This is a genomic window from Nitrosomonas sp. Nm34, from assembly GCF_900113925.1.
Taxonomy (GTDB): Bacteria; Pseudomonadota; Gammaproteobacteria; order Burkholderiales; family Nitrosomonadaceae; genus Nitrosomonas.
Genome location: NZ_FORD01000004.1, coordinates 1 through 115,343, shown reverse-complemented (window position 1 = coordinate 115,343; position 115,343 = coordinate 1). Strand labels below are relative to the sequence as shown.

Below are 115,343 nucleotides of genomic sequence, written 5' to 3'. Positions count from 1 at the left end.
TGAAGGTGAGAAATCATTTTTTTCCAAACGATATTTCTGGGTAGTCAAAAATGGTATCAAAATGACGGGTATGCCCGCTTGGGGGCCCACGCATAATGATGAAACAATCTGGGCAATTACTGCTTTTCTTCAAAAACTCCATGGAATGACTGCGGCACAATATTCCGCACTGGTAGACACGCATGGGGATGATCTAATGCACGATCATCATCATGATGGCGACCACCCTCATTAATGCTGGGTATGTGTCGATGATATTTAAGGATAAAGGTCGTGCAACGATTGTAATCAATGATTGGTAATGGATTTAAGATGAAAGGATGAATGACGCAGCACTACCACGGAACGGGCTTCTACATTGATCTGGCTTTCTGCTTTAAACGATTCTTGGTTTTCCAGCCAGCCAATGTTGGTGTCGAGCTCCTTTATCCAAAGGGCCCCCCACTCCATTCCAGGGAGAGTAAACGTTAGCGCTTCATGGTGAGCATTAAAAATTACATAAAAATTATCGTCTTTTACCGGCTCGCCGCGTGGGTAGGGGTTCGGGATCGTAACGCCATTCAAGAAAACGCCAAGTGACTTGGCATATCCCAGGCCCCAATCGTTTTCAGACATCTGCGCCCCTTCTAAGGTAAACCAGGCAATGTCCTTTACTTCGCTGCCATGAATGGGCTGACCTTGAAACCAGTGCCTCCGACGAAAAACAGGGTGGTTTTTACGATATTCGATGAGCTTCTGGCAAAAAACGAGCAAGTCTCTATCCGCATTTTCCCAATCGTACCAGGAAATCTCATTATCCTGGCAGTAGGCATTATTATTGCCTTGTTGCGTACGGCTGATTTCATCACCTCCGAGCAGCATCGGTACGCCTTGCGATAGGATTAGCGTGACAAGGAAGTTTCGCTGCTGACGTTTGCGTAGCTGCAGTACATTGGGGTCATCGGTCTTGCCTTCCACACCACAATTCCACGAACGATTGTGGTTTTCACCATCATTGTTATTCTCACCGTTGGCTTCATTATGCTTTTCATTGTAGGAAACGAGATCGTTTAAAGTAAAACCATCATGGGCAGTGATGAAGTTAATGCTGGCGTAGGGCAGCCGAGACGTGTTTTCGTAAAGATCCGAGCTGCCGGTAAAGCGAGAGGCACACTCCCCGAGCGTTTGATTCTCTCCGCGCCAGAAATCGCGTGCACAGTCCCGATATTTTCCATTCCACTCACTCCATACCGGCGGAAAATTACCCACCTGATATCCCCCTTCTCCGACATCCCAAGGTTCAGCAATAAGCTTCACCTGACTGATGATCGGATCTTGCTGAATGATATTGAAGAATACGGAAAGGCGGTCCACATCATGCAGTTCACGTGCTAAAGTGGCAGCCAGATCAAAGCGGAATCCATCCACATGCATCTCCAGCACCCAGTAGCGTAGCGAATCCATGATGAGCTGTAGCACGAAGGGATTGCGCATGTTCAGGCTGTTACCAGTGCCAGTGTAATCTTGGTAATAGCGTGGATCGTCCGCAAGTCGGTAATAATATGCATTATCGATCCCTTTGAAAGAAAGCATCGGGCCGAGGTGGTTTCCCTCCGCGGTATGGTTGTAAACCACATCCAGAATCACCTCGATTCCAGCCTGATGCAGTGCCTTGACCATTTGTTTGAATTCAGCCACAGCTGCACCAGGGCGTTTTTGGGAGGCATACTGACTATGGGGTGCGAAGTAACCAATGGAATTGTATCCCCAATAATTTCGCAAACCTTGATCCATCAGATGTTTGTCGTGGATGAAGTGATGGATCGGCATGAGCTCGACTGCTGTTATCCCAAGTTGCTTGAAATGCTCAATAATTGCCGGGTGGGCTAAAGCAGTATAAGTGCCTCGTATTTCAGGCGGAATGTCTGGATGTCGATAAGTGAGACCTTTGACATGGGTCTCATAAATGATAGTCTCATGCCAGGGAATTTGCAGTTTACGATCCCCACTCCAATCAAAATGGGGCTGATGTACTACGCTGCGTGGCATGTATGGCGCACTATTGCTGGTGCTTCGAACTTCGCTACCCTTGCCGAAACGGTATGGAAAAACAGCTTCATTCCAATGAATTTGCCCATCGATTGCTTTTGCGTATGGGTCGAGCAGCAACTTGGCAGGATTACAACGCTGACCTTTAGCAGGATCCCAGGGTCCATAGATGCGGAAACCGTAACGCTGGCCCGGCTCCATGGAGGGCACATAGCCGTGCCAGCAATACCCTGCTACCTCGGGTAAATCAATGCGATGTTCTTTTCCTTTTTCATCAAAAAGACACAGTTCGACCCGTTCGGCGGTTTCTGAAAATACTGAAAAGTTCGTTCCAGATCCGTCATAAACGGCTCCCAAAGGATAAGGCTGTCCTGGCCAAATTTTCATATTTTTTTCTAAATAGATTGAAATTTGCTAGTGTTAATAACTGATTACTATATTAACCCTAATAGCTCCCTTTGTGCTAGGGTTATCATTTTCTTGGGTCTGGAGATCATCCTTTTTTTGGAGGATATTTTCTATTTGCTCCTGGCGAACTGTTGAAAACGTATTCGAGGCAATCAATATAGGCAAGCACAGGCAAAAAAAGGAGTTTATATCTGATCTGCAACATAGCTTACTTCGGTGAGAAACAAGGTATGAATCCGATAAGGCTTAGCTTACTGACCAGCAAAGGGCAACCCAAGGTATAGGAATTATGCTCTAATTGCTTGGGAGAAGTGACAGCTGACTCTTAGCGGTTGATACCGATCCATGCGAATTGTTGGAGGCGCTACCTGATAAAACCGATATTGTGCGGGTTCCATAACCGGCTGATGGTAAAAGCCAAACTGGAAGGTTTTTGGCTGCTATCAGTGAACAAATTTAATCACACGGTTTTGATGATGAAAAGTGCCATGGGTGCGGTGATTGATACATACTGAGTGCATGAATCTGAGGAAAGCTGTCCATACCATCTCGCAGATGAATTATTAGGGAGCAGTCTGTCTAAATAGGACATAATGAGGAAAAATGGCCTAAGAGAGCAGTAAAACTTCACTTTTCTGCCAAGAAATAGTGATTAATTCCATTTCTGAATCAAAACTGACTTTATCGGCCACCTTGCCGTATTATGGATACTGTTTGCGGCTCGCCCTCGCGTCATGTTTGATTTGGAAATGGAATAAAACTGTCATTTAGAGACTTCTCCTTACCATCGCAAAATTTTCAGGGTTGCGCAAAAGGTCTTTTTTATGGATATATTTTTGAAGATATATTCGATATAAATTACCCACAGTGCATTGTTTGAGAAAAAACCAAGCATAAGGAAATTCACAACAATGAACCAGTTACCCGAATATATCAATGGCCTGCCCAATATTTGTGGATCGGAAGATCTTGTGGCAAGGGTCATTCAGGAATGCCAAAATGATTCTGTATTCCTGCCGCATAGCAGGATAGATTTCAGCCGCATAAAAAGCGCATTTGCTTGCGCGCTGCACATGCATCAGCCACTTATGCCTGCGGGTGGTGATCATCTACAGACCGCTGCTCTCATCAGTAATCTGCAGTACATGATGGAGCATCCGAACAACGGCGATAATCACAACGCCCCCATGTTTGCCTATTGCTATAAGCGGATGGGAGAATATATTCCGCAATTGATTCATGAAGGTAAAAACCCAAAAATCATGTTGGAGTACTCGGGTACCCTGCTGCACGGCATACGCAAAATGGGGCGGCACGATGTGATAGACAGCCTTAAAGATATCACCTGCAACCCTGAATATAATTGCGCAGTAGAATGGCTGGGCTGCCCTTGGGGTCACTCCGTGGCACCGTCTACTCCCGTGCAGGACTATCGCTTGCACGTGAAAGCCTGGCAACATCATTTTGCTGCAATCTTTGGATTAGAGGCACTTAAGCGGGTGCGCGGTTTTTCTCCTTCGGAAATGGCTCTGCCTAACCATCCCGATGTGGCTTATGAATTCATCAAAACATTAAAAGAGTGCGGCTATCAATGGGTATTGGTTCAAGAGCATTCCGTCGAGGAGCTGGAAAGTGGCTGCTCGCCGCGACAACCTCACTTACCGCATCGCTTGGTCTGCACTCACTCCAACGGCGCAACCGCAGGTATCGTTGCTATTATCAAAACCCAAGGCTCAGATACCAAACTCATCGGCCAAATGCAGCCTTATTACGAAGCAAAATGCTTGTCGCGGACAGAATTGGCTGGCAAGAATATTCCGCCAGTGGTCAGTCAAATCGCCGATGGTGAAAATGGTGGCGTTATGATGAATGAATTCCCATCCAAATATCAAGAGGTTATGCGCGAGTGCGCTTATAGTGATACGCCTAGCGTCAACGTCAGTGAATATCTGGAATACCTTTATTCCATTCAACTTAAGGAAGAAGATTTTCCCATCATCCGCCCCTTGTTTCATAAAAAGATTTGGGCGTATATCCAGCCAGGGGATGGTTCAGACAAACTCAATGCGGCCATTGAAGCGCTATCGCGGGAAGATCACAATTTTCATATGGAAGGGGGGAGTTGGACTAACGATCTTTCTTGGGTGAAAGGCTATGAGAGTATGCTCGAGCCCCTGGAAGAAGTGAGCAAGCTGTTTTACACCACAGCGCTTAAATCAGGCCATGCCACGGATGAACATTGCTATCGGAATGCCCTCTTTCATCTGCTTTGCTCGCAAACAAGCTGTTACCGCTACTGGGGACAAGGCTTATGGACGGATTATGGGCGTGAAATATGCCGCCGCACTTATGAAATCCTTAAGAATGATTTTAGCAAACATACCAAACATTGAGTAGCGGGTGATCCGCATTATTAAGTGCGATCTAACTATAAGGAATAAAAATGTTTTCAAACAGTGACATTGCAAAGATAATTGCTGCGCGTCATCACGATCCTTTTACTGTATTAGGCCGTCATCATAAGGAAGGCATGACAATTGTGCGCGCCTTTAAACCACATGCGAAATCTGTCACGATTGCAGAAAACGGACTGACTATGCAACGAGTGGGTGACACTGACCTCTTTGAATGGCAAGGTGACGGTAGCAACCTGCCGCAACACTACCGCTTTATCTGGCATGATTACGATAACTACGAACACATCGCGCATGATCCCTATACCTACCTGCCTCAGCTCAGTGATTTTGATCTTCACTTATTTGCTGAAGGAAAACATTGGCATGCTTACCGTTTTTTGGGTGCTCATCCACACGAAGTTGACAATGTCAGGGGTACGCTGTTCTCTGTATGGGCACCTGGCGCAGAACGTGTGAGCGTAATCGGTGATTTCAATCGCTGGGACGGCCGTTGTCATCCGATGCGTGTCCGTCGGGATTATGGCGTATGGGAGCTTTTTATTCCTGATGTTCATCCCGGCATGCTCTATAAATATGAGATCCGTAATCGGGAATACGGCACTATCCACTCAAAAATTGACCCGTATGGACAAGAATTTGAATTACGTCCACGCAATGCATCGATCATTGCTAGAGAAAGCAGCTATCAGTGGGGTGACCAAAATTGGCTGGAGCAACGTAGCCAGTTTGATTGGCAACATCGGCCCGTGTCAATTTACGAAGTTCACCTCGGTTCATGGCAACGTGGCACGGAAGGTGAATTTCTTAACTATCGGGAATTAGCCCATCGGCTGGTACTTTATGTGATTGAAATGGGGTTCACTCACATCGAACTGCTGCCAATAACCGAACATCCTTTTGATCTTTCCTGGGGTTATCAAGTGACCGGATATTATGCGCCTACCAGTCGATTCGGCTCTCCAGATGATTTTCGTTATTTTGTCGATTATCTGCACCAGCATCATATCGGAGTTATTCTTGATTGGGTGCCTGCTCATTTCCCCAAGGACGCGCATGGCTTAGCGCGTTTTGATGGTACACCGTTATACGAGCATGGCGATCCACGTAAAGGTGAGCACTTGGATTGGTCTACCCTGATTTTTAACTATAGCCGCCATGAAGTAAAGAATTTCCTGCTCTCAAGTGCGCTTTATTGGCTGGAACAATTCCATATTGACGGATTACGGGTAGATGCAGTGGCCTCCATGCTCTACCTTGATTACTCACGCACAGAATGGATACCTAATCAATACGGTGGCAGAGAAAACCTGGAAGCTATTGATTTTTTGCGTCAAGTCAACACTGTTGTTCATGGCCAGTGTCCGGGTGTGCTGATTTTTGCAGAAGAATCGACCTCCTGGCCACAAGTGACAAAACCTGCCGATAGCGGTGGACTTGGATTTGATATTAAATGGAATATGGGATGGATGAATGATTCTCTGGCCTACTGGTCCAAGGATCCCATTTATCGTCAGCACCATCACAATATTCTTACGTTCAGTATGTTGTATGCTTTTTCAGAGAACTTTATTTTGCCGTTTTCTCATGATGAAGTCGTGCACGGTAAGGGTTCCATGCTGAACAAGATGCCCGGTGATGAGCAGCAACGTTTTGCCAACTTGCGCCTCATCTATACTTATTTGTTTACTCATCCCGGTAAAAAATTGCTCTTTATGGGGACAGAATTTGGTCAGGGACTTGAATGGAACAGTGCTGGAGTTCTAGATTGGTATGTACTTGAGTATGCCAACCATAAAGGTGTGCAACTGCTAGTGAAGGATTTGAACCACCTGTATCACCACACTACAGCGCTTCATCAATATGATTTTGATTGGCATGGGTTTGAATGGATTGATTGTAATGACAACAGAAATTCGATTTTAACCTATCTGCGCAAGTCAGATGAGAATTTTCTGGTGGTTGCCCTTAATCTTACCCCCGTCCTCCATGAAAATTACAGAATGGGTGTGCCAGAATCGGGTGCTTATAAAGAAATTTTTAATTCGGATTCGAATTTTTATGCGGGGAGCAATGTAGGCAATGGTGAGGTAAATCTAGTGGCAGAAGCCATAGAATGGAACGGAAGACCGTATTCCATAAGCTTAACGCTGCCGCCATTAGGCGCAGTCATTCTGGAGAGAATTGATTTCATGACGTAAATTTATGAGATATTGAAGCTAGCCTGGATTGCCTGGTTGATGGCAGACATTCGAAATATCTTATAGTTAGTTATTGAGTTTTTCGCTATTGTTTATCATACAGGCTAGATCACTGTACCTGCGATACGTGATAGCATAATCTCATCTTGAAAATAAAAAGGAAAGGACAATGAGTGAGCCGGCTGTACCAGGATTTTTTATTCGATTTTTTCTCGCATTCGGTGTTTATTTTCGCTTCCTCTTTAATAAGGAATTTGCTGGTGCCGTCTTGCGCATAGGTAAAGGTGAAATCGCCGCTTCCGCCGGTGAGACACCTCCCATCGAAGCCAGACCTCAGGCAGTGGCGCCGCTGCTGAAGGAAGCACCACCCGATTCGGCGCTGCAGTTGTTAGGACTATTACAGCAAGAGGGTCGTTTTATTGATTTTATAGAGGAAGATGTTGCGCGGTTTTCCGATGCGGATATTGGTGCAGCCGTCAGAGTAGTGCACGAGGGGTGTCGGAAAGTCTTGCATGACCATATGACGACGGGACCTGTGCGCGAGGAACAAGAAGGTGCGCGAGTAACGTTGCACGCGGGCTTTGATGCCTCAGCTATTCGTTTGACGGGTAAAGTGGTTGGTCAGCCCCCCTTTAGTGGTACTTTGGTTCACCGCGGCTGGCGGGTTAACAATATCACCTTGCCAAAACTCGCAGAAGGTCATGATGTGAAAGTATTAGCTCCGGCAGAGATAGAACTGTGAAAGAAGCAAAATATAGCATAGGTATTGATTTAGGCACGACCCATTGCGCCGTATCCTGTGTGGATCTGGCGCAAAGTCAGGGAGAAACGGTGGCGCAAGCAATCATGGGAATACCCCAACTGACTTCGCCAGGTAATGTAGAAGAGAAGGCGTTACTCCCATCTTTTATATACTTACCTCATCCCGATGAGTTTGCACAAAATGATTTAATGCTGCCATGGGATAGCGAACGGCAATATGTCGTGGGTGAATTGGCACGTAGTCAAGGGATGCGTACACCAATACGGGTCGTATCTAGTGCAAAAAGCTGGTTGTGCCATCCGGGAGTGGATCGACGCTCAGCTCTCTTGCCACTGGACGCACCCGATGAAATTGAAAAAATTTCACCTTTGCAGGCTTCCATTCATTATCTGCAAGATTTGCGTGACGCATGGAATAACCAACACCCTGAGTCACCTTTAACACAACAGTCGGTGACAATTACTGTCCCTGCCTCCTTTGATCCTGCCGCGCGGGATCTGACTGCTGAAGCTGCGCGGGCGATTGGATTGGATCAATTTCTTCTCCTGGAAGAACCACAGGCCGCATTATACAGTTGGTTACAAGCGACCGGAGGAGATTGGCGTAAACAGGTGAAACCCGGTGATATCATTCTGGTGATAGACGTGGGTGGGGGGACAACTGATTTGTCCTTGATTGCGGTGACTGAACAGGAAGGTAGTCTTGTCCTGCAGCGTATCGCGGTGGGAGATCATATCTTGCTGGGCGGTGATAATATGGATCTGGCGTTAGCCCATGTGGTCAGTTCCAAACTTGCTCATCAAGGCACTCGTCTTGAGCCGTGGCAATTGCATGGCTTGACTCACTCATGCCGTACTGCGAAGGAAATCCTGCTCAATAATCCCGATGCGGAAACAGTCCCGGTGGTCGTTCCCAGCCGGAGCTCACGTTTAATTGGCGGCACTTTGCGCACTGAATTAACTCGTGCTGAGGTGACACAAACCATTGTGGAGGGTTTTTTTCCAAAAGTGGAAGTAACGGCACAATTGGTTTCCCGGCCACGCGGTGCATTGACCAAACTCGGATTACCCTATGCGCAGGATGCCGCTATTACCAGGCATTTAGCAGCATTTCTGACGCGACAGGCGGGTGCTGCTGCAGAATTAACAGGTTTTGAAAATGCATCAGCAGAGGGAGCCAGTTTTTTACACGCGACAGCCGTGCTGTTCAATGGCGGCGTGTTTAAGGCGCCGGTGCTGACTGAACGCGTGAGTGAGGTAATCAATAGCTGGCTACAAAAGGAGAATTCTCCTGCTATACGCTTGTTAAAAGGTGCGGATTTAGACCTCGCCGTGGCGAAAGGTGCCGCCTATTATGGTTATGTCAGACTTGGTCAGGGCGTACGTATTCGCGGGGGTACCGCGAAATCATATTATATCGGGGTGGAAAGTGCCATGCCAGCGGTTCCTGGTATTGAGCCTCCTATCCAGATATTGTGTGTTGCGCCTTTTGGCATGGAGGAAGGAACACGTACTGAAGTACCTAGCCAGGAGTTTGGGCTGGTTGTCGGTGAGCCGGTAAGGTTTCGCTTTTTCGGTTCATCGGTGCGGCGTGAAGATCAAGCAGGCATGATGCTGAATGAGTGGTTGCCAGAAGAAATCGAGGAGCTGGAAGAAATCGAAATCAACCTGCCTGCTGAGAATCACTCGCCAGGAGAAGTGGTTCCGGTACATTTGCAAGCAGCTATCACAGAAATGGGTACCCTGCACCTTGAGGCGGTATCGCCGAAAGGGGAACATTGGAAAGTAGAGTTTGATGTGCGTGGCGGTGTGGAAAACAAACCTTGAGTAAAGAAAAACATCCCGCCCGCTATATCGTCGGTATCGATTTGGGCACGACTCATACCGTTGCGGCCTATGCCGACCTGAACGAGCCCGAGCCTACGCCTGAATTATTTAACATAGAACAATTGATCGCACTCGGTGAAGTAGCTGCGCAGCCGTTATTACCTTCTTTACGTTATCATCCTGCAGCAGGGGAGCTTGCCGAGCACGATCTTCATCTGCCATGGCAGTTAAACCGCATCGATCCGCAGGAACCCAAGGCGGTATTTGGCGAACTGGCCCGTGAACTGGGTTCGCGTGTGCCGGGTCGTTTGGTTGCCAGTGCGAAGAGCTGGCTGTCGTATGCGGCGGTAGACCGCATGGCACCGATTTTGCCATGGGGAGGGGCTGAAGGCATAGACAAAATTTCGCCGGTCCATGCCAGCGCCTCTTATCTGGCGTATGTACGCAGTGCCTGGAACCATCAATTTCCTCAGTATCCATTAGAAAAGCAGGAAGTCGTCATTACCATCCCGGCCTCTTTTGATGAAGGGGCAAGGACATTGACGGTGGAGGCTGCGCATTTGGCAGGTCTTACAAGTGCACGTTTAGTAGAAGAGCCGCAGGCTGCCTGTTATGACTGGCTTGCGCGCTATCAACAGGAACTGAATACCTTATTAGCAGATACCCGCCTGATTCTGGTGTGTGACGTGGGCGGCGGCACGACAGATCTCACCCTGATTAAGGTCACGCTCAAAAATGGCCAGGTGCATCTGACACGTATTGGTGTGGGTAATCATCTTATGCTAGGGGGTGATAACATGGATCTGGCCCTGGCGCATATTGCGGAAAGACAGCTGGTTACGCCAGGTGCGCCGCTGAGTGCAGCCAGTCTGTCGCAACTGATGCAGCAATGCCGTAATGCCAAGGAGCGCTTGCTGGATGCTGATGCGCCGGAAAAAATCATGGTGACCATTCTGGGTACAGGCGCCAAGCTGATTGGTGGAGCGCGCTCAACTGAACTAAATCGTGAGGCAGTACACCGCATGCTGTTGGATGGGTTCTTACCGATCACACCGGTGGATGAGCTTCCGCAACGTACGCGCGGCGGTATCGTTGAGTTTGGATTGCCTTATGTGTCCGACCCGGCCATCAGTCGACATATTGCTGCGTTTCTCACACTGCATGCTCAGGCTTCGCGCGAGGCATTGAGTGAATTGGCACCGCTCGATGACCGTATTCCGATTCCGGATGCTATTTTGCTCAATGGCGGCATTTTTAACAGCACCTTATTATCCCAGCGCTTACTGGGTATATTGGCGCAGTGGCGTGGTGCACCGTTGCAACAACTATTAAACACACAGCCCGATCTTGCAGTGGCTTCTGGCGCAGTGGCTTACGCGATGGCACGCCATGGTCAGGGTATCCGAATTGGTGGGGGGTCAGCACGAAGTTATTTTATCCAGGTTGCAGCAGAACAAGAAGCGCAGCAAGCGGTGTGTATCTTGCCGCGTGGCACAGAAGAAGGCCAACCGGTCCAATTAACTGAACGTAATTTTGCCTTACGGATTGGTGAGCCCGTGCGTTTTCATCTTGTTTCATCCATTAATGATGCCACCTTCCAGCCGGGAGATATCGTTACCCTGGATGACATCATGTTTACGCCGCTACCTCCCACCGCCACGGTACTCACTCAGGATAAGGATGTGGCACGGTCGCAAACGGCTGAAGTGCCAGTGCAGCTACAAACTACCTTGACTGAAGTCGGTACGCTTGAGATGGCCTGTGTTGCCCAGGATAAACCTTCACAGCGCTGGAAGCTGGAGTTTCAATTGCGTGGCGGCAAGGGTGGGCTCATATCGAGTATGTCCAGTACCTTACACCCTCGTTTTGCGGAAGCAAGTGAGCTGCTCAGTTTGGTTTATGGGCCCCCATCAAAGAAGATCAGCCCCAAAGCCATAAAAACCTTACGGTTTGATCTGGAAAAGATTTTAGGCAAGCGCGAGGATTGGGATACCGCTTTATTGCGGGAATTATTCGGCACACTATGGGAATGTGGCCAGCGCCGTCGTTATTCCGCTGCCCATGAAAGATTATGGTTTAATTTGATTGGCTTTTGTTTACGCCCTGGGTTTGGTTATCCGCTTGATGATTGGCGGGTGCAACAGTTATGGTCCATTTATGAGCAAGGGTTGCAATATATAACCGAAGCAGCAGTATGGGCGGAATGGTGGATTTTGTGGCGGCGCGTGAGTGGTGGGCTAAGCGAGCCGGCTCAATGCCAGATTCTTGATGATATTGCTTATGACCTGCAACCTTTAAGCAAGCGCGCCCGGAAACGGTCACCGGGAGCAAAGCCTCAAGGCTATGATGATATGGTACGCCTGGTCGCAACATTGGAACGTTTACCCACAGCACGTAAAATCGAAGTAGGCGAATGGTTGTTGGAGCGCCTGCAAAAAGCATCCGAATCACTGCAAACTTGGTGGGCGGTAGGACGTATTGGGGCAAGAGTACCGTTTTATGGCAGTGTACATAATGTTGTGCCGGCAGAGATTGCCGCCAATTGGCTGCAAAGGGCGATCAAATTGGACTGGAAAAAGATTCGCCCTGCCGCCTTTGCCGCTACCATGCTGGCACGCATGAGTGGAGATCGGGAACGGGATATTTCACCAGAGCTGCGTGCGCAAATTATCCAACATTTACAACAAGCGAAATGTCCAGCATCATGGATTGAGATGGTTGAGCATCCCACTGAACTCCAGGAAACCGACGAGCGGAGTATGTATGGTGAATCCCTGCCGCCCGGGCTGCGCCTGGTACATTAACCTGGTGCATTAAAATTGTAAGCGTGCACAGGTGCAATCCCAGAGCCTGCCCTGACACCAAGGGCGCGGCTAATTCCATTTCCAAATCGAAAATGACGGAAGGCGAGCGGCAGACAGTATCAATCATACCGCAAGGTGAAGCTGACAAAGTCAGTTTTGATTTAGAAATGGAATAAGAATAAATTTTAGAAATTAATCCTATCACTACTGATTATTAGATGAAATTCACAGGGGAAGTGACCCATTTGTCACAAAAAGGGCTAGGGGTAGTTAAAAGCGAAGAGGAAAATATTTCCTATTTTGTGTTTGGCACCTGGCCCGGAGATTTGGGTGAATTTGAAGTTATCGACCGGCCGTTGCATAACAAGAAATACGGCTACGCCAGGCTGGTTCGACTCATTAAACCATCTGACCAAAGGCAGCCGCCTGCCTGTGCTTTTCTTGGTATTAGCGAAGAAGCTTGTTCGGGCTGTCCCTGGATGATTGCGAATTATGAAAGCCAGCTTGAGCAAAAACGAAACCGTTTGATTTATGCCATGAAGAGAATCGGGTTCGCTATGGAGCAATGGAACATCCCTCCAGTGCATCCTTCCCCTTTTTTATATGGTTATCGCAATCGCTTTCAGGTGAAAACTGATGGTGAGAAATTAGGTTTTGTGGCTGAAGGGTCCCATAAAATTGCCCCGGTAAAGGATTGTATCGTGCTGAACGACACATGTAGGAATCTTCTGCAAGGCATGCTCAGGAGTTTGCCGCGCGAAGAGTGGGTACCTGGCACTGGCTATGATTGGAATTTCATCGATATTGATGATGATTTGCCAGCTGAAAATATTCAGCTCAATCAGAAACGACCTTTTAAGCAGGGTAATAGTGCGCAAAATGAATGGATCAAATCCTGGTTGCGTAGCAAACTCAATGAAAACCCCCGTGTCGGTAAAGTCATCGAGTTATTTTGTGGCTCAGGTAATTTCACCGAAGTGATTGCTGAATCGGAATGCAGCGGAATCATTGCGTATGAAGTAGGGCTCGATGCCATCAAGCAACTCCGCACAAAGAATCTGCCCAAAGTAGATGCACGCCCGGTCGATCTATTTAAGCCGTTTATCTGGAAAATCTTGAGAAAAAGTATTGCAGATGCCGATACCCTCGTACTCGATCCACCACGCGCAGGTCTTAAAAACATGAAGGATTTTTTTGAGCATTTTGTTTCGTTGAAGACAATTTACTATATCTCCTGCGATCCTGAGACATTTGCCCGCGATGCCTGGTCTTTCTCAAAAAAAGGCTGGTCGATTGGCGAGATTCAGTTGGTCGATCTATTTCCCCATACCCCGCATGTTGAAACACTGGCGATATTAAGAAAATAAGCTTTTAACAATAATTTGCACTTTTAAACCAATCGATTGCGTCTTGAATCCCTTCCACAGCGGGGCGGGATTGATAACCCAGTTCACGTGCCGCCTTTGCGCTGGAGAAAAACATTTTCTTTTTGGCCATATGAATACTATCAACCGTCGCGCGCGGTTCGGTTTTGGTGAGTTTGGCGACCATCTCCATAGTATGCGCGAGCGGCAGCATCAGCTTGACAGGGATGCTTCTGCGCTTGGTAGGCTTACCGGTGATGGTATCGATGGTTTGGAGAATTTGCAGCAACGTCATGTTGTCGCCCCCCAGAATATAACGCTCTCCGCATTTTCCTTTTTTACAAGCGAGCAGGTGGCCATGCGCAATGTCATCAACATGGGCGACATTCAGTCCGGTATCGACATAGGCCGGCATTTTCCCGCGCAGCGTATCGAGCACGATGCGTCCTGTGGGAGTAGGTTTGACATCGCGCGGGCCGATAGGAGTGGATGGATTGACAATGACTAACGGGAACTGATGCTCGCACACGAGTTGTTGCACCATTTGCTCAGCCAGAAATTTGGAGCGCTTGTAGTGTCCAGCGATAGAGGCCAAATCGGAGAAGGTTTCTTCATCAGCGGGTTCGCTGTTTGGATTCAATCCTAACGTGGCTACGCTACTGGTATACACCATGCGTTCCATGCCTGCTTCTGCGCCTGCAAGAATCAGCGCTTTGGTGCCATTGACATTGATGTCGTACATGATAGCCGGATTGGGGACCCACAAGCGGTAATCTGCTGCGACATGGAACAGATAGTTGCAGCCTGTTACCGCGCGCTTTAATGAGGTGGCATCGCGTAGATCGCCTTCTGCGATCTCGATGGGGAGTTTCATCACATTGCGCCGGTCACTTCCTGGCCTGACAAATGCACGAACCTCATGACCGGCTGCTAGTAAGCATCTCACCACTGCTGAACCAACGAAACCATTTGCACCTGTTACCAGAGATTTCATAGTGGACCTTAAACCGTTACAGAAAATATGAAGTTAAGCTTATTTTCGTTCTCTCCATCCTGTTATTCCATTTATAAATCAAAATTCACTTTGTTGGCATTTCTCTGCCGTATGATTGATACTGTCTACGGTTCGCCTCCAAGTCATGTTTGATTTGAAAATGGAATTAAAAGCGAGCGATTCTTCTACACTTTCTTACCCAGAAGATCAACTTCTGGCAGATGTCGCGAAGTCAATGCAAATATCCATTGCAATGCCCAATCCTGGCGGGCTAATGCACTGGTAATCAGCACAGTGGCTTTGACACTCTTGCGCGAAATCTTGACTTGCTCACCTTGAATGAAAGAACGATTCTGATCGATTTTATTCAGCGTCAGAACGGCCATACCCAATGCCCACAGGCAGAAGCGGCGTATCCCCGTTTCTTTGGGCGGGATCATGCAGGTATAAGTCAGCGCATTACGTAAATGCGCTTTGGCAATGCCAATTAATACGCCGAGACCCTCATCAAAACGTGGATCCGTACATCCTGGTTGCAGCTCATTAAGATCAAACCCTTTTTCCCTGAAGATATCTTGCGGTAACCAGCATGCGCCGCGCTTTCTATCTTCCCAGATATCTTTCAGGATATTGGTCATTTGCAGCCCTTGGCCGAAGGAAACGGCCAATTTCATGAGAGCGGGTTTATTGAGGTTGATTTCTTCCGAATAATCACAAAACAGTTCGGTCAACATTTCTCCTACCACCCCCGCAACGTGGTAACAATACTGATTCAGGGCGGCTAGATCCTTTAATCCTGCCAGCGACTCGGTATCCTGATAATCAGCCATGCCTTGTCCCATGATGCGGACACAACGCTCCAATGCCTTGCGTTGAGTGGGGTTGAAGCTATGCGTAATGCGGATGACCGCAGGCGTATTTTTGATCAGATCATGTTCGGCAGGAATGGTGTGATCAGAAAGCAGGGGAAATAAGGCTTCTGCGAATGCTTCAGCTGCGACCTTTCCGCTGACAACCTGGATAAACATTTCGGCAAACTTGCGGGTTTGCTCAGAAGATAAGCCATTATCGTCTTCCACGGTATCTACAATACGGCACAATAAATAAGCATTGCCGATGACTGGATAGAGTGAGGGGGGAAGTTGTGGAATGGTTAGCGCAAAGGTACGGGAAACCCCTTGCAGAATGTGCTCCTGGTAGTGATTATCTTCAATGCTGGCAGGGTGGGCCATGGTATAAGTCGTCATAAATCGATCTAGGCAGCTAACTGTGAAAAAACAATAAGTTTATTTATACTGATTCATAGCTGATTTCAGTCCAGTATCTTTTCAGGAGCAATAAGTTGTTCGATTGTTTCTCGTGCACGAATCAAATGGATAGCATGACCATCCACCATGATTTCTGCTGCCCGTGGCCGAGTATTGTAATTTGAGCTCATACTCATTCCATAGGCACCGGCTGACATGACAGCCAGTAAATCATCTTGGGTTAAGCTTAGCTGGCGATCGTGCCCCAGAAAATCTCCTGTCTCACAGACAGGCCCTACCACCTGATAAGTGTTAACTTCACCAGATTTTTTAACGACCGGCAATATCTCATGGTAGGCATCATACAGTGCTGGGCGCATCAGATCATTCATTGCAGCGTCCACAATAGCAAAATTTCGATGGGGAGCATGTTTAAGATATTCAACACGCGTCAGCAGTAAACCAGTATTGCCCACTAATGAGCGGCCAGGCTCAATAAGCATGCGTTGCTTACGCTGCCCAACACGGCTACATAGCGCGGTGACATAATCTTTAATGGGTGGAGGCGATTCCTGGTGATAACGAATACCCAGCCCACCGCCCAGATCCAGATGTTCAATATGTATACCTTGGTTCTCCAAACGGTCCAGTAGGGCCAGCATTTTGCTAATGGCTTCGATGAATGGGTCGATTTCGGTGAGCTGCGAGCCAATATGGCAATCCAGACCGGTGATGCGAACGTGAGTCAGTTCATGTGCGGCAGTATGATAAATCCGCTCTGCTTCCGCCATGGGAATACCGAATTTATTTTCTTTGAGACCCGTCGAGATATAAGGATGAGTTTTAGCATCAACGTCGGGGTTAACTCGAAGGCTTACTGGCGCAATTTTGTTCATTTCCTTCGCCAGCTGGTTAAGATTCAGTAACTCCATTTCTGATTCGACATTGAAACAAAGAATACCTGCAGTAAGGGCTGCACGCATTTCATCCTGATTTTTCCCCACACCTGAAAACACAATTTTTTGGGGATCTCCACCCGCTTTTAATACTCGTTGCAATTCGCCGCCGGAAACAATATCAAACCCACTCCCTAGACGGGCAAGAATATTGAGGATGGCGAGATTGGAGTTGGCTTTGACTGCATAGCAAATGAGATGATCCCGCCCAGCGAAGGCGCGATCGAATTCTTGATAAGCAGCCATCAACGCGGCACGAGAATAAACATAGCAGGGCGTGCCAAATTCTTTGGCAATCTCGATCAAGGACGCCGATTCGGCGAAAAGTTGATCATGTTGATAGGTAAAGGATGTAAATTTGCTCATTGATTTTTTTGTGTCTCCTCAGACGGTTGTGATGCTGGAGGAGATTCTTTGGGGGGAAGATAGAGCGGCCCTTTTGTTCCACAAGCAGTCAACCAGAAGGATATGAAAGCAGCGATATACAGTAGGCGCACGTGATGCATATAAAGTTAAAAGTGACGGATATTATCATAAGTGCGTCACAGAAAGATGTGAAATGAAATTTTGTTCATCTTATTTTGCTTGGTTGCATCTATAAAATCTATCGTCATTAAATTTCTAAATCAAAACTGATTTTGTCGGCTTCGCCTTGCTGTATGATTGATACTGTCTGCGGCTTGCATCCGCGTCATTTTTGATTGAGAAATGGAATAAGCCATTGGCTTAATTTGTCCGATACAGCATCACTTGCTGAAATGAAAGCAGCGACCGCGCCAGCAGCATCAGCCGACGGAGCGGCTTGTTCGCTAGAGAAGTTTTCTTGGGCGAGTAATAAGCGTGAATTTCGTTCGATCAAGCTAGCGCGCAAGCGAATGATAGCCAGGCTATTGTCTGGTTTATCAAATACCTGAGTAAATTCCACGAGTTCGATGTATAAAGCATAGTCTGCCTTTAAGCCGTCATGGCTACTGATCATACCATTCCGGGTAATGAGGTGATCTTTAATTCGCAGAGTAAGCAGTTTGGCTGGTGAGGCAGCCCAACGACTGTCGGCATAGGCATAGGATCGTGCCGGATCATGGTAGGCAAATCGATACTGGATTGCTGAGTTATCCAACCATACAGGAGCTTTAATCTCTGCTACGAAAATACTTGTGTTAAAGGGAGCTGGATTGCTCTGCTCTGCAGGGCGTTGCAGGCCAAAATCATAGACGGTTACCGGAGAATTTTTTTGCGGTGCTAGTGAACAGCCAGCAAGCAGTAAAAATACGATAGCGAATTTAATAGCGAATTGGATCATGGCATGATCTTCCGTGGCGGCACAAAACCGTTTTCTCCGGGGCCAGGTAAAGTAGGACGGCTACCAAATAGTAAGCTTTGCGGCTGTTCTTCTAATTTAAGTATCATACGGTTGATATGGTAGGAGCTTTCTGTAATGGCTGTGCTGACTTCTCGTAATTTTAGTAAAGTATCAGTAAGTTCCCGGCTATTCTGTGTCAAGTTATCTGCCAGACCGTTTTGTCGGTTGATTTTTCCCAGAGTTTGATTGATATCTGAAAAGAGCTGATTGGTCTGCTTAAACACAAGTCCAACCTCGGAAGTTAAATCAGGTAGAGATTGAATGCCTGATTGTAGCTGATCTGCCAAACTATCGTAACGGCGGATCGCCTGGACAAGACCAGTCAGAATAGTATGGATTTGCTCCTGATTCTGTTCATTTAACAAAGAATTGATGCGTTTGATGGCATGGTTGGAATTATTGACTAAATCTTCTAGTGAGGTGGAAAGTTCTTTGACAAAAGAAGGGCGCAGAGGAATACGTTCATCAGGGGAGAGGAGTTCATCCGAAGGCTCTTTCCCCTCAATATTCATTTCGATAAAGGCAAGTCCAGTAATTCCCAGAGTAGATAATTGTGCATAGATATTTTTTGGAAAAACGACATGGCTACGCACGGCGATGCGTATTAAGATCAGATTCGGATTCTGTGGGTCGAACCTGATGTTTTCGACCTTGCCGACAGGGACACCACGAAAACGAACTGAGGATTCAGGATTCAATCCTGCCACGGAACCTTCTTTCGATACCAGAATATAGTGGTCGTGCAGTATCTTCTGGTCGCTAAACCACATGATAGCGGCTGCCGCTGCCATGCCCAGGATAATGACGAATAAACCCGCTGCAAGTGCATGGGCCCGGTTTTCCATTTACAGTCCTAATGAGATGATTGCTGATAGATATAGGTATTATGACACCAAGTGAAGAGGTCAGTGAGATATTGACACTTATTATTTTGTTTATGATCTGATTCCATTTTTAAATCAAAACTGACAACTGACTTTGTCGGCTTCATCTTGCCGTATGATTGATACTGTCTGTGGCTCGCCTTCGCGTCATATTTGATTTAGAAATGGAATGAGTCGATTTTACAACACCTCAAAGGGATTTTGATAGACCATTGAGAACTTCAGCGCAGTAATACTTGACACAAGTATTTTCTGCGGTAGTGTAATCAGACTCTCAATTCTTACAGGAAAAAAGATGCTTGAGTCATTTTTACTGCTAATTTTTTCGTTAATAGGGATCATAGCCATCATTCTGGTGATCCCCTTTTTGCGTCGTAACCTTGTTTCCAATTTTATATTGAAAATTTTCCGCAAAATTCTTCCTCAGATTTCACAGACTGAGCGGGAGGCGCTCGATGCAGGGACAGTGTGGTGGGAGGGAGATCTGTTTAGCGGTAGACCAGATTGGCACAAATTACTGGCTTATCCCAAACCTACGCTCAGCCCGGAGGAAAAAGCATTTCTGGATGGTCCCGTTGAGCAACTTTGTACGATGCTGGATGAATGGCATATTACCCACGAGCGCTATGATTTGCCACCCCATGTCTGGCAATTCATTAAAGATAATGGATTCTTCGGTTTGATTATTCCGAAGGAATATGAAGGGTATGGCTTTTCGGCATTGGCGCATTCTGAGGTAGTGATGAAAATCGGCTCGCGCAGTAACACGGCAGCTGTAACGGTCATGGTGCCCAATTCGTTGGGTCCAGCTGAATTACTATTGCATTACGGGACTGAGGAGCAGAAAAACTATTATCTACCTCGTTTGGCGAAAGGTATTGAAGTGCCTTGTTTTGCCTTGACCGGACCAGAAGCAGGTTCTGATGCTGGATCCATCCCTGATCTGGGAATTGTATGTCGAGGTGAGTATAACGGTCAGCAAGATGTGCTCGGCATGCGCGTTACCTGGGAGAAACGTTACATTACGTTGGGGCCGGTTGCCACTATCCTGGGATTGGCCTTCAGGCTACGTGATCCAGATAAATTATTTGGCGATCAAGAAGATCTGGGTATTACCCTGGCTTTAATTCCTACTCAAACGCCAGGTGTGAATATCGGCCGTCGTCATTTTCCGTTGAACGGAGCGTTTCAGAATGGTCCAAATTCTGGCAAGGATGTATTCATTCCCATGGAGTGGGTAATCGGTGGACATGAGGGAGTGGGTAACGGCTGGCGGATGTTGATGAACTGCCTGGCTGCCGGACGGTCGATTTCCCTGCCCGCTACCAGTACCGGGGCAGCCAAACTGGCTGCCCGCACAGGTGGTGCATACGGTCGGGTGCGCGTGCAATTTAAGACCCCTATTGGGTTCTTTGAAGGAGTGGAAGAAGTGCTGGCACGCATTGCTGGCAACACCTACATGATGGATGCGGCCAGAGTCATGACTGCTGGTGCAGTGGATCTCGGTGAAAAACCATCGGTGATTTCAGCTATCGTTAAATATCATTTGACCGAGCGTAGCCGTCAGGCGATTAATGATGCCATGGATATCCACGGTGGCAAAGGCATTTGTATGGGGCCAAGCAACTATTTAGCCCGCACTTATCAGCAGATTCCAGTCGGTATTACGGTCGAAGGTGCCAATATTTTGACGCGCAATATGATCATTTTCGGTCAGGGTGCAATACGTGGCCATCCCTATGTATTACAAGAAATCAATGCAGCGAATGATCCGGACAAAAAACAGGCTTCGGTTGCATTTGATCGGGCACTGATGGGACATATTGGCTTTAGTCTGCGTAATATCTTGCGAAGTTTTTTCTTCGGTTTAGGCAGCAAATATATTAAAGGAGTACCAGAGGGTGTTTTGAATGATACCGCCGATTATTACCGGCAATTGACGCGCTTTTCCGCTGCGTTTGCTTTAGTGACCGATATTGCCATGCTAAAGCTGGGCGGAGCACTCAAACGGAAGGAAAGGATATCTGCACGACTCGGCGATATTCTCAGTATGCTGTATTTGTGCTCTGCAACACTGAAGCGTTTTGAAGATGAGGGACGACCTGTTGCAGATTTGCCGCTGTTGCATTGGTCAATCCAGGATGCACGCTATCGTATTCAGCAAACCTTCGATGAATTGCTGAAGAACTTTCCGGGAAACTGGTTGATGCATTGGATGATGCGAATACTGGTGTTCCCATTAGGGATGCGGTTTGCACCACCCTCCGATGCACTTTCGCATACAGTTGCTCGACTGATTCTGGAGCCTGGTGAAGTGCGTGATCGTCTGACAGCAGGAATGTATGTTCCTACAGCTGACAAAGAGCCTTTGGCGCATCTTGAGCAGGCTATGGAATGTGCCGTGGCATGCGACGCCATCGAGATAAAATTGCGCAACGCTATTAAGACAGGCCAATTGACTTCATCCAAAGATAGGAGAGTAACCGAGGCACTGGAGCGCGGTATTATTAATCAAGAAGAAGCGGCATTACTCGAAAAAATGAAGGTCTTGCGACGTCGCGTGATTATGGTCGATGATTTTCCGCCTGATTTTGGGAAAGCAACAGATACGACATCATAAAACAGGGCAGAATTTCTACGAACAGTATGGTCAATATAAACAGGGAGAAAACGTGGCAAATCATCCGCACAGCAAGACAGATGTCATTCCGGTAGAAGTGGCTAAAACCCTGGATGGCTTATTCAAAGAACGAGTACGTCGCTCTGCCGAATCAGTGGCTTATCGCGATTTTGATGTGGCGAGTGAGAAATGGCGTGATTACACTTGGTCTGAGATGGCACAAGGAGTCATGCGCTGGCAAACTGCCTTGTCGCGGGAAAACTTGACTCCTGGCGATCGGGTCGCGGTGATGTCGCGAAATTGCCACCAGTGGATAATGTTCGAACAGGCAGCGATTGGATTGGGTTTGGTGGTGGTGCCGCTTTACACAGAGGATCGTGCTGAAAATGCAGCTTACTGCCTGCAGAATGCTGGTGTTAAGCTGCTGTTAGTAGAGGAATTGGCGCAATGGGAAGCATTTTCTCTGGTAAAACAGGAGCACCTCAGCAAATTGTTGCGTATCGTAATCATTACTTTGTCCGAGCAGGAGGCAATTCAGGTAGACGATCGGGTGATCGCGATGAGCAAGTGGTTGCCGGAGCAAGCGGGCGATATCCCTCATCAGACTAACGACCCGCATGCACTGGTAACGATCATCTATACTTCGGGCACAACGGGGCATCCCAAAGGCGTGATGCTCAGCCATCATAATATCCTGACCAATGCATACGCTTCTGCTCAGGTCGTGAACGTGACATCCGATGATCTGCTGCTTTCGTTTTTGCCCCTGTCTCATACATTTGAGCGCACAGCTGGCTATTATGTGCCCATGATGTGTGGCGCCACCATCGCTTATGCTCGCTCGATTCAACAGTTGCAGGAGGATTTGCTCACAATTCGTCCATCTGTCCTGGTTTCGGTGCCACGTATCTATGAGCGAGTATATGCAGGCATACGCGCCAAATTGGATGAGGGGCCAGCGCTAGCTAAAAAACTGTTCAATCTGGCGGTAGAAGTCGGTTACAGCCGATTTGAGCATCAGCAAGGGCGTGATTCCTGGCACTGGTCTCATTTGCTATGGCCATTGCTGGATAAGCTGGTAGCACGTAAACTGATGGATAAGCTGGGTGGGCGGCTACAGTTGGCGCTAAGTGGGGGAGCAGCGCTCTCGCCTGAGATTTCACGTGTCTTCATTGGCTTAGGATTACCGATATTGCAAGGGTATGGGATGACAGAAACAAGTCCAGTGGTTTGTGCTAATCGCCTGGCTAATAACTTGCCCTCCAGTGTGGGTTTGCCTATCCCGGGGGTGGAAGTCAAGCTCGGAGAGCACGGTGACCTGCTGATTCGCGGCCCTAATGTCATGCTTGGCTACTGGAATAATCCGGAAGCGACCCGAGCAATCATTTCTGATGATGGTTGGCTGAATTCGGGGGATATTGCCAGTATCGATGAACAAGGGTACATCACAATTACTGGACGTATAAAAGATATTATCGTGACCTCCACGGGTGAAAAGGTGCCCCCAGCCGATATGGAAGCGGCTATTTTGCGAAATCCTCTGTTCGAGCAAGTTATGATCATTGGTGAAGGACGCTCTTATTTGAGTGCATTGGTGGTACTGAGCAGGCGTGGCTTGGAAAGTGTTGCTGCCCAGTGCCAAGTGTCAACCGACCCGCAGCAACTGGCGAAAAATGAGCAAGCAGAAGAAATTGTATTGGAGATGATTGGCCAGCAAATCCATGAATTTCCAGGGTATGCCCAAGTATATCGTGTAGCTTTAATCCATGAGCCGTGGACAGTGGCAAATGAAATGCTGACACCTACTCTGAAATTGAAGCGGTCAAAAATTCTGGAGCGCTACAAGACTGAGATCGAGCGCTTATACGCGGGGCACTGACCAAAATGAATTCTCTTTAAACTACCTCTAACTTGTTATGAGTCAGTAATGCCAAACATTCCGTATGATCCCGCACGACACGTTTCCTTGCCAGAAAGTCAGCCCATCTTGCGCACGGTACCGATGCCATCGGATACCAATTACGCTGGTGATATTTTCGGTGGCTGGATCATGTCGCAAGTCGATATTGCGGGCAGCATTCCCGCCATCCGGCGAGCACGAGGACGCGTCGCAACGGTGGCTGTCAATTCCTTTGTATTTAAGCAACCTGTGTTTGTAGGCGATATCGTTAGTTTCTACGCCAATATTATCAAAATAGGGCGCACCTCTATTACTGTTGATGTATCGGTCTATGCGCAACGTGGTACACGGGAAGGTGGACAAGAGATTTGTATCAAAGTAACCGAAGCGGTACTAACTTACGTGGCGATTGATGCAGACCGGCGGCCAAGGGTAGTACCGCAGGAATAGTGCAGCGCACTCATCACTCTCATCAATAAATCAATAACGAGAATCAGAGGTAAAGTCAAAGTGTATGTCAGGATGCGCTTAGTTATAAAAATAAGTATTGGCAAAGAAAATATCCTGGTGTAATAGTGATTGCAAAAAGAGTGGAATGAAACTGGCAAATTATTCCAGAGATTTATAACTGAACCAGAGTAAGATTGCCGCCAATCTTATTTCTGCCATTGATATATGCTTGCCAAATTGAGAGTGTTTCTCTATAAGCTACCCATAATTCATTTCAAAATAGATTTCCAGCATGCCAACTTTACCGAAGCGTACCCATATCTACCAGAATCATCATTTCGATAGTACCCGTTGGGATTATTTCGAGCCGCGCGAGAATGATATCGTCGTGGCCACATCATACAAGGCGGGTACGACCTGGACTCAGGCTATTGTGGCGCATCTGCTTTTTCCAGATGGAAATTTCCCGGCTGCTCCTGCGGAAATGTCACCGTGGCTGGATATGCGCATTATGCCGCTTGAAGTAGTGTTGAACAAATTGAAAGCTCAGACGCACCGTCGCTTCATCAAGACGCATTTGCCGCTTGATGGAATGTTGTATAGTGAGAAAATCAAGTACCTTTATATTGCCCGCGATCCGCGGGATGTCTTCATGTCGTTATGGAATCATTATAAGAGTATGAAGGATGAGTTTTTTACACTGATGAATTTGCTGCCGGGCCGAGTGGGTGATGAGTTGCCGCGACCACCCGATGATATCCATACCTTTTGGCGGAATTGGATAACGCGTGGTTCGTTCGCGTGGGAAACGGATGGTTGGCCCTACTGGTCGCATCTTTCCAATGTGCAGTCTTGGTGGAATTTTCGTCACCTGCCTAATATTCAACTATTTCACTACAACGATATGCTCGAAGATACTGAGCGGGAAGTGCGTCGCATGGCTGCATTTCTGGAAATTGATGTGTCCGAGAATACTTGGGCTGACATCATCCAGGCAGTTTCCTTTGCGGAAATGAAACGTCAGGGAGATCGATACGCACCGGGAGGTGGCCATTTCTGGAAAGGGGGAGCACAAACTTTTCTTCATAAAGGTACAAACGGTCGTTGGCGTGAGGTGCTTTCTGACGAGGAAATAACGCTGTATGAGGCTGCTTGTGATCGAGCACTCACTTTCGACTGCCGTGAATGGCTCGAGAGCGGTGGCGCGATCTAACTAATCGGAATCCAGCTCTGGGTGATGAGCGATTCTTGAGGCAATGGCAAAAGAAGCCATCTTAGGTGAATGACAATGATGATGTGATTTGCGCTTGATTTGGATAAATTTTGATTGTTGAAAAAATTAACAGAAGGGCAACATTGTTTCCCAGCCATGTTGGCAACCGCATAAGATGGATAAATTGCGTTGTAAAAAATATCTTCTTTCTTCAAAGATTTATATTTATAAATTATGTATGTAGTGAAAAAACCATTCCATTTTAACTGGTCAAATTGCTTAACGCATAATTTGTCAAGAGATTGACGCAGTGCTAATTCACGGGTAGCATTCCCGATTCTGATATGTAAGGATAATAGGATGCGCGCAAAGCTGGTTGTCGGTAACTGGAAAATGAATGGCAATCTGGTACAGAACCAGGAGCTGCTCACTGCAATCATTTCCGGTAGCAAGGGATTACGGGATGTCATATGTGCAGTTTGTGTGCCTTATCCTTATTTGCCAGCGGTGCAGCTTGCTCTGAAAGATACTCATATATTCTGGGGCGCACAAAATGTCAGTCAATTTGATCTGGGTGCCTATACTGGCGAAGTGGCGGTAGAGATGTTGCTGGATTTTGCTTGTCGTTATGTGATTGTCGGGCATTCCGAGAGACGATCTCTGTTTGGTGAGGATAACCATACCGTAGCCGAGAAGTTTAAGAAAGCCCAGAGCGCTGGTTTGATACCCATTCTATGTGTCGGTGAGACATTGGCACAACGTGAAATTGGTGAAACGGAGCGAATAATAGAAGAGCAGCTTGATGCTGTGATCAAGTTAACCGGAGCTAATTCGTTAACGCAGTCAGTTATTGCTTATGAGCCTGTATGGGCAATTGGTACGGGCAGAACGGCGACTCCCGCACAGGCTCAGAGTGTGCATGCCTTTATACGCAGCAGGATTGCTAAGCAAAACACAGAAGTGGCGGCTAACGTGCAGATCCTATATGGAGGAAGCGTAAAAGCTGGTAATGCCAGCGATTTATTTGCAATGCCTGATATCGATGGAGGATTGATAGGAGGTGCTTCATTGAATGCTAACGAGTTTATTTCAATCTGTTCAGCTGCACAGCAATGATTTTTTAAGAGTAAAAAATGGAAACAATAGTTTGGTCGATACATCTGATAGCAGCGTTGGTGGTGGTAATTTTAGTTTTATTGCAACATGGAAAAGGCGCAGATATGGGTGCTGCATTTGGCAGTGGCTCAGCCGGAAGTCTGTTTGGCGCAAGTGGTTCAGCTAATTTTCTGAGTCGAACAACTGCTTTGGCCGCTACGGTATTTTTTATTACTAGTCTGTCGCTCGCTTATTTCTCTGGTGGCGGGACTGAGAGCACCAGTATAATGAAGCGTTTTGAAGTGGAATCTGCTGGGGTAAAAGAGGCAGAAACAACAACAGATATGAAGCCTTCTGCAGAAGAGCCAGTTGATGATGCTGCTTCTAAGGCTGGGGAAATACCTGAATAATTAAAAGATTGTTTATGATTAGATTTAATTTCTGTATCAAGTGAATTTTTTATTGACTCGGAAATAATCGGCCGATGTGGTGGAATTGGTAGACACGCCGTCTTGAGGGGGCGGTGGCGAAAGCTGTGCGAGTTCGAGTCTCGCCATCGGCACCATTGCATATTAAAAAATAGCGACTACGCAAGTAAATCAATAACGAGAATAACAACAATCATGCTAGAAACAATGCTTGGTAATTATTTTCCAATTCTCCTATTCATTTTGGTTGGGTTGGCAGTGGGTATATTATCCATGTTGGCTGGCTGGTTGTTTGCACCCAATCGACCTGATAGTGAGAAATTATCGCCCTATGAATGTGGTTTTGAAGCCTTTGAAGATGCACGTATGAAGTTTGATGTGCGCTATTATTTGATAGCGATATTATTTATTCTGTTTGATCTGGAAATTGCCTTCCTTTTTCCTTGGGCAGTGGTATTAAATGAAATTGGTATGTTTGGCTTTATTGCGATGCTGGTATTTCTTGGCATACTTGTGGTAGGTTTTGCTTACGAGTGGATGAAAGGTGCCCTAGAGTGGGATTGATATGATGGACAGTACAGTAGATAAAGGTTTTATAACCACTAGTCTGGATTCCGTAATTAATTGGGGTCGTACCGGGTCAATGTGGCCCATGACATTTGGGCTTGCCTGTTGTGCAGTAGAAATGATGCAGACTGGAGCATCACGATATGATCTGGATCGATTTGGAATAGTTTTCCGACCTAGTCCGCGACAATCAGACGTAATGATTGTAGCAGGAACATTATGTAACAAGATGGCTCCCGCATTACGTAAAGTTTATGATCAAATGGCTGAGCCACGCTGGGTTATTTCCATGGGTTCCTGTGCAAATGGTGGGGGTTATTACCATTATTCATATTCTGTCGTTCGTGGCTGTGATCGAATTGTACCCGTTGATATTTATGTTCCGGGATGCCCGCCGACTGCTGAAGCTCTCCTTTATGGAATCATTCAGCTCCAAAATAAAATTAAAAGAACAAATACCATTGCTCGTTAGGTTCTAACATGTCGATTAGTCGTTTGGAAAAGCTCGCATCATCTTTGCAGAGTGTACTTGATAGTAAGCTAGTAAGTTTGAGTCAACACTTACATGAAATAACCATTCTGATAAGGTCACAAGATTTGTTGGATGTAGCGGAAGCATTGCGCGACCATCCTGATCTGAATTTTGATACGCTTATTGATTTGTGTGGTGTCGATTATTCAGCCCATACGCATGATTCCTTTGCGGGAGAAGGGCGCCAGAACAGACGATTTGCCGTTGTTTATCACTTGCTTTCAGTCAATCTCAATCATCGAGTGCGAGTAAGAGTATTTGCCGATGATAATGAATTGCCGATAGTGGATTCGGTAATGGGCATTTGGCCAGCAGCTAATTGGTTTGAGCGCGAAGCATTCGATCTTTACGGTATCATTTTTTTCAATCATCCTGATTTACGAAGGATTCTTACTGATTATGGTTTTATTGGTAATCCATTCCGTAAAGATTTTCCGTTATCCGGATATGTAGAGATGCGCTATGATGCTGATCAGAAACGAGTTATTTATCAACCTGTCACAATAGAGCCTCGAGAGATAACACCTTATGTCATCCGTGAGGAATTTTACGGTGAAGGAAAAAAGGTCGACTAAACATGAAATTAAAACATATCTTTTTTGATGCTGGGATAGCTTAGGATATGGCTGAAATACGTAATTACACCATGAATTTTGGACCACAACACCCTGCCGCACACGGTGTTTTACGGTTGGTAATGGAATTAGATGGTGAAGTAATCAGGCGATTAGATCCGCATATTGGATTGTTACATCGTGCCACAGAAAAACTGGCCGAAAACAAGACTTATATTCAGTCAGTGCCTTATATGGACCGGTTGGATTATGTTTCAATGATGGCGAATGAGCATGCGTATGTAATGGCAATTGAACGGTTATTGCAAATTGAGGTGCCTTTACGAGCCCAGTATATACGCGTCATGTTTGATGAGATAACGAGAATATTGAATCATTTGCTCTGGCTGGGAGCACACGCGCTCGATGTGGGCGCCATGACAGTGTTTCTCTATGCATTCCGTGACAGAGAAGATTTGATGGACTGCTATGAAGCCGTGTCGGGAGCGAGAATGCATGCAGCCTATTATCGACCTGGTGGTGTCTATCGAGATCTGCCTGACACAATGCCTCAGTATCAAGCCTCACAAATTCATGACGAAAAGAAAACACAAAAAAGAAATGAAAATCGTCAAGGATCTCTGCTTGATTTTATAGAAGATTTTACTAATCGTTTTCCGAAATACATCGATGAATATGAAACGCTTCTGACTGATAATCGTATCTGGAAACAAAGGTTAGTAGATATTGGTGTGGTTTCGCCCGAGCGCGCCAAAGCGTTGGGTTTTACCGGGCCAATGTTGCGAGGTTCCGGAGTGGAATGGGATTTACGCAAAAAACAGCCCTATGAGGTCTATGATAAGGTTGATTTTGATATACCAGTAGGAGTTAATGGCGATTGCTATGATCGTTATTTAGTGCGTATAGAAGAAATGCGGCAGTCTACCCGGATTATTAAGCAGTGTATTGAATGGTTACGTCACAATCCTGGTCCAGTTATAATTGACAACCATAAAGTTGCGCCTCCTTCACGTGTAGCCATGAAACAGAACATGGAAGAGTTGATTCATCACTTCAAGCTTTTCACTGAAGGTATTCATGTTCCACCTGGTGAAGTATATGCAGCCGTTGAACATCCCAAGGGGGAATTTGGTATCTATATTATCTCTGACAGTGGCAACAAACCCTACCGTTTAAAAATTCGCGCACCAGGATTTGCTCATTTGGCCTCTATAGATGAAATGGCACGTGGTCACATGATTGCTGATTTAGTTGCCATCATAGGTACACAAGATATTGTTTTTGGTGAAATAGACAGATAAATAAAAAAGAAATGTTAAGCGCTGAATCCTTGGAAAAAATAAATCGAGAGATTGCAAAATACCCAGCTGACCAAAAACAATCGGCAGTGATGTCTGCACTTGCTATTGCGCAGGATGAAAAAGGCTGGCTCGCTACCGAAACCATGGATTTCATTGCCCAATATTTAGGCATGCCGGCTATTGCAGTATATGAAGTTGCGACATTTTATGGCATGTACAATTTGAAGCCGGTAGGGAAATATAAGCTTACAGTATGTACCAACCTGCCATGTGCCTTATCGGGCGGAAATGATGCGGCGAATTATTTAAAGCAAAAGCTTGGAATAGGGTTTAATGAAACGACAGCTGACGGGCTCTTCACGCTTAAGGAAGGCGAATGTATGGGAGCGTGTGGAGATGCTCCAGTTTTATTGGTTAATAACAAGCGTATGTGTAGTTTTATGTCTAATGAGCAAATAGATCAACTGCTGGAGGAATTGCGCAAATGACTCAGTCTGTCCAGGTGATTTTAGCTGGTGTCGATCCAACTGATCCTGATAACTGGAGGTTAAAAAGCTATCTTAAGCGCGATGGCTATACTGCTCTCAGAAAAATAATTACCAATAAGATCTCGCCTGAAAATGTTATTGAAGAGGTCAAAAAATCCGCATTACGTGGTCGTGGTGGGGCAGGATTTCCCACAGGCTTGAAATGGAGTTTCATGCCCCGTCAATACGAGGGAGATAAGTACCTGGTATGTAATTCTGATGAAGGTGAGCCGGGGACATTTAAAGATCGCGACATCATGCGATACAATCCGCATATCTTGATTGAGGGTATGGCGATTGCTGCTTATGCCATAGGAGTTAAAGCAGGTTACAACTATATTCATGGTGAGATCTGGGAAACCTATGAGCGTATGGAAGAAGCTGTCGAAGAAGCGCGCCAAGCCGGTCTTTTAGGGAACAATATTCTGGGTTCAGAATTTAGCTTCCAGCTTAACAATCATCATGGCTATGGTGCGTATATTTGTGGAGAGGAAACAGCACTACTGGAATCGATAGAAGGTAAGAAAGGGCAGCCCCGTTTCAAGCCGCCTTTTCCTGCAAGTTATGGTCTTTACGGTAAACCGACGACTATCAACAATACAGAAACATTTGCATCAGTGCCTTGGATCATACGTCATGGTGGAGAGAAATACCTGCAGCTAGGGAAACCCAACAATGGTGGCACCAAGATTTTTTCAGTATCAGGTCATGTTAATAAGCCAGGAAATTATGAAGTACCGCTAGGAACCCCTTTTGCAAAACTGCTAGAAATGGCAGGAGGAATGCGTGGTGGCAGAAAACTAAAAGGATGTATTCCTGGCGGGTCTTCTATGCCTGTTCTACCGGGTGATGTGATGATGCAAACAGATATGGACTATGATTCCATTGCTAAAGCCGGCTCAATGCTCGGTTCGGGAGCAGTCATTATCATGGACGACACAACCTGTATGGTGAAAGCACTGGAACGCTTATCTTACTTTTATTATGAAGAATCCTGTGGTCAGTGTACGCCGTGTAGGGAAGGAACGGGCTGGCTTTACCGTATTATCAATCGCATAGAGCACGGGAAAGGTAAACCGGAAGATCTGGATTTACTCGATAATCTGGCTGACAATATTCAAGGACGCACCATTTGTGCGTTAGGCGATGCAGCGGCGATGCCCGTACGCGCAATGTTGCAGCATTTTCGAGATGAGTTTGTGTATCACATTGAGCATAAGAAATGCATGGTGTGATGAGCACTTTGTCGATGTGATTTTTTTTATGTGTGATTAATCCGAGAGTTTGTAATCGATGATCAATATCGAAATCAATGGTAAGGAAGTAACTGTACCCAAAGGTGGCACCGTAATGGACGGTGCCAGACAACTCGGGATTTATATTCCTCATTTTTGCTATCACAAAAAGTTGTCGATCGCGGCCAATTGCCGCATGTGTCTGGTACAAGTAGAGAAAGCACCTAAACCCTTACCTGCTTGTGCGACACCTGCAACAGAAGGGATGAAAGTTTATACACACTCGCAGCAGGCAGTAACGGCGCAAAAAGGAGTAATGGAGTTTTTGCTTATCAACCACCCGCTGGATTGCCCCATTTGCGATCAAGGTGGTGAATGTCAGCTACAAGATCTGGCGGTGGGTTATGGCGCCAGTGAATCACGTTATGAGGAAGAAAAACGGGTAGTTACCAATAAAAACCTGGGCCCTCTTATTTCAACTGATATGACACGCTGCATACATTGCACCCGCTGTGTACGTTTTGGTCAGGAAATTGCGGGAATCATGGAATTAGGTATGGCGGGTCGTGGTGAGCATTCAGAAATTTTATCGTTTGTTGGTAAAACGGTTGATTCAGAATTATCAGGAAACGTGATAGATCTCTGTCCAGTGGGCGCATTGGTGAGTAAACCATTTCGTTATACTGCGCGTCCTTGGGAGCTTTCCCGGAGAAAATCGATCAGTCCTCATTGTGGTCTAGGCAGTAATTTAGTTGTGCAAGTAAAGCTAGATCGCGTGATGCGAGTTTTACCGCGTGACAATGAAGAAATTAATGAATGTTGGCTATCGGATAAAGATCGTTTCTCCTACGAAGGATTAAATTCGGAAGACCGTTTGACTACCCCCATGATCAAGCATAATGGTCAGTGGCATGCGTGTGATTGGCAGGAGGCACTGATATTTACCGTCGAGAGCTTAAAATCAGTGATGGAAAGACATGGTGCAAAAGCTATCGGAGCTTTAGGATCGGCTCATAGCACGCTGGAAGAGCTCTTTTTATTACAGAGATTAATACGAGCACTCGGCGGTGGAAATATAGATCATCGTGTACGCCAATCGGATTTCCGGGCTGATAGCCACCTGCAAGGTGTGCCATGGCTAGGAATGAGCATTGCTGATATTCCACAATTGAAATCAGTTTTAATCGTTGGCAGTACCTTACGTAAGGACCATCCTCTTCTGGCTCATCGTTTTCGGCAGGCCGTGAAAAATGGAGCACAGCTCAGTATTATTAATCCGATAGACGATGATCTATTAATGAAGATCGCAAATCGTGCCATTGTTGCACCTTCTGAAATGATGCATATGCTGGCGCAAGTGCTTAAAGCGATAATTGAAGATAAACCCGGTGCAGGAGTATCTGAGCACATCATGCAGTCGCTGAAAGCAGTAAAAGTTACCGATGAGGCACGTGCGATTGCAAATAGTATACTGGCTAATAGTCCAGCTGCTGTTTTTTTAGGGAATATTGCTCAGCATCATCCATCCTATGCAGATATCCATGCAATCGCGCAAGTAATTGCCAAATTAACAGGAGCAAAATTTGGATTTCTTGGGGAAGCAGCAAATAGTGTAGGTGCCTATCTTGCAAGAGCGATTCCAAATCAGGGTGTATTGGGAACTGAAATTAAGCATGCTGAGCATGACTCTCAATTGAATGCAGCACAAATGCTGGGTGATAGTTTGAATAATGTTGCGTCTCCTTGTCAGGCCTACATACTCATGAATCTGGAGCCGGAATTTGATGCATATAATCCGCAGCAAGCGATGAAAGCAATGAGCAATGCTGAATTCGTTGTTTCTCTGAGCTCTTTTAAGGGCAATGTGGCGAATTATGCAAATGTAATTTTACCTATTGCTCCTTTTACAGAAACCTCTGGCACATTTGTGAATACAGAGGGGCGGGTGCAAAGCTTCAACGGTGTGGTTTCACCTTTGGGAGATACTCGTCCTGGCTGGAAAATATTGCGGGTGTTGGGTAATTTGCTGCAATTAGAGGGTTTTGACTACGAAACATCAGAGCAAATTCGAGCACAGGTCATTCCGGCTGAAGATGCCATTACAAGATATCTTAGTAATGAGTTAAAAGATTATGAGGTGAATATATCTTCCGAGGAGATGACTGGCTTGCAACGCATTGGAGAGATGCCCATTTATCAGGCAGATCCCATTGTGCGGCGCGCTGAACCTTTACAGTTGACTCGTGATGCGATGCCGCCGAAAGTGTGGCTGTCTTCTGCATTGCTTAAACAGTTTAATATGAGCGAAGGCGAGATAGTTAGGTTAAAACAGGGAGAGGGTGAAGCGCAGCTTGAAGTAGCTTGTGATGATGGGCTTCCTGCCAATTGTGTGCGGGTAGCTTGTGCGTATCCCAATTCTATAGCCCTGGGTGCAATGTTTGGGGAAATTTCTGTAGAAAAATTATAATAATATACGAGTGAGATTCGTTGATGGACTATACACAACAACTGTTTGAACAGATATTTGGTTCTGAATGGGGCATGACAGTTTTTATTCTGGCAAAGAACCTTTTCTATATCTTTGTGATTGTTGTGCCGTTACTTTTGGCAGTTGCCTATCTCACATTTGCTGAGCGTAAGATCATTGCTTACATGCAGATTAGGGTAGGGCCTAATCGAGTCACTTTTTTCGGCATTCCATGGTTGCGTGGTTGGGGTCAGCCTATCGCAGATGCGGTAAAAGCGATCATGAAAGAAATCATCATTCCCACTGGTGCTAACAAGTTTTTGTTTCTGCTCGCACCTATTCTTACGATCGCACCGGCCCTTGCAGCATGGGCGGTGGTACCTTTTTCGCCCGAACTCGTGCTTGCTGATATCAATGCAGGCCTGCTCTATATTTTAGCGATGACTTCTTTGGGTGTGTATGGTGTGATCATAGCAGGATGGGCTTCTAATTCTAAATATGCGTTTCTGGGATCGATGCGATCAGCGGCACAGTTGGTTTCATATGAATTAGCGATGGGTTTTGCGCTCGTTTGTGTATTAATGATGGCTGAAAGTTTGAATTTGGGAGATATCGTTAAAGGGCAACAAGGTGATAGTTTACTGAATTGGTATTTAATCCCTCTATTTCCCATGTTCCTGGTCTATTTTATCTCTGGTGTGGCCGAGACAAACCGTGCTCCATTCGATGTCGCCGAGGGTGAATCAGAAATTGTAGCTGGATTCCATGTTGATTATTCAGGAATGGCATTTACTGTCTTTTTCTTGGCAGAATATGCCAATATGATTTTGGTTGCGACACTTACCAGTATCATGTTTTTAGGTGGCTGGCTTCCTCCATTGAATATTGCACCGTTTAACTTAATACCAGGGATTGTATGGCTGTTAATGAAAATAGCGTTTATGTTATTTTTCTTCCTGTGGTTCCGAGCTACTTTCCCGCGGTATCGCTATGACCAAATTATGCGTCTTGGCTGGAAGATATTTATACCGATTACTTTGATATGGATTGTTCTATTAGGCATACTATTACAGCTCCCTGAATCGAGTAAGGAGTTGTTCCCACTGAATTTATGGTTTAAATAAAGGGAGGAAGAGAAATGGAACGTATTAAGCATTTTTTTAAATCCTTTTTCCTGTTTGAATTATTAAAAGGAATGAAAGTAACTGGACGCTATCTTTTTGCGCCCAAGATAACAGTACATTATCCTGAGGAGAAAACACCCCTATCACCACGGTTCCGTGGATTGCATGCGTTACGTCGTTATCCTAATGGAGAAGAACGTTGTATCGCTTGTAAATTGTGTGAGGCGGTATGTCCCGCATTAGCCATTACCATTGAGTCAGAAGAGCGAGAAGATGGAACTCGGCGTACGACTCGTTATGATATTGACGGGATTAAGTGTATATATTGTGGTTTTTGTGAGGAAGCTTGTCCGGTTGATGCGATCGTTGAAACTCGTATTTTTGAATACCATGGCGAAAAGCAAGGTGATCTGATGTATACAAAAGAAATGCTACTTGCTTTTGGAGATCGTTATGAAGCGCAGATCGCAAAAGACAGAGAAGCAGATGCACCTTATCGATAAACATATAAATTAACACACATGAACTTTCAGGATTTTTTATTTTATTTTTTTTCCGGGATATTGGTTTTGTCTGCGCTAGGGGTCATTACCTTGCGTAATCCAGTCTATGCAGCTTTGCTGTTAGTGCTTGCTTTTTTTAGTTCTGCTGGAATATGGTTACTTCTGGAAGCTGAGTTTCTTGCTATTACATTGGTGTTGGTTTATGTGGGCGCTGTCATGGTTTTATTCCTATTCGTCGTCATGATGCTGGATATTAATCTTGAGCAATTGCGTGAAGGTTTTTGGAAATGGTTTCCATTTGGCGCGTTATTATCGTTAGTTTTAGCGATTGAAATAGGCATGGTCTTGATGGGAAAGCAGTTCAATCTAGATAATATGCCCGCTCCACAACCCCATGGGGCGGACTATAGTAATACCAAAGAATTAGGGCGCTTGATATATACCGAGTATGTCTATGCGTTTGAATTAGCAGCAGTTATTTTACTGGTGGCAATGGTGGCAGCGATTGCGCTTACTTTACGCTATCGTACCGATAAAAGATCACCGGACCCTTCAAAGCAAGTGACTGTTAAACGAGAAGACCGGTTAAGAATAATTTCTATCCCTTCCGAGAGCAAAGAATAAAAATCGTACGTTGATATAAAAATAAACCATTCATTATATACATTCAGATTAAAAGGTGGTTAGTTGATATCGTTATCTCATTATCTTGTCCTTGGTGCAATATTGTTTGCGATAGGTGTCGTTGGTATTTTCCTCAATAGAAAAAATGTGATTATTCTGTTGATGTCAATCGAATTAATGCTATTGGCGGTCAATATCAATTTTATTGCTTTTTCTCATTTTCTCCAGGATGTAGCCGGGCAGATTTTTGTTTTCTTTATCCTTACTGTGGCAGCTGCAGAAGCGGCTATTGGGCTGGCCATACTGGTAGTGCTCTTTCGTAATTTGCGTACCATTAATGTGGATGACCTGGATGAGCTGAAAGGCTGAGAAGGTAAGTTTTTGCTTCTTTACAAATACAGAACTGTTTGATAATTAACAATTAATATTTCATAACATAGATGGAAAAACTTTATTTGCTGGTCCCGCTGGCACCACTGATGGGTGCAATCATAGCTGGGCTATTCGGTCGTTTCATAGACACAATTTGGAGTCATCGAACAACAATCTTCTTGGTTTTCATATCCCTAGTCGCTTCTTTAATCATTTTTTTCGATGCTTACCAAGGAAATACCTATAATGGTAGTGTATATACTTGGATGGTATTGGGAGATATTCATTTAGAGATCGGATTCTTAATCGATTTACTGACTGCTACCATGATGGTGGTGGTGACGCTAGTGTCGTTGATGGTACATATCTACACCATTGGTTATATGCATGGTGATCCTGGGTATCAGCGGTTTTTTAGTTATATTTCGCTGTTTACTTTTTCCATGCTGATGCTAGTGATGTCTAATAACTTCTTACAGCTTTTCTTTGGCTGGGAAGCGGTAGGGCTGGTTTCTTATTTACTTATCGGTTTCTGGTATACACGCCCCACTGCGATATACGCCAACTTGAAAGCCTTTCTGGTTAATCGCGTGGGAGATTTTGGTTTTTTGCTGGGCATTGCATTAGTCCTGATGTATTTTGGAACGCTTGATTACGAAATCGTTTTCGCTCACGCAAATCATATGGCTTCGCATTTCATAGAAATCATACCGGGACAACCCTGGATGTTGATGACAGCGATATGTCTTTTGTTATTTGTTGGTGCTATGGGGAAATCTGCTCAGTTCCCATTACATGTGTGGCTACCTGATTCTATGGAAGGCCCTACCCCGATATCCGCTTTAATTCATGCAGCTACTATGGTAACGGCCGGTATCTTTATGGTTGCCCGGATGTCGCCTCTATTTGAATTGTCTGAAACAGCGTTATCAGTCATCCTGATAATAGGCGCTATTACGACCCTATTTATGGCGTTGGTTGCCGTCGTACAAAATGACATTAAACGTGTAATTGCATTTTCTACCTTATCGCAGCTTGGTTACATGACAGTTGCATTAGGGGCTTCGGCTTATTCGATTGCTATTTTTCATCTTATGACTCATGCCTTTTTCAAGGCAGTACTATTTCTTGGTGCAGGCTCAGTAATTATCGCCATGCATCATGAGCAAGATATGCGTCAGATGGGAGGATTAAAGAAATACATGCCCATCACTTACTGGACGATGTTTGTTGCTGCGCTAGCCAGTGCAGGTGTACCCGGCTTTTCTGGGTTTTTCTCTAAAGATGCCATTATCGAAGCAGCGAAATATGCCAATATTCCAGGTGCAGAATTTGCTTATTTTTGCGTACTCGCTACAGTATTTGTTACCGCACTTTATACTTTCCGTTTAATGTTCCTGACGTTTCATAGCGAACCACGAATGGATGACCATACGCGTGAGCATTTGCATGAGTCTCCATGGGTTGTGACCGTTCCGCTTATCGTATTGGCTGTGCCGACTGTTGCTGCTGGTTGGCTGATAGGAACAATGGTATTTGGTGATTATTTTGCTGGAGCTATTCAGATACTTCCGGAACATGGAGCGGTTGCAAAATTAGAAGCAGAATTTACCGGTGTCATCGGAATGATGCTGCATGCATTCTCAACGGCACCTTTCTGGCTTTCCGTTGGTGGGATCTTCACTGCCTGGTTTCTATATTTATATAAAACAGAATGGCCTGGCAGAATCAGGAGATTATCAGGGCCAATCTATACATTGCTCGACCGCAAATATTTTATCGATGAGATTTATTCATGGGTATTTGCAGGTGGAACGCGCGCATTGGGATCTGCTTTGTGGAAAATCGGTGATGTCAAAATCATAGATGGATTTTTTGTCAATGGAACAGCACGTGTAGTTGCTTTGACAGCTTCTGTGGCACGGCGTTTCCAATCAGGTTACATATATCATTATGCATTTACCATGATTGGGGGCATCTTCATTTTAATGAGCTTGTGGCTTTACTATTTCTGAAAAGAAGTAGTGTGAGAAAAGAAGACAAAGTACCGGATGTAGTTTTCATGGTGCTCTAAAAAAACAAAAACGCATTTACATGTAAACGAAATGGAATAATCATGCTGTTTGGATTCCCGCTATTAAGTTTAGTTATCTGGCTGCCTATTATTGTTGGCCTGATTGTTTTGGCAATTGGCAGTGATCGTAATCCTTTATTAGCACGCTGGCTCTCTCTCGTCGGATCAATCTTTGGGTTTATTGTAGCGCTACCGCTCTATATGCGTTTTGATCCTTCATTGAGCACGATGCAATTTATAGAAAATCATGTTTGGTTTGAGCGACTGAATGTGCATTATCATTTAGGTATTGATGGCATATCTATGCCACTAATTTTACTGAATTGCTTTATTACACCGTTAATCGTAATAGCCGGATGGGAAGTCATTCGTCAACGTGTTTCCCAGTATTTAGGTGCTTTTTTGATTATGTCAGGCATAGTCAATGGTGTTTTTGCTTCATTGGATGCAGTACTTTTCTATACTTTTTGGGAAGCTTCACTGATTCCCATGTTCATTATTATTGGTGTCTGGGGCGGCCCCAACAGAGTATATGCAGCGATCAAATTCTTTTTATATACCTTGCTTGGTTCATTGTTGATGCTCATTGCCCTCATTTATTTGTATTACGCCTCTAATGGTAGTTTCTCAATACTGGATTATCACCAACTACCACTGGCCATGACACCGCAAATATTAATATTTGTTGCGTTCCTACTCGCATTTGCTGTCAAAGTACCGATGTGGCCGGTGCACACCTGGTTACCGGATGCCCACGTTGAAGCCCCTACGGGCGGGTCGGTCGTGTTAGCTGCTATATTACTGAAGCTGGGTGGTTACGGCTTTTTGCGATTCTCATTGCCAATTGCACCTGATGCGAGTTTATATCTTGCTGATTTAATGATCTTATTATCGTTGATTGCGGTAGTCTATATTGGATTAGTCGCATTGATGCAGCAAGATATGAAAAAGCTTATTGCTTATTCTTCGGTATCCCATATGGGTTTTGTGACACTTGGTTTTTTTCTATTGAACGATTTGGGAATAGAAGGAGCCATGGTACAGATGATTTCGCATGGATTCATTTCCGGAGCAATGTTTTTATGCGTAGGTGTACTATATGACAGATTACACTCACGTCAGATTGCTGATTATGGTGGTGTGATTAACAAAATGCCTATATTTGCTGCTTTCTTCATGGTATTCGCTATGGCTAATGCAGGTTTACCTGGTACGAGTGGTTTTGTAGGAGAATTCATGGTCATTATGGGAACCATAAAAGTTAATTTCTGGTATGCATTTTTTGCTGCAATGACGCTTATCCTAGGAGCTTCTTATACATTATGGATGTATAAGCGTGTCGTATTTGGTGCTGTGGCAAATGTAAATGTAGAAACACTAGAAGATATTTCCAAACGTGAATTTATGTTATTAGCAATTCTGGCCTTCGCAGTGTTATGGTTAGGGATATATCCGTTCCCTTTGACAGAAATAATGCAGGCTACTGTTGGTAATTTGCTGGAACATATGACACATAGCAAGCTATAACAACTTTAATAACCTATTAGATAATTCCCCAGAATTTGAAGGACAATTAATGGATTTTCTGACGCCTGATTTGACTCCTGCTTATCCAGAGATATTTTTGCTGGTAATGGTATGCGTGGTGATGCTTACTGATCTAATCGTGGGAGAAAGGAGACGTTATTTAGCTTTTTTTCTGGCACAGCTCACATTAATCGGCTGTGCAATACTCACGTTAACTACTTTCTCTTCAGAAGCCAACTATACCTTTTCAGGTATGTTTATCGATGACGCAATGTCAGATATCCTTAAATTGATGGTTTATGCAACAGTAGCGGCCGTATTGATCTATTCGCGCATTTACATCGGTGTAAGGGGAATGTTTCGAGGTGAGTTTTTTAGCCTTGCCTTGTTTGCGACACTTGGGATGATGGTCATGATTTCGGCCAGCCATTTTTTGACGCTCTATTTGGGGTTAGAACTGCTTTCACTTTCGCTTTATGCAATGGTTGCTTTACAGCGAGATTCAACTGTTGCCACCGAAGCAGCTATGAAATTTTTTATATTAGGTGCGCTGGCTTCAGGCTTCTTACTATATGGCATGTCCATGGTGTATGGTGCAACAGGTAGTTTGCATACTTCAAAGGTAGCAGAGATTATCCAATCAGGCACAATTGATCATGCAGTATTAATAATTGGCCTGGTGTTTATTGTGGCAGGCATTGGCTTTAAGCTCTACGCAGCTCCTTTTCATATGTGGGCTCCAGATGTTTATCAGGGGGCACCTACTGCGGTGACACTCTTTGTGGGTTCCGCTCCCAATCTAGCGAGTTTTGGTTTTGTGATGCGATTGCTCATTGACGGATTAGGAGAGTTGGTAGCTGACTGGCAAGGTATGTTAGTCATTCTGGCGGTGGCATCGATGGTCATTGGTAATCTCGTCGCTATTGCGCAAACTAACATTAAACGGATGTTGGCCTATTCGACCATATCACATATGGGTTTTGTGTTATTTGGCTTTATTGCTGCTGGAGAAAATGGTTATAGCTCATCATTATTTTATGTTGCGGCCTATGTGTTAATGACGTTAGGTGCTTTTGGCATCATTATGATGCTTTCACGAGAAGGCTTTGAGTCTGAGAATATCAGTGATTTTAAAGGACTGAATCAGCGTAGCCCATGGTTGGCTTTGATCATGATGTTATTGATGCTTTCCATGGCAGGGATACCGCCGATGATTGGTTTTTATGCCAAACTGGCTGTTCTGCAAGCTGTATTAGGAGTAGGCTATATATGGCTGACTGTAGTAGCCGTGATGCTGTCATTGATAGGTGCATTTTATTATTTACGTATTATTAAGTTGATGTATTTCGATGCACCTGAAATCGACAAGCCTATTTCGACTGGAATGGATATCAAGGTTTTGATCAGCATTAATGGTTTGGCGGTGATCATGTTGGGTATTTTTCCACAAACGCTCATGGGACTGAGTCTTTATGCTATCCAGCAGTAGAGATATAGACTAAACCAGCTATCAATCTAAAATATAAATAACCTAACCTTTTATAACTGGTGGAGGTATTTTTTTCTATGGCAAATAGTCAACTTGAAGCTGTTATCACATCCGAGCAATCATTTATCCAGAACCAACCCACCATGTTCTAGCAGAGTGAATATTTGATTGAATACAAATAATTTAACGGATGCATTCCATTTGCACATTAAGATAGTACAAAGAGAGTCGCAGGCAGCATACATAATACGGTAAGGAAAGCAGACAAAGTCGGGTTTAAATTAAAAATGGTATAAAATACTCCGCCAGAAAATGTAGCGGAACATGTTAGCGGTGCCCTTTAATAATTTGCTGCTTCCCTGTATGGTGCAGTCTTACTTTATGATTTAGTATAGCTAATCCGGTAAACAGCACCTGCTTCATCGTCAGATACAAGCAAAGCACCGTCTGGCATGATGAGTACATCCACTGGTCTTCCCCACGCCTTTCCGTTTTCTAGCCAACCCTCTGCGAATATTTCTTTTCTGAGTACTTTGTTATTTTCCAGATACACCCATTCCAGTCGATAACCGTTATGTGTGCGCTGATTCAAAGAACCATGCTCAGCAATGATAATCTGATTTTTGTATTCGGCTGGGAACATGTCGCCTGTATAAAATCGCATTCCCATTGGAGACACATTTGCGTCTAACTCAACGGCAGGTGGGGTGGATCGTTCACAGCCGCGCTTTGCTCCAAATTTGGGGTCAAGAATGTTTTTCCCATGACAATAGGGGAAACCAAAGTGCATACCTTTACTAGGCGCATGATTAAGCTCATTCGGAGGCAAACTGCCACTCATCCAGTCCCTTCCGATATCCGTAAACCATAATTCTTTTGTTTCAGGGTGCCAGTCAAATCCAACCGAATTGCGTACACCTTGAGCAAAAATTTCATAATTGCTTCCATCAGGCATGAGGCGTGAAATGAGTGCATATCGAGACTGATCTGCTTCACAAGCATCGCAAGGAGCGCCTACTGAGGTGTAGAGCAAATCGTCAGGACCAAAAGCAATAAAACGCTCTGCATGATAGGATTCCTTAGGAAAACTATCGATTACAACCGTAGGCTGAGGTGGCTGATCAAGATTTTCTTCAATCTGATCATAACGAAGGATCCGGTTGATTGCTACCACATATAATGCTCCTTGATGAAATGCAACACCAGAAGGTAATTTAAGATTGCTGGCAATGGTTCTAATCTGCCGTTTACCATGATGATCCGTGATAGCATAAACATTGCCTGCAGATTTTGATCCAACAAATACCGTTCCTTTGTCACCTATTGCAAGCGCGCGAGCATCAGGTACTTTCGCCCATAAGCTGATGGAAAAACCGGGTGGTAATTTGATTTTTTCAAGAGGCAAATCTACGTCTTGGGCAGCAGCTTGTGTGCAATTGCCAAAAATAAGAATAGAAAGAGTTAAAAATAGGGACAATTTCATAGCATGCGTTTATTAGGATGATTGTTATTTTGATTAGATATTTCTTAGTTAAAGGGAGAAAATTAAAAAATATTGGTATTCATAGTTAATTTTTTAATTTTCAACTTGAAATTTATTAATTCATCCCCACAATGTTACCGCATTTTTTAAGGAGAAAACTATGCAGGCTGCAATAAACAAAGAACATATGAGTTTTCAGGCTGAGGCCAAACAGCTTTTAAAGTTAATGATTCATTCTTTATACAGCAATAAAGAAATATTTTTACGCGAGTTGATCTCAAATGCTTCAGACGCGGCTGATAAGTTACGTTTCGAAGGGTTAACAGATGCTGCTTTATATGAGTCAGACTCTGATCTAAAAATTCGTGTAAGTTATGACAAAGAGGCGCGTACTATTACTATTTCAGATAATGGTATTGGCATGTCCCGCCAGGAGGTCATTGATAACATTGGCACGATTGCCAAGTCAGGTACACGAGATTTTTTTAATTCATTAACAGGTGATGAAGCCAAAGATGCCCATTTGATCGGGCAGTTTGGGGTAGGTTTCTATTCTGCATTTATCATAGCGGATAAAGTAACACTGATTACACGGCGTGCCGGCCTGACACCCGAACATGGGGTGCAGTGGGAATCGACTGGAGAGGGAGATTACACGCTAGAAACAGTGGAAAAGAAAGATCGTGGTACCCAAATAATTTTGCATTTACGGGAAGATGAAGACGAGCTATTGAGTGGTTTCCGGTTAAAATCAATCATTCGCCGATATTCAGATCACATTACCTTGCCTATTGTGATGAAGAAAGAAGAATGGTCGCAAGAGAGTAATGACTATAAAATTACTGAAGAAGATGAAACCATTAATCAAGCGAGTGCTTTGTGGGCGCGACCAAAAAGTGAGATTACAAAGGAGCAATATGAAGAATTCTACAAACATGTCGCTCATGATTTTGAACCCCCACTGGCTTATATTCATGCCAGGGTAGAAGGTAAGCAAGAATACACGCAGTTACTTTACATCCCATCGCGTGCACCCTTTGACTTATTTGATCGTGAACGTCGTCACGGTATCAAATTGTATGTTAAGCGCGTTTTTATCATGGATGACGCAGAAAAATTATTGCCGAATTACTTACGTTTTGTGCGTGGGATCATTGATTCTAATGATTTACCACTCAATGTTTCGCGCGAAATTCTGCAAGAATCGAAGGATATTGACAATATTCGAGCTGGCTCAGTTAAGAAAATTCTTGGATTGATTGAAGACTTTGCTAGTAGTGATAAAGAAGAGGATCGCGATAAGTTCAAAACCTTCTGGAAGGAATTTGGGCAAGTATTGAAGGAAGGTGTAGGTGAAGATTATGCTAATCGCGAGCGTATCGCTAAGTTACTACGTTTTGTTTCAACTCACAGTGATAATGACGAGCAAACGGTATCGCTTGATGATTATGTTGCACGCGTGAAAGAGGGACAAGAAAAAATCTATTACGTGACTGCCGATAGCCTAAAAGCTGCTCGAAACAGCCCGCATCTGGAGATATTCCGCAAAAAGGGAATTGAAGTTTTACTCCTATCCGAGCGTGTAGATGAATGGTTAGTAGCCAACTTATCCGAATATGGCGGTAAATCTCTACAATCAGTAGCCAAAGGCAGCCTTGATCTCGGTAAATTAGAAGACGAAGCAGAAAAAAAAGAGCAAGAAAAAGAAGCCGATGAATATAAGGAGCTCACCACAAAAATGAAAGAAGTATTAGGTGAGCGTATCAAGGATGTACGGGTGACATTCCGTTTGACCGAATCACCTGCGTGTCTAGTCGTGGATGCCTATGATATGAGCGGTAATCTGGAACGTATGCTTAAATCCGCAGGGCAGAAAGTGCCCAATACCAAACCTATTTTAGAAATTAATCCACATCATCCCATGGTACAACGCCTGAAATACGAAGAAGCAAAATTTTCTGATTGGAGCAATATACTGTTCGATCAGGCCTTGCTTGCTGAAGGCGGCCAACTTGAGGATCCGGCAACCTTTGTTAAGAGGTTGAATGATTTACTTTTGCAAAATGTGCTGAGTGGTCAATAATAAAACGGCTGATGGGGGCGCGATCTTGTTGTTTGCCCCCACTAGGCCTGTAGATTGAAGGGGAGGAGAGACAATGAGTGATACAACGGAAGCCGGACCATTGAAGGATTACCAGGCAAGATTGATCACACCCTTTGCTGTATTAGGTATCAGTACAGAACAAGATTGGTTGACCGACATCGATTATCTCCCGTTGGATGTTCCTCCACTCGCCCCAGACGATCCGCTGGCAGAAGAAGTTTGTCGTCAACTGCTAGCTTATCAGGATGATCCGGCTTTTGTTTTTGATCTTTCGCTTCATATCGCGGGGACTCCTCATCAAAAGCGGGTATGGGAAGTTATTCAGCAGATTCCATGTGGATCAACTCGAAGTTATGCCGATATTGCTCGTCAATTACATTCTGCACCCCGTGCAGTGGGACAAGCATGTGGTGCCAATCGTCTTCCTATCATTGTGCCCTGTCATCGTGTCATCGCTAAAAACGGTGGTCTCGGAGGCTTCATGCACGCAAGCGATGGTATGCCACTTAATATCAAACGCTGGCTCCTTAACCATGAACGCGTATGAATTCATCTGAGATAAATGCAAAGTTATTAGATGAATTCACTGATGCACTATGGCTTGAAGATGGTTTATCCCGGAACACCCTGGCAAGCTATCGCAGTGATTTGGAGCAATTAGGCGCATGGTTAATTAAACAAAGCCAACAAACACAATCGTTCATCGACGCAACCCATGCTGATTTATTGGCATTTTTAGCCAGCAGAGTTTCCTCTATGGTCAAAGCCAGTACCACAAGTCGCGAATTGTCAAGCATGAAGCGGTTTTATCGTTTCTTGCTGCGCCAGGGAAAAATCAGAATTGATCCCTCTCTCAACATTGAAAGCCCCAGATTACCACGCTCTCTACCTGAGAGCCTGGCTGAGGCAGAAGTTGAAGCATTGCTCAGCGCACCAGATATCACGCAGCCATTGGGCCTGCGTGACCGTGCGATGCTGGAGGTGCTTTATGCGACAGGACTACGTGTATCTGAGCTTGTGGGCCTTAGAGTTGCTCAAGTCAGCTCGGATATGGGCATAGTGCGTGTCATGGGTAAAGGTAGCAAGGAACGTTTGGTTCCTCTTGGTGAAGAAGCGCTTTACTGGGTGAATGAGTATGTCGAAAAGGCTCGCCCATGTTTGTTGGATAACAAAGTGACCGACAAATTATTTGTGACAGCCCGCAGTGATACCATGACCCGTCAAACTTTCTGGCATCTCATTAAGCGTCATGCACAACAGGCTGGTATTGTTAAATCCCTATCACCCCATACCTTGCGCCATGCGTTTGCCACCCATCTTCTCAATCACGGTGCTGATCTGCGTGTTGTCCAGCTATTACTGGGGCATGCAGATATTTCTACTACACAGATTTATACCCATGTAGCCAGAGAAAGATTAAAGCAACTCCATGCTAAACATCATCCCCGAGGTTAGTCTGTGCTTAATTCCATTTCGAAATTAAACATGACGAAAGTCGAGCCACAGATAGTATCAATCATACGGATGCGGAAGGTGAAGCCGACAAGCCGGTTTTGATGTCGAAATAGAATAAATACTCAATATCAACTTCTTTTAGTCAGCAACAGAAAAATAGTCGCACTTATCAGTAGCAAAAAAGCCAAAAGTGACCAATCTGGAATAGTAAGAGACAGCAGCTGCCAGCTGACATCTGCGCAATCGCCATTCGCTTCAAACATACCAGGCCACCACTCTGCAATAGGTAATGCATTCAGAAAAGCCTCCTCTGGGCTGATACCGCACTCAAAGGATTCAGGATAACGTATCAGCCAGGCATGGCGACCCGCAATGATGGCACCCAGCAGAGCAAAGATAAGTATCAGACTGCCATATACTCTGCGCCCGATTTTTGGGGGGTTATGCAGGAAAGCTACTAGTGCAGTCAGCCCGACGCACCAATAAGCGATGCGTTGTGCTACACAAAGCGGGCATGGCAGTAAGCCTTCTACCCTTTGCAGAAAGAGCGCATAACCAATCAAGCCGGCGCAACTTAAAAAAATTAATAAGAAGATAATTCGCATCGATTGGCTTCTCTAAGACACTTTAGTTGAAGATGATTAAGGGTATTGGAGTAATAGATAATTTTATATAAATAATATTTCAAGATAAGGTGGTATCAGATTGCTGACAGTCAATGTTTTTAGTTTTCTTACGCATACTGCCACTGATTATTTTATATTCAAGTAGGCGGCATTCCAATGCGCCATTAAACAAGGGAATACGGTGTGAGGCAGTTAACCGTATCAATTTGGGCAAGAGCGGATCGGCGGTAAAAATATAAGCATTCCAGCCCGGGAATTTCTTTTTCAGCACATCTCCTAGCTTGGGGTAAAGTTGTGCAAGCGCTTGTTGCTCGCCAATACGTACGCCATAAGGAGGATTAGTGACGATGATTCCATTTGCAGCTGGCGCAGCGATTTCGAGCACATTGGCTTGCTTTAAGCCGACGATATCGATCAATCCAGCGGCAGTCAGATTATTGCGAGCATGAGCGAGTGCATAGCCGTATAAGTCACTGCCAAAAATGGGCTGAGGAGTGTGAGGGAGTTGTTGAGCCTGAGCTGATTGTTTGAGCTGTTGCCATAATGTCGCATCCAGTAATTTGAATTTTTCAAACGCGAAATCCCGCCCTGATCCCGGTGCAATGCGACAGGCCATCTGAGCTGCTTCCATTAAAAAGGTACCACTACCACACATCGGATCAAGTAACGGTATACCAGGTTGCCAGCCAGCAAGATATAAAATACCTGCCGCTAAATTTTCACGTAAGGGCGCTTCTCCAGCATGTTGTCTTAAACCGCGTTTAAACAGCGCTTCACCTGAAGTATCCAGATAAAGGGTCAATATCTGGGCATCAAGAAAAGCGTGAATACGAATGGCAGGGTTGACGGTATCGACATTCGGGCGCTGATCACAAACGTTACGGAATTTGTCACAAATAGCATCTTTGATTCTAAGTGTGACGAAATCCAGGCTGCGCAATGGACATTTTATGGCGGCTAAATTGACTCGTATAGACAGTTCCGGGCCAAACCATTTATGCCAAGGTAGCGCATGAGTGATGTCATAAATATCTGCCTCATTGTGGTAGGGCTGACTGGCAATTTGCCATAGAATTCGACTGGCGATACGGCTTTCTAGATTAGCACGATAACAAATACGCCAATCACCTTGAAACGCAACACCACCGTGTAATGTTTGAATCGCTGCTGCACCAAGTTGTGCCAACTCACTGGCGAGCACGGATTCAAGGCCGCGCGGGCAGGGTGCAAAAAAATGCTGAAATTTCATGGAGTAAATCAGTCAGTTGACGCTATTTTTTATTTTCCTGTCCATGCTGCATAGGCAAACAACAGCCATGCACTCATGTAAGAAAGACCTCCGAACGGCGCGATTACGCCCAGTCCACGTATTCCGGTGACACTTATGATATAAAGTGTGCCGGAAAACAATACAATGCCAATAAACATTAGCCAGCCTGATAATTTCAATAATCGCGATTGTGATAAATTGGTTAATAATCCCAACCCAACTAAGATAAGCCCTAGCGCATGGTAAAAATGATATTGCACGCCGGTTTGAAAGATAACGAGCATATCGGTCGTCAATGCATGCTTTAAGCCATGCGCGCCTAAAGCACCGAAAAGTACGCATAAAAAAGCATTAATCGCACCAAGTGTAAGAAAGATTCTGGGCATTATCAGTTAAATTCCTTTTAAATTATTTATGAATAAGAGTGAGATAAAAATTTATCCACGAAGTCATTCCATTTCCAGATCAAACATGACGCGAAGACGAGCCGCAGACAGGATCAATCATACGGCAAGTGAAGCCGACAAAGTCAATTTTGATTTAGAAAAGGGGTAACGTTGCCAAAGTCTGCATCACTCTGATCCAATTGTCTATCAACACTTATTTTCCTGTCTCAGTTACCTTAGCCTGCGCCCATCCTTTAGCAAAAGTGATTCGGATATCATCCATCGCGTGAATTTGTTGCCAATTATGTACAATATGACCATCAGTTGTATAAGTAATGCTATAACCACGCGCTAGGACCGCTTGCGGATTGAGATGTACCAGGTAGGCCTGTTGATGCTGAAGATTATTTTCCAACATTTGGATTTGATGTATGCCGGCACGGCGTAACCGAAGCGCCATATCATGTTGCTGTTTGAACAGAAAAGGAATATCTGGTGAGCTTGTGTGCATGCGCCGATTAAGCTCATTTAGCTTCCAGCAAAGTGTTTCCCTATATCTTAAGTAAGCATTTAACAACCTTTCCTGCAAGTGATGAAGATGCTTTGCTTGATGGTAAATACGATCGCCGGGATGTTGCAGACGGTGCGTCAGCAAATCCATCATTTGCATGCGTCGCTCAATGCTACGTTGTATTGCATGCCGCATGCGCTGACCTAAATGACCGAGGTGATTGGAAATCTCTTGAGCGTTTGGAGCAGCAATTTGTGCGGCGCCTGTCGGGGTAGGGGCGCGCACATCTGCGACAAAATCAGCAATAGTAAAGTCAGTTTCATGGCCAATACCCGTTACAATGGGAATAGAGCAAGCATAAATGGCTCGTGCGACAATTTCTTCATTGAATGCCCATAAATCTTCAATCGACCCGCCCCCACGGCAGAGGATCAATACATCACATTCCATCCGTTCCATGGCTAAGTGGATGGCAGCGGCTATCTTGGCAGCGGCGCCTTCTCCCTGCACCGGTGCAGGATAAATAATTACGGGCAATGCCGGCATTCGGCGCTGCAATGTCGTTAACACATCATGTAATGCAGCAGTATTGAGCGAAGTAATAATGCCGATTTGCCTCGGGAAAGTAGGCAGTGCTTTTTTGTGAGTTGGATGGAATAATCCTGCTTGTTCCAGCTTAGCTTTAAGCCGTTCAAACGCTTCATATAATAATCCTAGTCCGGCACGGCGAATGTTTTCAACATTAAGTTGGAATTCACCCCGTGCTTCATAAAGTGTTACTAAAGCGTGAACCTCTACTTGCATACCTTCTTTAGGTTGCCAGTTCAGATACTGATTTTTATGATGAAACATGACACAGCGTACTTGAGCGTTGGTATCTTTGAGAGAAAAATACCAATGACCAGAATGGTATTGCTTCAGATTGGAAATTTCACCACTTACCCATAAGAGCGGCAGGGCATGTTCTAGTAGCTCCCTTGCACTCCGATTTAATTCGGTGACACTTAATATGGATTGAAAGCCAATAGGCTGAAAGGAAAGATTCATTTTACTATTTTACAATAATTCATATTTATCCTAATTATTCTTTAGAAAGTGAAATATCTTTTGGAAAAAAGTATGATAATGCAACATATTGTTATTAAATAATTTTTATTAAGTTCAGAAATTAAACAGATTTAAAAATAATCCTTTATAAGACTAATTTTTTACATTATTCATAGGCTATAAACAAACTTATCCACAGAAGTTATAGATAATTCCATTTCTAAATCAAACATGACGCGAAGGCGAGCCGTAGACAGTATCAATCATACGGCAAGGTGAAGCCGGCAAAGTCAGTTTTGATTTAGAAATGGAGTAAGAAAGAATATTGATATTTTCTTGCTGAAAACACCTTGTCACGGTAAATTATGATTCGCTATATCTTTTTTACTCTTGATTTTTTATTATAGCGGGCATCTCGGATTAAACGTTCAGTACGCGAGTGTTCTTCACAATCTATCTGATTGACTCAACAAAGTATTCAGCAATTGTAAAATATATGAAATGCCACTATCTGGGAGATTAACGCGTGTTTTCAATTATTCAAGCTGCCGGTTGGCCGATATGGCCAATCATCTTTGCTTCCATTGTCGCAATTGCCATTATCGTCGAGCGTTTATGGAGTCTTCGTCTGAGTAAGGTCGCTCCAAGAGATTTACTGCCAAGCATATTAGAGGAATACAATAGAACAGGAACAAACGCAGAGATGTTGTCGCGCTTAGAGAACAACTCACCCTTGGGGCGCATTTTTGTAGTAGGGCTCAGAAATGTCGGTAATTCACGTGAAGTTATGAAAGAGTCCATTGAAGAAGCAGGGCGTAGCGTGGCACATGAGCTTGAACGCTATCTGACTACATTGGGAACCATTGCTTCCTTGAGTCCGTTAATGGGATTATTCGGCACATTAATTGGTATGATCGAAATTTTTGGTTCCAATGCGCCTACAGGGAGCAATCCGGCACAACTCGCCCATGGTATATCGGTAGCATTGTATAATGCTGCCTTTGGCATACTTGTAGCGATACCCAGCATGATTTTTTATCGGCATTTTCGTGCGAAAGTAGATACTCTTGTCATGGAAATGGAATTGCAGGCTTTGAAGCTGGTTGAAGTTATCCATGGGGAACGTCAAATTTAAACAAGATAAACAATAGTAGTGCCTGACATAAGCTAAATTTTGTCAGCTTTTTTGGATGATCCTTTATCACAATATCTTATTGTGTATTTTACTATTTCTGTTTATATAAGTTGCGCTTTCCTGTCTAATGTGTGATTTAAAGGAGTTGTTTTGTCAAATTATGGTTGTTCTCTTGTTACTGGGGGAGGGGGGTTTATTGGGACACATCTAGTAAGTCAGCTTCTGGAACAAGGTGAGACAGTAAAAGTATTGGAGCTTGAAGATGTCTCCCTGCCGAATGACGTACAAGCAATAAGAGGTTCTGTAACTGATGCTGATACGGTGCGACGTGCTTTAAAAGGTGTGCAACGTCTTTATCATCTGGCGGGTAACCCGGATTTATGGGCGCAAGACAAGCGCGTGTTCAAGCAAGCGAATTACGAGGGGACACGTACTGTATTATCAGAGGCAGCGCAAGCGGATCTTGAAGTTGTGGTATATACTTCTACTGAGTCAATATTGACTGGCAAGAAACAAGGAGATCGCCCTATTGATTCATCAACCCAGCGAGAACTGCATGAAATGCCTGGGCCTTATTGTCGTTCAAAATTTCTTGCAGAACAACTAGCTTTTGACGCTGCAAGAAAAGGATTGCCAGTAGTGATTGTTTCTCCGACATTACCCATAGGACCTGGCGATCGAAGGATTACACCTCCCACGCGTATGATTCTGAATTTTTTAAATTATAAAATACCTGCTTATCTTGATTGTAAGTTTAATATGGTTGATGTGCGGGATGTGGCGAAAGGGCATATTCTGGCAGCTCAGTATGGCCGTCCAGGGGAGCGTTATATTCTGGGTAATGAGAATCTGACTTTGGGGGAGTTATTGCTAATGATTGAAAAGATTACTGGATTGGCTATGCCAAAATTTCGCATTCCTCACTGGGTCGCTTTCATTGTGGGAGCGCTATCTGAGTTGTCAGCGGATTATATTACGCATAAACCTCCCAAGGCTCCATTGACAGGGGTCAGACTCGCAGCCCGTTCCATGTTTTTCGAGAGTAATAAAGCCGTGAAAGAATTGGGTTTCCAGCAAAGCTCAATACGACAGGCCCTGATTGACCAGATTGAATGGCTGGTTAAAGAAGGGTACGTGACGGGTACTTTAACACTACATAAGAATATGTGATGCATCATGTTTATAAAATTCTGTTTAGCCTTTTCTATCCAGTATTTTAGTGGCTATAGAGGCTAATCATTTTAACAAGATAAAAGGCTGGCTTTGGATATGAGACAAAATCATTTAGTTATTATCTTGTTGTCTTTTCTGGTGATGGTCTGTACAGGTTGTACATCTACACCAAAAAATGAAAATGAGATGGATATGGCCGATCCTCATGAATCCTTTAACCGTAAATCTTATTGGTTTACGGACGTGATTGATCGGAATATTTTGGAGCCAGTGGCAGATGTTTATATAGAGCATGTGCCTGTTGCTATACAGCGTCCTATTGGGAATTTTTATCGCAACCTCGCTTATCCGAATGTTGCCTTGAATGCTTTCCTGCAGGGGAAAATACGTCAGGGATTTGAGGACAGTCTACGTTTCGCAATTAATTCAACCATTGGTATATTCGGGCTCGCTGATATGGCGGGCCATATGGGTTTCAAGGAACATGATGAGGATTTTGGGCAGATATTGGGCGTATGGGGGTTAAATAGTGGCTCTTATATATTTGTTCCCGTATATGGACCAAGCAGTCAGCGAGATATAGCGGATTTACCTGTCAGTTTATTTACTGATGCTTTGTTTTATGCGAGTTATGCCATCAGTGGGCCCATAATGATTCCCCTTGTATTTCTAAGAGTAGTAGATAAGCGCGCAAGACTTTCAGGACCAATGAAAATTCGTGATCAATCGGCTTTGGATCCGTACCTGTTTGTACGCGAAGCCTATACACAGCAACGGGAATTCCTGATCCATGATGGTAACCCTCCCACCGATCGTTATAATCATCTTTATATCGATATAGAAGAAGTGGATGATGATGAGAATGATGAAAAGAGTGATGGCGAGAATGATAAAAAGAGGAATGAGGTTACTGAATAAATCAGTTTCAGGTGTGGTAGATCTTTATAGTAGTACTTTTTTGTTGTGAGGTAGCAACTGGATATCAGAATTTTGTATTTAAGTTGAATAACAAAAAAGAGAGGTTCATAAAATAATTATATTTCAATATGTTGAATAGAGGTTTCTAATGTTTATGTCTAGAATGTCACAACAGGTCTTTGCCTTTATAAACATAAAAAGGACAGCCCTGATGGGTCAATGGCTGAAATCAGGCAATTTGACTATAGACGAAATGAATACATCCAAGCTGAATAACGCCATTTCTTCAGCACGCAACGCATTATATTCTGTACAAGAAAAAAATGGTCACTGGTGTTTTCCATTAGAAGCAGATTGCACGATTCCTGCCGAATACATCCTGATGATGCATTTTATGGATGAAGTAGATACCGTTCTCGAACACAAGTTGGCTCGCTTTATTCGTGAGCAACAAGATATGACTCATGGTGGCTGGGCGCTTTATTATGGCGGTGCATTTGATCAAAGCTGTAGTGTCAAGGCTTATTATGCACTGAAGCTCGTGGGAGATTTTCCCGATGCCCCGCACATGGTACGTGCCCGCTCTGCTATTCTGGCGCATGGTGGGGCAGCGCGCGCCAATGTGTTTACTCGACTATTGCTTGCCATGTATGGCCAGATACCGTGGCGGGGTGTTCCGTTTGTTCCTGCAGAGATTATTTTGTTCCCGCGCTGGTTTCTTTTCCATCTTAGTAAAGTGGCGTACTGGTCGCGTACTGTCATGATTCCACTTTCTATTCTCTGCTCTTTAAAAGCCAGGGCGGCTAATCCAAGAAATATCGATGTGAGGGAGTTATTCACGGTTCCACCCGAAGAAGAACAGGATTATTTCCCAGTCCGTACTCCGCTTAATCGATTTTTTTTGTATATGGAGCGCTTGGGCTCAAAACTTGAACCGCTGATTCCAACCTTTGTACGGAAAAAAGCATTACATCGCGCAGAGCAATGGGTGATCGAGCGTCTTAATGGGGAATGTGGGTTAGGAGCTATTTTTCCAGCTATGATCAATGCTTATGAGGCTATGGCGTTGCTCGGCTATGCCTATGATCATCCCTATCGCCAGCAATGCCGCCTAGCACTTCAGGGATTGCTGGTTGATGAAGGTGAGCGTGCATGGTGTCAGCCTTGTACCTCTCCAGTTTGGGATACTGTTTTGGCCTGTCTTGCCTTACAGGAGGATCCCAATGCTGATCAACGACCAGTTCGACGAGCCCTTGACTGGCTCATTACTCATCAGATACTGGATGCCCCGGGTGATTGGCGTGAGCGACGGCCAGATTTACCGGGCGGTGGCTGGGCATTTCAATATGCTAATCCGCATTATCCGGATCTGGATGATACCGCTGCGGCCGCCTGGGCGTTGCATCAAGCTGGCTACGCTGATTATCAGGAAAATATACAGCGTGCAGCCAACTGGCTTGCTGGTATGCAATCTAGTAATGGTGGCTTTGCCGCTTTCGATATTGATAATACTTATTATTATCTCAATGAGGTGCCTTTTGCAGATCACGGTGCTTTGCTTGACCCACCCTCTAGCGACGTGACCGCTCGATGTACCGGTTTCCTGGCAATGTATGGTGATCAGCAACATACGCAGGCAGTGGAACGTGGTCTGGCCTATCTATTTAGCGAACAAGAAGCCAGTGGTGCTTGGTTTGGTCGATGGGGCAGCAATTATATTTACGGTACTTGGTCGGTATTAGAAGCCATGCGGCTGGCAAATGTTGACAAGGAGCATCCGGCTATCCGTCGTGCGGTAGAGTGGTTAAAATCTGTTCAGCGGGATGATGGTGGCTGGGGCGAAACCAATGATACGTATTTTGATCCTCAGCGCGCTGGACAATTTGAGCAGAGTACCTCATTTCAGACAGCTTGGGCATTACTTGGTCTGATGGCTGCTGGAGAAATACACAGCAAGACAGTTGAGAAAGGAATTAAATATTTGCTTAAGACGCAGAATACTGATGGATTATGGTACGAACCATGGTTTACGGCACCAGGCTTTCCGCGTGTGTTTTATTTGAAATATCATGGTTATTCAAAGTATTTTCCCTTGTGGGCGTTGATACGATATCGTGCGCTGACTGGGAGAAATCCTTCGTGAGCTTAGTAGGCATTGTCACCGCAATGCGCGCAGAAGCGAAATGCATCACGCCACGCCGGCTTCCTTTCAATGAAATGGTTCGGCTCAGAGAAGGAACGGCAATCTGGGTATGTGGTATAGGAAGTGAGGCTGCCCGGCAGGCTGCAGCGGGATTGCGTGACAGAGGAGTATCAGCTCTTGTGAGTTTTGGCGTAGCAGGCGCATTGGATGAGACTTTGCGCCCTGGTGATCTGGTTCTTCCTGAACGTGTCCATACGGAGTATGCTCACCCTGTCGCCTTGGAATGGCGTAATCGCATCATACAGCATCTACCCAAGCACGTGAAAGTCGCGGGAGGCACCTTAGCTACCAGTCAGCAGGTATTGACTTCGAAAGACGAGAAACGGAGATTTTCTGCAAAAAATGGCGCCTGTGCGGTCGATATGGAAAGTGGCGCTATTGCCGAGATCGCGATCAATGCTGGAATACCCTTTGTAGCAGTACGTGCTATTACTGATCCTCTCGAATTTTCGCCTCCACCCATCTTAATGAGTGCAGTCTATCCTGATGGCAGTGTCAACATGCTCTACTTGCTAGAGTTGATTTTGCGCCGCTCCGTTAATGTGGGTACTTTGCTGCGTCTTGCGCCGAGTATGCGTGCAGCTTGTGCTACGCTGCTGTCGGTAGTGAAACATGCGGATATCGAATTAGGGGGTACATTTTCACCTCAATATTGAACTAAAAACCCGCTGTTGATTGCTTGATTGGAAAGTTGGCTCAGGATATAGCGGTCTCTTCAAGATTTTCTCATTCACTAGAATGAGATGCGGTCGCTACCAAATGTACCGTAGCCGCACTTCGATTACCGTACACTCCACCGCGATCAACGGCGGGTTTTTGGTTGATTTATTTCACAACAGTCGTCTTTTGTCCCCTCGGGTGAATCCTATTAGCGGTTGGTTGATTCCTCTGCCATAAGCGATCGCCTTGAATAATTCACCCATTTCAGCTGGACTGACTAATCTTTGTAATTGATTGGCCAATGGCAAATATTGATGGGGAATGTCAGCGGGTGTTCGAGATAGCACCTCAGTAATACCGCAATTGATTAACCAGTTTGCTTGAGTGGTATAGCCAAGTAACTGCAGATCGCTCGCTAATGCAACCTCATTGATCGCGCTAAAATTAACGTGGCTGGTAATATCCTGCAATCCAGGTAAGTAAAAGGGGTCATCGTGAACATGGTGGCGATAATGGCACATCAGGGTGCCCTGGTTGCGCTGCGGATGATAATATTCGCTTTGTCCGAAGCCATAGTCAATCAGCAGAATCACGCCTCGGTGAAGTATCTGTGCCAGGCTGCGCATGAAGTGTCGATTAGCTAGACTGATTTCACTGAGGTAGCGGAAGGAACCGTGATTCATTGCCTCTTTAAATGGAGGTAACGCTTGTGCAATTTCAAATAACTCTCCAGCAATCAAAGGGCGATCCTGCCATTCAAAATTTTGTTGGTCCCAGGTAACACCGCGTTCGTAGAGATGATGGTCTTGCCATATTACCAAATGAACCGGCATCGCATCGAGCACTTCGTTGGCCAGTATAAGTCCGTTAAATTCATGTGGTAAGCTGGTAAACCATTGTACTAATGAAATAAGATGCGGCGCACATTTTTTGAATAGTTCGCGTTGTCGCTGCTGTAAATCAGCGCTAACTTCCAAAATAAAGTATTGTCGTGGTAGATGGTTCAATTGCTCCAGTTCAAGCAGTAGATCGAGTGCCAGTTTGCCAGAGCCTGCGCCAAACTCCAGAATATCGCTATAACCGATCAGTTCGAATATCTGAGCAGCTTGCCGTGCCATGGTTTTACCAAATAATGAAGAGATTTCCGGTGCTGTGACAAAGTCGCCGGCATAGCCCAATTTGGTAGCGCCAGCGCTGTAATAGCCCATGCCAGGTGTGTAGAGGGTTGCTTCCATAAAATCAGCAAATGAAATCCAACCACCTGCGGCATTAATTTTTGCCTGGATAGTGTTTTGTAACGCTTTACTATGCTGAAGCCCGGCTTCGCTGGAGGGAGGTAAAGTAATAGAAGGCATATGAGTAGAACGGCCTTGTTTATGGTAGATTGTGAAAAAGGGATTATAAATGTAGCGCGTGCAAAAGGGGAATAATGAATGACTTTGAAAAATAAAGTGATTCTGGTTACGGGTGGAGCCAAGCGAGTAGGAGCGGCCATTTGTTGCAAGCTGCATGCACAGGGTGCCAATCTGATGGTGCATTATCGTTCTTCTCAGAATGAGGCGCAAATGTTGCGACAAACTCTCGAACAAATGCGCCCGGGCTCGGTTGAGTTAATTCAGGCTGATCTACTGGATATTGAGTGCCTGCCAGATTTGATCAAGGAAACTGTACGGCGATTCGGTAAGCTGGATGCATTGGTGAACAATGCTTCCAGTTTCTTTTCTACACCTGTTGGTCAATTTACTGAACAAGCCTGGATAGATTTAATCGGTAGCAACCTGAAAGCTCCCTTGTTTTTATCCCAGGCAGCCGTACCTTATTTAGAAAAACGGTATGGTTGTATTGTTAATATCGTGGATATCCATGTGGAACAGCCTTTGAAAAACTATGTGATTTATAACGCGGCGAAGGGTGGATTAGCTGCGCTTACCCGATCGCTTGCCTTGGAGCTAGCTCCGCTTATTCGCGTCAATGGTGTCGCACCGGGTCCTATTTTGTGGCCAGAGTATGAAGAAGAATGGGTTGACCCATCGTTACGCGAAGAGATCATAGACAGGACACTCCTCAAGCGCATGGGAGAACCGGAGGATATTGCCAACACAGTCTATTTCTTAATCGCGCATGCATCGTTTATTACCGGTCAGATCATTGCAGTGGATGGCGGACGCAGTATCAATCTGTAATGGCTTATTCTAATTTTCAATAGAAATAATAATTACAGAATTACGTAATTCTTGTAAATAAATATTTTCATATGAAAAATTATTGAATTTTTATTCAAAATTCGAATTATTCTGTTTCCCAGTCCAACATGGCGTGCGGGCAAGCTGCAGACAGGATAAATCCTATGGCAAGGAAAAAGGTCTAAAAACGGCCCTTAGGATAATGAGTTATTCGCCAAACGCGTCCCTGATCCACTCGATTTCCGGGTCATGATGACCTGTCAGTAGCACAGCATCAAATCGACATGGAGGGGTAGTGTACAATCGGGATAGATAATGCCGGGCAGCACGGATAAGCTTGTTTTGCTTGCTGGTCGTAATGCTAGCGGCAGCACCGCCAAAATAATTATTTGATCGCATTCTGACTTCGACGAAGACTAAGGTGGCCCCCTCTTGCATGATGAGATCAATTTCACCAAAACGGCAACGGTAGTTTTTTTCGAGCAGAACTAGGTGTTGGCGCTGCAGAAACAGGGCAGCCAAGTGTTCAGCGTCAGATCCTTTCATAATAACTTGTTTTTATAGCCTCTATATGTTGAGGATGTGCGACAATTCGTATTGGAAAATATCATTCCATTTCTACATCAAACCCAATTTTTTCGGCTTCTCCTTGCCATAATATTTATACTGTCTGTAGCTCGCCTTCATGCCATGCATGATTGGGAAATGGGTTAATAAACCGACCAGAATCAAGAATGCTGACTAAAAGCACATTATATGTAGTTGCCACACCGATTGGAAATTTACGCGATATCAGTTTGCGCGCCCTGGATGTGCTGGCTGCAGTGGATGTTATTGCAGCTGAGCATATTCATCTCACCCAACGCTTACTGGCGCTTCATACGATTCATACCCGTCTGATTACACTACATCAACACAACGAACGGGCTGCTACCGAGAAGATCATTAACATGCTGGCGGCACAAAAGTCGGTGGCCTTAGTAACCGATGCCGGCACCCCCGGCATATCAGATCCCGGTGCGCTGTTGATTCACTATGTCAGAGAGCAGGGCTATCGGGTGGTACCGATTCCTGGGGCAAATGCAGCTGTGTGTGCGCTATCGGCCTCGGGCATTATCGCGCCTCATTTTTTATTTTATGGTTTTCTCCCGACTAAGTCCGGTGAGCGCAAACGCAAATTAGCATCACTGACATCCTTAACCTCCTGTACCCTGATTTTTCATGAAGCTCCGCATCGCGTGCTGGAATGTATGATGGATATGATTGCAGTGTTTGGGGAACGGCGTCAGATAACCATTGTCAGGGAACTGACTAAATTATTTGAAACCATTTATACTTCTGATTTGAGTCATGCCCTGACATGGCTGCAATCTGATGAAAATCAGCAAAAAGGTGAATTCGTATTGTTACTTTCTCCAGCCGCCACGGAAAAGGACAACCAGATCACCGAACAGGCAGAACATACACTGCATATCCTGATGGAAAATTTACCCCTGAAGCAGGCTGTGCAGCTGGCAGCCGAGATTACCGGTGGCAATAAGAAAAAACTGTATGCGTTTGCTTTGTCTAAGAAAGAAGCGTTAACCAAGCAATCAAAGGATTCATGAGACTTTTATGCAAACTACTCTAATATTTACCCGCCCTGATGATTGGCATTTGCATGTGCGTGATGGCAAACCAATGCAGGATGTGTTAGCTGATACTGCTCGACAGTTTGCCCGAGCGATCATCATGCCGAATCTCAGACCACCGATTGTGACTGTTGAGATGGCAGCAGCCTATCGGGCGCGTATTCTGGCAGCTTTGCCGAAAACGCTGCAGGGACGTTTCGAACCGCTTATGACGCTTTATCTGACTGACAATACGCCTCCAGCTGAAATCAGACGGGCTAAAGAGAGCGGCATAGTGCATGCAGTCAAACTCTATCCTGCTGGTGCGACGACTAATTCCGATGCCGGTGTGACGGATCTTGCCAGGTGCTCTAAAACTTTAGAAAGCATGGAGCAGCTTGGCATGCCCCTGTTGGTGCATGGCGAGGTGACTGACCCTGATATCGATGTGTTTGATCGAGAAAGCGTTTTTATCGATCAGGTACTGCAGCCGCTGATACAACGTTTTCCAGGGCTGCGCATCGTATTTGAGCATATCACGACGCGTGAAGCAGTCGAGTTTGTGCGTGCAGCTCCAAACAACCTTGCTGCCACAATTACTGCACATCATTTGCTGCTTAATCGTAATGTCCTGCTTGCAGGCGGTCTCCACCCCCATCATTATTGTTTGCCCGTTCTGAAACGAGAAACTCACCGCCTTGCCTTGATTGGGGCTGCGACCAGCGGCGATGCAAAATTTTTTCTGGGTACTGATAGCGCGCCGCATCCCATATCGAGTAAGGAAAGTGCTTGTGGTTGTGCGGGCATTTATACTGCCCATGCAGCGATTGAATTTTACGCAGAGGCTTTTGAGCAAGCAGGTGCGCTCGATAAGCTGGAAGCATTTACCAGCTTTCATGGTGCGGATTTTTATGGTTTGCCGCGTAATACCAATCATATTACCTTGATCAAGGAAAGCTGGAAAATACCTCAATGCCTGGAATTTGGGGAAGGAAAGCTGGTTCCGTTGCGAGCAGGTGAAAATGTTTCCTGGAAACTGTTGAGCCTATAAGTCTTTTTAAGCTTGAATGGATTTTTTTAAAAAATAAAAGAAATACCCATTACTCTTTTATCTATCTTCTCCACCGTCTTTAATCGGTTTTTACTTTATCAGTTTCTTCTTCTGATAACTTAACATCAAATAATATTTCATCATCTCGTGGTGATCGTGTTTTTTCTTCTATGTTCCACCAACCGCCACCTAATGCGACAAATAAGGCAGCCGTATCTTGGAAACGAAGTGCTAATGTTTGTAGGTAATTTAACTTGCTCTGAAAGTACTGACTCTCTGCAATGGATACTTGTTGGTAATTAACGAGACCGGCCTGATAATTAGCCTGCATCAGATGCATTCTTTCTTGCGCTAAATGAAGCTCTTGTGACTGATGCTGCAGCGCTTCAGCATCATATTTCAATGCCAGTAAAACATCAGCTACTTGCGCTAAAGCGTCCAGTGTCGTTTGGCGGTATTGCGCACGCGATTGCTGAAAGGCATCGATAGCTGCTTTACGCTGAAACCATAAAGTACCGCCATGAAATAATGGGGCAACAAAGTTGGTGCCAATACTCCAGAAGTTACCGCTACTTAAAAAAATATCCAGCAGATTTCTATTGTTTTGTCCATAAGTACCATTTATTGTAAAAGAAGGAAACATCGCTGCGGTAGCGATACCAATATTGGCACTGCTCTGATGTAATTGAGCCTCAGCCAATAGAATGTCAGGGCGTTGCCGTACTAAGCTCGAAGGAAGCGATATGGGCAGATTGGTTGGTAACGAGAGGTCAGCCAAATCAATCTCCTCAAATTCATGTTCTCCTGGAAACTGGCCGATCAATGTAGCAAGCAGGTGCTCGGCCTGGCTGCGCTTTTGCACGAGCCGGGGGAGAGAGGACTCGAGCACCTCAAGCTGTAATCTCAAGTTGACCAGCTTTTCATACTCAATGATACCAGCTTGCGTCTGGGATTCGGTCAGCTTAACTTGCTCTCGCTGTGATTCAATCAATTGCTGAGTTGTTTGAATCTGAGCTTCGTAACCAGCCCGGGCAATCACAGTATTTACAATATTGCCAATCAGCGTCAAATAAGTAGCGATAACCGTATAATGCTGCATATCCCTGCTGGCACCGAGGGCCTCGACAGTACGCCGCTGAGCGCCAAATACGTCTAGCGCGTAACTGACGCTGGCTGATAGTGTGAAGAGGTTAAAAGTACTGCTAACAGGGCTCCCGAAGCGAGCAGCCGAGAATTTCTGGCGACTTGCCGTTCCTCCGAGATCAATCTGAGGAAAAAAAACACCATACCCTGCTTGTAAATTATCTTGACTTTGCTGCAAGCTGGCCTGTGCTGATTCTAGAGTTGGGTTGTTGGCGATGGCTTCTTTTACCAGCGCGTCTAATTTGGGGGAATGGAATAACTGCCACCAATCGGCTGCAATTTCAGCGCCTTGTTCAAAATACTGTATCTGCCCATCTGCTGAAACAGTTTCTTGTAGTGGTTTACCTGGAACATAGCGCTCGGTCTCTGGTGGTTGCGGGCGGACAAAGTCCGGGCCAACAGCACAACCGGTAGCTGTCAGTAACCAGACTGCTGACAATCTGGCCAATATATATTTTGCATTGGCATGAAAGAGATGTTCATCCATTCACAGCTCCTTGTTTCTCCGGCGTATGTACTTTTTATCAAAAACTATCACTCATTATCGTGATTTTTCACGTTTTATTCTTTCTTGTACATTGCAGATGATTTAGTGGTATTTCTTCTACTGTAGCTCGTGTAATCAAAATAGGGCTATCAGCATGCATTAGTGAAAAAGCGCTACCTCTTTGTATAGCACTACTTACTTGCCCGAATATAAACATCCACTAGCTGACCTGGGTACAATTGAATATCTTTTGGTCTTTCAAAACGAAAAAGTACCGGTAATACCCTGACGTCAACCCGCTCAGTTCGTTGGTTCGATAACTGGATCTTTGGCGAAACATAAGGCTGCAAACGGCTGAATTGTAACGGAATACGAATATCAGTGCCGCGAATGAACATTTGCGCATCCATCCCCGAAACATCTGGCAGTCGGTGAATCAGAATCTCATCGACATAGCATCTTACGGCCAGGCTGTTTTCTGAATTACCCATCACCACAACCGGTTTGAAACTTTCTGTATAGGTATCATAGACGCCCTGGGGTGAAATAAAGTTACCTATTGTTGCTCGTATTGACATAATGACACCATTGACCGGTGCTCTGATCGTATATTTTGCCAGCAGGGCGCCGCCAGCTTGATAAGTTTTGGTTAACGCGATGTACTGACGCTCCTGATTCTGAATGTCGTAACTCCATGCGCCTGCTTTGGTCAGATTGTAGTTTTTTTGAGCAATCTCGAGACTGGTTTTGGCAACCTTGGTTGCATTGATGGCATTATCCAGGCTATCCTTGCTGACTGATCTCGGATCCAGCTCATAAGAGTTTCGCAGTTTTTCTAATTGTGCTTCGGTAGTTTTCAGGTTTGCTCTCGCAAAATCAAGCTGTGCTTTAGAAACTGCTAGAACTTCCTTTCTCGGTTGCGCTTTTAATGCCTCCAGTAGCGCCAAGGCTGCTTCAGCTTGTGCATGTTGTTGCTCCACTGTGGCGCGTTGAATGGAATCATCTATTTGCAGCAAAGGCTCTCCTTGTTTGACAGTTTGTCCTTCAGCCACCAGAATTTGAGTAATAACGCCAGCAACCTCTGGATAAAGATTGATATTTTCACCTGCTGATTGATAGCTTTCGATAATGCCTGTCGAGTAAATCCCCTTGGCATAAGGATTCGGTGCTGGATTGAAAACGGGTGGTTGCGGTTTCTTTTGGATACCGAATAAATAGGCGCTCACCCAACCAGCAATTACCCCACATAATGCAATGACGATAATGATCTGGTTTTTCAATCATTTCTCCCTTTCTCGATACCGACAAGTTTGCCATCCTCCATCCTCATCATCCTATCGGCATACTCAAAAATACGACTATCGTGAGTAACAATCAAAATACACCGCTTGTCCGTGAGGATGTTATTTTTTACAAAATCCATGATGCGCCGCCCCGTATCCCCATCCAGCGAAGCAGTGGGCTCATCAAAGATCATTAGATCCGGTTGACTGACCAACGCTCTGGCTAAGGCAACACGTTGCTGCTCCCCTCCACTCAACTTGACCGGCGGAAGCTCCGCCTTATTTTTAAGTCCTACAATCTCTAAGTAATGGGCTGCTTTTTTGAGGGATTCATCCCAGTCCTGTTTCTTAAGAATGAGAGGAATAGCCACATTTTCAGCGGTAGTGAGTCGTGGAAAGAGATGATAATCCTGAAAAACGAAACCCACTTTATTTAACCGGAATTCGGCAATCTGATCAGCACTGAGTTTCCAGATATCCACACCCTCGATCGCTACCGTTCCGGAGTTTGGACGCAAAATACCAGAGATCATACTCAATAATGTCGTCTTTCCACTTCCTGATGGGCCTACAATAAATAATATTTCACCGAAATAAGCTTCGAAACTGACTTCTTTTACCGCAAAGGTTCTGAGATCACCTTCACCAAACCATTTCGTTAATTCATTAGCAGAGATCGCGGGCATCACGTCATTATCTGGTTGATTAAATTGCAATGATGAAGTCAGGTAATGCTTATGGCCGCGCCATCTGACAAGATAGCATTTCCATCATTACATCTATTCATTCTACGGGCTATAGTTTGACTATCCGATTTTGAAGTCAGTTTGATTCAACCTCTAAAAATATCGAAAGGCTCAATCTTTAATACCTTTCTTATCCCAATATAACTTGAAATTATTGCGATGATGAGAACCATTACAAACGCAAAACCCAAGGTGGTAAAGGTGATATTGGCGGAATAATCGGGGACTTTGAGTTTGGCGATTGTGATAATAAGTGTACAAAAGCCCACTCCTAATCCATATCCAATTACCGCTGCCAGTCCAGCTTGAAAAAGAATCATATAAACGAGTTCCTTTCCCTTGATACCGATCGCTTTTAATGCACCAAATTTTTCGAGGTTTTCGAGGATGAAGGTATAAAATGTTTGCCCTGAGATTGACAAACCGACCAGGAAGCTCACAATCGTCATGATGAAAATATTGGTTCCGAGCCCTGTTTTATATTTGTAGTAATTGGAAATTTTTTGCATGAAGTCTTCTTCAGTGAGTGCCTCATATCCCAGCTGTTTCACTTGATGCTGAATATGGGGAATTGCGTCTCTACTTTTCGGTTCTACGAGAATAAAGGCAATGGTGAATCGTGTTGATGGGATATACTGAATCGCTTTACTGTATGTGGTATAAAGAGTTGGAATTCCGAACAATCCGCTGCTGGCTACCTTAGCGATGCCCACGATAACGCCGCGATGATCGTTCAGCTCAAATTCTGTGCCTATACGGGGATGTTCCAGTTTGGCAATTTCTGCATCATCAACAACGATAAAGGCATTCTCAGCATAGATATCCTCAATCCCCCCCTCGATAAGCTCGGGGCGGCCGACTAGACTGTTATCATCCAACCCTAAAATAGTGACCGATTGAAAGACTCCACTTTTAAGCTTGACTAACGCGCCGCCAGAATACATCGGGACAGCATATTCGACGCCATCAATGCTGCGAACGGCATTAAGCACATAATCCGGCATCGGGATGCTGTTGGCAACATTATTGACGGCGGGATCCAGTACCCATACTTTAGCTCCCAGATTAATAACCGTTGAGGAAGCCTTGGCAAGAATTCCAGAAAAAATGGATGTCATCTGGACCATGAGAAATACGGCAAAAGTAATTCCCACCAATAAGGCGGCATATTTACCCTTGTCATTTACAAGAAGCTTAAAGGCAAGTTTCAGAATTCCTTTCATTTACCATCTCCCTCTAATAGGCTCATGGTGTGAGACAATCGATATGGATGATGAATCACTGCAACGTGCATTCATCATGGGGAATGAAGTCGGGTTATCTTTAAACTATTGTCGCATTTTTTCCATTATTCCACTAAATCAAAACTGATTTTGTCGGCTTCACCTTGCCGTATTATGGATACTGTCTGCGGCTCACCTTTGCGCCATGTTTGATTTGGAAATGGAATGAGATCTTATGCAGTGTTTTTCTCGTTTTTGTGAAAAAGGAAGAGCTTGCCTGCTCCCACAATGCGAATTTTTCCATGCACCAATATCAAAGTGAACTGGAAAATGCTTGAGTCACTCAATTTTGGGTGGTGGTTGATTTTGCTAAGGTTGAGTGAAATTAGAAGTGATTAGCGTAAAATCAGGGATTTTCGTCAAACCCCTCGCCATTGCCTGAGATCGTTCTCAGATTTTCTTATGAACCAGTGCATATGGGACGGGCGGTTAAGCCACGAATTGATCCTTGCTCTACAGGATATCCATTGGAGTCTTTACAGCTTAATTTTCTGTTCGAGTCAGTCAAGAGGATTGGCTGGCTTGCCTGGGAGGAGGAGAGGCTGGCTGGCTGGAAGGTCGCTGGTGTTTTATACCAGCGACAGAACAAAATTTACATTTGACTTTGTAGCCAGTTCTGACTACCCACCTTTTGCATGACATCTAATTGTGTTTCCAGCCAATCGATATGTTCTTCAGTATCTTCAAGAATATGTTCAAAAATTTCCCGCGAAACATAATCCTGAGCAGTTTCACAGGCAGCAATCGCAGCGAGCAGCGTTTGCCGTGAGGTATTTTCCAACGTGAGATCACACATCACACATTCCTGGGGTGATTCACCGATCAAAAGCTTCTCCAGGTCCTGTAAATTAGGTAGCCCATCCAGAAACAAAATACGCTCAATGAGTTTGTCAGCATGCTTCATCTCTTCGATCGATTCGTTATATTCATGCTCGCCGAGTTGATTGAATCCCCAGTTTTTGTACATCCGGGCATGAAGGAAATACTGATTGATCGCAGTTAGTTCATGCAATAACTGACGATTTAACCAATTAATAATGTCTGCGTTCCCTTTCATAGTTGTCTCCTTAGACGGTTGATTCGTAGGAACTGGTAGGTTCAGGTGACAGGAGGCTGGGCCGGGGTTTCTCGCATTAACGCTTGATCAAGTATCCTTTTTGCGTGGCAGGCACAAATGCCACACTGCTCGGTAATACCGAGATTAGCTTTCAGATCGCGCATCCGTTCAGCTCCTTGACTGACAGCTTCGCGAATGGCACGATCAGTAACCCCCTTGCAGACACAAATATACATGAAACACGCCTTTTGTCGATTGATTTAAAAGTGGTTTATTCTGATAGGAACAAAGCAAACAATATTACTAATGAGAATGATTCGTAATTATATTTGTTTTTGTACAAAATGCAAACGAATACTGTTGCCATGTAAATGATCGGTTTAGTCGATAGATTCCAGGTTCGTACTCCCTGCACCATCTAAAATACGCCGCACAAGATCGGAAGTGGAAATGCCAGGTGTATAGTCGATTTCTTTGATCATATGCGATGGTAGCGTCGCGCATAATTTGTATTTTTCAATGCGTTCCTTCTCAGAAGCGCAGGCAAATGTATAAATTGCAAAACCATGTTTCTCCATAAACTTTGGCGTTGTATGAACGGGGCTCTCAGTGATAACGGCGTCAACGTATTTACAAGCAGAAACGACTGCAGCGCGTTCAGCCTGAGGCATAACGGGGAGTTTGCCTTTATTTTCAAGAACCCGCGTATCTGGAACAACACAAACCGTTAAATGGGTGCCCAGTGCGCGCGCTTCCCGTAAGAAATTGACGTGACCTTCATGAAACAGATCGGCCACCATCCGTGTATACACACGCTTCTGAGGTCGATTTCTAGGCCATGATGGAATATCCTGCCTTAAATACGATATGGCTCTTTCTAGCCATTGGCGACTGCGTAACACGGTTACATCATCAGGATCTTTCAGAGCTATTTGGTGAGCATACGACCACGCTTTGATCAGATCACCCGATAGCCAGCGCTGGGTGAGGCGATAATAAGCATAACATCGTACCAGCAAAGTAAATTTTTCCAGGTTTAAGGCAGATACCACCGTATCCCAATAGGGATTGGGGGTACGCCAATCACCATAGAAGGCGGTTAAAATTTTCTCAGGAGGGTGTGGGAACCATGCATTTCCATACTCTGTATTGCGTTTGATTAAATCGAACTCAGGAAAGACAGAAACCCGCTGATATTCTCCCGGGTAATCCGGCAAAGAAAAGCCGCCTACGATTTTGTGATCACTCCTGTGCTCCAGGCCGCATAAATCAAGGGTGACTCCAATTTCTGAATGCACATAATCACGGTAATTGCTGTAGTTGAAACCCATGGATACCCTGGACCATCCCATTTTCTCCAGCGCCTGGCAGCATGCTTCCCAGGATTCCATCCATACTGCAATGTCCAGATCCTTATCAAACTCCAGCAGATGACCATTACGGACTAAACCGAGCAACGTGCCTGCAAAAGGAAAGGCAGGTATGCCTTGTGAAGCCAATGCTGCGCAGGTTACCCATAACAACTGTTCAGCCTTGCCAGAGGTAAAAATATTTTCGGTGCCGGCTTGTTCTTCCGCTTGTTTTTTTTTGGCTGGAGCTTTTCCCGATTTGGCGAGTAACGTTAAATGATGAATTGTGCTGGTGAAGTGAGCATGAGCCGTTGTCAAATCCAGTAATAAAAAACTTGCTGCTCCCCTAATCTGCGCCCAACGTGCTTTCGGGAAATCACCTTGTACATGGTCATAAATACTAGCGGCATAGGCGGGAACCTCTTTTGTTCGTTCAGATCGCATCGCCATGGCGCACCATAATTTAGCCACCTCGGGTGATAAGGGATGCTCATGTTTTAACGGATCAAGAATTTTGGCTGCCTCATTTAGATTGCCGGTAGCCATCAGCTCCTGCGCACGTTGTAAAGCACGCTTAAGTTTTTCAGTCATAGTCATTAATAATTAGCACGATTTAATTCACATTATTCTTGTATTCTACTGATTATTTGTTAATATTGAGAATTAATCTCATTATTATTTGCATGACTAAATAATAATGTGCTAGGAAATTTCTTTAATATATATGGAGATAACATAATGGCTGTAAGTACACAACCTCGCCCCAATCTCAGCAATTCCGGGAATATTTTTGAGATAATCGATGGCATCCAATTTATCGGTTTCGGTTCGGGGGGATTTAACGAAAATGATTTGCTGATTATCGGCGATGAATTGGATAATGTTCTTGAAGGCAGATCTGGTCATGACGAAATAGAAGGAGAGGCGGGAAACGACACATTAACAGGTGGAGATGGTAACGATACATTGGATGGCGATGCTGGCAATGATGACCTGGATGGTGGGTTAGGAACCGATAAGCTCTTTGGTGGCGCAGGTGATGATATTCTTCGTGCTGGCCATGGTCGTGATCAATTGACTGGAGGTAGCGGCAGCGATACGTTTGGTTTTTATGCCTTGGGGCATTTTCGGGTAACTGATTTTACGATTGGCCAAGATCGCCTATTTTTTGATTCTGAGAAGCTTGGAATTAATAGTCTAGAACAACTTATTCCCTTTATCACAAATATTAACCAAAGAACGGATGGCGTTAAAGTGGAATTCGGGTCAGAAGCATCGATTGACCTTGTCGGTATCAATTTAAACGATATTACGGCAGATATGGTTGTCTTTACAATCTGAGATATTTTCCCCAATCACTAAGTACATTCAGTGAATAGAAGATGTTTTTATATTGAGGAATATTTGATCTACGAGGATTACTGCTGTCTATGCAGCAAGCTTGTTGATTTTTTATCGGGTTTGACAAGAAATACCCAGAGCAGCAAGGATGTTGCTCTGGGGCTCATCCAGCTTTCACAAAGTGGTTTTGTACGGTGCGATTTTCTGTTGCAACGGCATAAACTCCAGTCGAATTGCACAAACCGAGTATATTGTTTGTTGCGCGGCATGGGGTATTTCGCTTGGCGCAGTCAGTGCCGGCCGGTCTAATTCACCATAAACCATAGACTATATTGCTAAGATCAGAAACAGTACAAGCTGGTTTATGCGTATGCCACCCCATACTTTGCGTTATGTTCACTTGATCAAATAATTATTTCAGTGAAAATAATTAATCCATTTCTAAATCAAAACTGACTTTGTCGGCTTCACCTTGCCATATTACTGATGCTGCCTGCGGCTCGCCTTCACGTCATTTTTGATTTGGAAATGGAATTTCAAGAGCGAAGAAACGCTATGCCATGCGACAAATTGTCGCAACCCTATCATCTATTCCAGTAATTATATAAATAAACTTTGCTCAGATTGCATTCATTTTCAGGCAGTTCCGTAATTACCATAGATTTCAAAGGCACATTTGAAATAATAACTGCGACAATTTGTCGCATTGTCATTTATGTGAGCAGACCAGATAATGTTTGTGGCTATCCATCTTTCCTTTGCAATAAGATGGTTGGCCACTGGTACTCTGATTTTCATTTTTGATGAGTCAATTAATCGGGTAATTGGGATGGGTCTTACGGGCTGTTCCCTTGATTAAACCATGAACATATAAAAAATTAGTAAAGGGATATATGAAAAAAAATAAGCTTAAAATATTAACACTAGTTTTGGCTACGTCCACGCTGATAGGCATGGGGCAAAGTGTATCGGCGCATACCCGATTGGAAGTACCAATAGCTGTAGAAGGCGTCAGAGTGACCAACAATGTTGCCATCGGCCATGGATGTGGCGAGAAAGCGATTATTGGTACATCAGTGGTTTTTCCGGATGGTAAGGATTCAGTCATCACCGTAGGCGGTCAACCTCATGCAGGGACATTGACCGATTTTGTATCAAACTGGGGGCCTAATGTTCAACCTCTCCAGACTCGTGCAGTATTTGATTTTGTGGATGAAAAACAAGGGTCAACAGGTAATGTCGTCGGGTTTTGGTCTGGTGGAGGATCAGGTATGCCGGCTCACATGAATGCATTTGTCCCTTTCAGAGTTAGCGCAACCAACATTGAGCCAACTTCATGCGCCAATAGCGTGAAATTTTTTGTTTCTATTGTCGATATTTGTGAAATTACTGGAATCGATGCATTACGCAGCGGAAGTGGAGAATCTGGAGGTCCTGTTAACCTGTGGACACATAATAACTTGGGAACGCCCTATGATCGTGTGAGTGCTGAAGATGATGGTCCTGCTTCATTAACGATCACGCGTGATTTAACGAAGAACCCACTGCCTGGATCATGTGGCGCAGGTGTCGATATTGAGGTAAAACCTTCTGCTGCACAGATTAACCGTGATATGCCAATCAAGTTCAACGGTCAGCAAGTTTGGCCTCAATAAACGCTATACCTGGCATTTGCAAATGGGATTGTGAATCCCGTTTGCATTATCAGAAAGAGTTGCTATCTTCGGTGGTAGAAACAGGTATGTACAGAAATTTGGCTAACAGACTAAGAGAACAAACAGAGAAGTAGTTTCATAATATTTTTATCAATATAATATTTAAAGATTATGTTGAATGCTCAAAAGAGCGAGGAGAAGGTATGACAAAGAATCTATCAAATCTACCAAAAATATTGGTGACTGCTGGTAGCATCATCACGGCTTGTTATGCTGCAACTGTCAGTGCGCATGGCGGTGGTGCTACGCTTGATCCTGCCGGTAACAAGGCAGCATTCACTGCGCTGGCACGTGTGACCTGCTTTGATGATGGCAATGGACCAGCTGCACATATCGTGGCCAAGATTAGGGATAATTCTGCTCCTATACCAGGAATGTTTGTCAGTCTTCAGCTGCTTAAAGGCAGCAAGGCAATCAGTGTTACCGATACTACGCCAGGGGATGCACAATTTAGTGAACAAGTAAGCCTGCAGGGTGGCAGCGGTGTTTACTTTATGATGGTGGACAAAACGATAGCAGGTGCGCGGGATTTTGAAGTCGAATGGCATTGCATGACCGCCAATCAAGTGCATACTGGTACAGACATAGTAGTCGATCAATTTGAATAATGGCAGTTCTATTTATGGCCTGTTCACGTTCTTTAAATATCGTTTATAAAATGATTAAGCAAATCAGTTTATTAATTTCAGTTGGCCTGATGTTTTTCCTTTCTATGGTGGCACCTGTCAGGGCGCACCTGGAAGGAAATACGCCGCCGCCACATTGTCAGCTGACTTTTTTGGATGGAAAATCTGCTGAAGATTGGGAGGCAATGAAAGGCGAAGTGATTTATGTTGATTTCTGGGCTTCCTGGTGTCCTCCTTGTGTTAAATCATTTCCCTTCATGAGCCAATTAATGCATGAATATAAAGACAAAGGTCTGAAAGTGATCGGCATAAATCTGGATGAAAATCTTGAAGATGCCAAGAAATTTCTTGCCAAGCGTCCTGTTAATTTCTCTATTATGGTCGATACCAGTAAACGCTGCGCTCAAGACTTCAACGTGATGGCCATGCCGTCCACTTATATCATTGACAAAAGAGGTTTGGTCCGACATATTCATCGTGGTTTCCGGTCCGGTGAAACTGAAGAGCTGCGTGGCTTGATTGAGCAATTGCTGCAAGAAGAACTATAGAGCGAGTTTATATTCATTGTGCCGGTATAGACATTCTTAGCTTGACTTCATTGATGAAAGTCACTCACTTTGTTGTCATTTTCGCTATTTTGCTCAGCGTATCGGGATTATCCGGCTGTGTCCAGGTAGCGGCCTGGGAGCGTGGTAATCTTGCCAAACCGCAAATGGCGCTGGAGCCTACTCCATTACAAAGTGCTATTCAGGCGCACGTTTATGGTAGTCGTGAAGCTGCTGCCAGCATTAATTCTTCGGGGGGAGGCGGCGGCTGTGGCTGTTTCTAAGCCATACCATGAAAATAGGTTTGAACGATCCATGCTTAGCTGGTTCAACTCAATATTCAGCTGAGGAACTTGAAACTAGCGATTTAAAAGCCCATTCAGCTTCTTCTTCCAGTAAACCAGCGCTGCAGGCATTGACGTCTGCCGCGCTTGTTTTGCCGGGTTTGTTACTGTCTTCCGCACACGGTGCCAATCCCAGCAGTGACAACGTCAGTTTTCAATATATCCGCTATGAAGAAGGTAAACGCAATCTTTACAATATACATAGCAACCTGAAACCCATTACGGTTGATGTCGTACATGGAAGCGGCAATTTTACCTTCTATGATCGAGTTAAATTTTCATTTAACTATACTCAAGATACCTGGTCGGGCGCTACCCCTGTTACCACAGCGCCTTTAGTGGCCAATGGCAATCGGCCGATTCTGCAAAACTCACCCAATGGGGTGGTTACCGTTGGGGCCTCTCCTTTCGTCAATACCCGAGTTTTGCTCGATCATAATTTAAATCCACTCAGACTGACACCTGATGCTGGACAAGCCGTTGATTCACGTAATGTGCTGGTGCTGTCTTCCGCCTCGCCTGAAACACGTAATCAGGCGAATTTTAAACTGGGTTATGAATGGAATGAGGCAGCGCTTAATGTGGGAGGGGGATTTTCATTAGAAAGGGATTATAAATCGAGTTATGGCAATATCAGCGGCCGTCTCGATTTCAATCAGAAGTTAACCAGCTTGAAATATGGAGCAGCTTATACCAGCAGTGAAACATCTGCCATTCTCGACCCGGATCTCGTGCCTTATTTGACTACCACCGCTTATGCCAATCAAATAGAACGGCGCAGTGGCTCGGATATATTACGAGGCGATCGCCAGGATTGGACAGCTAATTTGGGCTTGACTCAGGTGCTTGGTAAGAATTCGCTGATCGATACCAATATCGGTTATACCCATAGCAGCGGGTTTATGGAAAATCCGTACAAAGTCATGACGGTTATTTTTGTTAACCCCAATGCGATCAGTCCCGATCCCAATATACCCATCGTTGGTGATGCGCGTGCCTTGTTGGAGCAGCGGCCCAATATCCGCAATCAACTGGCTCTAGGGAGTAAATTCGTGCAGCATATTAGCCCATTGGATGCGGCGCTTCATCTGAATTACCAATTCTCATTCGATGATTGGGGGATCCATGCACATACTTTTGAAGCGGATTGGGTACAACCACTGGGTTATGGCTGGACTGTTACGCCTCGCATTCGCTATTACTCACAAGATTCAGCTGATTTTTATAACCCTTTTCTCATTTCCAATCAGGCGTTTCGTAGCCCTGCCATCGATGCATCGGGACGTCAAGTATGGGTAAATTCAGATAACCCCAATCAACAATTTTTTCGTAATGGCAATGGCAATTTTTTCGATGCGAATGGCAATCCCATTGATGCAACTGAACTTAATTTACAACCTCAGCTGGTTTCATTTGATGCTGCCAAGCTGCCTAAAAGCTTTTCCAGTGATCACCGTTTGTCTGGTTTTGGTTCGTTGAGCGGTGGCGTTGTCGTTAATAAGCAATTTACCAAAGGAATCGAACTAGAAGCCGCCTTTGAATATTACACGCGAGCCAGCGCACTGAAATTGGGTGGAAATGGTCATAGCAGTTTTGCTGATTTTGACTTTTACGTTGCCAATGCTGCGATCAAGGTCGATATGGACGCCATCGGCACCCGTATGGCGAAAGAGGCCAGGCGTAATCATACTGATCATGATCATAGCGAACAGCATCACCATGCTCAACATTATGTTCCGGCCAGCATCATGTTTGGCCACATGCTGGATAAGCCAGGCGAACTCATGGTGGGATATCGATTTATGTACTCTCGTCAGACGGGTGATATGTTGCACGGAACACATCATGCCAGTGACCAGGCCATTGTCAATGAGGGATGTGGCGATGTCACGTTGTGTCGCTTTGCCCCGAAAGATATGAGCATGAGAATGCACATGCTCGATATCATGTATGCGCCCACCCGCTGGTTGAATCTAATGATTATGCCGCAATTCATGGATATGGACATGAATTTGCGTGCGCTTACCGGGCGCCCGCCACCTACTCCGGGTGTCCACGAGCATACCGGCATCGGCGGACATACAACCGGCGGTGTTGGCGACACCATTCTGATGTCGCTTTACAAACTGCTGGATTTACCTGGACACCGAGTCCATGCGGGTTTAGGTGTCAGCGCACCGACCGGGAAAGTAGATTTGGAGCTCAGGCGTATGTTCCAGGCTAATGGAGGGCTCATTCACTTTGACATGCAACTAGGAAGCGGCACCTGGGATTTCATGCCTAATATAACTTATACCGGAGAAAATAATCGCTGGTACTGGGGATCTCAGCTTTATGGCGTCAAGCGAATGGAAAGCAGTAATGAATCGGGTTATCGACTGGGTGATATTTTTCAGGCATCTACCTGGGGAGGATATCAGTTAACCCATTGGCTGGGAGCTTCAGTGCGAGGCGGTTATACTTACCGCGATAGAATACATGGAGATTTCAACCAGTTTAATGCACGTATTGGACCAATGGATTTCCCAGCGAATCAAGGAGGACATTACTGGGATATAGGCATTGGTGTAAATGCTTCGGTACCAAACGGCAAGTTTGCTGGCAATCACTTTGCTTTTGAGTGGGTACAACCAGTGCATCAGGATGTGAATGGTTTTCAACTTGAGCGTAAGGGTGGGTTATCCGCTACTTGGCATTATAGCTTTTAGTTTGTTTTGGATGGAATGATCTGTTCCTTGGAATTATTCCATTTCCAGATCAAATATGGCACGAAGGCGAGCCGCAGCAATCAAATGATAATATTTTCTCGCAATCAACCACACATTCTTCAATAATCGGAGTGAGTTTATAGATAATCTGCTGCAGAAATTTTCAATCTTAGTTAAGATTCCAAGAGATTTGTCGTTAAAAGATGACAAGATAAATAGTTTATTATTTACTCATTTTAATTTATTTGAAAGAAACCTGGATGCATATAACTCATCTCAGTAGGCATTTAAATGATAATAGCGGTTCTGGAATTATCTGAATGACTATTTCAGTAATTTCTTTTTAATGAAACTGTACCGTTTTCCCTTTAAAGCAATGGGCACGCCTTGTGAAATACAGATTTATGCCTTAACCGAGACTAAAGCCGGGCGTGCTATGGAAGCAGCCATTTCTGATATTCAGCGATTAGAATCCATTTATTCCCGCTACCGTGAAAATAGCTTTTTGTCTGAGATTAATCGTATCGCAGCGAAAGGAGGAAGTATTATTGTTGATAACGAAACAGCCGGTTTGTTGGATTATGCAGACACCTGTTATCGGGAGAGTGATGAGCTTTTTGATATTACCTCGGGTATTTTGCGCCGTGCCTGGGATTTTAAGTCAAATCAGTTACCGGATGAAGCGGTTACTCAAGCCTTGCTGGATAAAATTGGCTGGCATAAATTAAAGTGGGCCTCGCCTGTGCTTGAATTCCCGATTGCCGGTATGGAGATTGACCTGGGTGGTGTCGTTAAAGAATATGCAGTAGATCGTGTTGCTACGATATGTTGGGATAGGGGTATTCAGCATGGCATGGTCAATTTGGGAGGGGATATCAAGATTATTGGTCCGCATGCGGACGGTAGTCCCTGGCGAGTCGGGATACGACACCCGCGTCGTCCTGATGCCTTATTACAAACACTGGAACTTTATTCGGGTGCAGTTGCCAGCAGTGGGGACTATGAGCGCTGTATGACCATAAATGGTATCCGTTATGGCCATGTGCTCAACCCAAAGACAGGCTGGCCTGTAAGCCGAATGGCTGCAGTGAGTGTAGTGAGTGATTTTTGTGTTATAGCGGGCAGCGCTTCAACGATCGGGATGCTAAAAGAGCAGCAGGGCAAAGACTGGCTTGCTGACCTGGGTTTACCCCATTTGTGGATAGATGTGGATGGGCAAGTGGGAGGCTCACTCACGGAAGAAGAATGATGATAAATCAAAGAGATTATACTATTTCTCAACCAAATCTGAGTTTGCCGGCTGCTCCTTGCTGTATGATTGGCCCCGTTTGCGGCTCGTCTGGCGTCATGTTTGATCTGGAAATGGGATGAAAATGGGATGAGAATCCAGAAAGGGATTTTAATAGATAAAGCATAAGGGAATCATACGCAACGATTCCTTTGCACAAATACTTCAGGACGCCTTTAAAAATATCCTAAAATTTATAACCACGGTGCAGCGCTACCACGCCAGCAGCCAGATTAAAATATTCTACCCGTTCAAATCCAGCTTGCTGCATGAGTTGTTTCAACTCATCCTGCGATGGATGCATCCGAATCGATTCGGCAAGATAACGATAACTTCCTTCATCCCGAGCAATTAATTTACCCATGAGAGGGAGCACCTTGAAAGAGTAAGTATCATAAAAAGGTTGGAGTGGTTTCCATACCTTTGAGAATTCCAGCACGGTAAGTGATCCGCCTGGACTAAGCACACGCAACATTTCCTTGAGTGCAATGTCTTTGTGAGTCATGTTTCTCAGGCCAAAGGCGACATTGACATGATCAAAGAAATTATCTGGGAAAGGTAGTTTCTCAGCATCACATTGGGCTACTGGGACCGCTATTCCTTCATTCAGCATGCGATCCCGCCCGATGGTCAACATGGCATTGTTAATATCAGTTAACCAAACCTGGCCCGTTTCACCTACTTGCTCAACAAACAACGCCGTCAAATCTGCCGTGCCGCCTGCGATATCAAGAATCCGATCGCCCGTTTTTGCGCCACTGGTTTCGACAGCAAATCGTTTCCAGAGCCGGTGCAAACCGAGCGACATGACATCATTCATCAGATTGTAGCGTGCAGCTACCGAGTCAAAAACATCTGCAACTTTGTGTGCTTTCTCAGCTTCTGAAATAGTTTTGAAGCCAAAATGGGTGGTTTTTGTCATTTCGAATGATTAATTGAGTATTAAGAAAATGAGTGCAACATATAATGATGAGTTTGATATATCCCTCATGTATTATTTTCACGGTTGATACCAGCATCATTTAGCCGTTGCAGGTAATGTTGCCACATTGTATCTTGATTCAATCCGTAATTATAAAGTAAATCCCATGAATAAAGTCCCGTATTGTGGCCATCAGAAAAATTTAACTGGATGGCATAATTGCCCACTGGCTCGATATGCGTGATGGACACATCCTGTTTGCCAGTCTGCAGAATTTCTTGCCCGGGCTCGTGACCTCGTACTTCCGCTGACGGAGAATAGACGCGAAGAAACTCACAAGGCAACCGAAAAGTTTTACCATCGCTGAAGGAAATTTCCAGTACTCTGGATTTCTGATGAAGTTTTATTTCAGTGGGAATTGGGGTATGTTTACTAAGGCCTGCCATAGACGTTTTTTAAAATTGAAATTATTAATAAATAGCAGCTAGAATGCTTGTCACAAAAATGCAATATTGCCACTATATTATCTCAGAAATTTCTAAATAATTTTTTTGAATGGAGTCATGAGTATAATGGCTGCAACCATACTGATCGTGGAAGATGAGCCTGCAATCCAGGAGCTGATTTCATACCATTTGCGCACTGCAGGGTATGGCGTTTTGTGCGCCAAAAGTGCAGAAGAGGCAAAGGAAATAGTTAACGATGCGTTGCCGGATCTGGTGCTGCTGGATTGGATGCTACCCAATATGAGCGGCATCGAGTTTGCTCGCATGCTGCGGCGAGAAGCGCGCACCAAGATAATTCCTATTATCATGTTAACGGCCAGAGTGGAGGAAAGTGACAAGATAACCGGACTGGAAATCGGTGCAGATGATTATATTATTAAACCTTTTTCGCCGCGTGAACTTGTGGCGCGCATCAAGGCCGTGCTACGCCGGCGCTTACCAGAAGTGTCAGATGAAGTGGTTGAAGTAGGCGGGTTAAAATTAGATCCAGCCTCACATCGAGTAACTGCTAATGATCTCGAAAAGGGTGCAAAGTCAGCAGAAATTGTCTTGGGACCGACTGAATTTCGTCTATTGCACTTTCTGATGACGCATACTGAACGCGTGCATACACGGGAGCAGTTACTTGATCGTATCTGGGGAGACCATGTTTTTGTGGAAGATCGTACAGTAGATGTTCATATACGAAGGCTGCGTAAAGCGCTTGAAGACGCAGGCAAAGATGAATTGGTGCAGACTGTGAGGGGAGCAGGTTACCGTTTTTCCACCCGCTGTGAAGCTGGCGCTGAATAAAAGTTGGGTTGCATTGATTTTGAGCATTCCTCTTTGCTATCTTTAATTATCAGTATTTTTTTCTGTACCTGTTTGCTTTTTCGCGCATAATACGTGGCAAATTAATTTTTCCAAAGGCAGTTAAATGGGAAGAGGTTAATTCCATTCCAGATTAAACATGACGCCAAGGCGAGCCGCAGACAGTACCCATAATAGGGCAAGGTGAAGCCGACAAAGTCAGTTTTGATTTAAAAATGGAATCATTTCTGGAATATCCAAAAGAATTTCTTACCTGCGGACTATTGAAGTGTTTGATTTCTGGCGACGCTTTGCTGCTATTATTTTGCTGATAGTGGTTACAGCTATAATATGGGTTGTGGTAGATGCTGTGGCAGCATTGACTTTATTCAGCCTGGTATTGTTAGGATTAACGATATATCATACCTATTACTTGGCTTCGCTTGATCTATGGTTTCAACGTTTTAATCATAGCGCTCTTGATCCCTCCACCATGCCGAATGTCCCTAAAAGCTTTGGTGTGTGGGGGGATGTGTTCATTCGACTGGCGCGCTTTATCCGACGTTATTACCGAAGCCGGCAAAGTCTGAGCAAAGCGCTGGAGCGCTTGCAGCGCGCTACTTCAGCAATGCCGGAAGGGATCGTTATCCTGGATGAAGCGGATCGAATTGAATGGTGTAACCCTTCTGCTGAGCAGCATTTGGGATTGGATCTGAAGCTGGATATTGGACAGCATGTGACCCATCTGGTACGGCAGGTGCAGTTTGTAGCGTACTTAACTGCCGGCGATTACAGCAAGCCCCTGATTATCAAGCAATCACGATATGAGGAGCTGGTGCTTTTACTTCAGCTGGTGCCTTATGGCGATAGGGAAAAGCTGCTGATCAGTCGAGATATTACACGTTTTGAGAAAATGGAAATCATGCGTCGTGATTTCATCGCGAATGTTTCACATGAGTTGCGCACCCCCTTGACGGTTATAGGTGGGTTTCTAGAAACATTGTTAGATGAAGAGATTAAAGACAGCGAAATGGAAAAGCGCGCCTTGATTTTAATGAATGATCAGGCTAAACGCATGCAGCATCTGGTCGAGGACTTACTGACCTTATCGAAACTCGAGAATGCGCAGAATATTTTGCATGAGGAAGAGATTAACATTGCTGAATTGCTGCAAAGCTTGTATCAAGAAGCGCAATCGCTCAGTGCAGGACGCCATCACATTCATTTGAACCTGGTGAGTGATGCTCACTTGCTGGGAAGTGTGGACGAGTTACGGAGCGCCTTCAGTAATCTGATCATTAATGCCGTTCGCTATACACCCGATGGCGGCAATATTTCATTGAGCTGGACAGAAGAGCAGGGCCAGGGCTTATTTTATGTGCAGGATAGTGGGATCGGTATCGGGCCTGAGCATATTCCTCGCCTGGCAGAGCGGTTTTATCGAGTTGATCGCAGTCGCTCCCGTGAAACCGGGGGAACAGGATTAGGGCTTGCTATCGTCAAACATGTGTTAAATCGCCATCAGGCTCGCATGGAAATTATCAGTGAAATAGAAAAAGGAAGTATTTTCAAAGTCTGGTTCCCGGCAAAACGGTTGATAAAAAACAAGGTAAGCCACCTTACTATCCATGATACCTATGCTATGCCTTCCAATAAAACCATTCCACCGCTAATTTAGTCTTTCTTATCCCATTTTCAAATCAAACATAACGCGAAGGCGAGCCGCAGACAGGATCAATCATATGGCAAGGTGAAGCCGACAAAGTCAATTTTGCTTTAGAAATGGAATAAAAACAGGGCTAAGACAGCTTTCTCAAACTTCCTTCCTCAGTAGCGGTAAGCAGCCTTAAACAAGGCAAGTAGCCGTCAAAGACAATACCATGTACTTCCACACGTTTTTGTGAGCGCAATATACTGACCAGATAATGTACGATGCTGTTGGTAATCGTTTGTCCTGGTACCAGCACAGGGATACCGGGCGGATAAGGTGTGATCTGATCGGCAGATACTCTTCCTTCCAAGTACTTATTGACTTTATCTTCTTCGTCCAATAAAGGTATTAATTCACCCTCGCAGTAAAATGCATCACGCGGCAGATATCTTAACTCAGTAAAATGAGGGACTTCGGATGTCTGGTAAAGACGGCGAGGAGCCCGGCCTTCGCGTGCAATGCGCATCAGGGCATCATAAAGACGCGAGACTTTGCTGCGGGTAGTACCGATGGTAAGCAGCAGGGTAAGCGTATTAAAAGTGGATTTCTCCACTTGAATATTGTAGTGCTCGAATAATTCCCGGATCAGCTCTTCCACAGTAAAGCCGCAGCGTGAAATGTCTACTGTTACTTTAGTAGGATCAAGCTGAATATTGTCATGCTTGACTTCATCAGGCAGGAGTTCGGGCAGTTCCAGCACTTGAAATACACCTGTAGCATTGATTTGTAGACGGAGTTCCCTGGCAAGCTCCAGTGTGCGCGAAAGCAGTTTGTATCCTTCCAGCGTGGCCTGTTTGCGGGCGACATCAAGGCTTGCAATCATGCTGTATTGGGGACTGGTGGAGGTATGCATGTTGAAATTTTCACGGAAAAGATGCTCGTTGAAATCGGGATCATTCACATGAATCATGCTGGATTGGGAAAAAGCGGACAGTACTTTGTGCGTGCTTTGGGTGGCATAGTCAGCGCCTGCTTCTAAAGCAGTAGGACGAAAAGCGGGATGAAAGCGGGCAAAGCCGTACCAGGCTTCATCAATAATCACTTTGATCCCCTTCGCATGTGCGGCTTCAATGATCGGGGAAAGATCATAGCGTAGGCCATCATAGGTGCAGCTGGTTAATATCAATGCTTCTGCATCAGCATGTTGTTCAAGGGCATTAAATAGGGTGTGTTTAGGTACCGGCCCATAAATACTGAATTTCTTATTGACCGATGAGTCAAGATAAACCGGATGAGCGCCTGATAGCACCACGCCATGATGTACCGATTTGTGACAATTCCGATCCAATAGTAATTTCTCACCCGGGGCGAGTAAGGTCTGGAAAATGACCTTGTTGGCAGTAGACGTGCCATTAGTAGCGAAAAAGGTACGGCGTGCGCCAAATGCTTTCGCGGCGATTTTTTGCGCTTCCGCAATGACTCCAGTAGGTTCCATTAATGAATCAAGCATGGGCACGGATACCGACAGATCAGCCCGGAAAACATGCTCACCGATAAATTCATAAAAATCGCTTACCCAAGGGCTATCGCGCAGGGAATCACCAGAAGAGTGCCCCGGTGTATGCCAGGCATCCTTTGCCATCAGCACATAACTCTTGAGTTGATCATAGAAAGGAGTGCGCGCCTTTTCTTGCAACTGAGCATTAAGGATGCGATACATACCGCGATAGTCACGTTCTTCTCGGTAGAAATAACCATCTACCGTTTCTGAAAAGAGGGCATCGACGACGTCATCCTGCTGTTCTTGTGCGATCAGTATATAAATATTTAATTCAGGACGAAAACGGGAAATTTTCTGGACAAGCTCCAATGCCGTCATTTGCAGATTACGTGTACCTTTCCGTTCACTTTGGAGGGTATAGAGTTTATCGTCGACCACCACTGCCTGAATGTCGCCATCTTCTTCAAGTGCCTGCAATGCCTCGCGTGCAGTGGTGACGCCAATAAAAGTGATCCCCAATGAATTTTCCATTGACTTGGCTGCGTCGTTTAATCCCTTGATGAATGCTTTGAGGATCAGTTTTTCATCATTGATAAGCAGAATACGGCTGATTGGTTTTTTCATGAGATAGGCGTCATCAAAATGAGAGCTGGAGGTGATAGCTTAGAACGTTCACCGGTAACCATTCAATTAGAAATTATTATCCTGGTTAACAAAAGCCTAATGCGAATTAAGCGATGAAATAGAAGCCAGTTGATCAATAACATTAAACTATTGAGGAAGACATCACCCAACTTCAATCAATCAAAGTAACCAATGAACTGGCCAAACTGATTAATAACGGTTTATCTCTATGTTTGCAAGCATTCTCAGGAAAAGCTTTGAATTTATAGTCAAAGAATAAGCCATTACACTGATTTAAGCTTTAGCGGTGAAGAAGTTCATCGCTAAAGCTTAGCCGGTTAAAAATGATTCAAAAAGGATTCTCATCTAACCAGACATGACGCGAAAACAAGCTGTAGACAGTATCGATAATATGGCAAGAAGAGCCGACAAAATCATGTTTGATTTAGCTGGCAGGGTGCAATATGAGTATGCGGGTCGTCATTTACATGATTGGTTTCCACGTCTTCCAGGTGATGTGGCTTATGTTCAGCACCTGAATCGAGTAGCTGATGTGTTGCGCCTTTATTAGCGCTGCTTCAATAAGAACAGGAAGCCAGGGCAAGTTTGGCTGATTGATTCATTGCCGGTGGCAACGGCCCAACGCTGAAGACGTCAGACAAACCCGGAATCTGGCCGTCTTACTACCCGTTAAAAAAACAAAAGGAGCAATGGTTCAGTGATTGCTCGCGTTCGGCAACCGATTGAAGCATTATTTGTCTGGATTGAAGAAAAGACAGACATTAAATGTGTGATTCAAGTTCGTTCTTATAAAGGGCTTATGGTGCCTATATTTGGAAAGCTGGTTGCGGTTCTGTTTTACTGGAATTTTTTACGAGTTAGCGCTTAATTCACGTTTCAGTCTAACCCTGATTTTTATAAGAAAAATTTTCTAATGGAAAATCTGCATTCATGCAGAAAGCAAGAAATTTTATGGGGGAAAGTTTTTAGGCAGATGATTATTTTGTGGCGGCGGTAGCATGAGATGAAGAAATGGTCAAAATATATCCATCCGGCACGCAATGAGAGCGAAGGGGGAGGAACATCATGATCAGCTCAAGCCTGGTGAATGGCCTATTTAAAATGCCGATAGAAAGAAAATGGGTTTCCCCGCCAATGCCGTCAGGCTGTCATCTTGAACCTTGAGGTTCAAGGTGGTCGCAAACTTGATGCATCAGGTGCTCCTTCTGTGAGGAGCGCACAACAGCATCAGTTTAGTTCGCAACCTGCGATAACAATTGGTTCAAAGAGTATTAGCCTTAACAAACACCGCAGGGAAATTCTGTCATACTCAAACAAAATTTAATGAAAAAAATCATTAACTTATTCTTTATTGGTCTTCTTTTTCTTTTTTGGGCAGCAACTCATCTAATTTATCTTCTATGAATTTAATTTTACGCTTAAATTCACTCATGTCAAAACTTTTGGCTGGACGCATGGTAAGCAGCTCATGAGTCATATGAAGCGCTGCTACAATCGCAATCTGTTCGCTCCCCACTATTTTGCGTTCATTTTTTATTTGCAGCATTTTTTTATTCAAATAAGAAACCGCCAGCAATAAACCCTCGCGTTCTTTTTCAGAGCAATTAATGCGGAATTCTCGTCCCATAATAGTAACAATGATCGTCTCAGTATCCATACCCATTTTCAGGAAGATTTTTTAAAAAATCCTGTAAGTAATTTGATAACAATATGTATATTTCAGGAAGCTGATTATTTATGCAGTGATTGAATCAGCTGATTGATGATGAAATCTGATATTTAATGAGCAGATAACTTTATATCATTTTACAAGTTGATTAATTTTATCGTTAAATAATTTTAAAATTTTGCCTTCATGAAGTTATTATGGTTTGATAAATACAATAAAGTTCAAGTCAATCGTTAATTGAGCTTATTTCATTTTCAAATCAAACATGATGTGAAGGTGAGCCATAGACCGGATAAAGAATACGGCAAGGTAGAGCCGACAACGTTAGTTTTGATTTGGAAATGAAATAAAATAACGCAATTGAAAAACTGCTCTTAGCTAAATAGGTGCAATGTGGCGAATTCTAATGTTGTAAATGAAACCCTTGATGTCATTATCATTGGGGCAGGAAGTGCGGGCTTGTCTGCGCTGCGCGAAGTAAGGAAGCGCACCGAACAATTTGTCATTATCAATGGTGGCCCCTGGGGAACGACATGCGCACGGGTTGGATGTATGCCCTCTAAACTGTTGATTGAAGCGGCGAATGCCTTTCATCGACGGACTACCTTTGAGACGTTTGGTATACGGGGGGCAGACCAGCTGATGGTCGATATGGCGCGTGTTATGCAGCGTGTTCGTGAGCTTCGTGACGATTTTGTAGCCAGTACCTTAAAAGCAACTGAAGTGCTTGGAACGAGGGCGATTTCAGGTCGTGCGCGCTTGCTTAATCCAAATCAGGTGCTGATCAATGAAAAAAAGTTAACGGCCAAAAAAATTATTATCGCTACCGGCTCACACCCGATTGTCCCCGCAGAGTGGCATTTACCGGAAAATCGTTTGTTGACGACAGACACGTTATTTGAGCAGGAAACATTACCAGCCAGGTTAGCGGTCATTGGAATGGGGCCTATTGGGGTGGAGATGGCACAAGCACTGTCCCGCTTAGGGGTCAAGGTCACTGCATTCGGCAGCAATAAGCAGATTGGCGGTTTAACTGATCCACACGTTAATGAGGTGGCGTTAGATTTACTGTCACAGGAATTCCCGCTCTATTTGGGTGAAAGAGCCAAAGTGGTTTGGGAGCCAGGAGAAAATTGCGTGCGCATTCGAACGAGTGAAGTAGACATCGCGGTTGATGGGGTACTGGCAGCACTTGGCCGTCGCCCCAATATTGATCATCTTGGGCTCGAAACGCTAGGCGTTCCGCTCAATGAACAAGGATTACCCCCGGTTAATCCGACTACGATGCAGATAGCTGATCTGCCGGTATTCCTGGCTGGCGATGCGAGTGATTATAAGCCATTGCTGCATGAAGCTGCAGACGAAGGGCATATCGCAGGGTTAAACGCAGTACGAGAAGAAATGATATGTTTTACACGTCGTACTCCGCTTGGCATCGTGTTTTCTGATCCAGGTATTGCCGTTGTTGGCAACCCTTTTCGGTCGCTGAATCATAATGAAACCGTAATCGGTGAAGTGCGTTTTGATCATCAAGGACGTGCCAGGGCTGCACAATCTAATAAAGGAATGTTACGCGTTTATGCAAAATCAGCAAGTGGCGAACTACTCGGTGCCGAGATGTGTGCCCCAGCAGGCGAGCATATGGCTCATTTACTGGCGCTGGCAATTGATCAATCGCTAACGGTGGGGGGCCTGTTAGGTATGCCTTTTTATCATCCGGTTCTGGAAGAGGGATTGCGTACAGCATTACGTAAAGTGGCTGCCAAATTGCCAGCAGTCAGCGAATCTGATCTTGCTTCCTGTGATGCTTTCAATGCGGCCGCACTCGATTAATTGATAATGGTCAGGCAGCGATACCGAACAGTTTTCCTGCGGTAGCAGTAAGCCCCATGGCGAGTATTCCCCAGAAAGTTACCCGGATGGCGCCTTTCCAGATATTTGCTCCTCCCAAATAAGCAGCCAAGGTACCCAACATAGCCAAAGCAAAAAGGGAAAAGCTAGCGACAATAGGAATAATTTGGGCTGTGGGTGCCACAAAAGTTGCGATAAGCGGCATGGCAGCCCCTAGGGTAAACATCGTTGCGGAGGTAAAAGCTGCTTGAATGGGTTTTGCGGTAATGCGTTCATTAATGCCCAATTCATCTCTGAGATGAGCATCTAATGCATCATGAGCCATTAATTGCATAGCTACTTGTTTTGCGAGTTCAGGTTGAATTCCTCTTTTGATATAGATCTCTACTAATTCCTGGAATTCAAATTCATGATCTTCCTGAAGATGACGTTGTTCAAGCGCAATATCGGCTTCTTCTGTATCGGCCTGCGAGCTGACAGAGACATATTCCCCGGCCGCCATTGACATCGCTCCGGCGACTAGACCTGCTATGCCTGCCAAAAGAATATCTTCCCGGCTTGTATGGGCAGCCGCTACGCCGATAATAAGGCTGGCTGTAGAAACAATTCCATCATTAGCCCCTAGAACGGCAGCACGTAACCACCCAGTACGGTGAGAGCGATGATCTTCTTGATGAGCCATGAATGTTAATGAAATTCTTTATTAGGTTAGCGTGAGTTCGGGATAATAGAAACACTAAAAGTAGTAAAAGGAATCTAATTCCATTTCCAAATCAACCCGCGTAAGGCGCAATAACCATCGGGCATTGCGCCGTATGTGCTACTTTAGCATCTGGTGCAATGCGTTACACTTATTGCACCCTGCCAGCTAAATCAAACATGACTTTGTCGGCTCTGCTTGCCGTATTATTGATACTGTCTATAGCTTGCCCTCGCGTCATGTTTGGTTTAGGTGAGAATTCTTTTTAAAGAAATTCAAATAAAAATTAATAATAGGTAGTGCTTGGCAGAGAGTAACCCGGCGAGGAATTGCAGAAAAATTCGCCGGGTTGTGATAGCTTAGAACATGTATTAATGACCAATATTAATACAAATAGCCTATTCGCTAGATTTAAACAGGCTTTAGCAGATTTTGAGACCATCTACATAATCTTTAGCACTACTCAAGATTAATGCTCGAATCTACTGTCACTTAACCTGTAAATCATTTTTGACAGACTTCACGCCCTCAACCATACGCGCAACTTCGCCCGCTCGATCAATTTCGGCGCGGGTACTGACAAAGCCACTCAGTTGCACGACACCTTTTGAAGTTTCTACCTTAATTTCAGAAGATTTCAGCGTAGGCTCATCGAAAATATCCTTTTTGACTTTCGCAGTAATAACTGAATCATCAATATATTCTCCAGCTGTCTCTGCCATTGACGTTGATGTGCCGCCCAGGAGAAAAACCATCAGAGCAATTAACAAGAAATTAAAAAAACGGTGATTTAGTTGTTTCATGGTAAAGCCCTCCTAAAGGTTTGGTGGAACTAAAACACATCCATTGATGTGTTTAGATTAAAAGAACACGTTTACACATGCTCATCGACATTTTTTAGAGGTATCGACAATATTATAAGTTCATGCCGAAGCATTGTTGAGCTTAACGCATCCCACCATTTTTTAAATATTGCAGGCTCGGGATAAAAAAGAAAACAGCAAACGGAATCTGAATTAATCATGATAAATTCCTTTTTGAAAAGAATGTCATCGTTATTCATGAGAAGAAACGCTTGCTTAATATCAGTCTCCCTTAAGCCCTTCCAGTTGCAGTGGCATGACCGTTATATCGAACTCACGTTAGGCTAAGAAGCACTGGCCGGGCTTAATGTACTGCTGTACCGTTCTACGTGCCGTTGTCCAATTGCAATTTTAATAATTTTATAAAAAAAGCAATTAAGTATTGACTTTCTTTTTATAAACCTTCAAATTGTGAAAATGTAATTCGCTCATTATTTTTATTCTTTATGCTATAAGTCGTCTAAGCAAAGCTGATTTACCATCTTCATTTGTTGTAAGGAGGTTTGTTGCAATGGACAAAGAACTTTCTTTTGATAATATTGATGTTGAGGATGTAGTCGATGACATCATGCCCGTTAGCCGAGTGGCGAAGATAATTGATGAAAATGAATTCCTCAATGAGGATGATGAGGAAATTGAAATCACGCTTGATTCTCTGGGATTAGATTAATTTTAGAGGCGCCTTTATTAGAAATGGGGAGATAAGTAAGAAGTTATTCGCCCTTTATCGCACATTCCTGATTTTTTCACCTGTCATCAGGGTGAGAGTACTGTTTGTTCTTCATGCGGCAAGATGAGTATTGGTAGATAGCGAAGCTTATTCGCCAGTAAGGCCAGTATCGTTCCTTATAAGATGCAATCGTCAATGGATGATTGATTCTTCTGAAAAATATTTTCATGCATAAATCAAAGGCAACTAGACGCAGAGCAAAAAAGGTGGGTTTACCCGCTGAGACCTTGCTATATACAGGAGAACGGAAGAACAACAGTATCCATATCACGCTTACTGACTATGATGCACAGAACTTTGAGGAGCATGCACTCAAACAAGTAGATGAGTGTTTGCCTTATAAACTTAAGCCCACCATCACATGGATCAATGTCGATGGCGTACATGACCCCGTTATACTTGAGAAATTGAGTGAAGATTTTGGTATTCACCGGCTTGTGACTGAAGATGTGATGAACATCGTGCAGCGGCCAAAATGTGATGATTTTGGTGATTACCTCTTTATCGTTGCCAAGATGCTTACCTTTGACGAGCAGGAGAACAAAATCCATCCGGAGCAGATCAGCATTATTCTTGGGCAGAAATTCCTGCTGTCTTTTCAGGAGGAGAGTAAAAGGGATGATTTCCAATTAATTCGTGACCATCTGCGTCATGGCAAAGGCAAATTAAGGAAGATGGATACCGACTATCTTGCTTACTCGCTGCTGGACACATTGGTAGATAACTATTTCATCGTTCTCGAAAAACTTGGCGATAAGATTGATCTGCTGGAAGAGTCGTTGATGATCCGGCCTGATAAAATGGTTATAGAGCAGCTTTACCAGTTGAAGCGGGAACTTCTGTTTTTACATAAAGTGGTGTGGCCGTTGCGCGAAGTGATTTCATCGCTGGCACGGCGCGAGTCGCCATTGATTCATGAAGTCACGGTTCCCTATTTGCTTGATGTCTATGATCATGTCGTGCAGGCCATTGACAGCGTCGAGATTTACCGGGATATGCTCACGAGCTTGCTCGATTTGTATATCTCGAATGTGAGCTACCGGACGAACGAGATCATGAAAGTGCTGACGATCATTGCTACCATTTTTATGCCATTAACGTTTCTCGCCGGTGTTTATGGTATGAATTTTAAATATATGCCAGAGCTTGAATGGGAATATGGCTACCTGCTGATATGGATGATTATGATCGGGCTGGCGGCGGTCATGCTTGTCTACTTTAAGAAGAAGCGCTGGATATAGTTTTTCATGGCTAGTACTCATTCCATTTCCAAATCAAAAATGACGCGAAGGCGAGCCGCAGACAGTATCAATAATACGGCAAGGTGAAGCCGACAAAGTCAGTTTTGATTTAGAAATGGAATAAGGATATGCGCTTAAATTACCTGTTAATCCTCTGGTGCAGATGCCAGCATATTCTGTGTAAACCGGATATTCCCTTGCTTGATAAAATAAGCCATCTCATTCGCAATATCTTTACCTAGCACTATTTTTAGTTGGGTATCTTGACGTAGCTCGTTGTTTTCAACCATTTTAACTTGGCCCGGCATGAGTTGGCTGATTCGCTCAGCATGCGTATGCGCATCCGTGCGGTAATGTATCTCGGTTTGGGACTGCTGAAATGTGGGGTGATTGGTAATGCGCGCGTTGTCAAACCCATATGATTTCAAAAAGGTCGCCATACCTTTCGCCATGCCTGTTATGCCATTACCGTTTGAGATTTCGATCCGTTTATTTTGCTTAACAGCAACTGAATTTGAATTCTCTGGAACGGATTTTTCTGCTTGATCATGAGTGAGAGGCGTCAGATAAATAGGTGAGGTTGAAGGTGAGGAGGTAACGGGTGTTGAAGCTGGCCTGGGTGCAGCCTTTGAAACGGGTGCTGCCATTGGTGTTGGCTGGAGTTTCTCCTGTTCGACTTTGAATTCATAAACGTTGGGGGCAACTTGCACGAGCTGCCGCTGCCTGGAATTTTGTTTTGCGGGTAGATTTTGCGGGACACTCGCGCTAATTTCTTCAGGTTTTTTTATTACAGGTGAAAACACTGCCATTCCCTCTACCATTCCCATACGTTTCTGTGCCATAGCCAGATTCTGACGTGCTTTATGATTATCTGGATCAAAATTAAGCGCTTCCTGGAATGCCGCCACTGCTTCGCTATTTCGCCCTTGGATAAGATGAGCATAGCCAAGATTGTTATAGAGATAGGTCGCCGAAGGTGCAATACTGATTGCTTTATGGAAGTGCTCCAAGGCTGATTGATACTCCCCTTGTGTGGAGTAGATAACCCCTAAGCCATTGTGAGCTTCCACGTAATCAGGAGTAACAGCCAGTACTTTCTTATAAAATTCAATCGCCGTTGCATAGCTGGTTTTTCTATGATGATACCGTGCCATTTGATAGAGATTCTCTGCACTCGTATCTGCATGCCGCACATTCATCACGGGCTTGATTTGCAGTGCTGAGTACTCTTTGTTTGAATAGAAGGATGCGCAACCAGTCAAAATAGACAGACAGCTGAATGCCCATACAAGTCTTTGTTTGTTCATGCTCATCATTTATTCTCCTATGGTCTCCGCCGTATCCACCTTGTTACGGATGGTAGCTATATTGGCACGTGCCTTCTCGTTTCCGGGATCTAATCGCAACGCTTGCTCAAACTCACTGATGGCTTCGGGTTTGCGCCCCAGCAAAAAATAGGTATAGCCCAGATTATTACGTAAATGAGAGGCCAGTGGCGCTAAAGCAACTGCTCTCTGCAGATGTTGTAACGCTGGCTCAAATTTTCCCTGGATGGAATAAATGACACCAAGCCCATTATGGGCTTCAGAATAATGAGGGTCGATTGCCAGAATATTTTCATAGGTAGTGATGGCTTCCGTGAAACGGGCCTCTTCCTGGTATTTGCGTCCTGATTGATACATTGTTTCAAGATCACGAGCGGTCTGAGTACTTTCTTTCTTATCCTCGCCGGTTAAGCCGGGTTTATTTTTACCTAACTGGGTGGCACATCCTGCAACGGCGAAGAGGCAAACCAGGGTACATATTAGTTGTTTTAAATGGATCAAGGCATACACTCCTTTATTGGGCTGTACCAGCAAATGTAGGTAGCAAAATACGATAGATATTGATCATAGCGGGTCCCATGAGCACGACTAGCAGAGAAGGAAAAATAAAGAAAATAAGCGGGAACAGTAGTTTTAGTGCAATTTTGGCCGCTGCTTCTTCTGCGCGCAAGCGACGCTTGGTGCGCAGGGTATCTGAGTATACACGCAAGGAATCTGCGGTACTGGTTCCAAAGCGGTCTGCCTGAACGAGCATGGCGACTAAGCCTTCGATTTCCTCCACCCCAGTACGTAACGCAAGATTACGTAGCGCTTTTTCTCTCGATGCCCCTGCGCGCAACTCTAGTCCCACCAGATGAATTTCTTCGGCCAGAATCTTACTGCTAAGTTGAACTTCATCTCCCACTTTAGCCAATGCTGCATCTAGCCCTAATCCAGCTTCTACGGATACGGTCATGAGATCTATCGCATCGGGAAAACTTTCGAACAGTTCGCGTTGGCGCACAAAAATTCTGCGTGTCAGTATTACATTGGGTAAATAATAGCCAATTGTTGCAAGCATTAGCAGCACCATGGCGGCCATTTCTGTGCTCAACTGTAACTTACCAATACCTGCTGTAAGTAGAAAGATTCCTGGAAATACCAGAGCGAGTGACGCTTTAGCGCCAAAATAAATGTAAAGTGCCTCACTAGTCCGAAAGCCAGCATGCATAAAGCGTATCCGTAAAGCCGATTTTTCCGAATCTTCCTCGGGCAATGCAAGTTTTGCTAACGGTTTCGATAGCTTAATAATCTTTTCTTTCCATGCTTCATCTGCTTTATTTCCATCCGAGCTATCCTTTTCAGTGATCTGTTTCAGACGTGTACTGGTTGCACGGGGTGAAAATACAAGCATTATGGCGTAAGCAATGCCGGCAACTGCGAGAAAAATCATGATTAGAAAAGAAGTTTGTGCAGAAATCATAATTGATTACCTCTAGAACTAATGGAAATGAAAGATTAGTTGAATCATATTAGTTTTTATTCGGTTTTATTTATCATCACAACACGACCTATACGCGAATCTTGATGATGCGGGACATGGCATAAATACCAAGTAGCATCATTACTCCTGCAGTTGCGACGAGCTTATTCCCAGCTGGATCTGTCCATAACGGTGTCAAAAAATCTGGATTGGCGATATTGATTAATAGTGCCACTGCAAATGGCAGACTGCAGAGAATCCAGGCAGATAACCGTCCTTCCGCGGACAGTACGCGAATTTTGCCAAATAATGTTAGTCTGGCGCGAATTAATTCACTGATTTTGTCGAGCAGTTCCGCCAAGTTACCACCACTTTCTCGCTGAATAAGTACAGCAATGACGAAGTAACGCAAATCAGTAAGGGGGACGCGTGCGGCTAGGTTCATCAGCGCATTTTGTAAAGGAACACCAAAATTGACTTCATCAAATGCTAGACGAAATTCAGTAGCAGAGGGCTCAACACCTTCAGCCCCGGCCATTTGTAATGCACCAGGAAAGGCATGTCCTGCTTTCAAGGCACGGGACATAAGATCGATGGTTTCCGGCAATTGCTCTTCGATTATTTTCAGACGCTTTTTTTTAGTTCTGACTATAAAGAAGTAGGGAATCAGGGCTCCCCCGGTTGCACATAGCAACATAACTAGGAATGGCCAGTTTAACAATGCAGCAATTGCCAGGATTCCTAAACTGCTCATGACGCTGTGGCTCAGGAATTGTGATATCATCAGCGGTAGACCGGATTGCAGCAAGAGCTTGTCTAGGCTATGGATGCGTGGGATTTTCAGCAGCAGTCTATGCAGGGGAGGGGAGTTGCTCAATAAGCGTTGTTTGAGCAGGGTTGCATTGGCTTCTTTACTCCAGCCGACAGAAATCTGATGCAACCGCTTCTGAATGCGCTTTAGCTCCGGCCCCTGTTTGGAGTGCCAGGTCAGGTAACTCCCTTCCAGCAGCAGCACGACTGCAAGAAAAGCAAATGCTATGAATAGATAATAAAGGTAGTCCATGGCTGCTCCTTATTCGTATCTTTTTGTAGGATCAAACAGATCTTCCCGCAAAGGTATACCATATACACGTAATCGATCAGCAAACTTGGGACGGATACCCGTTGCACGGAAATGCCCCAGCACGGTTCCATCTGCCGCTACACCTGTTTGCTCGAAAGTATAAATTTCCTGCATGGTGATAACATCGCCTTCCATGCCGGTAATCTCCTGAATGCTTAGTATTTTGCGTTTACCATCCGGTAGGCGGGAGACCTGAATGACGGCAACAATCGCAGAACTAATTTGCTGACGGACGGCCTTGGGCGGTAAATTGAGTCCAGCCATACCGACCATATTCTCGATACGGCTCAGTGCATCGCGCGGGGTGTTAGCATGCACTGTGGCCATGGAGCCTTCATGACCAGTATTCATGGCCTGCAGCATATCGACTGCTTCTGCCCCCCGCACTTCACCGATGATAACCCGGTCAGGACGCATCCGCAGACTGTTCCTGACCAATGAACGTTGGGTGACTTCGCCCTTGCCCTCCACATTAGGTGGGCGTGTTTCCAGACGAACCACATGCGGCTGCTGTAATTGTAGCTCAGCGGCATCCTCGATCGTGATGATGCGTTCGGAGGGAGGAATAAAACTGGACATGATATTGAGCAGGGTCGTTTTCCCGCTACCGGTCCCCCCTGAAATCAGAATGCTGCATTTCGCCTTAACCAGGCCGCTGATGATCTCAGCCACCTCTGGTGTCATTGATTTGTAGTTTATCAGGTCATCCACCTTGAGCGGGACCACGGCAAAGCGCCGGATCGAAACCAAAGAGCCATCGAGAGCGAGTGGCGGAATAATCGCGTTGACGCGCGAGCCATCAGGCAGCCGTGCATCGACCATAGGGCTCGACTCATCCACTCTGCGCCCAACCCGCGATACAATGCGGTCGATAATTTTCCTCAAGTGGTTTTCGTTGGCAAAATGCGTGTCGGTGATTTCCAGTTTCCCGCGGCGTTCGACATAAACCTGGCGATGCGTGTTGACCAGAATATCGGAAATAGTGGGATCAGCTAGCAGCGGTTCGAGCGGGCCCAGCCCCAGCACTTCGTGCTGAATATCCTGAATGATACGCTGACGCTCGACGTCATTGATCGGCGTACGTTCCTCGACCAATAGTCGTTCCACCAGGCTCTTGATTTCCGCCAATAAGCGCTCTTGCGGCAAACTTTCCATAACGGCCAGATCCATGCGGTTGAGCAGTTCTTCATGAATGCGGGATTTTAATTCATGATAGGCCATGTTCTCGTGCGAAGCCGCACGGTGATGATTGACAGCCATAGCCACAGGCTGATTGGATACTGCATTGCGGTTAGTTACTATGCCTTGAAGACGATCTCGTATTGACATGATGTGTGTGCCCTAAAAAGTGGTCAATGATTTGCCATGGGAGGGGTGGTTTTTGTGCTAAAAAGAAAAGAGTTTTTTCAGCAGTCCGCTATGAGCATTGCTTTTGGTAAGCTCCTGCGTGATTTCCCGTAACGATTTCGCAACCGCACTGCGCCGCGCCAGTTGGCTGACCGGTATGCCTTGATTGACCGATTCGGCGACCACTTGATAGTCGTTAGGAATGACTTTATATATTTCCTGCTGTAATGTGCTGGCCACATCATCCAGGGTAATATCGTCTTTTTTGCCATAGCGATTCAGGATCAATCGGATTTTGTCAGGAGAATAGCCTAACGAGCGGAAGGTGCCGATGATGCGCTTGGCGTCACGCACGAAAGGTAATGTCTGCTGCAAGACCGGAAAAATCAGATCAGCCTGATCCAGGCATTGAATGGAAATGGCATCGAACGAACGTCCGATATCCAGAATCACAAAATCATAGTGTTTTTTGGCGACCTCAAGCAAAGGTTTAATATGTTCCGGTTTTATTTCTGCCGCTTTCTCGGGCTCATCTGGTGCGGGCAGCACATCAAAATTAGGCAGCACCTGAATCGAACTGGAAGAGAGAAATGAGCCATCCAGCCGCTGAATTTGCCGGGTCACGTCAGCAATGCTCGTGGTGGCTGTCGCTTCGTGTACGAATAGAAAGGCATCACCAAACTGCAAATTGAGATCGAGCAATATGACTCGCTTGTGCTCCTCTGATGCCAAGTTATAGGCGATATTGCTTGCTAGAAAGGTCGTGCCACTTCCTCCCTTACAAGGGATAAAGGCCACTATTTTGCTTTCATGCATGGGCGCTCTGGCGAGCATCATTCTTTGTTGAAAGCGCTCAACAGCATTGATCAGCACATTTTGATTAATAGGAGTGGGCACAACCTCACGTACCCCGACCCGCATGGCGTCCAGCAGGAATTCCTGCGGCTGGGGAGGGCATAGCACAATGACACCCAAATCAGGGAAGCGCGAAGTGACCTGGCTCAGAATCTGCTGCTCGCCAGAGTCAAGACGAATGCCCTCCAGCAGCAGTAGATCCGGGTGTACCTGCTCGATCACAGCCGGAATTTGTTGAGCCCCTCCCGTTATCGCTACCAGTGGCTGCGGCATGTTGGATTGCGCCAGATATTTCTGGATATCATTCAAACATTGTTGATCCTGTGAGATGGTTGCGATTTTCATTTGCTGACTCCTTGTATGTTCTCTGCTTGCCGATATAGATGTTTTGCTTTCCAAATTTCTATCCCAGCTTCACCTTGTCGTGCTTGTCGGTTGCATCGCAGCGCTGCTCGGTTTGGGCTTGTCAAAGCCTCTCTTAATTCGATCAGGTGATTCGGTAAGCTTAATGCGCACGGTAAGAATTCTGCCGGAGTGGTCTAGCGATAATTTGGAAATTGATTGACTCATAATGAATTATTTGCAATCTGGATTGACACTGCCATCCTTCAAAATATTAGTTAAACTTTCACGCGGCAGTGTTGTGGTGAATGGGGGCATAGTGATATTGAGTGGCACTAGTGGGATTACTGTGGATACTGTTAAGCCAGTGATGCTGACTGTTACAAATCTACAGGTTTCTCGGCTACAACTATTCCCATCCTGATCAACATACTTAACAGTAATGTTGCTAGTATTCAGTACTCCCAGCATTGACTGCATTTTTGTTTTGATGGCGGCAGCATTTTGATCACACACCACAGCTAGGCGTGCGCCCAGTCGCGTTGCTTCCGTGGCCGTATTCCAATAAAACAGCACTCGGCTCATTTCCATAGCGCCAATCATTGCCGTAAATAGAACGGAAGCGATCAGTGCAAACTGAACAGCGGCTGCACCACGTTGATTAAACCGATTAATTGATATGAGTTTTGGATTAAACCGCTCGATAATTTTCATAATTGCCTCATCGTTGCAGAAATGTCATCAAATTTAATCAAATCCTCACTGCTAACTCCTGGTAGAAATTTGCGAGGATCTAATAAAAAATTGAAGGTGTAGCCTTTAATCACGACTTCAACCAACGTAATCTGCGGGTCTCCTGCTGTTTTTTGATTAATTTCTACCATGCTTCGATTCAAGCCGAGCACTAATACTTCTCCAGCACAGTCGATATTACCGTGTACTGCAAGGCATTTAGCCTCATCCTTTACTGAATCATAGTTGCCTATACCTGTTGGTTTGAATTGAGAAAGATGACGTACCGAATCACGCGTTGCCTTGACGAGTGCGTTGTACTGATAGATTGCGCGGCCGAATTCTGCAGCTCCCAGTGCAAGTATAAGCAGGGGGATCAATACCAACGCGAACTCTACTGCAACTGCACCGCGTGCCGCTCTTTGAAGTTTATAATGCTTATATTGTTTTATGGACATGATCATTACCTCACCAGTGATGGTACTAATGGGCCAATACTACCAGGGCCCCCAACCACTCCAGCCGATGCACACTGGCTATTAGGGTCATTCGCAAAGCCAAGGTATTCGAGAAATGCACGCCCTTCTTTATCAGGATATTTAGTGCATGCGCTATAGGACTCAAGTTCAGCATTTTGATCCAAAGGATTTAGCATTAGTACGCAAGCCCACGCCTTGACTGTAGACTTATGGCTACCGCCTTGGAGCTCAGGGCAGTCAATCACTGGAACAGCAGCTAATCTACGATCACTGCCTTTACTACTATGAGCAGATTGGCTGGATGATTGCGCGGGGGGAATAACTTTGAGCCCGGTTGTATTGATGGTCGGGTCCTGGATTGGTATATTATTACCACGTTTTAGAAAGAAATCACTGGCTGCATTTTTGCAGTCTTTTCCCGGTTCACTCCAATTCTTTGCAGTGTAGGCATAACCACTATAATCAGGTGGAGCATTGTTTTCATTGTATGCGCCTTTGTAGGCACCGAAACGGGTATTCCACGCATCAAAAGCCCCCGCATTTGCGCCAGGCTCTGAATAAATTGTCTCATTTACTGCTGGAACGTTGCATTGCCCTGGGCCTGTCAGAATTTCCTTAATATCTCTAGCACCTTGACCTGAATACCGTACCCATAAAAAATCTCCAGTAAGCTCATTATTTTTTATTACGGATTCCAGCCAATCACCAGGGCTTTTTTTCGACAGTTCTGATTCACAGACTGCTATTGGTATTGCGCAATTAGTTTGGCTTGGCGCGAGGGTAGCTACTGCACTGGCAGTAACTGTCTGTTCGCTAATGTCAACACCAGGCAGGAGATTTAGCACTTGAATGAGCCAGTTCAAGAAAGATGGAGAGCTAGCTTCGCAGCGTGCATAACGCTTACTGGTTGCGCCTGAGCCTTCAAACGCATCCTGATAACTCCCTGTTAGCGTTTCGCTGAACATAACGTTATTAACAATACCGTCCGAAGTATCACGCTCCCAATTTTCTTTACGAGGGTGATGCATGCTGCCAGTTAAAATGCCAGCTGCTTTTGCCAGAATCAGTTGCTTGTCATTAGCACCTGTCAATTCACGTGCTGCAGCCAAAGCACAAGCATCTGCACTGTTTTGCAGTTCGGTCTTGGCGACAAACAGTTTGCCCAGGTCTAGCGCTAGGCCGACAAAGCCCATCAAGGCGACCAGTGACAGTGCCACGATTATGGTCACCGCTCCCGCTTCTTTTTGTGGAAAATGATCACTCATGCTAATGGGTAATTCATTTGAACAGTTATTCACCAGCTGTTCTCCTCATAAATTTCTTGCGGATTATGATTCTAGACCTGACTGCCATTACCGCACCTGATTACTGCCATTCCCGCCGGAGCTTAAAGATGACGGGATACCTCGTGGTAGCAGTTGTGGAGTTCTGAACGAATTACGGTAACTATCAAACATGGCATCGCCGGCCTGCCCATCGACACCCTTCACAGGTTCTGTATTGAGTGAGGCTTCGGGGTTGATGGTTTGCTGGGCTTTGGCAATATCGACTGCTTCGCCAAAGCGTGCATCCCAGCGCGGAGAGAAAGGGGCGCAGCCGGCTATCAGGGCAGCAATGGTTAACAATGGACCTAAAAGTGAACCTGCAACATTTTTGAATATGGGTGCTTTCATGTCATTCTTCTCCTTATTTCATCTGAAATCCGCCATGCTCGATTTGTGGAGAGCTGACCCTTGTGGATAGAGCTTGATCGGATCTGCTTTCCATCCTCCCATGAATCAGGAATTCACCGCGGTCGGGTGTGCTGAATGCATCGGTCGGTATGGGATAATCGGGTTGCAATGGTTTAATCAAACGCGGTGTAATCACGATCATAAGCTCTGTTTTCTTCGACTGGTAATTACTGCTGCGGAATAGCGTACCCAGTACGGGTACTTCGCCGAGTATGGGGAAGCGTTTGACCTGTTCTGTAAAGTTATCCTGTAGCAGACCTCCGATAGCAAGTGACTGACCATCGCTCAGTTGTACCGTAGTCGAGACGCGCCGCGTGGTAAAGGTAGGGATAGCCAGAACCTGCCCCAATCCGGTGGAAGCTACATTAGTAATGTCCACCAGTTCCGATACCTCCGGGCTGACCTTCAGATTGATGCGACCTTCTTCCAATACGGTCGGCGTAAAATGTACACCTATCCCGAATTCCTTGGGCAGGAGTCTTACCTGGTTTGTACTAGGAATAGGGATCATGATTTCGCCACCAACGAGGAAACTGGCCTCCTGTCCGCTGATTGCAACGATGTTGGGTTCGGCTAGGATTTTGATCATCTCATCCTTTTTCTCGGCATCCACGAGGAAAGCGGTGGCTTCTTCAAAAGTGGCATTCGAGACTCTGGGTAAACCCAAATCGACATTGGCATTCAGACCCTTAGCCGTCAGCAGATTCGCAGCCCCGCCACCAATCACTCCTGCCATGACCTGTGTCCAGGCACTGCCAGCTTTTCTGGCTGCCCGCGCAAAATCAAAGCCCAGCTTCTCTGCTATGGTACGGTTAACCTCGGCTACCTTGACTTCCAGCATGACTTGCTGGTTATCGCGCACGCGTAGCAGGTTAACGATTTTTATGCTGCCCAATCCTGCGCCGGCACCTGCTGAATTCTCGTCAGTTTGTAATCCTTCCCGCAGAACCTGCATGCCCAACATTCCTCCTTGACCACCTTGAGCGTTTCCTCCCTGACTACCTTGAGTCCCTCCTCCCAGACTCATCATCATGCCCAATACCGATGTTCGCATATAAGTATCTGCCAGGGCGACGGCGCGATCAGCCTTGATAGTGTTGGCTACCGAGCCGGAAAGAATCAGTGAATCGCCGGCAGCTCTGATATGAATATCTTTTTCTTCAGGCATGATCTCCTGCAATTTGTTTTGCAACGCAACCGCATCCATCAACACAGTCACATCGATTACTCTAGTTTGTCCGCCCTTTGCCCACAGAATAATGTTGGTAGTGCCGATCATCTTCCCCAGGATATACACCTCACTCGGATTGATCAGGGTGACGTCAGCTACGCCTGGATTACCTACCGAGATGCGTGAAATCGGGGAGGGCAGTCTGAGCAGGGTAGATTTGCCTAGCGTCACATCCATGGTGGATGCCATCTCAGACATGTCGGCCACTCTGAGATTGGGTGGAATCGATGCGACATTCTGTGCCAGTGCCGTTGAAATACTGATTATCCACAATGTGACCCCCCAAAGTATGGTCATGGTGAAATCAGATTGTTGTTGCAATGTCATTTAATTCCCCTTTTTTAATGATGCGCATTGGTTTTTTCGATGCCCCGGATAATCTCAACCGAGGGTTTAGGCGTGCCAGCAGATTTGTAGACGATTCTGGTTTCTGGTTTGGTGTCTGCTGTTACCATTTTTCCTCCAAGCAGATCATGCGTGCGTACGCCATTGGTGGCACCCTGACTACTATCAATCTGGTTGCGCAATACCAGCGATAATGTGCCAACACTACGCGCCAGATCGAGTTTCTCTGCTTCTTCGGGTGTCACTTCCAGCGTAACCGCATTGACAACTTTGGGCTTGGTTTCATCACGACCGAGATCCTGCGCCACAGCCAGCACCAGAATCTGCTCGAGAACAATCTTGGAGATGGGGTTTTTATAATTGTCTTCTTTAACATTAACCAGGATATCGACCAGATTACCGGGCAGAGCAAATCCGGCTACACCCACCACATCATTCACGCGGACGGTAATAGCGCGTTTGCCATCGGCAATAACACCTGACAATCCGCCAGCAGTACCTTCTGGTGCAAGTTTGGCTTCTAGCAGTGGTTCGCCTCGATGTAAATTAACCTTATTAACACGACTGTCGAGTAACTTAATATCATGGAATGATCCAGCCGGGATGCTGCCACTTGGCCAATCGATTGTTGTCAGCAAATCGGGTGTGAGCCGCGTGCCCACATTGATATCCTGCGCAGCTACCACGATCCGAGATGCATCGATGTTTACTTGCTGATTGATCCATTTTCCTGCCACAATCATTGCAGCAACCCCTAACAATAATGAAACTATGATCATCCCTATTCCTCGTGCATTTCTCATTGGTATACCTCTTGTCTATTAATCTGGCTATTTAGCTTGTAGATGAATTTGCTGAATGCATCGATCGTTACGTTGGGTAGTGCTCTTTTCCCCCTTATTTATCTAATTAATATATTTATCGCAGAGTTCCTTCTGCTTATCATTACGGATGATCACTACGATTTCTTCACAAATATTTTGGTTTAACTATCTGAACATTTAATAAATTGAATCTATTGGAAACTCTCTTTTGTGAAGATTAAAAAGAACGGATAAACCCTATTTTTTCTTGTCGTGAAACCGTTGTTTAATTAGTTGCTGCAAGGTAGAACAGCGTGCCGGCTGCAATGGCTACACCATAAGGTAGTTTGCCAGCGGATTCAGGGAACATTCCGTTTGCGTACATATTGACCATCGATAACCCAGCGAGGCGCATGAGCAGCACGATCTTTAAATTCTCCAGCAATTTGGATAGGTTCCTTCGTAGCAGTACAACACTAAGCGCTAAAACGCCGCCTGCCAGTAAGATATATAAGGTAATGCTTAACATGTTGATTGGCCCAACAAAAGCTCCGATCATGGCCATGAGTTTGATATCGCCTGCACCCATGGCGCGTAGCAGATAGAGTGGAAATAACACCATGAGGCCGAGTCCCAAACCTGCCAGCGAAGTCAAGAAACCAAAGGCACCCATTTCCTGTGGGAGTAGCGTATTGAGTAACAATCCGATAATAGCGCCCGGAAAAACTAGCACATTGGGAATACGGTAATGATGAATATCTTGCCATGCAGCGATCAGCAGAAATATTATTAGAGTTCCAATGATCAGAGAATACATTTGATTTCCTTACATAGTTCTTTTATGTGTCAATGCAGCAAGGCTGCTGCATTGACATAGCAAATGAGGACTAGCCAGCTCCGCCAAGCTTATTTTTAACAGTAGTGAACGTAGTGTTTAAAGCTGTTCCGACATCTGTTACTGTGGTAACAATTGCAACGCCAATCAGCGCAGCGATCAGGCCATATTCAATGGCAGATACGCCTTCTTCGTTGCTCATGAATTGTTTTGCAGATTGGATCAATTTGTTCATGGAAATACTCCTATTAAGTAAATAAAAAGAACTTTCTTAAGGTGACAATGTCTTAAGCCACGGCGTAATTGTGACTTTACTGATATTCCTTGCCTATCGTACTGTGGTACATCGTCCTCTAGTACATTGTCCTAAAATACGATCCACGAACAGGCGCTCATACTATATAAAGAATGGGTAGCAATCTTGCGTGCCCTAATCTCTAACGAAACTGTTCAATCGGTGAGTGTGATTTATCTGTTTTGTATTATCAAAACTGCAGACGGCAAAACGGAGCGCACGTTGCTGTTCTTTCTTCTTTCTCATGGACCTAGAAATATGAATGGATTATCAAGAATCATACAATCGCCGAGATATAATGTTTACAGCGGTGCTCTATTGGCAATGCTCTATGGATTATTTGCTTATGCACATTTCAGCAAGTTTCAGGAAACCAATGATTGGGCATTAGTGTTGGTTGTCATTGCTGAAACCCTGGCTGCAATTTTCTTTATTTGCCGTAGCCATCCAAAAACTGTTTCCACTACGCTATCAGATTGGGTGGTGGCAATTATTGGCACCTTTGCGCCACTCTTTTTTCGCCCAGCAGAGTGGGGGATTCTTCCAATGGCCAGCATTTTGGTAGTTGTAGGTACCACACTTCAGATCATCAGTTTGATTTCCCTCAATCGAAGCTTTGCACTTGTTGCGGCTAAACGTGAAATCAAAACAGCCTGGATGTACCGTATCGTACGGCATCCGCTTTATGCGAGTTATTCTCTGTTATTTGGGGGTTATGTGCTGATGCATACCACGCCTATGAATCTGCTGGTTTATGCAGTTCTCATGGCATTTCTCTGCATCCGAATTTTTTGCGAAGAAAAGCATCTTGCTCAGGATCAAACCTACCGCACCTATATGTTTGACGTGCGTTATCGGTTGGTTCCTTTTGTGTTTTAGTTTGTGAGCCGGTGAATTTGAGCTGTAACCCCTGCATCGATGGGAATTTTGTTAAATGGGAGCATGCTTTCCACTCCCATACAAAAGGAACCAACGATACAGCAAGTATGGCGCAATACCCATCAGGCATTGCGCCATATGTTATATGGGTACAAAACTGGTGCAATGCGCTACGCTTATTACATCCTGCGGTTGCGTAGTTTTGCTTAACAGGAGAATTAGTGACGGCAAGTATTTTTTACGAGCGTGCCAATGCAATCTCAGGCAGAAATAGTGGGATAATTTCCGTCATTACTATCAAATACCTGATTCGTTGCCGTAGCGGTATCTTTAACGAGCAAGGCCAGCTTGATTCGGTCTGAAATCGCCAGCTTGCGGAATATTTCAGTCAAGTGCGCCTTGACGGTTCGTTCGGTAATATCCAATCGTCTGGCAATCTGTTTGTTGCTTTCGCCGCGACCTACCAGGATGGCGATTTCATATTCACGTCTTGTTAAATTTTCCAGCAGACTATTTACCGCACGCTCAATTTGTTTTTTTTCCTGCATAGCCATGACCAGCTCATTCTGCATACGCTGGGCCAGTTGGCGCCGGATCCATAATTCACCTCGCCAGACGGCTTCAACTGCGCGCCTGATTTGATCGGATGAGAACGTATTCAGGCAAAAGCCTCTAATTCCTGCTTTTAATAACTTCCATTCATTTTCATCAGAAATTCCGGTGCTAAACAATATAATGCGAGTTCTGGGGCTTAGCGTCAGCAGGTTTTCAATTATCTGGAAGCTATTGATATCCAGTAAGTCATAATCAAGTAAAAGGATGGGAGGGGTTCTTCTTATCAGCTCATTTCTGAGGATATCCAGATTTGACAGGCAATATAAAGAAGAGATATCTGATAATCCTTGCTTCCAATGAGAAAATTTGTCTTCAGTTGAGCTGGCAAATAAAATCAAGATAATTACTCCTGTCTGACTTGATTAAGGTCGTGTTATCAAGGGCAGTGTAAAATCAACACTGCCATTTCAGTGAATCTCCAATTAAATCTGGTATGTTGTGCTCACATGCTAATTACATGATAGAAAATTCCTTTATTTTACGTTTTGTTATGTTCTTTATTCTCGATTCATGGGTAGATAAATCAACTTCATCCCTGGCTTTCGAGTGGTTTGAGCTATCTTGCTTAATCCAAGCTATATTTTCTCAATAATTTCATTTGTCTCTAGATATTTTGCGTTATCACAATCAATTCTAGAATACAGTCATTTACTTAAATGGGTATAGCATTTGCATACATCATACTGTTTCTGTTTGTATGAGGCAATAAAAATGTCTCTAAATAGAGACATTTTTATTTAGATTAAATCATTATAAATTAACCACATAGCGAATAATGCTTAGTAAATATTTCGCATTATTCCATTCTATTTCTTGGTTTTATTGTTAAATTAAACCTGATTTTGTCAGCTTTTTCTTGTTATATTATTTGCACTGTCTGCGGCTCGGCTTCGCGATGTTTGATTTGAAATGGAATCAGTGAAATAATGCAATTGGTTTATAAAAGGAGATGTTGTCATGGCGCCCATGCGCTGGTTGTAGTACTACCTTTAGAGTTTGATGCTCAAGAAAGCAGGCAACTACAGCGATAGATGTTTCAGTAGGCCGGGCCTGCTATGTTTATCGACGTGTACCAAATTCAAATACGTTTTATCCATATGAGTGGTAGGCATGAGATAGAGAAGCCAAGCTGGGGTGGATGACGTCTGAAGAACCTTTCTGAGAAGAATAAGTTATTTTTCTCGCGTCCTTTATGAATGAGTTTAAGCGGCAGCTAGCCGGGAGGGGTAAAGATGAAAAGGTTAATCGTCTTAGCTAATTTCCTTGGATTACTGTTACCTATTATTCTCCACGCCCAAAGCCTGGGGGTGTTTTGCTGGAGACTGAATCCTTTTGTCGATATTTTATGTTTCGATATTGAAGATAAAGGGTTTGTTTTTGAACTGACAGGAACCCAAGGGATCGCCACTTTTCAAACTTCATCACATGGCGCAGCTAACTTGAACCGTTCAACTAATCGATATCATCTAGGATTTACCTCTCATTTTCCTAACGGGTTTCACGGCCAATTTTTTGTGTCGCTCAATACCGAGTCACTGAATGGCACTTGGACAGACAATTTTGGAAACAGTGGAGATTTTTTCTTCCAAGGGGCTGGACCTTTGCCGCCTGGATTGTCAGACGGGACAGATGGCGATTATTTTAGTCATATCACTTCCTTACGGTAAGTTTGATTTTCGGTTTTTTATTACCGGGCCATGAATTACCCTAACAGTAGTTTTTCAGGATAATTCAGGCTGGCTGCTAATTCCCATTCCAAATCAAAAATGACGCGAAGGCGAGCCGCAGGCAGTATCCATCATATGGCAAGGTAAAGACACGCCAAAGTCAGGCCGACAAAATCAATTTGGATTTAGAAATGGAATAATAGGCCTATTTTCTCATTTTATGCTAACCCGCAACCCTAGCCTTCAATGATTTCAAAATCATGCGTGATATTGACAGTACTCCTGAGCATGATAGAGGCTGAACAATATTTTTCTGCGGAGAGATGGATCGCACGTTCTACTTGTTGAGGATTCAGGTTTTTTCCGGTAACGATAAAGTGCAGATGGATGTCGGTGAAGACCTTCGGATCTTCAGAAGCGCGGGTGCTATCGATTTCCACGACGCAATCGGCCACTTGCTGGCGGCTTTTCTGCAGAATCAGGATGACGTCAATCGAAGAGCAGCCGCCGAGTCCCAGTAACATCAATTCCATCGGGCGTGGCCCCAGATTTTTCCCACCTATATCCGGTGCGCCATCTATTGATATGGAATGCCCACTTTCTGTTTCACCTCTGAAGCTAATCCCATCCAGCCATTTAATCCGTGCTTTCATATTTTTCCTGTATTTTTATGATGAGGCGAATCTACCGTTTAATTGCGTTGTGATGCCATATCTAAATCCAAATTGACTTTGCCGCCTTTGTCTTGCCGTATGATGGATACTGTCAGCGGCTCGCCTTCGTGTCATGTTAGATTTAGAAATAGGCTTAATGCATAGAAGTCTGGCGCGTTGTGAGGCGCAAGCCAAACTGCAGCAATTCATCCCAAATATCACCCTGGGCCACACCCTTGATGATTCTATCGATGCTGGCTGCGTGTAACAAGGCTTGTAACAATAATCGCGGGGGCAGGCGTTTGACAGCAGCTGTCATGATTTTTTGCTGCTGATGCCAGACGCGGCTATCTTTTAACGCCTGGGCAAGTAGCTTGCCTGCAGCCAGGGCCTGATGAATGAGCAGCAGCGTACGTATGGGTTCAGTAAGTGTGCTCAGAATGAGGGGAGGGGGGGTCCCTTCGCCTTGCAGCCCTTCGAGGATACGCGTATAGCGCACAGTATCGGCTGTCAGCATGGCCTCGGGCAGACTAAATACATCATAGCGTGCGACATTGAGTACCGCATTCTTGACTTGCTCAAAAGAAAGCATCCCGGAGGGATAAAGTAAAGCCAGCTTCTTGATCTCCTGCTGAGCCGCCAGAAGATTGCCTTCTACCTTATTTGCGAGAAATTGCAGGCTATCGGGTGCCATTTGCTGCCCCTGGTTATCGAGACGTTGTTGTATCCAGTTGGCTAACCGGGCGTGTTCTATCGGATCAACTGTGACCATCACACTGGCATGATCCAGCGCCTTGAACCATTTGCTTGTCTGTGTTTGCTTATCAATTTTAGGGAGCATAATGAGCGTAATGGTATCAGCAGATGGGTTCTGACAAAGTGCCTCGATAGCGTTACCGCCTTCTTTACCCGGTTTGCCGGTAGGAATCCGTAGGTCAAGTATGCGCCGTTCTCCAAACAAGGACGATTGGCTTTGCCAGCACTGTATCTTTGACCAGTCGAAGCGGTGATCTGCTGTAAAGATATCGCGTTCGGTGTAACCGTGTTGTCGAGCCTGATGGCGAATCGCATCCGCTGCTTCCAGCGCGAGCAACAACTCATCGCCAGTGATGGTATACAGTGGCATGAGCTGTTTTGGCAGCTGACGAAACAATTGATCGGAGTTAATGCGCATAAATTAAACGAATGCAAGGGGCGTAAAAATCGGCATTTTCAAAAAAAATCCTCAAAGCTTGACTGCAGCCATTCGCCGAATGAGCTGTTGCACGGCATCTACCTGCATATCTTTGAATAGCATTTCCTCTTCTGCCGCTTTAGCTAGTATCTGCGCATCGAGGAAAGGGAGGACGCGTGTCAGAATGATTTCATCTACAGGTGTAAGTGCTGCGCCTTGAGCATCGAGCAGGCGCGCAGAAACGCGATAGATCAACTGGAATTCCCTCACACGCCCACCGGTCGAGAGAGATAATATTTTCTTCTCGTTGACTGCGCTGAGAATCTGAAGTACCGCCTGAGCCTTTGCTGGTTTTTTGACCACTTTGGTCGTGGTACTGACACGAATGGCCCGTTCCATATCCAGCCCGATGGGGTGGCCGGGTGGGGCAGCGACGTAAATAGTTTCAAACGGGAGAGTAGAGATCTGTCCACGTAAACGGAAGCCGCAGGCGGTGATGGCGAGAATAAGACTGATAGTAAGAATAACAAGCAAGATACGGATGGGTTTCATCATAGGGATACTGTTTGTTTCTGGTATAAAGCCATCGTTGGAGTCTATCAGGTCATCAATTGTTCAAAGCGTGACACCGTCTTCTCAGCGACGCGCTCTAACTACCGTTGCAGGGTTAAAGACAGGCGCAACATAGCTCATCTATCAGGTATCAACTTTTTTGCCTGTTTTTGCCTGTCAGCGACTGCTTCGAATAGATTGTTCAATAGCTCGTTAGACCACAATATTGACTAATCTCCCTGGAACGACAATTATTTTTTTCACTGACTGTCCTGTAATGGTTTTCTGAATATGCGCATGATCCAATGCCATGTGTTCGATCGTGGTACGATCTGCCTCTTTGGGGACACGTATTTGCGCACGTAATTTGCCATTGACCTGTACGACTAACTCGATATCATCCTGCACCAGCGCCAGAGGATCAACTTTGGGCCACGGTTGATCGAGCAATTCCGTGTCTGGCCTAAGTTCCCGCCAAAGTGCGTGACAGATGTGCGGGACGATCGGTGACAACAGCAGCACAATACTTTCCAGTGCTTCTTGCATGAGTTGTCGTGCAGTTAAATCGCTATCCTGTAGTTTAGCCAGCTCGTTCATTAATTCCATTACCGCGGCAATGGCCGTATTGAAAGTGTGACGACGATCGAGGTCATCCGTTACTTTGGCTATGGTCTGGTGAAGCTGGCAACGCAACGATTTGAGTTCCGGTGGCAGTGTTTCGGTAAGGGTCTGTCCATCAGCTACCTCGCCTTGCTGTAAGTGGCTATAGACCAGCCGCCACAGGCGTCTTAAGAAACGGAAGGACCCTTCTACGCCCGTATCGGACCATTCCAGTGTCTGGGTGGGAGGGCTGGCAAACATCATGAACAATCGCGCCGTATCTGCACCATAGGACGCCACTAATTCCTGTGGATCAACCCCATTATTCTTCGATTTTGACATAGTGCCAATGCCACCTGATTCAACGGGTTGATTATCCGCACGCAGCACAGCGCTAAATCGTTTGCCTTGCTCGTCAAAATGAATATCAATTTCCGATGGATTGAAATAGCTGATGCGGCCTGTCGCCGTTTTCCGAAAGAAAATCTCGTTCAATACCATCCCCTGCGTCAGCAGATTTGAGAAAGGCTCATCAAAGGAGACCAATCCCAGATCACGCATGACTTTACTCCAGAATCGCGAATAGAGCAGATGCAAAATGGCATGTTCAATTCCGCCGATATACTGATCGACCGGTAACCAATAGTTTACCCGCAAGTCCGCCATGGTGGAGCCCTGATCCGGGCAGGCATAACGAATGTAATACCAGGATGAATCAACGAATGTGTCCATGGTATCGGTTTCACGGTGGGCAGCCTGGCCACAGCGGGGACAGGCGCATTCATAAAATGAGGGCGATTTTACCAGTGGATTACCTGACCCATCGGGTACCATATCTTCTGGCAATACCACAGGCAACTGATCATCGGGCACAGGAACGACGCCGCAATGATCACAATGAATCAATGGAATCGGACAGCCCCAGTAGCGCTGGCGGGAAATGCCCCAATCACGCAGGCGATAACGCACGCGTGTTTTTCCTAATCCTTTTTGTTTCAGGGCAGTTGCAATCGCACCGACTGCAGCTTGAGATTCGAGTCCGGAGAACTCTCCCGAGTTAATGGTAACGCCATATTCGACATAAGCCTGACTAAGCTCTGGATCGATTTCACCCTCTTTGGGTTCGATTACCCTCTTAATGGGTAAAGCATATTGGGTGGCAAATTCGAAATCACGCTCGTCATGCGCTGGCACGGCCATGACAGCGCCTTCACCATAGCTCATGAGTACGTAATTGGCAATCCATACCGGCAGAGGCTCTCCTGTGAGGGGATGAAGCACACACAAGCCGGTATCCATCCCTTTTTTTTCCTGGGTGGCAAGGTCAGCTTCCATCGTGACGCCGTGTTTGCATGCTTCAATGAATTCAGTCAGTTTTGCATTCTTCTTTGCTGCATAGAGTGCAAGGGGATGCTCTGCCGCCACTGCGACATAAGTCGCTCCCATCAAAGTATCTGCACGCGTAGTGAATACTTTCAAATCCTGGGGGGTGCCAGATTGTTTATCAGCAGGAAAAATAATATCGACGCCGTAGCTTTTACCAATCCAGTTGGCTTGCATAGTTTTTACGCGCTCAGGCCAGCCGGGTAATTTGTCCAGATCGTTGAGCAGTTCATCGGCATATTGGGTGATCGCCAGGTAGTAACCGGGTATCTCGCGCTTTTCTACCAGTGCGCCGGTACGCCAGCCGCGCCCGTCAATGACTTGTTCATTGGCAAGTACGGTTTGATCGATGGGATCCCAGTTCACTACCTGAGTTTTCTTGTAGGCGATTCCTTTCTCCAGCATGCGCAGGAATAGCCACTGATTCCATCGGTAATAATGAGGATCACAGGTGGTAATTTCACGATTCCAGTCGATAGCCAGGCCCAGGCTTTTCAGTTGCTTGCGCATGTAGGCAATATTATCGTATGTCCATGTGGCTGGGGGGACGCCATGCTGCATGGCAGCGTTCTCAGCGGGTAGCCCAAATGCATCCCAGCCCATAGGTTGTAAAACGTTATATCCCTGCATCCGGCGATAACGAGACAATACATCTCCTATGGTGTAATTACGAACATGTCCCATGTGCAGCTTACCCGAGGGGTAGGGAAACATCGATAAACAATAATATTTAGGTATGCCAGGGTTTTCCGTCACATTGAAGGCGGCGGTCTTTTCCCAGTATTGCTGCGCATCTTGTTCGATTTCCTGAGGATGATATTTTTCTTGCATATAACGAATTTCCCGGCACTAGACAAAAACCATAATTATAACGTGAATAATACGCTTGATATGCTTCAACTGCTCATGATAGCCTCAGAGCGTGTGAATTAATCAACTATGCGCTCTAAATAGCTATGTTGGACAGATACGCGCTTCTTGCCTATCACTTTGATAGGTAATAGCGCCGAAACTGCTTGAACTCGTTTTCCTGTCTCTGCGTGCTGTCTGCCTTGCCATTGAGCTGTCGTAATGATTCCTTCATAAGCTCTCATCTCAAAACTGAATATTTATTGGAGAGATTTTCAAATGCTCATTCAACTATGCTTAAAATTGTGTTTACTGTTGTTATCTGTTTTATTTCTGACTGCATGCGCCACCACTCCAACGGGTAGAACGCAACTGGCTTTTATGCCAGATGCAGAGGTGAATAGCATGGGATTGCAGGCATTTGAGAATTTAAAACATGAAAAACCGATCAGTCGCAACGTGCAGGACAATCAGTTTGTGCATTGTGTCGCCAGTGCCATTGCACGAGAAGTCGGGGGAGAGTGGGAAGTTGTGGTTTTTGATGACCCCGCACTCAACGCATTTGCCCTACCCGGTGGAAAAATTGGTGTATATACCGGTTTAATTAATCTGGTTGATAATCAAGATCAATTGGCTACGGTGATCGGGCATGAAGTCGGTCATGTTTTGGCCAGACATAGCAATGAACGCCTGTCTCAACAATTAGGCGCTCAGGCTGGAATCACCTTGGTTCAAGCGATAGCAGCGCCGCAGACGGCGATGGGTCAGACTGCAGTCAGTTTACTGGGGATCGGCGCAGAGTACGGGATCATCTTGCCTTTTAGTCGGTTGCATGAAAGTGAAGCCGATACGATCGGGTTGGATCTCATGGCCAAAGCAGGCTTCAACCCTGCCGAAAGCGTTGCATTATGGTTAAAAATGGAGCAGGCAAGTCATGGCCCTCGTCCTGTCGAATTTCTCTCGACACATCCTTCCCATACTACGCGTATCAAGGATCTGCAAGCCCACGTACCCAAAGCACAGCAATTGCAACAGCAAGCCAAAGCTACAGGCAAAAATCCGCATTGTGTGAAAGGATAATTCCAGATGTTGCGGGTAAGGGTAGGTAGCTACCTTGCTGATCTTGGTATTGGGGGGAGAAAGTATAACCGGTTTGATTAGTCCGGCATCTTATGCCAGGACACGGGGTGATGGTGAGGGGAGGGGCGAGCAGCTTGACGTATCCCGCGACTATTGGCGCGCAATGGGAATGGGAAGAGGCTGTAAATGCGCTACCAACACGCGTAATCCGCGTAAGGCGCAATAACCACCCGGCATTGCGCCGTATGTGCTACCTTACCATCTGGTGCAATGCGTTACACTTATTGCACCGTACCAGCTGCTTTATCCTCAACATAATGTCATAGCTCGACAAAATAATTGGCTGCAGCCGAATCTACCGTCTTTGGGGTAAATTCTGGAGTCCGCTTCAGGAATTTGGCATGATCGATAATGTGCTCCATCAGATCGCGTGGATGGCTACCTACCAATGGTCTATTTTGTTTACGATAGTAATTGTTTAATAGATATTCGGTTACTTCACTATCATACTGAACGCTTTGTTTATGGCAGATACGCCGCAGAATCTCCTTGAATTCATCTTCGGTCTGGTATTGCACATGTATTTTATGGCGAATTCGCCGTAAAAACGCATCGTCAACCAAATCGAGAGGATTTAAATTGGTACTAAACACAGTAATCTGATCAAAAGGTATCTCAAATTTCATACCGGTATGCAGCGAAGGAAAATCCACACCACGCTCTAATGGGATAATCCAACGATTAAGTAGCTGGCGTGGCTCTATTCGTTGCCGGCCAAAATCATCCAGGATAAAAACACCATTCCCTGCCTTCATATGGATAGGTGCTTCATAGAATTTGCTCGAATAGTCATAACGTAATTCCAGCATGTCAAGCGTGAGCTCACCTCCCACCATCACGACTGGACGACGGCATTTTTTCCAGCGTGGATCATAGGCCAGGTTCATTTTAAGATCGAGCGATGAATGTTCTAATGTTTTCTGGCTATCGACAGGCATATGAATAGCCGGATCAAAGAAACGTATAATTTGTCCTCCCACCTCTATCGCCTGTGGAAGGTAAACTTCTCCGGGTATTCCATGCCCTAACGCTTCTGCAATACTGGTTTTCCCAGTCCCTGGCGGACCATATAAAAAGATGGAACGTCCTGAAGAAAATGCAGGGCCTAATTGACTCAGTAATTTATCGCCAATCACTAAGTGTTTTAAAGAAGCATTAATCCACTCATTATCCAGTTCAATCTGACGAACACTTTGCCTTTCAAGCATAAAGGTATAATCTTCCAATGGAACAGGCGCAGCCCCGACATATAAGCTAATCTTAAATGCTGCCTCTGCTCTTTCTCGTCCACGCTGAGTTAATTCAAGTACCTGAGTGCTGCTGGTATAAGTGGAAGAAGTCCGAATAGCCACCAAATGATCCGCTCTCATTTGCTCAATCAATTCCTCTATCACACTGAAGGGTAGCGAAAGCATGTTTGCCATGCGCGGCAGGGTAAATGTTCCTGCTTCCAGATACGCCGCCTTAAGCAATAAATCGACCAGATAAACTTCGCTCAAACCGGTGTCAATTATTTTTAGGGGTACGGGTGGAGCAGGATATAAGAATTGATCTAACTGTTCCGCAGTAAGAAAACCCAATGATGCAATGGCGTCAACTAAACGCACATTGTTACGCCGCTGGAATGCAATTGTCTGATCTAGTTGCTCTGTAGTCATTAAACCTTCATGAACAAGCAGCTCGCCCACCGATTTTGCCATGCTATTTACCCCTTGTTAAGAAACGTGAGTTCGAGATAAGAAAAACTGTAAAATAAACCTGAATTCTTTATGATGGTGTAATTTGGGAAAGGGATTTCATCACTAGAGGAGCCAGATTCCGATGGATACTATAGCGATTTTTTGTAGGACTGACGACTTTTGTAGAGGGTTTGGAGTTGCGGTACAGGAGTCGCGTTTATTAATTTTTATGGGTTTAAACCGAAAACTCTCCCCCATCCAATATTCCCGCTATCACAGCCGATTTTGTTAATCAGGTAGCTGTACTGATGGCTTAGTGTTATGCGGGAAAAATACCATTTCATACTAAGTTTACTCAAGCTCTTCTAATCACTGCTGTTATTCCATTTCTAAATCAAGACTGACTGTGTCGGCTGCCGTATTAATGATATTGTCTGTGGCTCGCTTTCGCGCCATGTTTGATTGAGAAAGGGAATGAGTATTTTCCAATACAGAAATGAGTCTGAAAGAAGGTTGTTGAATTTGAGTATTCGAACTTGATTCTGTTTTGGTCTGGTTAAAAAAATGTTTCC

105 protein-coding genes, 1 tRNA gene and 1 other RNA gene (1 of these 107 running past the window's edge) are annotated in these 115,343 nt (G+C 45.0%); 57 read left to right on the top strand and 50 right to left on the bottom strand.

Annotated elements, in window-relative coordinates:
- Positions 1-235, top strand: the 3' end of a protein-coding gene (locus tag BM283_RS03105; RefSeq protein WP_090689318.1) for a c-type cytochrome. The gene continues 329 nt to the left of window position 1, outside the view; 235 of the gene's 564 nt are visible here — the last part of the coding sequence; its start codon lies off the left edge, out of view; the stop codon is at positions 233-235.
- A 53-nt stretch (positions 236-288) separates the two neighbouring features.
- Here the strand turns inward: BM283_RS03105 and glgX are convergent, their stop codons facing one another.
- Positions 289-2,415, bottom strand: a complete 2,127-nt coding sequence (gene glgX, locus BM283_RS03100; protein ID WP_090689315.1) for a glycogen debranching protein GlgX — start codon at positions 2,413-2,415, stop codon at positions 289-291.
- A 932-nt stretch (positions 2,416-3,347) separates the two neighbouring features.
- Between glgX and BM283_RS03095 the strand changes: the two genes are divergently transcribed.
- The 6 genes from BM283_RS03095 to BM283_RS03070 all read left to right on the top strand — a co-directional run bounded on the left by BM283_RS03095 (position 3,348) and on the right by BM283_RS03070 (position 13,811).
- The gene (locus tag BM283_RS03095) at positions 3,348-4,829 is read left to right on the top strand and encodes a glycosyl hydrolase family 57 (RefSeq protein WP_090689312.1); all 1,482 of its coding nucleotides are present in this window, start codon (positions 3,348-3,350) and stop codon (positions 4,827-4,829) included.
- A gap of 50 nt (positions 4,830-4,879) precedes the next feature.
- Entirely contained in the window at positions 4,880-7,051 is a 2,172-nt protein-coding gene (glgB, locus tag BM283_RS03090; protein ID WP_090689309.1) for a 1,4-alpha-glucan branching protein GlgB, read from the top strand.
- A gap of 169 nt (positions 7,052-7,220) precedes the next feature.
- Positions 7,221-7,793, top strand: a complete 573-nt coding sequence (locus tag BM283_RS03085) for a DUF2760 domain-containing protein (RefSeq protein WP_090689306.1) — start codon at positions 7,221-7,223, stop codon at positions 7,791-7,793.
- A complete protein-coding gene (locus BM283_RS03080; protein WP_090689304.1) occupies positions 7,790-9,640 on the top strand; it encodes an Hsp70 family protein in 1,851 nt (616 codons plus the stop codon). Before BM283_RS03085 ends, BM283_RS03080 begins: the two co-directional genes overlap by 4 nt.
- Complete coding sequence (locus BM283_RS03075; protein WP_090689301.1) at positions 9,637-12,444, top strand: Hsp70 family protein; 2,808 nt, start codon at positions 9,637-9,639, stop codon at positions 12,442-12,444. The genes BM283_RS03080 and BM283_RS03075 overlap by 4 nt, the downstream gene beginning before the upstream one ends.
- A 218-nt stretch (positions 12,445-12,662) precedes the next feature.
- Positions 12,663-13,811, top strand: coding sequence for a class I SAM-dependent RNA methyltransferase (locus BM283_RS03070; RefSeq protein ID WP_090689298.1), 1,149 nt, complete (start codon positions 12,663-12,665; stop codon positions 13,809-13,811).
- Between the two features lie 4 nt (positions 13,812-13,815).
- Here the strand turns inward: BM283_RS03070 and hpnA (BM283_RS03065) are convergent, their stop codons facing one another.
- From hpnA (BM283_RS03065) to BM283_RS03045, 6 genes are all read right to left on the bottom strand, one after another.
- Positions 13,816-14,802, bottom strand: a complete 987-nt coding sequence (gene hpnA, locus BM283_RS03065) for a hopanoid-associated sugar epimerase (RefSeq protein WP_090689295.1) — start codon at positions 14,800-14,802, stop codon at positions 13,816-13,818.
- A gap of 185 nt (positions 14,803-14,987) precedes the next feature.
- Complete coding sequence (locus BM283_RS03060) at positions 14,988-16,049, bottom strand: phytoene/squalene synthase family protein (protein WP_254776122.1); 1,062 nt, start codon at positions 16,047-16,049, stop codon at positions 14,988-14,990.
- Between the two features lie 65 nt (positions 16,050-16,114).
- Positions 16,115-17,371 (bottom strand): diaminopimelate decarboxylase, encoded by a 1,257-nt coding sequence (gene lysA, locus BM283_RS03055; RefSeq protein ID WP_090689291.1) that lies wholly within the window; start codon positions 17,369-17,371, stop codon positions 16,115-16,117.
- Complete coding sequence (locus BM283_RS17910; protein ID WP_139225177.1) at positions 17,368-17,511, bottom strand: LPS translocon maturation chaperone LptM; 144 nt, start codon at positions 17,509-17,511, stop codon at positions 17,368-17,370. Before BM283_RS17910 ends, lysA begins: the two co-directional genes overlap by 4 nt.
- A gap of 185 nt (positions 17,512-17,696) precedes the next feature.
- A complete protein-coding gene (locus BM283_RS03050; protein WP_090689288.1) occupies positions 17,697-18,308 on the bottom strand; it encodes an ABC-type transport auxiliary lipoprotein family protein in 612 nt (203 codons plus the stop codon).
- Complete coding sequence (locus tag BM283_RS03045; RefSeq protein WP_090689285.1) at positions 18,305-19,213, bottom strand: MlaD family protein; 909 nt, start codon at positions 19,211-19,213, stop codon at positions 18,305-18,307. Before BM283_RS03045 ends, BM283_RS03050 begins: the two co-directional genes overlap by 4 nt.
- 334 nt (positions 19,214-19,547) lie before the next feature.
- Here BM283_RS03045 and BM283_RS03040 point away from each other — a divergent pair, with 334 nt between their 5' ends.
- From BM283_RS03040 to nuoN, 21 genes are all read left to right on the top strand, one after another.
- Positions 19,548-21,872, top strand: a complete 2,325-nt coding sequence (locus tag BM283_RS03040; protein WP_217646419.1) for an acyl-CoA dehydrogenase — start codon at positions 19,548-19,550, stop codon at positions 21,870-21,872.
- Positions 21,873-21,924: 52 nt separating this feature from the next.
- A complete protein-coding gene (locus tag BM283_RS03035; protein WP_254776120.1) occupies positions 21,925-23,751 on the top strand; it encodes an AMP-dependent synthetase/ligase in 1,827 nt (608 codons plus the stop codon).
- Between the two features lie 48 nt (positions 23,752-23,799).
- Positions 23,800-24,222: an acyl-CoA thioesterase gene (locus BM283_RS03030; protein WP_090689275.1), complete on the top strand. Its 423-nt coding sequence runs from the start codon at positions 23,800-23,802 to the stop codon at positions 24,220-24,222.
- Between the two features lie 292 nt (positions 24,223-24,514).
- Positions 24,515-25,435 carry a sulfotransferase domain-containing protein gene (locus tag BM283_RS03025; protein ID WP_090689272.1) on the top strand — a complete coding sequence of 307 codons (921 nt, stop codon included), beginning with the start codon at positions 24,515-24,517 and terminating at the stop codon, positions 25,433-25,435.
- 360 nt (positions 25,436-25,795) lie between these two features.
- Positions 25,796-26,551: a triose-phosphate isomerase gene (tpiA, locus tag BM283_RS03020; protein ID WP_090689271.1), complete on the top strand. Its 756-nt coding sequence runs from the start codon at positions 25,796-25,798 to the stop codon at positions 26,549-26,551.
- A gap of 17 nt (positions 26,552-26,568) precedes the next feature.
- On the top strand, positions 26,569-26,940 hold the full coding sequence (secG, locus tag BM283_RS03015; protein WP_090689267.1) for a preprotein translocase subunit SecG: 372 nt from the start codon (positions 26,569-26,571) through the stop codon (positions 26,938-26,940).
- Positions 26,941-27,010: 70 nt separating this feature from the next.
- Positions 27,011-27,095: transfer RNA gene (locus BM283_RS03010), tRNA-Leu, on the top strand.
- A 70-nt stretch (positions 27,096-27,165) separates the two neighbouring features.
- Positions 27,166-27,522, top strand: coding sequence for an NADH-quinone oxidoreductase subunit A (locus BM283_RS03005; protein WP_046851488.1), 357 nt, complete (start codon positions 27,166-27,168; stop codon positions 27,520-27,522).
- Between the two features lie 4 nt (positions 27,523-27,526).
- Positions 27,527-27,997, top strand: a complete 471-nt coding sequence (locus BM283_RS03000) for a NuoB/complex I 20 kDa subunit family protein (protein WP_074904261.1) — start codon at positions 27,527-27,529, stop codon at positions 27,995-27,997.
- Between the two features lie 8 nt (positions 27,998-28,005).
- On the top strand, positions 28,006-28,632 hold the full coding sequence (locus BM283_RS02995; RefSeq protein WP_090689264.1) for an NADH-quinone oxidoreductase subunit C: 627 nt from the start codon (positions 28,006-28,008) through the stop codon (positions 28,630-28,632).
- Between the two features lie 47 nt (positions 28,633-28,679).
- The gene (locus BM283_RS02990; RefSeq protein ID WP_090689261.1) at positions 28,680-29,933 is read left to right on the top strand and encodes an NADH-quinone oxidoreductase subunit D; all 1,254 of its coding nucleotides are present in this window, start codon (positions 28,680-28,682) and stop codon (positions 29,931-29,933) included.
- Positions 29,934-29,944: 11 nt separating this feature from the next.
- Entirely contained in the window at positions 29,945-30,421 is a 477-nt protein-coding gene (gene nuoE, locus BM283_RS02985) for an NADH-quinone oxidoreductase subunit NuoE (RefSeq protein WP_090689259.1), read from the top strand.
- The gene (gene nuoF, locus BM283_RS02980) at positions 30,418-31,695 is read left to right on the top strand and encodes an NADH-quinone oxidoreductase subunit NuoF (RefSeq protein ID WP_090689256.1); all 1,278 of its coding nucleotides are present in this window, start codon (positions 30,418-30,420) and stop codon (positions 31,693-31,695) included. The genes nuoE and nuoF overlap by 4 nt, the downstream gene beginning before the upstream one ends.
- A gap of 58 nt (positions 31,696-31,753) precedes the next feature.
- On the top strand, positions 31,754-34,162 hold the full coding sequence (gene nuoG, locus BM283_RS02975; protein WP_090689254.1) for an NADH-quinone oxidoreductase subunit NuoG: 2,409 nt from the start codon (positions 31,754-31,756) through the stop codon (positions 34,160-34,162).
- A gap of 23 nt (positions 34,163-34,185) precedes the next feature.
- Positions 34,186-35,286, top strand: a complete 1,101-nt coding sequence (gene nuoH / locus BM283_RS02970; RefSeq protein WP_090689251.1) for an NADH-quinone oxidoreductase subunit NuoH — start codon at positions 34,186-34,188, stop codon at positions 35,284-35,286.
- Positions 35,287-35,300: 14 nt separating this feature from the next.
- The gene (nuoI, locus tag BM283_RS02965; protein WP_090689248.1) at positions 35,301-35,789 is read left to right on the top strand and encodes an NADH-quinone oxidoreductase subunit NuoI; all 489 of its coding nucleotides are present in this window, start codon (positions 35,301-35,303) and stop codon (positions 35,787-35,789) included.
- An 18-nt stretch (positions 35,790-35,807) separates the two neighbouring features.
- Positions 35,808-36,413 carry an NADH-quinone oxidoreductase subunit J gene (locus BM283_RS02960; protein ID WP_090689245.1) on the top strand — a complete coding sequence of 202 codons (606 nt, stop codon included), beginning with the start codon at positions 35,808-35,810 and terminating at the stop codon, positions 36,411-36,413.
- Positions 36,414-36,476: 63 nt separating this feature from the next.
- Complete coding sequence (gene nuoK / locus BM283_RS02955; RefSeq protein ID WP_046849234.1) at positions 36,477-36,782, top strand: NADH-quinone oxidoreductase subunit NuoK; 306 nt, start codon at positions 36,477-36,479, stop codon at positions 36,780-36,782.
- 71 nt (positions 36,783-36,853) lie between these two features.
- Complete coding sequence (nuoL, locus tag BM283_RS02950; protein WP_090689242.1) at positions 36,854-38,800, top strand: NADH-quinone oxidoreductase subunit L; 1,947 nt, start codon at positions 36,854-36,856, stop codon at positions 38,798-38,800.
- A 101-nt stretch (positions 38,801-38,901) separates the two neighbouring features.
- Entirely contained in the window at positions 38,902-40,386 is a 1,485-nt protein-coding gene (locus tag BM283_RS02945; RefSeq protein ID WP_090689239.1) for an NADH-quinone oxidoreductase subunit M, read from the top strand.
- Between the two features lie 49 nt (positions 40,387-40,435).
- Positions 40,436-41,875 carry an NADH-quinone oxidoreductase subunit NuoN gene (gene nuoN, locus BM283_RS02940; protein ID WP_090689236.1) on the top strand — a complete coding sequence of 480 codons (1,440 nt, stop codon included), beginning with the start codon at positions 40,436-40,438 and terminating at the stop codon, positions 41,873-41,875.
- A gap of 379 nt (positions 41,876-42,254) precedes the next feature.
- Here nuoN and BM283_RS02935 read toward each other — a convergent pair whose 3' ends face one another.
- Complete coding sequence (locus tag BM283_RS02935) at positions 42,255-43,358, bottom strand: PQQ-dependent sugar dehydrogenase (protein ID WP_090689230.1); 1,104 nt, start codon at positions 43,356-43,358, stop codon at positions 42,255-42,257.
- 160 nt (positions 43,359-43,518) lie between these two features.
- Here BM283_RS02935 and htpG point away from each other — a divergent pair, with 160 nt between their 5' ends.
- The 3 genes from htpG (at position 43,519) to xerD (ending at position 46,917) form a co-directional block, all read left to right on the top strand.
- Positions 43,519-45,441, top strand: coding sequence for a molecular chaperone HtpG (gene htpG / locus BM283_RS02930; RefSeq protein ID WP_090689227.1), 1,923 nt, complete (start codon positions 43,519-43,521; stop codon positions 45,439-45,441).
- 73 nt (positions 45,442-45,514) lie between these two features.
- Positions 45,515-46,009 carry a methylated-DNA--[protein]-cysteine S-methyltransferase gene (locus BM283_RS02925; protein WP_090689224.1) on the top strand — a complete coding sequence of 165 codons (495 nt, stop codon included), beginning with the start codon at positions 45,515-45,517 and terminating at the stop codon, positions 46,007-46,009.
- Positions 46,006-46,917, top strand: coding sequence for a site-specific tyrosine recombinase XerD (xerD, locus tag BM283_RS02920; protein WP_090689221.1), 912 nt, complete (start codon positions 46,006-46,008; stop codon positions 46,915-46,917). The genes BM283_RS02925 and xerD overlap by 4 nt, the downstream gene beginning before the upstream one ends.
- 128 nt (positions 46,918-47,045) lie before the next feature.
- Here xerD and BM283_RS02915 read toward each other — a convergent pair whose 3' ends face one another.
- The 4 genes from BM283_RS02915 to xseA all read right to left on the bottom strand — a co-directional run bounded on the left by BM283_RS02915 (position 47,046) and on the right by xseA (position 50,757).
- A complete protein-coding gene (locus BM283_RS02915) occupies positions 47,046-47,522 on the bottom strand; it encodes a disulfide bond formation protein B (RefSeq protein ID WP_090689219.1) in 477 nt (158 codons plus the stop codon).
- Positions 47,523-47,601: 79 nt separating this feature from the next.
- Positions 47,602-48,792 (bottom strand): THUMP domain-containing class I SAM-dependent RNA methyltransferase, encoded by a 1,191-nt coding sequence (locus BM283_RS02910; RefSeq protein WP_090689217.1) that lies wholly within the window; start codon positions 48,790-48,792, stop codon positions 47,602-47,604.
- Positions 48,793-48,821: 29 nt separating this feature from the next.
- Entirely contained in the window at positions 48,822-49,199 is a 378-nt protein-coding gene (locus BM283_RS02905; protein WP_090689214.1) for a DUF423 domain-containing protein, read from the bottom strand.
- A 214-nt stretch (positions 49,200-49,413) separates the two neighbouring features.
- Entirely contained in the window at positions 49,414-50,757 is a 1,344-nt protein-coding gene (gene xseA, locus BM283_RS02900; RefSeq protein WP_090689211.1) for an exodeoxyribonuclease VII large subunit, read from the bottom strand.
- A gap of 526 nt (positions 50,758-51,283) precedes the next feature.
- On the opposite strand from xseA, the gene BM283_RS02895 reads away from it, so the two are divergent.
- The 5 genes from BM283_RS02895 (at position 51,284) to BM283_RS02875 (ending at position 56,842) form a co-directional block, all read left to right on the top strand.
- Positions 51,284-51,892, top strand: a complete 609-nt coding sequence (locus BM283_RS02895; protein WP_090689208.1) for a MotA/TolQ/ExbB proton channel family protein — start codon at positions 51,284-51,286, stop codon at positions 51,890-51,892.
- 150 nt (positions 51,893-52,042) lie between these two features.
- On the top strand, positions 52,043-53,062 hold the full coding sequence (gene hpnA / locus BM283_RS02890; RefSeq protein WP_090689204.1) for a hopanoid-associated sugar epimerase: 1,020 nt from the start codon (positions 52,043-52,045) through the stop codon (positions 53,060-53,062).
- Positions 53,063-53,161: 99 nt separating this feature from the next.
- Positions 53,162-53,983, top strand: a complete 822-nt coding sequence (locus BM283_RS02885; RefSeq protein WP_090689201.1) for an MlaA family lipoprotein — start codon at positions 53,162-53,164, stop codon at positions 53,981-53,983.
- A 211-nt stretch (positions 53,984-54,194) separates the two neighbouring features.
- Positions 54,195-56,126, top strand: coding sequence for a squalene--hopene cyclase (gene shc / locus BM283_RS02880; protein ID WP_254776118.1), 1,932 nt, complete (start codon positions 54,195-54,197; stop codon positions 56,124-56,126).
- Positions 56,123-56,842 (top strand): phosphorylase family protein, encoded by a 720-nt coding sequence (locus tag BM283_RS02875; protein WP_090689196.1) that lies wholly within the window; start codon positions 56,123-56,125, stop codon positions 56,840-56,842. Before shc ends, BM283_RS02875 begins: the two co-directional genes overlap by 4 nt.
- Before the next feature lie 174 nt (positions 56,843-57,016).
- Here BM283_RS02875 and BM283_RS02870 read toward each other — a convergent pair whose 3' ends face one another.
- The gene (locus BM283_RS02870) at positions 57,017-58,201 is read right to left on the bottom strand and encodes a class I SAM-dependent methyltransferase (RefSeq protein ID WP_090689194.1); all 1,185 of its coding nucleotides are present in this window, start codon (positions 58,199-58,201) and stop codon (positions 57,017-57,019) included.
- An 84-nt stretch (positions 58,202-58,285) separates the two neighbouring features.
- Between BM283_RS02870 and BM283_RS02865 the strand changes: the two genes are divergently transcribed.
- Positions 58,286-59,029, top strand: a complete 744-nt coding sequence (locus tag BM283_RS02865; protein WP_090689406.1) for a pteridine reductase — start codon at positions 58,286-58,288, stop codon at positions 59,027-59,029.
- Between the two features lie 207 nt (positions 59,030-59,236).
- On the opposite strand, the gene BM283_RS02860 is transcribed toward BM283_RS02865, so the two are convergent.
- On the bottom strand, positions 59,237-59,575 hold the full coding sequence (locus tag BM283_RS02860) for a YraN family protein (protein WP_090689192.1): 339 nt from the start codon (positions 59,573-59,575) through the stop codon (positions 59,237-59,239).
- 188 nt (positions 59,576-59,763) lie between these two features.
- On the opposite strand from BM283_RS02860, the gene rsmI reads away from it, so the two are divergent.
- Positions 59,764-60,636: a 16S rRNA (cytidine(1402)-2'-O)-methyltransferase gene (gene rsmI / locus BM283_RS02855; RefSeq protein WP_090689189.1), complete on the top strand. Its 873-nt coding sequence runs from the start codon at positions 59,764-59,766 to the stop codon at positions 60,634-60,636.
- Between the two features lie 7 nt (positions 60,637-60,643).
- Positions 60,644-61,690, top strand: coding sequence for a dihydroorotase (pyrC, locus tag BM283_RS02850; RefSeq protein WP_090689186.1), 1,047 nt, complete (start codon positions 60,644-60,646; stop codon positions 61,688-61,690).
- Positions 61,691-61,769: 79 nt separating this feature from the next.
- On the opposite strand, the gene BM283_RS02845 is transcribed toward pyrC, so the two are convergent.
- The 7 genes from BM283_RS02845 to BM283_RS02810 all read right to left on the bottom strand — a co-directional run bounded on the left by BM283_RS02845 (position 61,770) and on the right by BM283_RS02810 (position 69,629).
- Positions 61,770-63,320, bottom strand: coding sequence for an efflux transporter outer membrane subunit (locus BM283_RS02845; protein ID WP_090689183.1), 1,551 nt, complete (start codon positions 63,318-63,320; stop codon positions 61,770-61,772).
- 191 nt (positions 63,321-63,511) lie between these two features.
- Positions 63,512-64,600: an HlyD family secretion protein gene (locus tag BM283_RS02840; protein WP_090689181.1), complete on the bottom strand. Its 1,089-nt coding sequence runs from the start codon at positions 64,598-64,600 to the stop codon at positions 63,512-63,514.
- The gene (locus BM283_RS02835) at positions 64,597-65,319 is read right to left on the bottom strand and encodes an ABC transporter ATP-binding protein (RefSeq protein ID WP_254776117.1); all 723 of its coding nucleotides are present in this window, start codon (positions 65,317-65,319) and stop codon (positions 64,597-64,599) included. Before BM283_RS02835 ends, BM283_RS02840 begins: the two co-directional genes overlap by 4 nt.
- Before the next feature lie 116 nt (positions 65,320-65,435).
- Positions 65,436-66,572, bottom strand: a complete 1,137-nt coding sequence (locus BM283_RS02830; protein WP_090689177.1) for an ABC transporter permease — start codon at positions 66,570-66,572, stop codon at positions 65,436-65,438.
- 652 nt (positions 66,573-67,224) lie between these two features.
- Positions 67,225-67,689, bottom strand: a complete 465-nt coding sequence (bfr, locus tag BM283_RS02820; protein WP_090689171.1) for a bacterioferritin — start codon at positions 67,687-67,689, stop codon at positions 67,225-67,227.
- Between the two features lie 41 nt (positions 67,690-67,730).
- Positions 67,731-67,925: a (2Fe-2S)-binding protein gene (locus BM283_RS02815; protein ID WP_090689164.1), complete on the bottom strand. Its 195-nt coding sequence runs from the start codon at positions 67,923-67,925 to the stop codon at positions 67,731-67,733.
- Between the two features lie 144 nt (positions 67,926-68,069).
- Positions 68,070-69,629, bottom strand: a complete 1,560-nt coding sequence (locus BM283_RS02810) for an adenylyltransferase/cytidyltransferase family protein (protein WP_090689162.1) — start codon at positions 69,627-69,629, stop codon at positions 68,070-68,072.
- A gap of 147 nt (positions 69,630-69,776) precedes the next feature.
- On the opposite strand from BM283_RS02810, the gene BM283_RS02805 reads away from it, so the two are divergent.
- From BM283_RS02805 to BM283_RS02775, 7 genes are all read left to right on the top strand, one after another.
- Complete coding sequence (locus BM283_RS02805; RefSeq protein ID WP_090689159.1) at positions 69,777-70,379, top strand: calcium-binding protein; 603 nt, start codon at positions 69,777-69,779, stop codon at positions 70,377-70,379.
- A gap of 893 nt (positions 70,380-71,272) precedes the next feature.
- On the top strand, positions 71,273-72,034 hold the full coding sequence (locus BM283_RS02800) for a hypothetical protein (RefSeq protein ID WP_090689157.1): 762 nt from the start codon (positions 71,273-71,275) through the stop codon (positions 72,032-72,034).
- Positions 72,035-72,237: 203 nt separating this feature from the next.
- Positions 72,238-72,702 carry a hypothetical protein gene (locus tag BM283_RS02795; RefSeq protein WP_090689154.1) on the top strand — a complete coding sequence of 155 codons (465 nt, stop codon included), beginning with the start codon at positions 72,238-72,240 and terminating at the stop codon, positions 72,700-72,702.
- 14 nt (positions 72,703-72,716) lie between these two features.
- The gene (locus BM283_RS02790; RefSeq protein WP_254776115.1) at positions 72,717-73,268 is read left to right on the top strand and encodes a TlpA family protein disulfide reductase; all 552 of its coding nucleotides are present in this window, start codon (positions 72,717-72,719) and stop codon (positions 73,266-73,268) included.
- A gap of 53 nt (positions 73,269-73,321) precedes the next feature.
- Positions 73,322-73,549 carry a DUF4266 domain-containing protein gene (locus BM283_RS02785; protein WP_090689151.1) on the top strand — a complete coding sequence of 76 codons (228 nt, stop codon included), beginning with the start codon at positions 73,322-73,324 and terminating at the stop codon, positions 73,547-73,549.
- A gap of 8 nt (positions 73,550-73,557) precedes the next feature.
- Positions 73,558-76,317, top strand: coding sequence for a DUF3570 domain-containing protein (locus BM283_RS02780; protein WP_090689148.1), 2,760 nt, complete (start codon positions 73,558-73,560; stop codon positions 76,315-76,317).
- A 346-nt stretch (positions 76,318-76,663) separates the two neighbouring features.
- Complete coding sequence (locus tag BM283_RS02775) at positions 76,664-77,566, top strand: FAD:protein FMN transferase (RefSeq protein ID WP_090689145.1); 903 nt, start codon at positions 76,664-76,666, stop codon at positions 77,564-77,566.
- Positions 77,567-77,792: 226 nt separating this feature from the next.
- Here BM283_RS02775 and ubiE read toward each other — a convergent pair whose 3' ends face one another.
- The gene (gene ubiE, locus BM283_RS02770) at positions 77,793-78,527 is read right to left on the bottom strand and encodes a bifunctional demethylmenaquinone methyltransferase/2-methoxy-6-polyprenyl-1,4-benzoquinol methylase UbiE (RefSeq protein ID WP_090689141.1); all 735 of its coding nucleotides are present in this window, start codon (positions 78,525-78,527) and stop codon (positions 77,793-77,795) included.
- A gap of 65 nt (positions 78,528-78,592) precedes the next feature.
- Positions 78,593-78,973, bottom strand: coding sequence for a gamma-butyrobetaine hydroxylase family protein (locus BM283_RS02765; protein WP_090689135.1), 381 nt, complete (start codon positions 78,971-78,973; stop codon positions 78,593-78,595).
- Between the two features lie 126 nt (positions 78,974-79,099).
- On the opposite strand from BM283_RS02765, the gene phoB reads away from it, so the two are divergent.
- Together phoB and phoR are read left to right on the top strand one after the other, a co-directional pair.
- Positions 79,100-79,825, top strand: a complete 726-nt coding sequence (phoB, locus tag BM283_RS02760; protein WP_090689128.1) for a phosphate regulon transcriptional regulator PhoB — start codon at positions 79,100-79,102, stop codon at positions 79,823-79,825.
- A 286-nt stretch (positions 79,826-80,111) separates the two neighbouring features.
- On the top strand, positions 80,112-81,500 hold the full coding sequence (phoR, locus tag BM283_RS02755; protein ID WP_090689119.1) for a phosphate regulon sensor histidine kinase PhoR: 1,389 nt from the start codon (positions 80,112-80,114) through the stop codon (positions 81,498-81,500).
- 121 nt (positions 81,501-81,621) lie between these two features.
- On the opposite strand, the gene BM283_RS02750 is transcribed toward phoR, so the two are convergent.
- Complete coding sequence (locus BM283_RS02750) at positions 81,622-83,598, bottom strand: aminotransferase class I/II-fold pyridoxal phosphate-dependent enzyme (RefSeq protein WP_090689109.1); 1,977 nt, start codon at positions 83,596-83,598, stop codon at positions 81,622-81,624.
- A gap of 376 nt (positions 83,599-83,974) precedes the next feature.
- On the opposite strand from BM283_RS02750, the gene BM283_RS02745 reads away from it, so the two are divergent.
- A complete protein-coding gene (locus tag BM283_RS02745) occupies positions 83,975-84,169 on the top strand; it encodes a hypothetical protein (protein ID WP_090689100.1) in 195 nt (64 codons plus the stop codon).
- Positions 84,170-84,740: 571 nt separating this feature from the next.
- Here BM283_RS02745 and ssrS read toward each other — a convergent pair.
- Both ssrS and BM283_RS02735 read right to left on the bottom strand, forming a co-directional pair.
- Positions 84,741-84,918: non-coding RNA, 6S RNA (ssrS, locus tag BM283_RS02740), on the bottom strand.
- 49 nt (positions 84,919-84,967) lie between these two features.
- Positions 84,968-85,276, bottom strand: a complete 309-nt coding sequence (locus BM283_RS02735) for a cell division protein ZapA (RefSeq protein ID WP_090689397.1) — start codon at positions 85,274-85,276, stop codon at positions 84,968-84,970.
- Positions 85,277-85,681: 405 nt separating this feature from the next.
- Here BM283_RS02735 and BM283_RS02730 point away from each other — a divergent pair, with 405 nt between their 5' ends.
- Complete coding sequence (locus BM283_RS02730; protein ID WP_090689096.1) at positions 85,682-87,121, top strand: dihydrolipoyl dehydrogenase; 1,440 nt, start codon at positions 85,682-85,684, stop codon at positions 87,119-87,121.
- Between the two features lie 10 nt (positions 87,122-87,131).
- On the opposite strand, the gene BM283_RS02725 is transcribed toward BM283_RS02730, so the two are convergent.
- Positions 87,132-87,821, bottom strand: coding sequence for a VIT1/CCC1 transporter family protein (locus BM283_RS02725; RefSeq protein WP_090689092.1), 690 nt, complete (start codon positions 87,819-87,821; stop codon positions 87,132-87,134).
- 506 nt (positions 87,822-88,327) lie between these two features.
- Complete coding sequence (locus BM283_RS02720) at positions 88,328-88,642, bottom strand: BON domain-containing protein (protein WP_090689083.1); 315 nt, start codon at positions 88,640-88,642, stop codon at positions 88,328-88,330.
- A 571-nt stretch (positions 88,643-89,213) separates the two neighbouring features.
- Here BM283_RS02720 and BM283_RS18585 point away from each other — a divergent pair.
- A complete protein-coding gene (locus tag BM283_RS18585) occupies positions 89,214-89,372 on the top strand; it encodes a hypothetical protein (RefSeq protein ID WP_175492003.1) in 159 nt (52 codons plus the stop codon).
- A gap of 227 nt (positions 89,373-89,599) precedes the next feature.
- Positions 89,600-90,673: a magnesium/cobalt transporter CorA gene (corA, locus tag BM283_RS02710; RefSeq protein WP_090689063.1), complete on the top strand. Its 1,074-nt coding sequence runs from the start codon at positions 89,600-89,602 to the stop codon at positions 90,671-90,673.
- A gap of 146 nt (positions 90,674-90,819) precedes the next feature.
- Here the strand turns inward: corA and BM283_RS02705 are convergent, their stop codons facing one another.
- The 14 genes from BM283_RS02705 to BM283_RS02640 form a co-directional block, all read right to left on the bottom strand.
- The gene (locus tag BM283_RS02705; protein ID WP_175492002.1) at positions 90,820-91,980 is read right to left on the bottom strand and encodes a LytR C-terminal domain-containing protein; all 1,161 of its coding nucleotides are present in this window, start codon (positions 91,978-91,980) and stop codon (positions 90,820-90,822) included.
- A 9-nt stretch (positions 91,981-91,989) separates the two neighbouring features.
- Positions 91,990-92,499, bottom strand: a complete 510-nt coding sequence (locus BM283_RS02700) for a tetratricopeptide repeat protein (protein ID WP_090689054.1) — start codon at positions 92,497-92,499, stop codon at positions 91,990-91,992.
- Between the two features lie 13 nt (positions 92,500-92,512).
- The gene (locus BM283_RS02695; RefSeq protein WP_090689050.1) at positions 92,513-93,460 is read right to left on the bottom strand and encodes a type II secretion system F family protein; all 948 of its coding nucleotides are present in this window, start codon (positions 93,458-93,460) and stop codon (positions 92,513-92,515) included.
- An 88-nt stretch (positions 93,461-93,548) separates the two neighbouring features.
- Positions 93,549-94,523 carry a type II secretion system F family protein gene (locus tag BM283_RS02690; protein WP_090689046.1) on the bottom strand — a complete coding sequence of 325 codons (975 nt, stop codon included), beginning with the start codon at positions 94,521-94,523 and terminating at the stop codon, positions 93,549-93,551.
- Positions 94,524-94,532: 9 nt separating this feature from the next.
- Positions 94,533-95,912 carry a TadA family conjugal transfer-associated ATPase gene (locus BM283_RS02685; RefSeq protein ID WP_090689042.1) on the bottom strand — a complete coding sequence of 460 codons (1,380 nt, stop codon included), beginning with the start codon at positions 95,910-95,912 and terminating at the stop codon, positions 94,533-94,535.
- 57 nt (positions 95,913-95,969) lie between these two features.
- Entirely contained in the window at positions 95,970-97,130 is a 1,161-nt protein-coding gene (locus BM283_RS02680) for a CpaE/TadZ family protein (protein WP_090689040.1), read from the bottom strand.
- A gap of 231 nt (positions 97,131-97,361) precedes the next feature.
- Complete coding sequence (locus BM283_RS02675; protein WP_090689037.1) at positions 97,362-97,841, bottom strand: TadE/TadG family type IV pilus assembly protein; 480 nt, start codon at positions 97,839-97,841, stop codon at positions 97,362-97,364.
- Entirely contained in the window at positions 97,838-98,317 is a 480-nt protein-coding gene (locus BM283_RS02670) for a TadE/TadG family type IV pilus assembly protein (protein ID WP_090689394.1), read from the bottom strand. The genes BM283_RS02675 and BM283_RS02670 overlap by 4 nt, the downstream gene beginning before the upstream one ends.
- A 5-nt stretch (positions 98,318-98,322) precedes the next feature.
- A complete protein-coding gene (locus BM283_RS02665; RefSeq protein WP_090689033.1) occupies positions 98,323-99,636 on the bottom strand; it encodes a pilus assembly protein TadG-related protein in 1,314 nt (437 codons plus the stop codon).
- Between the two features lie 54 nt (positions 99,637-99,690).
- Positions 99,691-100,011, bottom strand: a complete 321-nt coding sequence (locus BM283_RS02660) for a hypothetical protein (protein WP_090689030.1) — start codon at positions 100,009-100,011, stop codon at positions 99,691-99,693.
- 13 nt (positions 100,012-100,024) lie between these two features.
- Positions 100,025-101,629 (bottom strand): type II and III secretion system protein family protein, encoded by a 1,605-nt coding sequence (locus tag BM283_RS02655; RefSeq protein WP_090689026.1) that lies wholly within the window; start codon positions 101,627-101,629, stop codon positions 100,025-100,027.
- Between the two features lie 14 nt (positions 101,630-101,643).
- Positions 101,644-102,426 carry a Flp pilus assembly protein CpaB gene (gene cpaB, locus BM283_RS02650; RefSeq protein ID WP_254776113.1) on the bottom strand — a complete coding sequence of 261 codons (783 nt, stop codon included), beginning with the start codon at positions 102,424-102,426 and terminating at the stop codon, positions 101,644-101,646.
- Between the two features lie 310 nt (positions 102,427-102,736).
- Positions 102,737-103,267 carry an A24 family peptidase gene (locus tag BM283_RS02645; RefSeq protein ID WP_090689018.1) on the bottom strand — a complete coding sequence of 177 codons (531 nt, stop codon included), beginning with the start codon at positions 103,265-103,267 and terminating at the stop codon, positions 102,737-102,739.
- Positions 103,268-103,337: 70 nt separating this feature from the next.
- On the bottom strand, positions 103,338-103,520 hold the full coding sequence (locus tag BM283_RS02640; RefSeq protein WP_090689015.1) for a Flp family type IVb pilin: 183 nt from the start codon (positions 103,518-103,520) through the stop codon (positions 103,338-103,340).
- 186 nt (positions 103,521-103,706) lie between these two features.
- Between BM283_RS02640 and BM283_RS02635 the strand changes: the two genes are divergently transcribed.
- Positions 103,707-104,459, top strand: coding sequence for a methyltransferase family protein (locus BM283_RS02635; RefSeq protein ID WP_254776111.1), 753 nt, complete (start codon positions 103,707-103,709; stop codon positions 104,457-104,459).
- Between the two features lie 17 nt (positions 104,460-104,476).
- The gene (locus BM283_RS17905; RefSeq protein WP_139225176.1) at positions 104,477-104,659 is read left to right on the top strand and encodes a hypothetical protein; all 183 of its coding nucleotides are present in this window, start codon (positions 104,477-104,479) and stop codon (positions 104,657-104,659) included.
- A gap of 60 nt (positions 104,660-104,719) precedes the next feature.
- Here BM283_RS17905 and BM283_RS19825 read toward each other — a convergent pair whose 3' ends face one another.
- Positions 104,720-105,412 carry a LuxR C-terminal-related transcriptional regulator gene (locus tag BM283_RS19825; protein WP_139225175.1) on the bottom strand — a complete coding sequence of 231 codons (693 nt, stop codon included), beginning with the start codon at positions 105,410-105,412 and terminating at the stop codon, positions 104,720-104,722.
- Between the two features lie 894 nt (positions 105,413-106,306).
- Here BM283_RS19825 and BM283_RS02625 point away from each other — a divergent pair.
- Complete coding sequence (locus tag BM283_RS02625; protein ID WP_090689011.1) at positions 106,307-106,741, top strand: hypothetical protein; 435 nt, start codon at positions 106,307-106,309, stop codon at positions 106,739-106,741.
- 236 nt (positions 106,742-106,977) lie between these two features.
- On the opposite strand, the gene BM283_RS02620 is transcribed toward BM283_RS02625, so the two are convergent.
- The 5 genes from BM283_RS02620 to BM283_RS18580 form a co-directional block, all read right to left on the bottom strand.
- Positions 106,978-107,394 (bottom strand): OsmC family protein, encoded by a 417-nt coding sequence (locus BM283_RS02620; RefSeq protein ID WP_090689007.1) that lies wholly within the window; start codon positions 107,392-107,394, stop codon positions 106,978-106,980.
- Positions 107,395-107,548: 154 nt separating this feature from the next.
- Positions 107,549-108,568: a DNA polymerase III subunit delta gene (gene holA, locus BM283_RS02615; protein WP_090689003.1), complete on the bottom strand. Its 1,020-nt coding sequence runs from the start codon at positions 108,566-108,568 to the stop codon at positions 107,549-107,551.
- A 51-nt stretch (positions 108,569-108,619) separates the two neighbouring features.
- The gene (lptE, locus tag BM283_RS02610) at positions 108,620-109,123 is read right to left on the bottom strand and encodes an LPS-assembly lipoprotein LptE (protein WP_090688998.1); all 504 of its coding nucleotides are present in this window, start codon (positions 109,121-109,123) and stop codon (positions 108,620-108,622) included.
- A gap of 210 nt (positions 109,124-109,333) precedes the next feature.
- The gene (gene leuS / locus BM283_RS02605; RefSeq protein WP_090688995.1) at positions 109,334-111,934 is read right to left on the bottom strand and encodes a leucine--tRNA ligase; all 2,601 of its coding nucleotides are present in this window, start codon (positions 111,932-111,934) and stop codon (positions 109,334-109,336) included.
- A 98-nt stretch (positions 111,935-112,032) separates the two neighbouring features.
- On the bottom strand, positions 112,033-112,197 hold the full coding sequence (locus BM283_RS18580; RefSeq protein ID WP_175492001.1) for a hypothetical protein: 165 nt from the start codon (positions 112,195-112,197) through the stop codon (positions 112,033-112,035).
- Between the two features lie 34 nt (positions 112,198-112,231).
- Between BM283_RS18580 and BM283_RS02600 the strand changes: the two genes are divergently transcribed.
- On the top strand, positions 112,232-113,032 hold the full coding sequence (locus BM283_RS02600) for a M48 family metallopeptidase (RefSeq protein ID WP_090688991.1): 801 nt from the start codon (positions 112,232-112,234) through the stop codon (positions 113,030-113,032).
- Between the two features lie 34 nt (positions 113,033-113,066).
- The gene (locus BM283_RS17895) at positions 113,067-113,258 is read left to right on the top strand and encodes a hypothetical protein (protein WP_139225174.1); all 192 of its coding nucleotides are present in this window, start codon (positions 113,067-113,069) and stop codon (positions 113,256-113,258) included.
- Between the two features lie 94 nt (positions 113,259-113,352).
- Here BM283_RS17895 and BM283_RS02595 read toward each other — a convergent pair whose 3' ends face one another.
- Both BM283_RS02595 and BM283_RS19220 read right to left on the bottom strand, forming a co-directional pair.
- The gene (locus BM283_RS02595; protein WP_090688987.1) at positions 113,353-114,792 is read right to left on the bottom strand and encodes a cyclic di-GMP-binding domain-containing protein, MshE-related; all 1,440 of its coding nucleotides are present in this window, start codon (positions 114,790-114,792) and stop codon (positions 113,353-113,355) included.
- Between the two features lie 357 nt (positions 114,793-115,149).
- A partial coding sequence (locus BM283_RS19220; protein ID WP_217646417.1) for a hypothetical protein occupies positions 115,150-115,343 on the bottom strand: 194 nt, incomplete at its 5' end.

Excerpts from the sequence above, each read along its gene's own strand:
- glgX (WP_090689315.1), bottom strand. The coding sequence starts at position 2,415 with ATGAAAATTTGGCCAGGACAGCCTTATCCTTTGGGAGCCGTTTATGAC.
- BM283_RS03095 (WP_090689312.1), top strand. The coding sequence starts at position 3,348 with ATGAACCAGTTACCCGAATATATCAATGGCCTGCCCAATATTTGTGGA.
- glgB (WP_090689309.1), top strand. The coding sequence starts at position 4,880 with ATGTTTTCAAACAGTGACATTGCAAAGATAATTGCTGCGCGTCATCAC.
- BM283_RS03085 (WP_090689306.1), top strand. The coding sequence starts at position 7,221 with ATGAGTGAGCCGGCTGTACCAGGATTTTTTATTCGATTTTTTCTCGCA.
- BM283_RS03070 (WP_090689298.1), top strand. The coding sequence starts at position 12,663 with ATGAAATTCACAGGGGAAGTGACCCATTTGTCACAAAAAGGGCTAGGG.
- hpnA (WP_090689295.1), bottom strand. The coding sequence starts at position 14,802 with ATGAAATCTCTGGTAACAGGTGCAAATGGTTTCGTTGGTTCAGCAGTG.
- BM283_RS03060 (WP_254776122.1), bottom strand. The coding sequence starts at position 16,049 with ATGACGACTTATACCATGGCCCACCCTGCCAGCATTGAAGATAATCAC.
- lysA (WP_090689291.1), bottom strand. The coding sequence starts at position 17,371 with ATGAGCAAATTTACATCCTTTACCTATCAACATGATCAACTTTTCGCC.
- BM283_RS17910 (WP_139225177.1), bottom strand. The coding sequence starts at position 17,511 with ATGCATCACGTGCGCCTACTGTATATCGCTGCTTTCATATCCTTCTGG.
- BM283_RS03050 (WP_090689288.1), bottom strand. The coding sequence starts at position 18,308 with ATGATCCAATTCGCTATTAAATTCGCTATCGTATTTTTACTGCTTGCT.
- BM283_RS03045 (WP_090689285.1), bottom strand. The coding sequence starts at position 19,213 with ATGGAAAACCGGGCCCATGCACTTGCAGCGGGTTTATTCGTCATTATC.
- BM283_RS03040 (WP_217646419.1), top strand. The coding sequence starts at position 19,548 with ATGCTTGAGTCATTTTTACTGCTAATTTTTTCGTTAATAGGGATCATA.
- BM283_RS03030 (WP_090689275.1), top strand. The coding sequence starts at position 23,800 with ATGCCAAACATTCCGTATGATCCCGCACGACACGTTTCCTTGCCAGAA.
- BM283_RS03025 (WP_090689272.1), top strand. The coding sequence starts at position 24,515 with ATGCCAACTTTACCGAAGCGTACCCATATCTACCAGAATCATCATTTC.
- tpiA (WP_090689271.1), top strand. The coding sequence starts at position 25,796 with ATGCGCGCAAAGCTGGTTGTCGGTAACTGGAAAATGAATGGCAATCTG.
- secG (WP_090689267.1), top strand. The coding sequence starts at position 26,569 with ATGGAAACAATAGTTTGGTCGATACATCTGATAGCAGCGTTGGTGGTG.
- BM283_RS03005 (WP_046851488.1), top strand. The coding sequence starts at position 27,166 with ATGCTTGGTAATTATTTTCCAATTCTCCTATTCATTTTGGTTGGGTTG.
- BM283_RS03000 (WP_074904261.1), top strand. The coding sequence starts at position 27,527 with ATGGACAGTACAGTAGATAAAGGTTTTATAACCACTAGTCTGGATTCC.
- BM283_RS02995 (WP_090689264.1), top strand. The coding sequence starts at position 28,006 with ATGTCGATTAGTCGTTTGGAAAAGCTCGCATCATCTTTGCAGAGTGTA.
- BM283_RS02990 (WP_090689261.1), top strand. The coding sequence starts at position 28,680 with ATGGCTGAAATACGTAATTACACCATGAATTTTGGACCACAACACCCT.
- nuoE (WP_090689259.1), top strand. The coding sequence starts at position 29,945 with ATGTTAAGCGCTGAATCCTTGGAAAAAATAAATCGAGAGATTGCAAAA.
- nuoF (WP_090689256.1), top strand. The coding sequence starts at position 30,418 with ATGACTCAGTCTGTCCAGGTGATTTTAGCTGGTGTCGATCCAACTGAT.
- nuoG (WP_090689254.1), top strand. The coding sequence starts at position 31,754 with ATGATCAATATCGAAATCAATGGTAAGGAAGTAACTGTACCCAAAGGT.
- nuoH (WP_090689251.1), top strand. The coding sequence starts at position 34,186 with ATGGACTATACACAACAACTGTTTGAACAGATATTTGGTTCTGAATGG.
- nuoI (WP_090689248.1), top strand. The coding sequence starts at position 35,301 with ATGGAACGTATTAAGCATTTTTTTAAATCCTTTTTCCTGTTTGAATTA.
- BM283_RS02960 (WP_090689245.1), top strand. The coding sequence starts at position 35,808 with ATGAACTTTCAGGATTTTTTATTTTATTTTTTTTCCGGGATATTGGTT.
- nuoL (WP_090689242.1), top strand. The coding sequence starts at position 36,854 with ATGGAAAAACTTTATTTGCTGGTCCCGCTGGCACCACTGATGGGTGCA.
- BM283_RS02945 (WP_090689239.1), top strand. The coding sequence starts at position 38,902 with ATGCTGTTTGGATTCCCGCTATTAAGTTTAGTTATCTGGCTGCCTATT.
- nuoN (WP_090689236.1), top strand. The coding sequence starts at position 40,436 with ATGGATTTTCTGACGCCTGATTTGACTCCTGCTTATCCAGAGATATTT.
- BM283_RS02935 (WP_090689230.1), bottom strand. The coding sequence starts at position 43,358 with ATGAAATTGTCCCTATTTTTAACTCTTTCTATTCTTATTTTTGGCAAT.
- htpG (WP_090689227.1), top strand. The coding sequence starts at position 43,519 with ATGCAGGCTGCAATAAACAAAGAACATATGAGTTTTCAGGCTGAGGCC.
- BM283_RS02925 (WP_090689224.1), top strand. The coding sequence starts at position 45,515 with ATGAGTGATACAACGGAAGCCGGACCATTGAAGGATTACCAGGCAAGA.
- xerD (WP_090689221.1), top strand. The coding sequence starts at position 46,006 with ATGAATTCATCTGAGATAAATGCAAAGTTATTAGATGAATTCACTGAT.
- BM283_RS02915 (WP_090689219.1), bottom strand. The coding sequence starts at position 47,522 with ATGCGAATTATCTTCTTATTAATTTTTTTAAGTTGCGCCGGCTTGATT.
- BM283_RS02910 (WP_090689217.1), bottom strand. The coding sequence starts at position 48,792 with ATGAAATTTCAGCATTTTTTTGCACCCTGCCCGCGCGGCCTTGAATCC.
- BM283_RS02905 (WP_090689214.1), bottom strand. The coding sequence starts at position 49,199 with ATGCCCAGAATCTTTCTTACACTTGGTGCGATTAATGCTTTTTTATGC.
- xseA (WP_090689211.1), bottom strand. The coding sequence starts at position 50,757 with ATGAATCTTTCCTTTCAGCCTATTGGCTTTCAATCCATATTAAGTGTC.
- BM283_RS02885 (WP_090689201.1), top strand. The coding sequence starts at position 53,162 with ATGAGACAAAATCATTTAGTTATTATCTTGTTGTCTTTTCTGGTGATG.
- shc (WP_254776118.1), top strand. The coding sequence starts at position 54,195 with ATGGGTCAATGGCTGAAATCAGGCAATTTGACTATAGACGAAATGAAT.
- BM283_RS02870 (WP_090689194.1), bottom strand. The coding sequence starts at position 58,201 with ATGCCTTCTATTACTTTACCTCCCTCCAGCGAAGCCGGGCTTCAGCAT.
- BM283_RS02860 (WP_090689192.1), bottom strand. The coding sequence starts at position 59,575 with ATGAAAGGATCTGACGCTGAACACTTGGCTGCCCTGTTTCTGCAGCGC.
- rsmI (WP_090689189.1), top strand. The coding sequence starts at position 59,764 with ATGCTGACTAAAAGCACATTATATGTAGTTGCCACACCGATTGGAAAT.
- pyrC (WP_090689186.1), top strand. The coding sequence starts at position 60,644 with ATGCAAACTACTCTAATATTTACCCGCCCTGATGATTGGCATTTGCAT.
- BM283_RS02845 (WP_090689183.1), bottom strand. The coding sequence starts at position 63,320 with ATGGATGAACATCTCTTTCATGCCAATGCAAAATATATATTGGCCAGA.
- BM283_RS02830 (WP_090689177.1), bottom strand. The coding sequence starts at position 66,572 with ATGAAAGGAATTCTGAAACTTGCCTTTAAGCTTCTTGTAAATGACAAG.
- bfr (WP_090689171.1), bottom strand. The coding sequence starts at position 67,689 with ATGAAAGGGAACGCAGACATTATTAATTGGTTAAATCGTCAGTTATTG.
- BM283_RS02815 (WP_090689164.1), bottom strand. The coding sequence starts at position 67,925 with ATGTATATTTGTGTCTGCAAGGGGGTTACTGATCGTGCCATTCGCGAA.
- BM283_RS02810 (WP_090689162.1), bottom strand. The coding sequence starts at position 69,629 with ATGACTGAAAAACTTAAGCGTGCTTTACAACGTGCGCAGGAGCTGATG.
- BM283_RS02805 (WP_090689159.1), top strand. The coding sequence starts at position 69,777 with ATGGCTGTAAGTACACAACCTCGCCCCAATCTCAGCAATTCCGGGAAT.
- BM283_RS02800 (WP_090689157.1), top strand. The coding sequence starts at position 71,273 with ATGAAAAAAAATAAGCTTAAAATATTAACACTAGTTTTGGCTACGTCC.
- BM283_RS02795 (WP_090689154.1), top strand. The coding sequence starts at position 72,238 with ATGACAAAGAATCTATCAAATCTACCAAAAATATTGGTGACTGCTGGT.
- BM283_RS02790 (WP_254776115.1), top strand. The coding sequence starts at position 72,717 with ATGGCCTGTTCACGTTCTTTAAATATCGTTTATAAAATGATTAAGCAA.
- BM283_RS02785 (WP_090689151.1), top strand. The coding sequence starts at position 73,322 with ATGAAAGTCACTCACTTTGTTGTCATTTTCGCTATTTTGCTCAGCGTA.
- BM283_RS02780 (WP_090689148.1), top strand. The coding sequence starts at position 73,558 with ATGAAAATAGGTTTGAACGATCCATGCTTAGCTGGTTCAACTCAATAT.
- BM283_RS02775 (WP_090689145.1), top strand. The coding sequence starts at position 76,664 with ATGAAACTGTACCGTTTTCCCTTTAAAGCAATGGGCACGCCTTGTGAA.
- ubiE (WP_090689141.1), bottom strand. The coding sequence starts at position 78,527 with ATGACAAAAACCACCCATTTTGGCTTCAAAACTATTTCAGAAGCTGAG.
- BM283_RS02765 (WP_090689135.1), bottom strand. The coding sequence starts at position 78,973 with ATGGCAGGCCTTAGTAAACATACCCCAATTCCCACTGAAATAAAACTT.
- phoB (WP_090689128.1), top strand. The coding sequence starts at position 79,100 with ATGGCTGCAACCATACTGATCGTGGAAGATGAGCCTGCAATCCAGGAG.
- BM283_RS02750 (WP_090689109.1), bottom strand. The coding sequence starts at position 83,598 with ATGAAAAAACCAATCAGCCGTATTCTGCTTATCAATGATGAAAAACTG.
- BM283_RS02745 (WP_090689100.1), top strand. The coding sequence starts at position 83,975 with ATGACGCGAAAACAAGCTGTAGACAGTATCGATAATATGGCAAGAAGA.
- BM283_RS02735 (WP_090689397.1), bottom strand. The coding sequence starts at position 85,276 with ATGGATACTGAGACGATCATTGTTACTATTATGGGACGAGAATTCCGC.
- BM283_RS02725 (WP_090689092.1), bottom strand. The coding sequence starts at position 87,821 with ATGGCTCATCAAGAAGATCATCGCTCTCACCGTACTGGGTGGTTACGT.
- BM283_RS02720 (WP_090689083.1), bottom strand. The coding sequence starts at position 88,642 with ATGAAACAACTAAATCACCGTTTTTTTAATTTCTTGTTAATTGCTCTG.
- BM283_RS18585 (WP_175492003.1), top strand. The coding sequence starts at position 89,214 with ATGGACAAAGAACTTTCTTTTGATAATATTGATGTTGAGGATGTAGTC.
- corA (WP_090689063.1), top strand. The coding sequence starts at position 89,600 with ATGCATAAATCAAAGGCAACTAGACGCAGAGCAAAAAAGGTGGGTTTA.
- BM283_RS02705 (WP_175492002.1), bottom strand. The coding sequence starts at position 91,980 with ATGAACAAACAAAGACTTGTATGGGCATTCAGCTGTCTGTCTATTTTG.
- BM283_RS02695 (WP_090689050.1), bottom strand. The coding sequence starts at position 93,460 with ATGATTTCTGCACAAACTTCTTTTCTAATCATGATTTTTCTCGCAGTT.
- BM283_RS02690 (WP_090689046.1), bottom strand. The coding sequence starts at position 94,523 with ATGGACTACCTTTATTATCTATTCATAGCATTTGCTTTTCTTGCAGTC.
- BM283_RS02685 (WP_090689042.1), bottom strand. The coding sequence starts at position 95,912 with ATGTCAATACGAGATCGTCTTCAAGGCATAGTAACTAACCGCAATGCA.
- BM283_RS02680 (WP_090689040.1), bottom strand. The coding sequence starts at position 97,130 with ATGAAAATCGCAACCATCTCACAGGATCAACAATGTTTGAATGATATC.
- BM283_RS02675 (WP_090689037.1), bottom strand. The coding sequence starts at position 97,841 with ATGAAAATTATCGAGCGGTTTAATCCAAAACTCATATCAATTAATCGG.
- BM283_RS02670 (WP_090689394.1), bottom strand. The coding sequence starts at position 98,317 with ATGTCCATAAAACAATATAAGCATTATAAACTTCAAAGAGCGGCACGC.
- BM283_RS02660 (WP_090689030.1), bottom strand. The coding sequence starts at position 100,011 with ATGAAAGCACCCATATTCAAAAATGTTGCAGGTTCACTTTTAGGTCCA.
- BM283_RS02655 (WP_090689026.1), bottom strand. The coding sequence starts at position 101,629 with ATGACATTGCAACAACAATCTGATTTCACCATGACCATACTTTGGGGG.
- cpaB (WP_254776113.1), bottom strand. The coding sequence starts at position 102,426 with ATGATCATAGTTTCATTATTGTTAGGGGTTGCTGCAATGATTGTGGCA.
- BM283_RS02645 (WP_090689018.1), bottom strand. The coding sequence starts at position 103,267 with ATGTATTCTCTGATCATTGGAACTCTAATAATATTTCTGCTGATCGCT.
- BM283_RS02640 (WP_090689015.1), bottom strand. The coding sequence starts at position 103,520 with ATGAACAAATTGATCCAATCTGCAAAACAATTCATGAGCAACGAAGAA.
- BM283_RS02625 (WP_090689011.1), top strand. The coding sequence starts at position 106,307 with ATGAAAAGGTTAATCGTCTTAGCTAATTTCCTTGGATTACTGTTACCT.
- BM283_RS02620 (WP_090689007.1), bottom strand. The coding sequence starts at position 107,394 with ATGAAAGCACGGATTAAATGGCTGGATGGGATTAGCTTCAGAGGTGAA.
- holA (WP_090689003.1), bottom strand. The coding sequence starts at position 108,568 with ATGCGCATTAACTCCGATCAATTGTTTCGTCAGCTGCCAAAACAGCTC.
- lptE (WP_090688998.1), bottom strand. The coding sequence starts at position 109,123 with ATGATGAAACCCATCCGTATCTTGCTTGTTATTCTTACTATCAGTCTT.
- leuS (WP_090688995.1), bottom strand. The coding sequence starts at position 111,934 with ATGCAAGAAAAATATCATCCTCAGGAAATCGAACAAGATGCGCAGCAA.
- BM283_RS18580 (WP_175492001.1), bottom strand. The coding sequence starts at position 112,197 with ATGAGAGCTTATGAAGGAATCATTACGACAGCTCAATGGCAAGGCAGA.
- BM283_RS02600 (WP_090688991.1), top strand. The coding sequence starts at position 112,232 with ATGCTCATTCAACTATGCTTAAAATTGTGTTTACTGTTGTTATCTGTT.
- BM283_RS02595 (WP_090688987.1), bottom strand. The coding sequence starts at position 114,792 with ATGGCAAAATCGGTGGGCGAGCTGCTTGTTCATGAAGGTTTAATGACT.